Raw genomic sequence first — 109,995 nt, 5'->3', positions numbered from 1 at the left:
CCCGGCGAGCTGTCGTCGGTGAGCGCCTCGTGGGCGAGGACCATCAGGGCGTCACCGGCCAGGATCGCGTTGGCGGGCCCGAAGGCCGCCCAGGCGGTCGGGCGGTGCCGGCGTACCGCGTCCCGGTCCATCACGTCGTCGTGCAGCAGCGAGAAGTTGTGGGCCAGTTCCACGGCGACGGCGGCGGCGACACCACGGTGGGGAGGGCAGCTCGCGGCCCGGGCCGACAACAGGGCCAGCGCCGGCCGGATCCCCTTGCCGTTGGCGGCGGACGGCGTGCCGTCGGCGTCGCAGTAGCCCAACTGGTACGCCGCGACCAGCCGGCTGCGCCGGTCCAGCCGGGCCAGCAGTTCCTTGATCCGCGGCTCGACCAGGATGCTGACCTGGTCGAGGCAGGCGACGGGTGCGACGGTCAACGTGCGGCCTCCAGGTCTCGGATCCGGGACGCGAGGTGGGCGAGCACGACGTCGGCCGCACGGTGGCCGCTGCGGACGGCGCCCTCCATCGTGTCCGGCCATCCGGTGTCGGTCCACGCGCCGGCCAGCGCGAGGCCGGGCAGGCGGGTTGTCGCGCCCGGCCGGTAGAGCCGCGTCCCGGGCGCCTGCCGGAAGGTCGCGTGCGGTTCCCTGGTGACGAAGGCGTCCCGCAGCGGCGCGTGCCGGGCCGCGGGAAAGAGGCCGGCGACGGCCGCGGCGTGGGTGGCGATCAGCCGTCCGGTCGGGACCGCGACGGCGTCGTCCGCGGCGGAGATCGAGACCACCAGGTACTGGTCGCCCCGCAGGGACGCCGGGGTGCGGTCGAAGACCCACTGTGCCGGGGAGTCGACCGCGGCGGCGAACGGCAGCCGGGTCACCGTCGAGCCGTACCGCAGGTGCACGTTGACGATCGGGGCGCTGCCCAGCCGGTGCCAGTCCGCTCGGTCGGCCGCCTCGGCGGGCACCAGGCGCTCGGCAGCCGGGTGGGGAACCGCCAGTACCACCCCGGCGGCGGTCAGCTCGGTCCGGCCGGCGGCGCCGCCGCCGGCCCGCGCGAACCCGACGCGGAACCCGGTCGCGTCCGGCGCGACCCGGTCGACCCTGCCGCCGGTGACCACCCGGACGCCGAGCCGTGCCAGCAGCCGGCGCGCCGGGACGGCGTGCAGGTGCGACAGCGGTACCAGGGGGCGCCCGATGTCGCCGGCATCGGCGGCCTCCAGCAGCCCGGTACGGAACACCCGCGCCGCGAGGGCGAGAGAGGCGTCCGCCGCCGGCGTGTTCAGCGCGGCGACGGTGATCAGATCCCACAGCCGGCGGACGGCCCGGGGACTCTGCCCGTGGGCGGCGAGCCAGTCACCGAAGCTGCGCCGGTCGGTGTCCGGGTCGTCGGGGTCCACCGTCCGCAGCGCGCCGGCCGCGCCGATCGCGCGCAGCCGCTCCCACGGGCGCAGCAGGGGGTAGCCGGCCAGGGCCGGGAGCAGGTGCGCCGGGGCGGGCAGGCCGGGGGTTCGGGCCAGGACGTGGGGCGGGGCGCCGGGGCGCAGCACCGGTACGGCGAAGCGCGGCTGCAGCCGGGTCAGCCCGCCGGTACCGAGGCGGTCGAGCAGCGCCCGGTACTGCGTGTAGCAGCGCAGGAACACGTGCTGCCCGGTGTCGGCGACGAGGTCGCCACGGTCGAACGAGTACGTCGCCCCGCCCAGCTCGGGCCGTCGCTCCAGCAGCGTCACCCGCGCGCCCGCGTCGGCGAGCCGGACGGCGGCGGCGATGCCGGCGAGTCCACCGCCGACCACGCACACGTCCTTACCGGCGGCCGCTGTCATGCCGCCCGCCTGACCAGGGCGCGCGCCGCGACCCACGCCTTCTCGCGGGGCGGCAACGACAGCCGGGACCGGGTGACCGCCAGCGGGTCACGCGCGATGCGGGCCAGCAGCCGGTGGTAGATGCCGGCCATCGCGGCGGTACACGCGGCGCTGCGGGCGTCCAGCATCGGCAGCAGCCTCAGTCCGGTCTCGTACCACCGCTCGGCGCGCGCGGCCTCGAACCGCACGAGGGCGGTGAATGCCTCCGGCGGGCCGGCGAAGCCGTCGCCGTCCGGTTCCAGGGTGCAGCCGAACCGGTCGAGGTCCTCTTTGGGCAGGTACACCCGGCCGTTGCCGCGATCCTCCCGCAGGTCACGGAGGATGTTGGTGAGCTGCAACGCGATACCCAGCGAGTCGGCCAGGCCGGCGGCGCGCTCCGGCTCGCCGGTGCCGAACACCCCCAACGACAGGCGCCCGATCGAGCCCGCCACGCAGCGGCAGTACCAGACGAGGTCGTCGAAGGTGGCGTAGGTGGTGCCGTTCACGTCGGCGGCGCAGCCGTTGATCAGTTCGTCGAACGCGTCCAGTGGGATGGGCAGGTGGCTGGCGGCGTCGGCCAGCGCCAGCAGGACCGGGTCACCGGCGGCGCCGGCCGGCAGCCGGTGCAGCGACTCGCGGGCGGCGCCGAGCCGGGTGAGTTTCTCGTCGTCGGTCAGATCGCCGTCGCCGATGTCGTCGATGCGGCGGGCCGTGGCGTACACCGCGGACAGCGCCCGTCGCTTGGGCGTCGGCAGCAGGCGGATGCCGTACGAGAAGTTGCGGGCCTCCCGCCGGGTGATGGCCTCGCACTGCCGGTATGCGGCGTCGACGGCGGTGGCCGGGTTCATCCCGCGCCCACCTCCTCGGGTACGCGCCTGTCGGGAAGCGCGGTCGGTTTCGGCGTCGCCGCGGGAGCGGACGACGTCGGGTACGCCAGGAGTCGGGCCGGCATGGCGGCGCGCTACCCACGATCCGGCGCTCGTAACGGGGGCGCCGCGCCTTCTCGCCGTCCGTCCCGTCCGTGACGCGGTGAGAGCGTCTGTCCACGGTGAGTGACAGTGGTGGCGGGACCTCATCTCCGTCATCCCGTACGCGCGCATCAGCAGCGACGGTGAGCGCGACGAGCACGGCGTCACCGACCGGCACCGGGGCAACCGCCGGACCGCGAAGTGGCTCGGCTGGCACGTCGTCGTTTTTGTCTGCTCGTGCGCCCAGTGGCTGGCGTCGGGCTGTCGCGGCAGTGGATCGTATCGTCGGGGGTCGATCAGGCACCGCGGCCAGGCCCGCCCCGCCGGAGGTCAGCGACAACGTGGTGGCCAGCCGGGCGAGGTCGCGCCGGTAATGCCGTTCAGCCGGCCGGCGCCGGATCGGCGTCCACGAGTTCGGCGATCACCTGGGCGTGACAGGGCTCGGGTAGGCACCAGCAGCCGAGCCGGCGCCCGCGCAGGCCGGGCAGGAGGGCGAGGAGGTCCGGGCGGCCGACCAGGTACGCGCGGTACTTGTCGAGCACCTCGACCCGGGTACCGTCGCGGCCGGGGCGGTACGGGCTGGCCAGGGGCGAACCTTCCAGGTGCCAGCCGCCGCGGTGCATGGCCCGTCCGACGTAGACCACGTCGGCGTACGCCGGGTCGTCCCGGTGGCCCTTCAGGTTTACGACCGTGGTCTGCCGTGCCAGCATGGTCCGATTGTCGCAGGGCCGCCGACGCGGCCGACGCTCTCCACCCCGGGTCTTCCCTGATCGGGAGAGTTTTCGGGGCTGTGGCGGCGCGGGCTCTTCCGGCCGGTGGTGGGCGCCGCCCACCGGGCCCGGTGGCTGCCGCGACGGGTGTCACTACGTTTCAACCCCGCGCCGCCCGGGACACCTGGATGACATGACAAGCGGACAGAGCGTCGGCGCCGCGCGGCCCGGATCGGCCGGGCGGCTCGGGCGCATGCCCAGCGAGGTGGCCGGGAAGTTGTCGCTGTTCGACCGGTTCGCCGGGGCGGCGTCCCGGGTGGTGGCCGGTGCCTGGTTCTTCGCGTTCTGCGTCCTGCTGGTCGTGGTGTGGCTGCCGTCGTACTTCCTGTTCCAGAACGTCGACACCTGGCAGCTGATCATCAACACGCTCACCACCATTGTGACCTTCCTGCTGGTGGCGCTGCTGCAGAACTCGCAGACCCGGGCCGACGCGGCGGTGCAGCAGAAGCTCAACGCGATCGCCGACGCCCTCGGCGACCTCATGGACGAACTGGCCGACGAGCGGCCGGAGCTGCGCCGCGACCGCGAGGAACTGCGCGCAGCCGTGGGGCTGGAGGAACGCGAGGGCTCCTGACCGCATCACCCACCCGGTTCGCGGACGAACGGCGGGCTGATCCACCGCGCGGTGCCGCGCCGGTACAGCAGCGGGGGAGCACCACCGCGGTCACTGGCGACCGGACGGTACGCGTCGGTCGGTACGACGAACCCGGTGGTCTTGAGCACCTTGCGCCGGAAGTTCGCCAGGTCCGGCGCGTGGCCCCAGACCGCCTGGTAGACCCGGCGCAGGTCGGCGAGCGTGAACGGCTCGGTCACGAACTGGGCCGCCAGGGTCGTGTACTCCAGCTTCGCCCGTACCCGCTCGCGCGCGTCGGACAGGATCAGCGCGTGGTCGTAGGCGAGAACCGGCGCGTCGCCGCGGTAGCGGGTACGCCGCTGCCAGGCGGCCCGCTGGGCGTCGAGGTCGAGATCCTCGACCGGCCAGAACCGGGCCCGCGCCGCGTCGGTTCCGGCGGTCGGGTCGGGCAGGCGGGGGGCGAGCGCGACGTACGCGACCGACGCGACGTGCAGCCCCGCCCGGATGCGCGGGTCGCGGTCCGGGTCGGAGTAGGTCGCTACCTGCTCCAGGTGGCCGTCGACGGTCGTCCAGTCCAGGCCGGTCTCCTCGGACAGTTCGCGTACCGCGGCCCGGTCAGCGGACTCCCGGCCGTGCGCGACGTGGCCGCCGGGCAGGGCCCAGAACCCCCGGTACGGGTGGTCGCCGCGCTCGATCAGCAGCACGGTCAGCACGCCGTCGCGGATCGTGAAGATGTTGAGGTCCACGGTGAGCGCGAACGGCGGGAACCCGGCCGGGTCGTAGGCGGCGAGGAAGGCGTCCTCGCCCGGTCGCCCGGTGCTCATCTGGCGGCCCGCCCGTCGCGCGCGACCGGCCGGCCCGTGCTGCCGTCCGGGATCGGGGCGGCGAACGTCGCGGCCTGCGCCAGCAGCAGGTCGGTCGTGCGGACCGCGAGGGCGAGCCGTTGCTCGACGCTACCGGTCAGCAGGACCCACGACCGGCCGGCGCGGGTGAGCGCGTCGGTGAACCAGCCGGTCATGGCGGCCCGGACGGCCCGGTCGCCTTCGCGGAGGCCGTCGTCGACCCATGGCACGCCGTGGTGATCGGTGACCAGGTAGACGGCGCGGCGCGGCAGACCGGTCGCCCACGGCTGCCCGGTCCGCGCGCGGGCACCGAGGTAGCGCCGTTCCCAGACGGCGGTGGCGAACGCGTCGGTGTCGCAGACGAGCAGTGGAGAGCCGCCGGCCGCCGCGGTGTTCTCCCGGCGGGTCTGCGTGGTCGCGACGACGTCGAAGTCGTCGGCCGTCCACTCCAGACCGTCCAGGGTAAGGTCGGGCCGGTCCACGCGGTCCCGTTCCCATTTGATGGCCGTGTACTCCCGGCCGTACTCCGCGACCCACCCCGTCCGGGACCAGGCCCCGCCGCGGGCGCGGTAGTGGTCGGCGAGCAGTCGGGAGATCGTGGTGGTGCCGGTGGACTCCGCTCCGACGAACACCACGCGGGTGGCCAGTCCGGCGCGGGTCGCCGGGGCCAGGTGGTCCCATCCTGCTGCGAGGTCGGCGCGGACGGCGGTGCCGCTGACCGGTACGGCCCGGCGGGCGGGGTCGATCGCGACGTGCGTGGCGTCGAACCGGGCGGCCAGCTCCTCGCCGTACCCCTCGCTGGAGAACACGGCGTCGACCGGCTGGTCGGTCACCAGCGCGACCGCGGCGCGCATGACCGCCACCTGTGCGGCCCAGACCGTCTCGTCGCCGAGGTCCATCGGCGCGTCGCAGCGGACGCCGACCACGGTCACGGTGGGGTCGTCGCGGTGCTCCGCGCGCAGCCATGCGACGCGGTCGGCGAGCGGGATCGTCTCCACGGCGGCGGCCATGCAGACGACGGTGAGCCGGTCGGCCCGGGTCGCCGCGGTGCGGATCAGGTGGTGGTGGCCGCGCGTCGGCGGGTAGAACTTGCCGATCACCAGGCCGTGCCGGAACGCCCTCATGCCGCCACCGCGGGCGCTGCGCCGTCGACCGGGGCGGTCCCGGCCGGGGCGGGCGGGGCTGCCCGCTGTTGCCGGTAGGCGGCGAGCCAGGAGCGCAGGCCGAGCACCGTCAGGCCGAGGAACAGCACGTACACGACCGCGGTCAGTCGGAGATCCTTCACCACGTACAGCGGGATGTAGATGATGTCGGCAGCCATCCAGAACAGCCAGGTCTCGACCTTCTTGGTGTTGAGCAGGTACTGCGCCGCCAGCGAGATCGCCGTGGTCAGCGCGTCCCAGAACGGGGCGGAGTCGTGCGCGGCCCGCAGGACGACCGTCAGTCCCGCGGTGGCGACGATGACGAACCCGACACAGCCGGCGAGGGTCCGCGCGGTGGCCCGGCCGACCGTGAGTGCGGTGCGGTCCCTGCCGCCGCGCAGCCACTGCCACCAGCCGACGAAGCCGAGCACGATGTACACGACCTGCAGCCCGCTGTCGGCCCACAGCCGGGCGGTCGCGAACAGGATCAGGAAGAACGTCGAGTTCGCGATACCGACCCAGAAGTTGTGGATCGACGACCGGACGGTCAGCCAGACGCAGGCCGCGCCGGTGACGAAGCCGAGCAGCTCGGCCCAGGACACCGCGTCGTTGCCGAGGTGGAACAGCGCCGTGTTCAGCGGGGCGATCAGGTCGGCCAGCCAGGTGAGCATCTAGGACTCCTCGACGCGGGTCAGGTAGCGGGCGGGGACGGCGTCGGTGAGCCGGACCCCGTTGGCGGAGACGCGGAACAGGTGCCCGTGCGCGGTGAGCGCGGTGAGCAACTCGCTGGTACGGACGTCGGCTGCCGCCCTCATCGCGCCTCCGATCACCGGTTATGGTCACGATGACTATAACCGGTGACGGAGGGAGTCGATCAAGGGGGGACGCCGGGGTCGTGAGCCACGGGCCGGACCACCGGCGGATTCGAAACGGTGGAACACGACGGTCAGGCCACCGAGGACGAGCGCGAACAACGGCAGCCACGCCAGGCGGTGCACCGGCCAGGCGCGCCGGGGCGCGTCGAGCAGGCCGGGCAACGGTCCGACGGGCAGGGCGGCGAACGTGACCAGCAGCAGCGCGGTCTGGTGCCAGCAGTACAGCGTCATCGCGGCCAGGTTGGCTGCCGCGACCGGCGCCCAGGCGGCGGGGCGGCGCAGCAACCCGGCCAGCCACGGGCGCAGCAGGAGGAACGCGCCCAGCTGCGCGAAGACCAGGGCCAGGGCGAACATCGACGGCGGGTCGAGGTTCGACCAGCGGTCCCCGGGCACGCCGACGGCGCTGGCCGGGTATCCGGCACCGACCACCAGGGCGGCACCGCCGGCCAGACCCAGCGGGAGCAGCACCGCCCCGGCCCGCCGGGGCAGCCGGTTCTCGGCCAGCGCGATCCCCAGCAGGTACGGCACCGCCCAGGCCACCGGCACGGCGAGCAGGTGCCACCACAGCGGCAGGTCCGGCCGGGCCGCGTCGGTCACCGCGACCAGCGCCACCGCGGGCAGCGCGGCCCACGGTCCGGCCCGCCGGACCAGCGGGCGCAGCACCGGCGTGAGCACGGTCAGCGCCACGTACACCAGCAGGAACCACAGCGGGTGCGACACCAGCGACCGGACCACGTGCCGCGTACTGGCGGGAGCGTCGGCGGCGGCCAGCAGCAGCATGGCCGGCGCCCACACGGCGACCAGCACCAGCACGGGCCGAAGCAGCCGGTCCAGGCGGGACGCCAGCCACGGCAGGGCCCGGCGGTGGGCGCTGCCCCTCGCCGCCGCGTATCCGCCGGCGAAGAAGAACGGCCCCAGCGTCTGCAGGAACCAGCTCGCCGGTGCGAACTGCGGCGCGTACGACTGCGGGCTCTCGCCGTGCAGCGCCGATGCCCGGTACGGGTCGGCCACCACCGCGGACACCATCCAGTGTCCGAGGACGACCCCGACGATCGCGGCCGCCCGCAGCGCGTCCACGGTGCGGTCCCGGTGCGCGGGCGTGCCCGCCGCGATCCGGTGCGCCCATCCGGCCGCCGGGCGGGAACGGGTGGGCCGGCGTGCTGCGATGGTCATGCCGCCCCCTGCCGGTCGGCGCCGTACAGGGCGATGCGGGTGAGGTGGGCCTGGGAGTCGGTGCCCGGGGCGAGGTAGTGGTCGTGGTCGACCACGTCGCCGGCGCCGAAGACGGTGGCGCCGAAGTCCGGGTCGGCCGGCTGCCTGCCGTGGCCGAGCCCGGCCAGGCGCAGGCCGGGCACCCACCGCATGAGGTCGTGGCGGGACAGCCCGGCCCAGACCCGCGCGGTGGTGCCGAGCTCTGACGCGTGGTCCACGCCCATGCCCGGGCTACCGAACGCCGCGATGTCGGTGACCTGTCCGGGCAGCCGGCGCGCGGCGAGGCCGACCACCGTCGAGCCGTAGCTGTACCCCAGCAGCGCCACCGTCGCACGTGGACGGATCGCGGTCAGGCCGGCCACGAACCGGACCAGCGCCTCGGCCCCCGCCCGCGCCAGGTCCTCCCGCGCGGCGGAGATGTCCACCCCGTCGGGCGCGTCGTAGCCGAGCCAGACCACCACGGCGAACCGGTCGGCGTCCGATCCGTACCGGCGGGCGGCCTCGAACAGGTCGGATCCCTGCACCGACGGTGACCGGAACGCCCGTCCGCCGACACCCCGCCAGAAGTTGCCCGCCCGGTTGCCCGCACCGGGCACCAGCACGGCGATCCGGCCGGCCGTCGACAGGTCGCCGAAGACCTGCGCGACCATGCCCTGGCCCCGCGGGTCGAACAGCAGGTACTGCCCCGCGCGTCCCCGGTACGGCGGGCCGGCCGCGGCCATCGCCCGCTGGTTCGCCGCGTACCGCAGGGCCGGCGGCGCGCCGTCCAGGTTACCCACGACGCCGGGGTACTCCGCGGCCAGCGCCTGTTGCCGGTCCGGGCCGGCGGCGGTCAGGAACCGCTGGACGGTGGCGGGATCGGCGGCCAGCGGGTCCGGCAGTCGGCGGCCGTCCGCCCGCCACGCCTCGACGCCCGCGGGCGGGGTCAGCCGGCCGACCGCAGGCGGGGCCAGCAGCGTCGCAGCGGCCGGTGCGGTGGCCGCGGCGATCGCCACGAGAGCGGTCCCGAGGTTCCGCCACCCGCTCCGGACGGTCGGTCCACCCGCCGGGGAAACGATACGTCTCATGTGGACGACGGTGCCGGTTCCGGGCGGCCGGGACATCGGCCCACTGATCACACTGCCGACGGCGGCGGGTAGCCCGTGGGCGTACGCCCGTGGACCGCTGACCAGGGGTGACCGGCTGGCTAGGATCGCGCCATGTCGACCTTGGCCTCTCCTCCGCCGCACCGGCGGGTACCGGGAAGCGCGCGTACGGTCCTGGCATGGAGCGGGGCTGTCCTGTCCCCGGTACTGCTCTTCTGCTGGCTCGATTTCAGCAAGCCGCCGAACGCGTCGTTCGGTCTGCGCCTTGTCATGCCGGTGGTGGCGACGGCACTGCTCGCGGGTGTCCTGCCGCGGCGGCCGTTCGTCGCGTTACCCATGGTGTTCCTCAACATGATCGTGGTGGAGGCGTTCTCCGCACCCGTGCTGCTCCGCGACCCTGGGCTCCACGCCGGCCTTCGCGCCCTCCAGATGGTGGCGGTCGACGTCGCCGTGGGCTATGTCGCGGCCACCCACCGCCGGCGGGTCTCGGTCGTCACCGCCGTCGTCGCGCTCGTCGTGCAGGTCCACGTGGCCTTCATGTTCAAGATCAGCCCGACGGACGGTAACGCCAGCGTGATACAGGCCGTCCTCGCGATGGTCACCGCCTGGCTGATCGGCAACGCGGTCCGGCAGCGCCGCGAGTTCGTGGAGGCGCAGCGGGCGGAGGCCGCGTCGCATGCGGTCGAGGCGGAGCGGCTGCGGATCGCCCGCGAACTCCACGACATGATCGCCCACAGCATCGGGGTCATCGCCATCCAGGCGGGCATGGGTCGCCGGGTCATCGACAGTCAACCGGACGAGGCGCGCAAGGCCCTGGCCGCGATCGAGGAGACCGGCCGGGACACCCTGGCCGCGCTGCGCCGGATGCTCGGCACCCTCCGCCGCGCGGACGCCGGGCCGGGCTCCGCGCCGCTCGACCCGACACCGGGCCTGGCCGACCTCGACCGCCTCACCGAGCGAACGCGCGACGCCGGCGTCGACGTGGAGGTCCGGTCGGTCGGCGAGCGGCGCCCGCTGCCGCCGGACGTCGACCTGTCCGCGTTCCGCATCATCCAGGAGGCGGTCACCAACGTGGTGCGCCATGCCGGCACCCGACGCTGCCAGGTCGTCGTCGCGCAGCGCCCCGACGAGCTGTCCATCGAGGTCACCGACGACGGGCGGGGCGGCGCCGTGGGCGCCGGCTACGGCATCCCCGGGATGCGCGAACGGGTCAGCCTGCTGGGCGGCGAGTTCGCCGCCGGCCCGCGCCCCGAGGGCGGGTTCCGTGTCGCCGCCCGGATTCCGGTCCCGGACGGTACGCGATGACCGTCCGGGTCGTGCTGGTGGACGACCAGCCGCTGATCCGCAGCGGGTTGCGCGTGCTCATCGCCGACACCGACGACCTGGCCGTCGCAGGGGAGGCCGGTAGCGGCCATGAGGCGGTCACGGTGGTCCGGGACACCCGGCCGGACGTGGTCGTGATGGACATCCGGATGCCCGGTATGGACGGCATCGAAGCCACCCGCCGCCTCGTCGCCGGCGAGGGTGCGCCGCACGTCCTCATCCTCACCACCTTCGACGACGACGAGTACGTGTACGCCGCGCTCCGCGCCGGTGCGAGCGGGTTCCTGGTCAAGGACATGGCCCTCGACGACATCCTCGGTGCGATCCGGGTCGTGGCCGGTGGCGACGCCCTGATCGCGCCCCGGGTCACCCGTCGCCTGATCGAGGAGTTCGTCCGGCGCCCGGAGTCGGGGCCGACGCCGGTGCCGCGGGTGCCGGACGAACGCATCACCGAGCGGGAGCGCGAGGTCCTCACCCTCGTCGGTCGCGGCCGGTCCAACGCCGAGATCGCCGCCGACCTGCACATCAGCGTGGCCACCGCGAAGGCCCATGTCGCGCGGCTGTTCACCAAGCTCGACGCCCGTGACCGGGTGCACCTGGTCATCATCGCGTACGAGATGGGGCTGGTATCGCCGTCCCGGTGAAGGGGGATGGCCCGTGGTCGTAAGCCCCGGGGCCGATGCCCCACGGCGGCCGGGGACCCTACCCTCGTCGGGTCCCCGACCCACCATCCATTTTGGAGGGACCGATGCTCGGCCTCAGTCGACCAGCCCTGACGTACACCGTGGCCAACCTGGTCTCCCGCCACACCCGTTACCTCGACAACGATCTGCGGACCCTGCGTACGCTCGTCCGGCGCGGAGACGTCTGCGTCGACGTCGGGGCCGCCGCGGGCGTCTACACCCAGGCACTGTCCCATCTGGTCGGGGCGGGCGGCCGGGTGCACAGCGTGGAGCCGGTGGCCTTCTCCCATCCGGTGTGGTCCCGGGTGCTGGGCGCCAGGGAACGCCCCAACGTGCGTCACCACGCCGTGGCCCTGGGTGCCGAGCCGGGCCGGCTGGCGATGCGGGTGCCGTTCGGACCCGGCGGGGCCGACACCAGCAGGTCCTTTCTCGACTGGAAGGCCCACGGGGTCGGCTCGACCGACGGGTACGCCGGTCACGCCGAGGTGGTCGTCGACGTGGAGACCCTCGACGGTCTCCGCGTGGCGGCCGGCCTGACCCGGCTCGACTTTCTCAAGATCGATGTCGAGGGCGGCGAGCTGCACGTGCTGCACGGCGGGCAGCAGACGATAGAGGAGTTCCGGCCGACCATGTTCATCGAGATCGAGGCGCGGCACACCGCGCGGTACGAGTACGACCCGGCCGACATCGTCGAGTGGCTCACCTGTCGGGGTTACACCATGTACCTGTGGCGCGACGGCTGGCGGGCGACGGACACGGTGTGTCCGCACGCCAACAACTACGTCTTCCGGGTCGCCGACCGACCGGGCACTACCCGCCGGTCCCGGTGAACGCCCGCCGGCTGTACCGCAGCAGCTCCCGTACCGCGGCGGCCCGGGTGAAGTTCTGCTCCTCGGCGACCGCGACGAAGTACTCCAGCTGCCGCAGCTCCATGACCGGAGATTCTCATTGCCAGCAGAACCAGCTGTTGTACTTCTGATCGCCGGGCGGCGAGGCTGGACGGTGTCGAAGCCGACGGAAGGGGAGAGCGATGCCCGAGTACGTTCCCGCCCGGCGGCCGGACGGTGGGCCGGGAGGCGATCCGGGCGCTGTGGGAGAAGGTGCTGGCCGAGCGCCCGCACTTCGCGCGCGTGCCCGCGTACGCGTCCGTGTCCGAACTGCGGGCGGGCCGGTGCGGAGGGTGGTTGGCCCTCCACACCGGCCCGTCCGGTTGTGGGTCAGCTGGCGGTGCAGGTGGGGGTGAGGGTGCCGGCGCTGCCGGTGCCCTGGAAGCCGAACTCGGTGGACTGGCCGGCGGCGATGCGGCCGTTGTAGCTGACGTTGGTGAAGCGGACCGCGCCGCTGGTGCCGCTGCCCTGGGCGTTCCAGGTGTTGGTGACGGCGGCGCCGGAGGGCAGGGTGAGGTTGACCGTCCAGCCGTTGGTGCCCGCCGAGCCGGCGGTGACGCGTACCGTGGCGACGAAGCCGCCGTTCCAGGAGTTGAGCGACACCGAGGCGGTGCAGCCGCCGCCGTTACCGGGCGGCGGTGAGGTCGGCGGCGTGGTCGTCGGCGGAGTCGTGGTCGGCGGCGTGGTGGTCGGCGGGGTCGTGGTCGGGCCGCCGGTCGGGCCACCGCTGGCCGCGTTGAGGGCGTTCAGGACCGACGTGTACGCCGCCTTCTTGTTGCCGCTGCCGTCGAAGAGCAGCGGGCTCTCGCCCGAGCGCCACGAGTCGCTGTCGCGCACGCCCCAGACCGTGATGCCGAGGCAGCGGGACACGTTCATGCAGGCCTGGGTCAGGCCCTGGTACTGCGTGGTGGACGCGTTGGTGACGTCGACCTCGGTGAGGGCGACGTCCACGCCGGCCGCCGCGAAGTTCTGCAGTGTGGTCTGGAAGTTGCTGGGCAGCGAGCTACCACCGGTGAAGTGGGTCTGCAGGCCGACGCAGTCGATCGGCACGCCGCGCGCCTTGAAGTCCTTGACCATGTTGAGGACGCCCTGCGTCTTGCCGTAGGTGGCGTTCTCGATGTTGTAGTCGTTGTAGCAGAGCTTGACCGACGGGTCGGCCGCGCGGGCGGTCCGGAAGGCCACCTCGATCCAGTCGTTGCCGGTGGCCTGCAGGTTGGACTGGCGGCGGCTGCCGTCCTCGTTGAAGGCCTCGTTCACCACGTCCCAGGCGGCGAGCTTGCCCTTGTAGTGGGCCATCACGCCGTTGATGTGGTCGATCATGGCCTGGCGCAGGCTGCTGCCGCTCAGGCTCTGCATCCAGCCCGGCTGCTGGGAGTGCCAGGCCAGGGTGTGGCCGCGGACCTTCATGCCGCGCTGGGTGGCCCAGTTGTAGATCTGGTCGCCCGAGCTGAAGTTGAACTGGCCGCGCTGTGGCTCGGTCGCGTCGGGCTTCATCTCGTTCTCGGCCGTCACCATGTTGAACTCGCGCGCCGCGATCGTCGTGTACGTCGAGTCGTTGAGCCTGCCGGCGGCGATCGCGGTACCGAAGTACCGGCCGTGCTCCGCGGCCGACGCGCCCAGGGTCGTCCCGGCGCTGGCCGACGTGACCATGGTGATCGCCGTACCAACGGCGAGCGCGCCGACCACGGCGGACACCAGCGCCGCGCGGGTCCGGGACCGCACCTTCGGGCGGGCGCTGTCGTGGGTGGAATCGTTACTCATACCTGTCGCCTCTCGAGTGCCGACGGGGGGTGAGATCGTCGGACGACCGGCCGCCGCGGGGTACCGGCAGGTGAGTCGGGGCGATCCGATGACCTCGATAGGTTTCGATGGATGTTACCGGTAACGTTCCGGAAATCTCAATGCCGGGCGATCCGTTCGCTGTCGCGGCGCGGGCCCGCCGTGTTCCCCGGTCTCCGCCGCGTACGCGGTGCTCCGGAGCGGGGGAGAAGAACCTCTGGTGGCGCCCTCGATGGCGCTCGTCGGTCAGTGCGGGGTGGGCGGCGCCCCGCCCGGTCGCCGGTGCCGTCCGGCCGCACGATGCCATTGAGACTTTCGGAAATTTCCCGGTAACATACCGATCGAAGAACGTCGAAGTCAGGAAGGTGGCTGCGGACGCGCCCGTACGCCGTCAGCCGGTCTCCGCGCCACGGCGTCGATGGCCGGGCCCGCCTGCCGGGACGGCTCGGACCGCTCGCTCAGCCACCTCGTCGTCGACTCCCGCCCGAGTGCACCAGAAAGGACCGAGTGTCGTGAGACGCTTCCTCAAAGCACTGATGGCCGTGGCGGCCATTCCGGTCGTCGCCGCGGCCCTGTTCCTGACGGCCAAGCCGGCCGCGGCCGCCTCGCTCACCCGGGTGACCAACTTCGGCGCCAACCCGAGCAACCTCAACATGTACATCTACGTGCCGAACAACGTGGCGCCCCGGCCGGCGCTCCTGGTCGCCATCCACTACTGCACCGGCTCGGCCTCGGCCGTGTTCAACGGCAGCGCCCGCGACTACGTCACCGCCGCCGACCGGTACGGCTACGTCATCGTCTTCCCCGAAGCCACCCGCAGTGGGCAGTGCTTCGACGTGTACTCCCCGGAGGCGCTCCGGCGGGGCGGCGGCAGCGACCCCGTCGGGATCATGTCGATGGTCAACTACGCCAAGCAGCAGTACAACGTCGACTCGAGCCGGGTCTACGTCACCGGCTTCTCCTCCGGCGCGATGATGACCAACGTGATGGCGGCCGAGTATCCCGACGTGTTCGCCGCCGGCTCGGCGTTCATGGGCGTCCCGGCCACCTGCTTCGCGACCGGCAGCAGTAGCAACACGTGGAACAGCCAGTGCTCCGGCGGACAGATCAGCAAGACCGCCCAGCAGTGGGGCGACGCCGCCCGCGCGATGTACCCCGGCTACAGCGGCAGGTACCCGCGCATGCAGTTGTGGCACGGCGTCAACGACACCACGCTGAACTACAACAACTTCGGCGAAGAGATCAAGCAGTGGACCAACCTCAACGGCGTGAGCCAGACCCCGGTCATGACCGACCACCCGCAGTCGACCTGGACCCGCACCCGCTACGGCAGTAACACCGTCCAGGCCCCGGTCGAGGGCATCAGCGTCTCCGACGCCGCCCACGACCTTCCCCGCAGCGGCATGGTGCAGTACGCCATCGACTTCCTCGGTCTGGCCGGTGGCGGTGGCCCGACCGGCGGCCCGACCACGACCCCGCCGACCACCACGCCGCCGACCACGACTCCGCCGACGACCACGCCGCCGACCTCACCGCCGCCCGGTAACGGCGGCGGCTGCACCGCCTCGGTGTCGCTCAACTCCTGGAACGGCGGCTTCGTCGCCACGGTACGCGTCACCGCCGGCTCGGCGGGCACCAACGGCTGGACGGTCAACCTCACCCTGCCCTCCGGCGCCGCCGTCACCAACACCTGGAACGCCCAGGGCAGCGGCACCAGCGGCGCGGTCCGCTTCACCAACGTCAGCTACAACGGCCGCATCGCCGCCGGCCAGTCCACCGAGTTCGGCTTCCAGGGCACCGGCAGCGCCGGCACCCTCACCCCCACCTGCACCGCCAGCTGACCCACAACCGGACGGGCCGGTGTGGAGGGCCAACCACCCTCCGCACCGGCCCGCCCGCAGTTCGGACACGGGCACGCACGCACCCGGGGCAGGAACGCGGCGGCGTCCGCGACCTCCCAGTCCCGCATGACCTCCCGGGTGTGCCGATCCGGTGCCGGAGGGGGCGTACCGAGGGCGGTGGGGGTGCGGAGAATCGGGGCGCGGAGAACCGGGGCGGGTCAGCGCGAGGTATCCGATCTCGTGGCCGGCGACCTGCGTCATTGGACTGTCCTGCCCCGTCCGGTCATCCGGCCGTACATCAGCCGCGTCAATCAGGTTGGCACGTTTACGAATTGACACCAATCGTTCGCAAGTGCGACTGTGAGAGCGCTCTCACAGTGCGGCGTGCACCGGGACCGCGACGCCGCGGTGAGCCTGTCCAGGAGGGAAAACGCATGCGTGTCAGACGGAAACTCGTGGCGTCGCTGGCCGGGGTCGCGGTGGCGACCGCCGGTGCGGTCACGGCCGTCACCGTGGTACAGAGCGCCGACGCGGCGGTCGCCGGAGAGACCATCCCGTTCACGGTCTCCAACAACTCGGGCCGGGGTGATCAGGTCTACCTCTACGTCCTGGGTACCAACCTGGCCACCGGCCAGCAGGGCTGGGCCGACGGCGGCGGCGCCTTCCACGCCTGGCCGGCCGGCGGCAACCCGCCGACCCCGGCCCCCGACGCGTCGATCGCCGGCCCCGCCAACGGCGGGTCGATGACGCTGCGGCTACCCAAGTTCTCCGGCCGGGTCTACTTCTCGTACGGCGAGAAGATGAAGTTCTTCCTGACCACCGGCGGCCTGGTGCAGCCCAGTCTCGCCAACCCCACCGACCCCAACACGAACATCCTGTACAACTGGAGCGAGTACACGCTCAACGACGCCGGCCTGTGGATCAACAGCACCCAGGTCGACATGTTCTCCGCGCCGTACGCGGTCGGCGTGACGTCCGCCGACGGCACCGCCAAGGTCACCGGCCACCTCCGCCCGGGCGGGTACAACGGCTTCTTCAGCGCGCTCAACGGGCAGCCCGGCGGGTGGGCGAACTCGATCGTGCGGGGCCCGGACGGCGCCATCCTGCGGGCACTCGCGCCCAGCCACGCCATCGGCTCGGGCAAGCTGCCGGCCGGCGTCCTGGACGACTACGTCAACCGGGTGTGGGCGAAGTACAGCGCGGAGACCCTGACCGTGACGCCGTTCGGTGACCGGCCGGACACGAGGTACTTCGGGCGGGTCTCCGGCAACGTCATGACCTTCACCGACACCGCCGGCCAGGTGGTCACCAGCTTCGACAAGCCCGACTCGGACAGCATCTTCGGCTGCTACCGCCAGCTCGACGCGCCGAACGACCAGGTGCGCGGGCCCATCTCGCGTACCCTGTGCGCCGGCTACAACCGCGGCACGCTGCTGACCAGCGCCAACCAGCCCGACAACGACGCCAGCCACTTCTACCGGGACGCCGTGACCAACCACTTCGCCCGGCTGACCCACGCCCAGATGCAGGACGGCAAGGCGTACGCGTTCGCCTTCGACGACGTCGGCAACCACGAGTCGCTGGTGTTCGACGGCGCGCCGACGGAGGCCTCCCTCACGCTCGACCCGTTCAACTGATCCACCGCACGCGGGCGGCGCGCCGGTCACGAGGGGGACCGGCGCGCCGCCCGTCCATCCGCCCACCGGTCGCCGCGAGGATCGCCCGCCGGCTGTCCCGGCTCGTCGAGATGTACCAGCGAAGAAGATCCTGGTGCTCGCTCTCGGCGTCCTGAGCGCCATCGGGGGTTCGCCGACGTCGGCGACCTGGTCGCCGCCGTCCGGGCGGGTGCGCGCTTCGGTACCCGGCACGCCTGGGTGCTGCTGGGCCGACAAACGGTGCGCGGCCTGGCATACCGGGCGGATCGGTGGGCAGGGGAGGCCCGAGGAGGTGTTCCGCCGATGGGCCCGGCGACCGTGCGCGACCTGCCCCACGCGCTCGACGACGGCCAGATCGCCCGCCCGCTGGCCGCCCGGCTGGCCGGTCGCCGCCCGGCCGTGTTCCTCGACTACGACGGCGTCCTCGCGCCGATCGTCGACCGGCCCGAGGACGCCGTGATGTCCGACCGGATGCGCGACACCGTCCGTACCCTCGCCGCGCGGTGCCCGGTCTGCGTCGTCAGCGGGCGTGACCGGGTGGTCGTGCAGCGGCTGATGGGCCTCGACGACCTGGTGGTGGCCGGCAGCCACGGGATGGACATCTGGAGTCCGGGTGAGGGCACCGTCTCCCACGACGCGGCGTCCGGCTTCGAGGACCTCATCGCGGCCGTGACCGAGCGGCTGCGGACCACGGCCGCGGCGATCCCCGGGGTGACGGTGGAGCCCAAGCACGCGTCGGTCGCCGTGCACTACCGGCTCGCCTCCCCGGCCGACCGTGAGCGGGTCGGCGCGGTGGTCCGGGAACTGCTCGCCGACCATCCCGACCGGCTCAGGGTCACCCCCGGCAAGATGGTCCACGAGATCCAGCCGAACATCGACTGGAACAAGGGCCGGGCCGTGCGGTACCTGATGGGCGTCCTCGGCCTCGACACCGACGACGTCGTCCCGCTGTACCTGGGTGACGACGTCACCGACGAGGACGCCTTCCGGGCGCTGCGCGGACGCGGGGTCGGCATCATCGTCGGCCGCCCGGACGACCCCGAGGTGGCGGGCCGGACCACCGCCGCCGAGTTCGTGCTCGCCTGCCCCGACGAGGTGGCCAGGTTCCTGGCCGCCCTGGCGCGCTGACCGCGCCGCATCCGGCGGCTATCGCCGTTCGCCGCCCGCGCCGGGGCCGTCGTCGTTGTCGGCACGCAGCGCGGCGACCAGGTCGCCGGCCTGGAGTACGCGCAGCCGATCCGGGTCGAGCCGGTCCGGGTACAGCGCGTATACCTCGGCGTGGCCGGGCAGGTCGACGTCGCCGCGGACCAGCGCCGCGAGGCCGGGGGTCGGGTTGGGCGGGGCCGGTGCGTCGGCCGGGCCGAGCGCGGCGAGGCGCTCCGGCGACTGGCCCGACAGGTACGCGCGCAGCCGGGACCCGACCAGGTACCCCAGCCCGAGCAGGTCCGTCTCCAGGGCGACCAGGCCGGCCGCGGTCGTTACCCGGGCCCGGCCGGGGCCGGGTGGGGCCGGGTGGGGCCGGAAGCGGGATCGTCCCGCTGAGCCCACCGTCCCGTTTCATCCACTACGCAGTCGGCGGTGTCGTCGAACAGGTGGAGGCGCTCAGAGCACGTGGCGTACCGTCAATCCACGGCGGGCGCCGAGGCAGACGTGGGGTGGTCCGCCGCCCGGTCCTCTCCCTGGGAGCCAACCGTGCCGTCGCGTCCCCGTGCTGCCGTCGATCCTCGGTTTCCGGCAGAGTTGCGTCACCTGCGCCTGGTGCGTGGCCTGTCGCTGCGCGCGTTGGCCGGTCTGGTCTATCAGGGCAAGAGCCTCATCCATGAGTTGGAGACCGGCCGGGCACAGCCCGCGGTGGACCTTGCCGGTCGGCTGGACACCGCGCTGGAGGCCGGTGGCGCGCTGGCCCGACTCGTCCAGCCCGGACCGGAGACCTCCGCCGAGGATGAGGCCCGACTGGCTTACGTCGCACGATGCCCTCGGCGTGTCGACAGCACCGCCATCGACGCCTTGGCGGCCTTGCTCGTCGGTTACCGCCGGCTGGAGGACTCCATCGGCGCAGTCGCCGTGCTTCCATCCGTGGCGTCACAGCTTGCCCTGGTGACGGATATGGTCGGCGAGGCGCGCGATCCGCTGCGGCCCCGGTTGGTCGACGTGGCCGCGCAGTGGGCGCAGTTCGCCGGCTGGTTGCACATCGCCGACGCGGAGCCAGCCGCCGCGCGGACGTGGCTCGCCCAGGCGCTGGAGTGGGCCACCGAGACCGGCAACTCGGACCTGATCGGCACCGTGCTGTCGTTTCGCGGTTACCTCGCCGAGGAGCTGGGCGCGTGGGGCCCGATGATCGGGCTCACCCGGGTCAGCCTGCGTGATCCGTTCGTGTTCGTCGGCCAACGCGCCTACGACCAGTTCCAGTTGGCCCGGGGATTGGCCCGGGTCGGAGACCGGACCGGTGCGGCTGATGCCCTCGCGGCCGGTCACGACCTCGCGCTGGCGACCACTGCTCACAGCGACCCCGTACCGCCTTGGCACTACTACCGCAGTCCAGCCTTCTTCGCGCTGGAGGGCGGTGTGGTGCACAGTGTGCTCGCGCACGACCACGCTGGCCATGGCGAGCAGGCGGCACGGTTGCTCACCACAGGCCTGGAGGGGCTGCCGGCCGAGTCGCAGAGCGCCGACTGGGCCGGGGTGTACCTGTGTCACCTCGCAGCCGCCTACGCGCGGATCGGTGACGCGCAGGCGGCGGAGGAGACGCTCGCGCGAGTCCGGGCGATCGCTGATTCGACGCGTTCCCCGCGGCTGGCCGCCCGGGTGCCCGCGGTCGCCCGCCGGATGCGGCTGTCCGCGGACACCTAGCGGACATGCGCCCTCTGTTCCGTCGGGTGCGTCGGTTGGACGCTACCGGTCAGGGGTGCGGCGGTCGGATGACCGGACATGGCCCGGCCGCCGTGCCCCATCCAGCGGCAGTGGAGGCCACGGTGGACCGACCTGAGGTAGCTCTGATCAAGATCCTGCATCGTCCGGACATGTACTGGCTCAACGGCGAGGTGTTCGCCGGTTGCTCGTGCGGCACGCCCTGGTACCCCTGCGAGACCCTTACCGCCGCGCTGGCCGTCGAGCGGCGGATGGGCCGCCGCATCCGCGACGCGGGGCGGTATCCGGCATGACCGCACACCAGCCGATCCGGCCGAACTGGATCTGTGTGGGTTGCGGGTACCCGTGGCCGTGTCTGTCGCGTCGTCGACAACTGCTGGGGGAGTACGCCGACGCGCCGGTGTCGTTGGCGCTGGTGCTCGGCGCGTCCTTCGTGGAGGCCGCCGCCGACCTGCGCGGCGTACCGGCCGGTGAGCTGCACGGCCGGTTCCTGGGCTGGTTGCCGTACAGCGTCAGGTGACCTGCCGGGCACCCCGGCGGTGCCTGCCGGTGCGAAACTGACAGACGCCGCCGGGGAGGTGCCGGCAGTGGAGTTCGTGCCCGCGTCGCATCCGGTCGGTTCGGCCAGGGTGTCGGGCTGTGGCCTTGCACCTCACGTAACGGCAGGTCATAGCGTCGTGGCAGGCGCGATGAGCCCGAGGTGGGCCGGCGGTGGACCGTGGGCGAGCTGGCCCACGCCACCGGCATGACGGTCCGTACCCTGCACCACTACGACGAGCTGGGCCTGGTGTCGCCGGGCGAACGCACCGCGGCCGGGCACCTCCGCTACACCGCCGCAGACGTGCGGCGGCTGTACGGGGTGCGCGCGCTGCGCCAGCTCGGGCTGTCGCTGTCGGAGATCGCCGGGGCGCTCGACCGTACCGGCGACGACCCGGCCGGTCTCCGGCACGTCCTCACCGCGCAGGTGCACCGGCTGCGCACCCAGGCCGAGCGGATTACGCGGCTGCAGGCGCGGCTCGGTGATCTGGTGGCGCAGCGGCGACCGGATCGGTGACCTCAGCTGATGCGGTGCCACTTTGGGCAGTGCGGGCGACCCATTATCTTGCCCAATAAATTGATCAAAGCTAATTTAATGGCGAGATGGCAAACCTGATCCTGGGGAGGAACAATGGCGCCAGATCGCGCCGGCCTCCGGTCGGCTTCTGCGCGTGCAACATTCATGCTGGGGGCTCTTTCCCTGGTGGTCGCGGGTTCAATTCTGGCTCCCACTGCCGCGAGCGCGACCCCTGTGGAGGCGCCGGGTGGTGGAGCCGCCCAAGGGGCGAAGGTGCAATTAGGTATGCGCCTGGTCGGCTTTGATGCCGACGTGGCTCGGGCGCACGGCCTCGAAGTGGTGACCCTGCCGGACGGGTCCCTTGCGTCCGTGCCGGCCGCCAAGGCCGATGCTGCACGCAAAGGTGCGTACGTGCCCACCAGTGGCGTGATCAAGAAGCGGGCGGTGGACGGCCAGGCTGGGAAATCCTCGGGCGATGTGGTGTCGCCCTACGGTTACGGCGAAGCGACGGACCCTAGCTGCGGTACGTCTTGGGTCTACTTGGATCCGATTGGCGGGGCGCGAGCGAACCTCGGCACTGGCATGAAACTCGTCGTGGACGCCGGCGATCCGTGGGACGTTCACTGGCACGTGAATATCGAGGACAATGGTGGGAATTCCACCCAGGCTTACAGTGAGGAGGACGGCTTCCTCGGTCCCTTCTCCTGGACCGCCTACGCTAGGAAGCTGAGCCTGACGCGCGGGTGGGCCCAAGCAACCGTGGTCTGGTACGGCAGCTACACGGTCACTGAGAACGCCTGGGTGTGTTGGTCGGAGGGGCCGTCTGCGGGAGACTCGATCTGGTAGGCGACCACGCGAGCCGGGGATGACGGCTGAATATGGTTCCTCGCGGCATCCCCGGCAGCACTCGGTTGATCGGGTATTTCGAGGAGACGGAGAATATGGAACGAGTTCCCGCGTCGCGTGCCGCCGATTTGCTCGCGGATCGGGCTCGGGACAGGCGGCAGGCACTCCATGAGTGTGACATTCCGATTGTTGCGTTGTCGGAAGCCGCAAAACCTGCTGCGGAACGGTTTGGCGGCTTCGAGCGGTTCAACGACGCCATCACCGCCATCAGGATCGTGTACGGCGCCCGACGGGATGATGTCTGGGTGACCGTCGAAACGGCGCGTTGGGTCGGCACCCGGGTGAGTTCAGCATCCCTGCGTACCCTGGTCGAGGACCACATGCGGCAGTACGGTGACCGGTTCTCCTCGGTTGCCTGGACCGAGGGTGATGCGACGGTGATCGTGGATGGTCAGCCGGTCGCCGGCCGGATCGTGCGTGCCGGCAGCCGGTGGTGGGCGGTGCGCTGCGAGCGCGGCGACATCGAGATCAGTATCGCGGCGCACGACTGGCACCCGGACTCGATCGAGGTGGAGACCCTCACCGACCTCGAACCGCTACTGTCCGATCTGGAGCGAAGGCCGGTGCCGAGACCGCCAGCCGCGCCGCGGGAGCCCGAACCGCTACCGGACGAACTGAGCCGCGAGCCACACCGCGCTCTGGTCGACACCGTTCTCCGGCAAGCCTGCCAGCACACCGAGTGGATGGCCGATGGTGGGCCACCGCCGCAGCTACCGTCGTACTGGTCGAGCCTGTGGCAGGCTGCCATTCAGCGTCAGATGACTCTGGCCGACCAGTCCGAGTCGCAGGCCAAGCGGGCGGTGCAGCGCATGCTGTCGCACCTGTCCGCCCTCCACCACAGCGTCGCCTGGTTCCGCGACGACGACCGGCTGCGGGAGCGGGCCGTTGCCGAGACCCTGCTGTACGCCACCGGGCTCAGCGACGACGTCTCCAGTCGCCGGGCGCAGCAGGCGTGGCAGCGCCGTCGGCAGGCCGGGGATCCTCCTCCCGCCGACTATGCCGAGGTCGAGGCCGAGGGGCGCGCGCAGCAGCACTGGCTCGACGAGTGGGCGGCCTGGGCGCGCGACCACACCGAGGCGCCGCGGTAGGGCCCCGGTACACGCGACCAACCGGAGGCATCGCGGTAGGCGCCCCGGTGCGCCGACCCGCAACATTCACTCTCGTGATGCATTGACAGATCTCTCTCCGCTAGACCACCCTGCTCTCTATCGATGGCTGACAACGTTGTCACAAGGGTGGGAGGCGGGATGTCACGATGGTCTCCGCGCCGGGCCGGCCGGTACACCGGCGGCTTCGGTGCCGTACTGCTCACGGCGACGCTGACGTGTGCGGTGCCGGCGGCAGCGGCCGCCCCGGCCCTCGTCACGGACCCGGCGGCGCTGGTGAATCCGTTCATCGGCACCACGAACCTGGGCAACACCTACCCGGGCGCGGTGACCCCGTTCGGCATGCTCGCCTGGAGTCCGCAGAACACCCGCGGCGACCAGACCCGCACCGCGGCGCCCGGCGGCTACGAGTACACCGTGACCAAGCTCCGCGGCCTCAGCTTGACCCATGTCAGCGGCGTCGGCTGTTCCGGCGCCAACGGCGACATCCCGATCCTGCCGTACGTCGGTGACGTCACCACCTCGCCGACCGCAGACACCACGGACGCGACGTACGCCAGTACGTTCTCGCACACGGCCGAGGCAGCCCGACCCGGCTACTACAAGGTCGGTCTCGACAGCGACGCGACGGCGGAGGTCACCACGACGCCGCGCACCGGCTCCGGTCGCTTCACCTTCCCGGCCGACCGGCCCGCGAGCCTGCTGTTCCGCACCGCCCACTCGGAGACCGGCAGCAGCGACGCCACGGTACGCATCGACGCCGCGAACCGGACGGTGACCGGCTCGGTGACGGCGGGCAACTTCTGTGGCCCGCAGAGCCCGGACAACCGCAAGCCCTACTACACGCTGCACTTCACCGCCCACTTCGATCAGCCGTTCGCGGCGGTCGGAACGTGGACCGACGCGACGCTGAACCCCGGTGCGACCACCGCTTCCGGCGGCACCGGCTACGGCTCAGGCGGCCGGCCGGTGCCGGGCAAGGGATCCGGCGGGTACGTGACGTTCGCGCCCGGCACCACCCGGGTCGACGTCAAGGTGGCGGTCTCGTACGTCAGCCTGCGTAACGCCGAGGCTAACCTGCGCGCCGAGAACCCGCCGGGCCGGTCGTTCGACTCCGTCCGTACGGCCGCGTACGCCGACTGGCGGCGCGCGCTGCGCCGGCTCGGTGTCGGCGGTGGCACCGCCGACCAGCGGACCGTGTTCTACACCGCGCTCTACCACACGATGCTGGAGCCGACCCTGACCAGCGACGTGACCGGCGAGTACGCCGGCGCCGACGGGGCCGTGCACCGGCTGGAGTCCCGGCAGCGGGCGCAGTACGGCACCTTCTCCGGCTGGGATGTGTACCGGGCTCAGGTGCAACTGCTGGCCCTGCTCGACCCGAAGATGGCCAGCGACTACGCGCAGTCGCTGTACAACTATGCCCGGCAACGCGGCGGCGAGTGGGACCGCTGGCTGTTGCAGCACGGCAAGACCAGCGTGATGTCGGGCGACCCGGCCGCGGCCGCCATCGCCGCCATGTACGCCTTCGGCGCGCGCGACTTCGACGTACGCGGCGCGTACGCCTCGCTGGTCACGGCGGCGACCGTGCCGACCGCGAACGACACCAGCGACGCCGGCTGTCCGGTCGAGTGCGTCGGTCAACGGCCCGCCCTCGACCGGTACCTGTCGCTGGGCTACGTCCCCGCCGACGACTGCCACTGCTGGGGCGGCGCGGCGGAGACCCTGGAGGACGCGGCCGCTGACTTCGGCCTCGCCGAGCTGGCCAAGGCCCTGGGCGACACCGCGAACCACCAGAGGTTCCTGGCCCGCTCCGGCAACTGGCGCAACGTCTTCGACCCGGACGCCGCCGCCGATCCCGGCCTGCCGCACAACGTCCGCGCCCATGTCGTCGAGGTCACCGCGAGCGCCGAGAACCCGCCGGGTGAGGGGAAACAGCAGCTCGTCGACGGCGACAAGGGCACCAAGTGGCTCGCGTTCGCCACCACCGGCTGGGTCCAGGTGCAGCTCGACCAGCCGCGCACGGTCACCGAGTACGCCGTGACGTCGGCCAACGACGTCCCGGAGCGCGACCCGAAGGACTGGACCCTGCTCGGCTCGGCCGACGGCGTCACCTGGACGGCGGTGGACACCCGGACCGGTCAGGCGTTCACCGACCGCGGGGTGACCAACCGGTACCCGGTGGCGGACCCGAAGCCATACCGGTACTACCGGCTCGACGTCACGGCCAACCGGGGCGCGCCGATCGTGCAGGTCGCCGAGCTGGAGCTGGCCGACCCGGACGTGCCGACCCCGCCGCCGGTCGACGGGCCGTTCCGCGGCTACATGCGCGACCGGAACGCCGACGGCACCTGGACCACGGGTTTCACCCCGTCCACCGAGCGCGGATTCGTCGAGGGCAGCAGTGCCCGGTACACCTGGATGGTCTACTCCGACGTGGTCGGCCTGGCCCGGCTGATGGGCGGCAACCAGGTGGCGATCGACCGGCTCGACGCCTTCTTCCGCGCCCCCGACGGCAGTTTCGACTTCTCCGGTCGGCAGTCGACCCGCTATGACCCGACCAACGAGCCGGACATCCAGGCGCCGTTCCTCTACAACTACCTCGGCGTGCCGTACAAGACCCAGGAGACGGTACGGGCGGAGCTCGACACCCTGTGGACCAACGCGCCGGGTGGAATCCCCGGCAACGACGACGCCGGGACCATGTCGGCGAAGTACGTCTTCGCGGCGCTCGGCCTGTACCCGGCCATCCCGACCCGGGCCGACCTGGTGCTGTCGTCTCCGCTGTTCCCGCGCGCGACCGTTGAGCTGGCCGGTGGCCGGAAGCTCACCATCGACGCGCCGCAGGCGTCACCGGCCAACCGGTACATCCAGCGTCTGGTGGTCGGCGGGCGGGCGTCGTCGAAGCCGTGGATCCCGGCGGAGTTGCTGCGCACCGGCGGGAGGCTGGTGTACACGCTGGGGCCGACCGCGAACACCGGGTGGGGCAGCGCCCCGGGCGACGTTCCGCCGCAGTTCCCCGCGCCTTGACGTTCTCCCCGCCCTTAACGGGCGGGGATTCCCTCCGCGCTGCGCGCTCAGCGCGCGGCGCGGAGGGTGGATTTCTGCTTCGTCGCGCGGTGCCGGCACGGGTGCCGGTCTTACCTGCGCTCTACAGGCGTTTAGGCTCTCGGCGCGTCCCGCCGCGAGCACGTTGATCGCCGCGTTGAGGTCCCGGTCGTGGACCGCGCCGCACGGGCAGGTCCACGACCGGACGTTCAGCGGCTTGGGTCCGTCGCGCCGGCCGCCATGGAGCAGGCCGACCCGACCTCGCCCTGGCAGCCGACCTCCGCACCGAGATGGACGCGGTCTCCTTGCAGATAGCGTCGACGGCGCCAGCGGTGAGCAGGAACCGGCACACGCCATCATCGTTGGCGCCCGGGACGAACCGCGTGTAATAGTGCAGCACCGCCGGGATGATCCCGGCCGCGCCGTTGGTGGGGGCGGTGACGACGTGGCCACCGGCGGCGTTGTCCTCGTTGACCGCCAAGGCATAGAGCGTGATCCGGTCCATGCCACGCAGCGGGTCGGAGCTGTGCGCCTCGACCGACAGCTTGCGCGACAGCTCCGGCGCGCGGCGGCGCACCCGGAGGCCGTGCGGCGGACGGCTGCCAACGGGTCGAATCGACCGACCGCACGCCCGTCGGACGGGTTGTCGCGTACTCCGGAAGGGGGACTAAAAGATTCGTCGATCTAAATTTTTGACGATCTTCGGGGTACGGTAACGACCCGATCATGAGGTGGCCACCGCCACCCGCGACGGTCGGAGCGTCACGCCCTCACCACCTCGGAGGCTCCCCGTGCCCGGTTCCCCCCACCACCCCCGCCGCGCGCTGTCCGGCCTGCTCGGCGCCGTCGTCGCCGGTACCGCGCTGGCGGTGACACTCGTGTCGCCAGCGGCCGCCACCCCGCCCAACATCCCCGCCAAGTCCACCGCGCAGAGCGAGCTGAACGCGCTGACCGTGGCCGCCGAGGGCGCGATGAGCGGGTACTCGCGCGACCTGTTCCCGCACTGGATCACCGTCTCGGGAAGCTGTAACACCCGCGAGACCGTCCTCAAGCGCGACGGCAGTTCGGTGACCGTCGACAGTACCTGTTACCCGACCTCCGGACGCTGGTACAGCCCGTACGACGGCGCCACCTGGACCAGCCCCGCCGACGTCGACATCGACCACGTGGTACCGCTGGCCGAGGCGTGGCGGTCGGGCGCCAGCGCCTGGACCACCAGCAAGCGGCAGAGCTTCGCCAACGACCTCAGCTACCCGCAGCTGATCGCGGTGACCGACAACGTCAACCAGGCCAAGGGTGACCAGGACCCGTCCACCTGGCAGCCGCCGCTGTCGTCGTACCGGTGCACCTACGCCAAGATGTGGATCCGGTCGAAGTACCACTGGGGACTCACGCTCCAGTCGGCGGAGAAGACCGCCCTGCAGGGCATGCTCAACACCTGCGCGTCCTGACCGGTCCTGGCTGATCCCGCCCGGTCCTTACCCGTCCTCACCCGACGAAGTGGGTGGGAGCGGGCCGGACGTGCCGGTCCTTCATGGATCGTGGAGAGTTGGGCGCCAATATTGGTGCCCAACTCTCCACGATGGGGAATGTGGTGCCACCGGCAAGCGACCTGGCGGGGGCGGCTCCCGCGTAGCATTATCCTAGGATGTTTTGGGGGAGGTGGCCGCCGTCTCACCGCTCACCCGGGGCGTTCCTCCCACTGTTCGCCGAGAAGGGGAGTGCAGGCTTGAGTAGTACCCGGGACGATTTCCTGTCCGCGGCCCGCGCAGCCGCGGACCTGCTGCGTGATCCGGCGGTCGCTGCCGCCTGGCGCAAGCCGAGCGCGTTGCCGGAGTTCAGCGTCGGCGGTCTCGCCGGCCACCTGGCCTACCAGATCCTGGGCGTACCGCAGGCGCTGACCGGGCCGGCACCGCAGGAGCAGACCATCTCCCTGCTCGACCACTACGCCCGGGCGCTGTGGACCGATGCCGCCCTCGATGACGACATCAACGTCCGCATCCGCAACGGTGGCGAGGAACTGGCGGTCGACGGACCCGAGGCGCTGGTGACGCGCGTCGACGCGGCCGTCACCGAACTGGCGGACCTGCTGGCCTCGGAGGCGGGTGGCCGGTCGGTCCGCCTGCCGTTCTGGGGGCCATGGTCACTGCGCCTCGACGACCTGCTGATCACCCGGATGATGGAGCTCGCCGTCCACTCCGACGACCTGGCGGTGAGCGTCGGTGCCGCGACGCCCACGCTGCCGCAGAGCGCCGTCGACACGGTGGTCGACCTGCTGTCCCGGCTGGCCGTACGCCGGCACGGCGCGACCGCTGTCCTTCGGGCGCTCAGCCGCGCCGAACGCACCCCAGCCAGCATCGCCGCGTTCTGAGCCGCTGGGCGGGGACTGCGGACGGGTCTGATCGCGACCTACCCGCCACCGGGTGGACGAGGCGAACCGCCCGGTGGCGGGATGACGATCAGCGTACGGATGCGCAGGACGTCGTGGTCGAGGATCCGCAGCGGTTCCTGGCCGCGGCCCGCCGCGCCTACCGCGAGCTGAACCCCGAGGTGGGCGAGGCCGAGGCGGCCGAGGCGCCGGACGGTACGACGACACGCCGCAGCCGTGGTCAGCCTGCATCACGCCGGCTCCCAGCGGTCGCGGGGGAACGTCACAGGACGAAATCGAACGCCACCTGATCAGTACGCTGGCCGGTCGCCACCATCGCCGCCCACAGGAGGACGACCGACGCGAGGGTCTTCGTCGCGCCGGCGTACGACAGCTCCGGCATTGCGACAAGTCCCGGTCACCGGACGTACCGGGCGATCGGGTTGGCGAGCGTACCGGCCAGTTGCAACGCCCCGGCCGGGTCGGCGAGGTCGACCATCTGCTGGTTGTCGCGCAGTTGCAGCCGGTTGAGGCAGGACAGGGCGAACCGCTCGGTGAACAGGTCGTACCGGGCGAACCGGTCGGCCAGCCCCGGGTTGGCCTCCTGGTAGTCGCGGATACAGGTGGCGACACCGGCCCAGAAGGTGCCCTGGTCGAGCGTGCCGTCGGCGTCGAGGTTCGCCGCCAGGAACCGGAAGAAGCAGTCGAAGACGTCGGTGAAGATGGACAGTACCTTCAGGTTCTCCGGGACGTCGGCGCGGATACGCGCGACCCCATCCGGCAGGTCGGCGTGCGGGTTCATGACGGCGATCTCCTCGGCGATGTCCTTGAAGAAGGCCCGCCGCGGTACGCCCCGCTCGTCGAGCACGAGGATGACGTTCTCCCCGTGCGGCATGAACACGAGGTCGTACGCGTAGAAGCAGTGCAGCAGCGGCGTCAGGTAGGCGTCGAGGTACCGGCGCAGCCAGGTCGCGGCGTCGAGCCCGGAGCCGGCGACGAGCGCCCCGGCGACCGACCGGCCGTCGGCGTCGACGTGCAGCAGCGCCGCCATGGTCGCGGCCCGCTCGCCCGGCTCCAGCAGGGGTACCGGGCTCTCGCGCCACAGCGCGGCGAGCATCTTGCGGTACGGCGAGCCTTTCGGGGAGGCGGCCTCGTACTGCGCGTGGTGGTAGCCGACGGCCGCCCGTTCGCGCAGGATGCCCAGGCCGGTGGCCTTCAGCACCGGGTCGGCCGCGACGAGGTCGGCCAGCCAGTCGTTGATGGCCGGGGTGGCCCGCATGTACTCGGCGGACAGGCCGCGCAGGAAACCCATGTTGAGTACCGACAGGGCGGTCTTCACGTAGTGCTTGGACGGCGCGGTCGTGTTGAAGAAGGTGCGCACGGACTGCTGCGCCAGGTACGCGTCGTCGCCGTGATCCAGACACACCAGCGCGCGCCGCGCCACGTCGCCGGCGAACGTGACCGCCAGCCTGTTCCACCACTGCCACGGGTGTACCGGGATGAGCCGGTAGTCATCGAGGTGCAGCCCCAGCCCGGCCATGGTGCCGGCGAACCGGCGCAGCGTGGCCGGGCTCAGCTCGCCCGTGACCAGCCGGTCGTAGTCGAGGCCGGCGCCGCTGGTGAACGTCGTGCGGTCGCGGCGCGCGGCCAGCCAGATCAGGCGTACCGGGCGGGCGGCCTCCGGGGCGTACGCGCGGTACTCGGCGGCGTCGAAGCCGAGCCGGCCGTTGTTGGCCACGAAGCAGGGGTGGCCCTCGGTCATGGCCGTCTCGACCGCCTGGAAGTCGGCGCGCGCCAGCTCGGCGGCGCTGACCGGCGGTTTGGCCAGCTTGAAGGCGCTGCCGGCCAGGGTGCTGCTGATCTCCTCCAGGTAGACCGGCAGGATCCGCTCGCTCAGGCCCAGCGCGTGGCGCAGGTCGAGGACCAGGTCGAGCGCGTCGAGCGGTAGCTCCGCTCCGTCGCGGTGCCGGCTGATGCTGCCGGCGTCGATACGCCAGTGGTCGAGGGGGCCGACGCGGGCGGTGAACCGGTACTCCACGGTGCCGTCGTCACCGGTGACGGCGTACCGGCCGGGTGCGACCTCGGCCGGGGTGAGCAGCCGCTCATGGGTGAACTCGGCGAGCGCCTTGCGGACCAGCAGCCGGTTGGCGCGGTCCCAGTGTTCGGGGGTCAGGTGGGCGACGGCGTCGGTCGGGTTCATACGTTCGCTCCTCGGGCGGCCGCGATGCGGGCGGCCTCGTAGTCCTCGCGGGTGCAGATGCTCAGGTAGGCGTCCTTGTGCGGCAGGTGGACGGTGTCCACGACGCGGAAGCCGACGTACGCGTTGAGCGCGTGGACGGCCGTGTTGCGCACGTCGGGTTCGACCACGACCCGGTGCGTGTCCGGGTCGGCGAACAGCCACTCCATGACCGTGGTGAGCACCGCGCGGGTGAACCCGGGTACCGGGGTGTCGGTCGGCGCCACCAGGACGTGCATACCGACGTCGCCGGGCTCGACCGGGTACACGCCGCCGAGTTCGGCTCGCGCGTCGTAGCGCTCGACGAGGAACTCCGGCCGGCCGGCGTGCAGCCCGATGACGGCGTCGTGGCCCGGCCGCGCCGCGATCGCCTCGTACTCGGCGACGACATCGGCCGGCGTGGCGTCCCGCATCAACCAGTACACCGACCGGGGGTGGGTGACCCACCCGTGCAGCAACGTGGCGTCGGCGACCGGGTCGACCGGGCGGAGCGTGAACTCACCGAGCCGCTCGTGGGTGTGGGTGAAGACGGTCACGCCGGCGCTCCGAACTTCTGGAAGGCGGTGGACTTCTCGACCGGGTAGTACTCGCGGCCGAGCATGTCGCGGATGATGCAGGCGTTGCGGTACGCGGCCATGCCCAGGTCGGGGGCGGTGAAGCCGTGCGTGTGCAGCTCGGCGTTCTGCACGTAGATCGCCGGCCCGCCGGCGTCGACGCGGTAGTCACGCCGGACGGCGAACCGGCCGGCGTCGTCGAGTGCGATGCGGTCGGCCAGCGGCGTGAGGAACGCCGGTACCTCGTAGCGGTAGCCGGTGGCGAGCACCAGGCCCTGGGTGTCCAGGGTGAAGTCCCGGTCCTGTTCGGTCTGGCGCAGGTCGAGGGTGTACGTGCCGGTCGCGGCGTCGTGCCGGGCGCCCACCAGCGCCGTGTTCGTCATCAGCCTGGTGCGGCACGGCCCGGTGCGGCTCTGCCGGTACAGCAGGTCGAAGATGTCGTTGACGAGGTCGGCGTTGATGCCCTTGTACAGGCTGTGCTGCGACGCGGTGAGCCGGTCGCGGGTCGCGGCGGGCAGCGCGTGGAAGTAGTCGATGTAGTCCGGGGAGGTCAACTCCAGCGTCAGCTTGGTGTACTCCAGCGGGTAGAACCGCGGCGACCGGGTGACCCAGATCAGCTCGTACCCGTGGTTGTCGAGGTCGGCCAGCAGGTCGTGGTAGATCTCGGCGGCGCTCTGGCCGCTGCCGACGACCGTGATGCTGGTCTTGGCCCGGAGCGCGGCCCTGCTGCCGAGGTACTCCGAGCTGTGGACGGCGTCGCCGGGCAGGCCGCGGCAGGCGTCGGGCAGGTACGGCGGGGTGCCGGTGCCGAGGACCAGCCGGCGGGCGCGGTAGGTCGCCGGCTCCCCGCGCACGTTCGCGCGGACCACGTACACCCCGTCCGCCTCGTCGTAGGAGATCGCGGTGACGTGCCGGCCGAAGTGGACGGTGGGTAGCCGCGCGGCGGCCCACCGGCAGTAGTCGCGGTACTCGGCGCGCAGCGGGAAGAAGCTCTCCCGGATGTAGAACGGGTAGAGGCGCCCGGTCTGCTTGAGGTAGTTGAGGAACGAGAACTCGGAGGTGGGGTCGGCCAGGGTGACCAGGTCGGCCAGGAACGGCACCTGGAGGGTGGCGTCGGGCAGCAGCATGCCCGGGTGCCAGTCGAACTCCGGCCGGCTCTCCAGGAACACCCCGTCGAGGCCGTCGATCGGCGCGGTCAGGCAGGCGAGACCCAGGTTGAACGGACCGAGGCCGACGGCCACGAAGTCGTGGATCCGGGCGGGGTCACGAGGCGTGGACAAGGCTGTCTTCTCCCAGGTAGGCGCGAGCGTGCCCGGCGACGAGGTCGAGGACGTCGGTGACGTCGCGTACCGAGGTGTCGGGGTTGAGCAACGTGACCTTCAGGTAGTGCCGGCCGTCGACGACGGTGCCGGCGACGACGCCCGCACCGGAGGCGGACAGCGCGGCGCGGGCGTGTCGGTTGGCCCGGTCCAGCCGGTCGGGGTCCGGCCCGGCCGGCCCGGCCGGCCCGGCCGGCTCGTCCGGCCCGGTCGGGGCGTACCGGAAGACCAGCGTGCTCAACTGCGGCCGGGCCAGCACCTCGAAGCGGGGGTCGGCGTCGAGCCGGCGCCACACCTGCGCCGCCCGGTCGACGACGGCGTCGAACAGCTCGCCGACCGCGTCCGGGCCCATGACCCGCAGGGTCAGCCACAGCTTCAGCGCGTCGAAGCGCCGGGTGGTCTGGATGCTCTTGTCTACCTGGTTGGGGATGCGCTCGACGGCGCTGCGCGCCGGGTTGAGATAGTCGGCGTGGTACGTGACGTGCCGCAGCACCGTCCGGTCACGGACCAGCACCGCGCTGGAACTGACCGGCTGGAAGAAGGACTTGTGGTAGTCGACGGTCACCGAGTCGGCCCGCTCGATCCCGGCCAGCAGGTGCCGCCGGCGCCGCGACACCAGCAGCCCGCAGCCGTACGCCGCGTCGACGTGCAGCCACGCCCCGGCCCGGTCGCACAGGTCGGCGATGGCGGGCAGCGGGTCGATGCTGCCGAAGTCGGTGGTACCGGCGGTCGCGACGACGGCCATCGGTACCGATCCGTCGCGGTGGCACCGATCGAGCGCCCGGGCCAGCGAGGCGGGGCGCATCCGCCGGTCGGCGTCGCACGCCACCGCGACCACGGCGTCCGCGCCGAGCCCGAGCAGCGACGCCGCCTTGGCGACGCTGAAGTGCGCGTACTCGGAGGCGAGGATGCGCAGCCGGGGCAGGATCTCGGCGCGCCGCCGCCCGGTCTTCCCCATCAGTCGGCAGGCCTCCTCGCGGGCCAGCAGCATCGCCTGGAGGTTGGACTGGGTGCCGCCGCTGGTGAACACGCCGTCGGCGGCCGGGCCGAGCCCGATCCGCTCCGCCGTCCAGTCGATCAGGCGGCGTTCGATCAGCGTGCCGCCGGCGCTCTGGTCCCAGGTGTCGAGCGAGGAGTTGACCGCCGTCAGGATCGCCTCGCCGACCAGGGCGGGGATCGCGACCGGGCAGTTGAGGTGCGCGAGGTAGCGCGGGTGGTGGAAGTAGACCGCGTCGCGCAGGTAGACACGCTCCAGTTCGTCGAGCGCGGCGGCCGGGTCGCCCAGCGGGCGGTCCAGGTCGACCGCGGTGATCTCCGGTGCGAGCCGGTCGGCGGTGATCCCGGTGAACGGCCGGTCCACCGCGGCGATCCGGGCCGCGACGCGGTCGACGCCGGCGAGGACCGCCCGCCGGTAGCCGGCGGCGGTGCGGTCGGTGAGCAGGTACGAACTGCTGGTGGTCACGGGGCGTCCTCTCGGTCCGGCTGCATGCCGGCGGCCGGGTCGTCGGGGGCGGGGCCGGCGGGTGCCGGGGCGGCGAGGGCTTCGACGAGAAGGTCCTCTTCGGACGCACCGCGGCGCCAGTAGCCGGTGAAGGTGATCCGGGCACGGTCGACGCCGCGGTCGCCGACGAGGTGGCGGCGCAGCGCCCGTACCGTCGCGGTCTCGCCGGCGACCCAGGCGTACGGGGTACCGGTGGGCAGCTCGGCGGCCTGGATCGCGGCCAGCAGCGTCGGGCTGCCGGCGGTGCCCCGGACCAGCCAGGTGACCGCCGCGTCGGCGCCGGTGGGCAGGTCCCGGATGTCGGCCGGGTCGGCGACCTCGACCCAGGCCCGGGCCGGGGTACCGGCCGGCAGCCAGGCCAGGATGCCGGCGACTGCGGGCAGCGCGGTCTCGTCGCCGGCCAGCAGTACCCAGTCGGTGCCCGGCGGCGGCCGGAAGTCGACGCCGCCGTTGTCGGCGACCGCCGGGCCGAGCACGGTGACCCGGTCACCGGGTACCGCGCGGCCGGCCCAGCGGGAGGCCGGGCCGGTATCGCCGTGCAGGGCGAAGTCGACGTCGAGCTCGTCCGGCCGGCGGCGCTGCTCGCGGACGGTGTACGAGCGCATGACCGCCCGTACCGTGGGGTCCATGGCCCGCCACCGGGCGAACCAGTCGTCGCCGCGGGGTACGACCGGGGCGGCCTGGTAGGGGTGCGGCAGGAACAGCTTGAACCGCTGGTCGCGGCCTCCGCTGGTGAGGTCGGCCAGTCCGTCGCCGGCGAAGGTGACCCGGACCATGGAGGCGCCGAGGCGCGCGGTGCGCACGACGTACAGGTCGGCGAAGCGGAACGGGGCCGTGGTGACCGCGGGCCGCGTGGCGGTGGCCGGCATGTCAGGCCACCTTCCGGGCCCGCTGGACCGCCGTGGCGAGGGCCTCCACGAGCGGCGCGCAGCCGGCGTAGCTGAAGCGTGGCTCGCTCTGCCAGGGCACGACCTGGCCGGCCCTGACCGCGGGCAGGTTCGACCAGGTCGGCTTGGACACCAGGTCCGGCGGTTGGAGGGCGGAGGTACGGCTGTCGAGCAGGATCAGGTCGGCCGGGTACCTGTCGGCGTTCTCCCAGCTCAGGTTCTCGAAGAAGCCGCCGGTGACGTTGGTCGGGGCGACGAACGTCACCCCGAGTCCGGTGAAGTGGCTGAGGTCGGCGTACACCGTGGGGTCGGAGACGTAGAGCAGGTCGGCGCTGGCGGAGGCGGCCATGACCGTGATGCCGCGGTTCGCCGCGGCCGCCCCGCGCAGCGTCTCGCTCGCGCGGTCGAAGCGGGCCTTGGCGTCGGTGACGGCCGTGGCCTTCAGGTCGGCGCCGAGGGCCGCGGCGAGGTCGGCGTAGCGCCGGAGCACCGTCGCCAGGGACACCTTGGCGACGGTGAGCCCGACGCTGGGCGCCAGGGCCAGGATCTTGTCCTTGCTCTCGTCCGGCACGTACCACAGGGCGTCCGGCTGGTACATGTTCGTGACGAGCAGTTCGGGGCGCAGGGACGCGTACTTCTCGAGGTTGAACTCGCCCCAGGCGTTGCCCAGGACCGCGAGCCTGCTCACGTCGAGGTCGCCGGCGAGCGGGTCCGGCCGGCCGTCGGCCAGCCTGGTCGGGCCGAACACCCCGGCGATCCGGTCGCCGACGCCGAAGTCCCGCAGCGCGGCCGCGGCGCCGACGTAGGCGACGACGCGCCGCGGGCGGCCGTTCGCGTCCACCTTCTTCCCGCGGTCGTCGGTGAACGACCAGGTTCCGCCGGCGCTCTTCGCGTCGCCGGAGCCGTCGCCGGAGCCGTCGCCGCAGGCCGCCAGCAAGGCGCCCAGGCCGAGCGTGCCACCGGCGGCTAACAGGCCGCGCCGGGAGAGATGGAGATTGCGGGCAGACGGCATGGCGATGCCTCCCACTCATAGGTAGGTCCGAAGTCAACAGCGATGTCCGCACCGGACCCGTGGGGGAGGGGTAGCCCGGCGTCAGCGGTTGGCATAAGGTTAGCCTTACCTAACTCGATCGTGTCAAGCGGTGCCTCGCGCGCCCCGTCCACATCGGAGCCGTCCGTGTGTCCCACCATGTCCCGAGCCGTCGCCGGGCGGCGCGTGGCGCGTACCGGTGTCATCACCGGGCGCCGCGTGGCGCGTACCGGCGGGCTGCTCACCGCGCTGCTGCTCCTGCTCGCCGTGGTCGCGGCGAGCCTGGCCGTCGGCGCCCGGCAGCTCCCGCTCGTCGACGCCTGGCGCGGGCTGGTCGACGAGTCCGCCGCCGCGTACCCCGTGGTGCACGGGATACGGCTGCCGCGCACCCTGCTGGGGCTACTGGCCGGCGTCGCACTGGGGCTGGCCGGCGGCCTGATGCAGGCGCTGACCCGCAACCCGCTCGCCGACCCCGGCCTGCTCGGCGTCAACGCGGGCGCCGCGGCCGCCGTCGTCTCCGCGATCAGCTTCCTCGGCATCACGTCCCTGGGCGGGTACGTGTGGTTCGCGTTCGCGGGGGCCGGCCTGGTGGCGGCACTCGTCTGGGCCGTCGGCGGCGGGCGCGCGGCCACCCCGGTCCGGTTGGCGCTGGCCGGGACGGCGGTCAACGCGGCGCTGTACGCGTACGTCAACGCGGTGCAACTGCTCGACACCGCCGCACTGGACCGGCTGCGCTTCTGGACGGTCGGCTCCCTCGCCGCCGCGCGGCCCGCGACGGTGACCGGCATCGCCCCCTTCGTCGCGGCCGGGACGCTGCTCGCGGGCGTCCTGGCGCGCCCGCTGAACGTCCTCGTGCTCGGCGACGACGCCGCACGGGCGCTCGGCGGGCGACCGGCCGCTACCCGCGCCGCCGCGATGGTCGCCGTCACGCTGCTGTGCGGCGCGGCGACCGCCGCGTGCGGGCCGATCGTCTTCGTCGGGCTGATGGTGCCGCACCTGGTACGCCCGTTGACCGGTCCCGACCTGCGCTGGCTGCTGCCGTACTGCGCGGTGCTCGCGCCGCTGGCCCTGCTCGGCGCGGACGTGCTCGGCCGGGTGCTGGCCCGGCCCGGCGAGGTTGCGGTCGGCGTCGTCACGGCGGTCCTGGGCGGCGGGTTCTTCCTGGCCGTGGTGCGGCGCACCCGGATGGCGGCGGCATGACGGGCGCGGGAGACGGCGTGCGCGTCCTGCGGGTGTCCGGCTGGCTGGCGCTGCGCTTCCGGACCCGGGCGCTGGCCGTGGGCGCGGGGTGCGCGCTGGCGGCCCTCGGCCTCGGCGTACTCGCCATCGGCAGCGGCGACTACCCGATGGGACCGGTCGACGTCGTCCGTACCCTCGCCGGCGCGGGTACGCCGACCGACGCCTTCATCGTCAACGAACTGCGGCTGCCCCGGGTCGTCACGGCGCTGCTGGCCGGTGCGGCGCTCGCGCTGTCCGGCGCGGTTCTGCAGGCGGTGGTCCGCAACCCGCTGGGCAGCCCCGACCTGCTGGGCTTCACCCGGGGCGCGGCGACCGGCGCGCTGACCGCGATCGTGGTCGTCGGCGGCGGTGCCCTGGCCCTGTCGGCCGGCGCCGTGGCCGGCGGCCTCGCGGCCGCCGCGGCGATCTACGCCCTCGCCTGGCGGCGCGGCCTGCACGGCTACCGGCTGGTCCTGGTCGGCATCGGCGCCGACGCGATCCTGGCCGGCGTCGACGGCTACCTGCTCACCCGCGCCGACATCACCGACGCGGCACGGGCCGTGCGGTGGCTGACCGGCAGCCTGGACGGGTGCGGCTGGGACGACGCGTGGGCGTTGCTGGCGGTCCTGGCCGTCACCGTGCCGGTGGTGCTGGTCGGCTGCGGCCCGGCCCTGCGCATCCTGGAGCTGGGCGACGACGCGGCGCACGCGCTGGGGGTACGGGTCGAGCCGCTGCGCCTGGTCCTGGTGACCGCCGCCGTGCTGCTGAGCGCGGCCGCCGCCGCAGCGTGCGGTCCGGTCGCGTTCGTCGCGCTCACCGCACCACAGCTCGCCCGGCGGCTGGCCCGCGGCCCCGGGCCGAACCTGCTGGCGTCGCTGGGCATGGGTGCGGTCCTGCTCGTGGCGGCCGACCTGGCCGGGCAGCGGCTGGTACCGGGCCACCAACTTGCGGCGGGCGTGCTGACCGGGGCGCTCGGCGGCGGGTACCTGGTGTGGCTGCTGGCCGCGCAGCGCCGGGCGGGCCGGCTGTGACGCCGCCGGTGACGGTGGCGATCGGAGAGAGGAAGAGGCAGCGCATGGAGCGGGACACGGCACGGCTCAAGGGCGAGCGGCTGACGCTCGGGTACGAGCGGTGCACCATCGCCGAGGAGCTGACCGTCGCCGTACCGGACCGGTCGTTCACGGTCATCGTCGGCCCGAACGCCTGCGGGAAGTCGACCCTGCTGCGGGCCCTGGCACGTACCCTGAAGCCGAGATCCGGGACCGTCCTGCTGGACGGCCGCGACATCCACGCGCTGCCGGCCCGGGCCGTGGCCCGTACGCTCGGCCTGCTGCCGCAGTCGTCGACCGCCCCGGACGGCATCACCGTCGCCGAACTGGTCGCGCGGGGCCGATACCCGCACCAGGGGCTGCTGCGCCAGTGGTCGGACGCCGACAAACGGGTCGTCGCCGCGTCGATGGCCGCGACCGGCGTGGCCGACCTGGCCGGCGCGTACGTCGACGAACTGTCCGGCGGCCAGCGGCAGCGGGTGTGGATCGCGATGGCGCTCGCCCAGGAGACCCCGCTGCTGCTGCTGGACGAGCCGACGACGTATCTTGACATCGCCCACCAGCTCGACATCCTCGACCTGTGCGCGCGGCTGCACCGCGAGCAGGATCGCACCCTGGTCGCCGTGCTGCACGACCTCAACCACGCGGCCCGGTACGCCACCTACCTGATCGCGATGCGCGGCGGGCGGGTGGTGGCCGAGGGCCCGCCCGCCGAGGTCGTCACGGCGGACCTGATCGAGGCGGTCTTCGGCCTGGCGTGCCGGGTCATCGACGACCCGGAGACCGGCACCCCGCTGGTCGTACCGGCGGCGCGGGCGACCACCCCGGTGCGCAACGGATGAGATCATGTGGGGACGACCCCGGCACCGGACCACCATCGGAAAGGACCTTCATGGCACACGCAACCGCCCACGTCGTGACGGAGCGGCCGGGCCGCTATATCAAACAGCTCGTCTCGCACATGGGCCACAAGGTCCCCGCCGTCCTCGCGGCGGACGGGACCGGCACGATCACCCTGCGCGGTGGCGAGTGCGTCCTGGCGCCCACCGCGGGCCACCTCGAGCTGACCGCCACCGCCGACGACGCCGAGAGGCTCGCCGCGGTCCAGGACGTCATCACCCGCCACCTGGTCCGCTTCGCCACCCAGGAGGAGCTGACCGTCACCTGGGTACCCGCCTCGGATTGACGTTCTCCCCGCCCTAAAGGACGGGGATTCTCTCCGCGCCGCGCGCGGAACGCGCGGTGCCCGAGCGGATTCCTGCTTCCCGGCGCGGTGCCGGCACGGGTGCCGGTCTTACCCGCGCTCCACAGGCGTTTAGGCTCTCCCCGCGTCCCTGGGCGAGCACGTTGCGCGCCGCGTTGACGTCCCGGTCGTGGGTGCTGCCGCATGGGCAGGTCCAGGCGCGGACGTTCAGCGGCTTCGGTCCGTCGACCCGGCCGCACGCCGCGCACGTCTGTGACGTGGGCGCGAACCGGTCGATTTTGGCGAAGGTCCGTCCGTACCGGGCGGCCTTGTACTCCAGCATGGCGACGAAGGAGGCCCAGCCGGCGTCGTGGACGGACCTGGCCAGCCTCGTGCGGCCCAGACCGGCCACGCACAGGTCCTCGACGTACACCGCTTGGTTGTCGCGGATGATCGCCGTGGACAGCTTGTGCTGCCAGTCCCGCCGGGTGTCGGCCACCGTCGCGTGCGCGCGGGCGACCGTCACGACGGCCTTGGCGCGGTTGTTGCTGCCCCGCTGCTTGCGGCACAGGGACTTCTGCAACCGGCGCAGCTTACGGGCGGCGCGGCGCAGGAACCTCGGTGCGGCGACCTTCGTGCCGTCCGACAGCACCGCGAAGTGCGTCAGCCCCAGGTCGATACCCACCTCGGTGTCCAGCTCGGGAAGCGGCGCGTCGGTGGTGGTCACGACGAACGACGCGAAGTACCGACCGGCCGCGTCCTTGATGATCGTCACCGACGACGGGTCGGCCGGCAGCTGCCGGGACCACACCACCCGCAGGTCGCCGATCTTCGGCGGGCGCAGCCGGCCGTTGTCGCGCACCGCGAACCTACTGTTCTTGGTGAACCGGACCGCCTGCCGGTTGTCCTTGCGCGACCGCAACCGCGGCGGCGCGACCCGGCGGCCCTTGCGCCTGCCCGACAGGGAGGCGATGAAGTTTCGGTAGGCGGTGTTGAGGTCGGCCAGGGCCTGCTGCAACACCACCGCCGACACCTCACCCAGCCAGGCCCGCTCCGGGGTCTTTTTGGCCTGCGTGATCACCCGCCTGGACAGCTCGGCGTCCGACAGGTACGGCAACCCCTGTTCCCGCGCCTCCTGCCGTGCGCGCAGCCCGTCGTTGAACACCACCCGCGCGCACCCGAACGCCCGCGCCAGCGCCTGGCACTGGCGGGGCGTCGGATAGACGCGGAAGTTGTACCGCAGCTGCACGATCGCACCATATCCGCCCCGTCCGACAAACCCAGACGCCTATCCGCCGTGACGGCGGACCGGCCTGCCCCGACCCGCTACCCGGGAGGGTCCGCTTCACCCCCGGCCTGAAGGCCGGAGCACTGCGGACGATTTCGGTAGCGTGACCCGGTGGGTCTACGGCGGCGGTCACCCGGTCGGGATGCGTGGAATGCGTCGTGTGACCGGCCGCGCTTGGGGTACGGGTTCGGCAAGGCAGCCGCAGCCTGACAGCCCGGCGGAACGGTGCCCGGCGTGGCACACCCGGGCGGCTGCGCGGGGAGGGTGATCGACATGCCGGACAAGCACGAGCAGGCGGAGCGGATGCGCGACGACGTGCCGTCGACCATCGCCCGCTCCGATGACAAGGCCGTGCGCACGTACGAGAAGACCCTGGAGTCGGCTGAGGAGTCGTACGGTCCCGGCGAGCGCGCGCGGCGCACCGCGTACGCGTCGCTCAAGCACACCCACGAAAAGGTCGGCGACCACTGGGAGCCCAAGGAACAGCCCGGCCCCTCGGACCCGCAGGCCGAGCAGGGCACGCCGCGGTCGGGGCAGCAGCGCCGGGACACCGCGCAGGGGGTGGACGCCAACGCCCCGAAGCGCCACCTCGACGAGGTGGCCCCCAAGGTGGGCATCGACCACCCCGAGAAGCTCACGAAGGCGGATCTGGTCGAGGAGATCGAGAAGGCGAACGCACGGGCGACCGCGCACGCCAGACAGAAGGGGTAGGTACCCGCGGGCGCCCCGACGGTTCGCGGTGGAAAAGGACATCATGCAGAAGACACAGCGGTTGGCGACGGCTCAGCTCGGCAACACCGGAATGGAGATTACCCGGGTTGGCTTCGGCGCTTGGGCGATCGGCGGCGGTGGCTGGGAGTTCGGCTGGGGACCGCAGGAGGACGACGAGTCGATCGCCGCCGTCCACCGGGCGTTGGAAGGGGGCGTGAACTGGATCGACACCGCCGCCGCGTACGGGTTCGGGCACTCCGAGCGGATCGTCGGCCGGGCGCTTGCGGGTCTGGCCGAGCGGCCGTACGTGTTCACCAAGTGCTCGTTGCTGGAAGGGCCCGGCGGGCAGGTCGTACACAGCCTCAAACGCGATTCGGTCATGCGCGAGGCGGAGGCGAGCCGGGAGCGGCTCGGTGTCGAGGCGATCGACCTGTACCAGATCCACTGGCCGGTGCCCGACTCCGACATCGAGGAGGGCTGGTCGGCGCTGGCCGAGTTGAAGGAGCAGGGCGTCGTCCGCCACATCGGCGTCTCCAACTTCACCGTCGACCAGTTGCGCCGGATCCGGTCCATCGCACCGGTGGAGACACTGCAGCCGCCGTACTCGCTGATCGACCGGGAGACCGAGGACGAGATCCTGCCGTACGCCGAACGCGAGGGCATTGGGGTGATCGTCTACTCGCCGATGGCCTCCGGTCTCCTCGCTGGGAAGATGACCCGCGAGCGGATCGAGGGCATGCCCGATAACGACTGGCGCAAGCGTGACTCGCGCTTCCAGGAGCCGGCGCTCACGCGCAATCTCGCGCTTGTGGAACAGTTGCGGGAGATCGCCGACCGTCACGGCACCACGTCCGGCGCGGTCGCTATCGCCTGGACCCTGCGCCACCCGGCCGTCGACGGTGCGATCGTCGGCTTCCGCCGGCCCGACCAGGTCGATCCGATGCTCGCCGCCGCCGACCTTGATCTCAGCGATGAGGAGGTCGCCGAGATCGAACGGACCCGGTGACGGCGGCTCACCTCTGTGACGCGCCGATCTGACAAAGTGCTAGGTCGGCGCAGTGCCACCGGGATGGTCAGTGGGTTCTGCTCAGCAGGCTGATCATTGAGATGAGCATCAGCAGGGGAGCGACCAGGGAGATCATCAAGGCTTCACCAGCGAGCAGGTGGTGAAGGCGCAGGGTCCGCTGTCCGTACCAGCAGGCGACCGGCGCCCATACCGCCATGGCGGAGAACGCGAGCAGGTATGCGGATCGGCGCGCTCGCCCTGCCAAGCCGGTGGCGCACCAGGTGGCGGTCAGGACAACCACGACGAGGGCCGGTGTGAGGAGCCGTGACAGCACGTGTGCGGCGGTCGCGGCTGCGGTCAGTGACTCGCCGACCAGCGCTCCCACGAGAAGCCCGATCCACGAGACCACCCTGTCGGCTGAGGATTGATGGCGTCGCACGGTTGCCTCCGTGGTCGTGGCGACTGCTGGTACGCGCCGGGTTGGCCCCGTTCGTCAGGCGCCCGGGGCCGACCGTCGGGGCGGGCGGATCAGGTCCCTTCGCCGGCGGGAGGTTCCAGCTGCCCGCCCAGGTCTTGCCGGCCGAAGGACGAGAAAACCTGGCCGAGCTGGTGCAGCAGGTACTGTTGTTCGGAGTCGTCGAGCCCGGTAAGGAACTGCTCCACCAGGTGAGCGATGACCAGATGCGTCGTTTCCCCGGCCGCACCGAGCCGTGCGGCTATCTGGTCGAATCGGTCGTCGAGCAGGGCATCGAGCGCCTCGGGATGATGTTTGAGCCAGTACACGCGGGCAGTGCTCGGCTGAGAGAAGATGCGCGTTCGCAGGTACTCCAGCTGGGCCAGCTCGGTTTCCTGCCGCAGCCTTTCGATGGCGAGCTGGCGTTGCACCTCGTCCCAGAGCAACGCGGCCTGCCGAGCCTCTGGCGTAGCGAAGAGCGCGACCGATGCCCGGGTGAGGTAGATGTTGGTGTCGTGCAGGTAGCCGGACCTACCGAGTCGGTCGTTGAGTTCGTTGGCCAACCTGTCCAGCCTGGTAATGCTGAAGCCGCGCGCGATGTCCTCGGCCCAGTCCTGCAGGAACTTGCGCAACTGCCGGCTGCCGCTGTCCGGGTCGTCGCCGCCCTGCCAGACGACAGCGAAGTGCGCATGGAAGCAGGCACCGTCGACCGCGCTCCGTAGGGCAGCCGAGAATCGCTCCTCGCGCACCTGGGGTCCATCGGCCACGTAGGTGGTGCTCTGCCACCACTTGCCGAGACGCTGGCTTAAGGTCGTAGATGTCATCGTCGTCCTCTCATTCCGCTATGCGGCGGACGGTGTGGTCATCGGATCGGCGCGGTGCAGCCGTTCCACCAGCCGTTCTCGAAGGTCCCGGCGATCGGGGACGGACTGCTCGCCGGATACGGGCTGCCAGTCGTACGCGGCGGTGCGGAGGCGGGCGATGCGCCGCGCCGGCGCACCGTCAACGCGGGCGACGGCGACCATCAGGTCGATGAACTGTTCGCCCAGGGTCGGATCCTCGGCGGCGAGAGAAAGCCAGGTGAAGAGCATGCGCCGGGTGTGTTCGGGCGGCGCGGGAGCATCCAGCATCCCGGCGACGGCGCGGACGAAATTGTCCCAGCACTGTGGTCGATCCGCGATGACGAACCGCAGCACGTTGGCTGTCGGTTCGGTACCGGGGTCGGACAGCACCGACAGGAGACGGCAGCCTACGTCGAACTTGGGTCCGGTCTGCTCCCGTGCCCAGGAAGTGGTCTTTTCGAGGACGGGCCGGCGTAGCTGCGGCCTGCTCCACAGGCTGACGACCGCACCGACGACGCTGTCCGCCACGGCGGGGACGGCTTTGCCGGCCAGGTGGTTGAGGCGGGTGAGCGCGATGTCCGGATACACGTCGGCGAGCTGCCCCTGACAAACCTCGGCCACCGTGATGAGCACCGCCGGGTTGCTCGACCGGGCCGCCCACAGGTTGAGCTGTTGGCGCATCCACGAGCCGGCCTCCGGGCTCAGTGCCACCGCGGTCAGCAGCTCCACGAGGATCGAACGCAGGTCCCGGCGGACGGCCCACCGCGGCACCGTGCGCCTGAGCATGCGGGGGTCCCGGTGCCGCAGCACCAGGTCCAGCATCGCGGCGGCTGTCCGGTCGGCAATCGCGACGGAGGTACTGGTGCGGTCCTGCATCGGCAGCTCGGCAGCCCATGCCCAGAGCTGCCGCTGGAACCGGTCGGACCGGTCGGAGCGGACGAAGTCGAGGACCGCCGGTGCGTACGCGGGCCGGGTGAAGTAAAGCGTGCTGTCTACGGCGATCCGCGCCCCGATCCGGGCGGTCAGTTCACGGATGCCCGCCTCGCCGATTCCGCCGGTGGGGGAGGGGCGGTCACCGAGCTGGTTGCCCAGATCTTCTGCCGCACGCAGCACCAGGTCCGCCGGGGAGTGCTCGAGGACGGCGGCGGCGAGGAGGAAAAGGCGCACCCGTACGTCCTTCTCCTTGTGGAACCAATCGGCTAGTTCGTTGTCCCAGTTGTGGTACGCGGCGATCGCCGCCGACACGACGACGTCGACGCGAGCGGTCGGCTCCGTCCCGTCGGTGACCGCCGTCGCTGCCGCGGAGACGATGAGCCCGGCCAGGCGTACCACCTCCCGGGGTGACGCGTGGCGGAGCAGCTCCACGATCGGCGGCGCGTTCAGCAGGGCGGTGAGGTCCACCCGCGTACCGCGCTCGGTCAGCTCCTGCGAGAGGACCTGCCGGGGATCCGGGGGCTGCACGGCCAACACACCGCCGTCGTTGAATCCGCCGAGTACCCGCCACGTCTCCGGTGTGACGACGACGACCAGGTAGGAGCCGATGGCCCGGAGGGCGTCGCGGTAGCTGCGCAACTGCCGCGGGAAGTCGTCGCCGACCGGTTCGCCGCGCCCGGGTAGTTCCAGCAGGAAGGCCATGCCGGGGTCGGTCGGCAGATCCACGGTGCTGAGCTCCTGGGGCTGCGCCGGATCGTGGCGGGGTCGGATCTCCCGCATCGGCAGGCCCAGTCGGCTCAGGAGCGCCACCGCGGCGGTGTGCCGGCCGGTTCCCGGATCACCGACGAGGACCAACGCGTGGTACTGCCCGAACAGCGCCGCCGTGCCTGTGCTGTCCAGCGAGCGTTGGTCGCCGCTGCGATACACGCGTTCGACGTAGGTGTCCATGGTGTGCCCGACATGCTCCGCGCCGAGTTCGTGATACTCGAGGAACCGCCGCACGTACTGGTGCAGGTGCTGGTGCATGCCGCCGTGGACGACCGTTGCGACCTGCCCGGAGTTCTCGTGGACTCTGGGCGCCGCGGCCAAATCCGGAACGGGTGGGTCACCTTCGAACTCGTCGAATTCGTCAATCGGGTCGACGGCGTTGTGGTCGTACGTGAGGGGTAGCTCTTCCGTTGTCATCGCTGTCCCCGGTTGCGTTGCTGCATGCCGCCGTGCACCACGGTGGCGACCTGGCCGTGGTTGGTCCGCACCCGTGGTCCGGCTGCCGGGGCCGTCGCCGACGCCGGGTCGCGGTCGGTCGAGACGGTGTCGGGCGCGTGGGGCGGGGCGAGCGTGACGAGGTTTCCCGACAGTTCCGGTACGTACAGCCAGGCACGCTGCGCGAACTGCTTGCCGGGTACGGTCGCGGACACCTCGACGAAGTGGTCCGGATGGCGACCGGTGTACCCGGCGACCACGACGTCGTGGAACACGCGGTCGGACAGGACCGCGGCGACGAACGTGACCTCGGCGCTCGCCGCGGCGAGAATCGCCCGGACCGGCTTCGAGTCCAGCAGCCGGTGGGTATCGTTGCGAGGGGTCCCGTTTCCGCCGAGATGGGGATTGACCGGATCGACAGGCAGCGGGCCGACGTGCAGGCTTACCCGCAGGCGGATACGTGCTTCCGCATGCCGAGCGTCCCTGTTGTGCCGGGCGAGGGTGCGTTGCAGCTCATTCAGGAACGGGTGCACCAGTGAGGGCAGCACCTCGGTCGGTAGGCCGACGGCGAACCCGTCGCCGGTCGGACCGAAGAACGATGGTGTTTCCCAGACCTCGGCGAGGCCGGAGCGGGTGAATGCCACCCCTACGAGTTGGGGAATCAGACCGCTGATCGCCTGATGGGTACTGCCCGGTTCGTCGGTGAAGCCCTTGGCGTCGACGGCCAGGATGGCGCGGTACGGCGGCAGATCTCGGGAAACGGTGAAGGGTGTTGCCGGCAACGGGTCCATCGGTGTCCTCCTGTCTCGTGACCATGGACCCGGTCATCGTGCGGCCGGTTCGACATCTGCTCTGCCCACTGCTGTGCAGTACCGATGTGACCGTCCTCGCTGGAGGCGATCGTCGTCCGGACAGGCCATCCGGGTGAGTGCATCGAGATCTTGGATGACGATCCGGCGTCGCTGCGTGATGAGTACGCCTGCTTCACGTAGTGCCGTTAGCTCGGCCACGACCGCGTTGCGCGAGGCGCCCACGAGCTGTGCGATGTCCTGCTGGGGAAGTCCGACGGTGGGCTCGTTCCCCAGCTTCCCGTCGCGCGTCTCCAGGCGCAGGAGCGCCCGGGCGAGACGCTGCCGTACCGGCAGGACCGCCAGCTCGGTACGTTGCTCGTCCGCTTCCCGCAGTCGCATCAGGGTGTACCGCGTGAATCCCACCGCGACCGGCGGCCGGTCGACGAATCGGCGGAACTGCTCGGTGGTGAGCAGTTGTGCGACAAGCGGAGTCATGGCCGTTACGGAGGCCGACCGCGGGCGGCCGTCGAGTGCAGCCATGTCACCGACGACATCGCCCGGCGTGCGCATGGTCAACATCGCCTGTCCGCCGTCGGCCTCACACCGCACGACCTTCACGCTGCCGGCCAGGATGACGTACACATGGCGACCAGCGTCTCCCTGGCGGAACAAGGTCTGGCGGCGTTGGAACGCCACCCGTACGCCCATATGGGTCAACTCTGTCCAGTCACCCTGCGGTATGTGGGCGGCAAGGCCGACCGTGAGTGCACTCGGTAACCACCAGTGGTTAGCCATGAGCAAAAAGTAGCGACGCCATTGGCGTCAACGAATGTCAGAATCCCGACTCGGGATGCGAGATTGAACGGAGGTGGACATCGGCGGCCCCTTGCGTCGCCGACGCGGCGGGCCGATCGTCGATACGATCACCGCACCGCCCACCCGCCGTTGCCGCACGCGGTCGACGGGTGACGGTGACGGCAGCGCCGACCGAGCCGGGGAGAACGCCATGCTGGAGGCTTTCGCCGACCTGTCCACACCGCTGATCGCCGATGCCTGCCTGCGATGCGACGTGCCGCTGCGTGCCGCGCCGCCCGGCGTCCGCGCGATCGTCGCCGGGCACCGGATCGCCGGGCGGGCGCTGCCGGTGCGCCACTACGGCAGCGTGGACGTGTTCCTGGAGGCGTACGGCCGGGCCGCGCCCGGGGACGTGCTGGTCATCGACAACGGCGGGCGTACCGACGAGGCGTGCGTCGGTGACCTCGCGGTGCTGGAGGCCCGGGCGGCCGGGGTGACCGGCCTGGTGGTGTGGGGCCTGCACCGGGACACCTCGGAACTGGTCGAGATCGGCCTTCCGGTGTTCAGCTACGGCAGCTACCCGCCCGGCCCGGTCCGGCTGGACGCGCGCGAGCCCGAGGCGTTGACGACGGCACGGTTCGGCCCGCACCTGGTCGGCGCGGACGACCTCGTCTTCGGTGACGACGACGGCGTGCTGTTCGTCGCCGCCATGCGCGCCGAGGAGGTACTGGCGGCGGCGCACCGGATCCGGCAGACCGAGCGCGCGCAGGCCGATCGGATCCGGTCCGGGCGGACGCTGCGCCAGCAGACGGAGTTCGCCGACTACCTGGCCCGGCGCGCCGACGACCCGTCGTACACGTTCCGCCGGCACCTGCGGCGCGTCGGTGGCGCGATCGAGGAGTGACGGCCGGTGGGCCATCGCGTCAGGGGCGGGTGATCCAGTCGCGGGTCGGCGGGACGTCGCTGCGCCCGTCGTGGTGGGCCTTGACCGCGAGGATCTGGTTGACTCCCAGGTGCGCGGTCTCGAACGCCAGCGCGGAGGCGGCCATGTAGAGGCGCCAGACCCGGGCCCGGCCGGGTGTGGTGAGCCTGGTCGCGGTGTCCCAGTCGGCTTCGAGGTTGGCCACCCAGGCCCGCAGGGTCCGGGCGTAGTGCTCGCGTAGCGCCTCCACGTCGCGGACCTCGAACCCCACCTCCTCCAGCAGGGAGACCGTCGTGCCGAGCGGTGCGAGCTCGCCGTCGGGGAAGACGTACGCGTCGATGAATGTCCGGGAGCGGCGGCCCAGCAGTGGCGGCTTGGTCGGCGGCTCGGGGTGCAGGGCCGCGATCTGGTGGTTGAGCAGCCGGCCGCCGGGGCGCAGGTGCCGGTGGAGGATCCGGGCGTAGTCGCGGTAGGGAGCGATGCCGACGTGTTCGGCCATGCCGACGCTGGAGATCGCGTCGAACGTGCCGTCGTCGAGGGTCCGGTAGTCCTGGAGGCGGATCTCCACCTGGTCGCTCAGGCCCGCCTCGGCGATGCGCTTGCGCGCGTAATCGGCCTGCTCCTGCGACAGCGTCACGCCCAGCGCCGTGACGCCGTAGTCACGGGCGGCGTGCAGCGCCAGACTGCCCCAGCCGCAGCCCACGTCGAGCAGGCGCATGCCGGGGCGCAGGGCGAGCTTGCGGCAGATGAGGTCCAGCTTGTCGCGCTGGGCGTCGGCCAGGCCGTACGCCGGGTCGTCGCTGGTCCAGTACGCGCAGGAGTAGACCATGGACTCGCCGAGCACGATGCGGTAGAAGTCGTTACCCACGTCATAGTGGTGGCTGATCGCACGGGCGTCGCGGCGCAGGCTGTGCCGGCCGCCGTGCATGAGGATCTCCTCGGCGGGCGGTCGCGGCTGCGGGCCGATCGCGCCCAGCCGCAGCAGGTCGCCGGCGACGGCGCGGACCGGTCCGGTCCCCGGGCCGGTGCCGGGCCACAGCAGGCCGGACAGGCGGTGGAGCGCGTCGTACAGGTCGCCGTCCAGGTCCATCTCGCCAGCCACGTACGCCCGGGCCAGGCCGAGTTCGTTGGGCTGCCACACCAGTCGGCGCAGCGCACGGCGCTGCCGGATCTTCAGTACCGGCGCGTCGGCCGGGCCGGCCTCGGAGCCGTCCCAGGCGCGGATCCGTAACGGAACCGGCACCTGCAGCATGCGTTCGAGCAGGGCGCTGAGGCGTCCCGCGGTGGAGTCGTTCGCCATCACACCTCCCAGGGATCACTCCGACCGGGGAGCTGGCGGTCCGGGGAGTCGTCCGGGGGCCCCGGGAGTGCCGCGGTCTGAGGGTCCCGCCAGCATCAAAAGAATTTAGCATGGCTAAATGTATCCGCGACGCTACGGTGGGGTCACCACGAGAGCGGCGCATCCAAGCCGAATGAGCAAAGCCAAGCCTAATGAGTAAAGCCCGGCAGGGTACCCCGACGCTGGGGAAATGGCCGCCTTTGCCGTGATCGACGGATCGGACAGAATGTGATCACGGGACCGGATGGCATCGGATGGCACCGGATGGCACCGGTCGTGCGCCGGAGACAGCGGGGCCGGGACACCCGCCGGATGGCCGACGACGACTGCCTGGTGTGCCGGGCCGGTGACGCCGGCCACGGGCGAGTCGCCGCCCTCCGTCGAACGGGAACCGCTGGCGTCCTTAAAGCCAGGGCTAAGTCTTGCTTAAACAGCCGTCCGGTCATGGCAGGCTGGCCTGACGGGGTGGTATCAACCTTCCCGTGGAACAACAGGGCGGCGTCACGGCTGCGCAACGGCGGCCGGACACGACCCGGTTCGGGCTGGACAGCGACGAGTGGGGGCCTGCTCCCGGCCCGGCCGCGGAACAACCGCCGTACGACCCGGAGTGGTGGCTGCGCGAAGCGGAGGCCCCGCCCGGAGGGTCGGCCTCCTACGAACCGCACCGGCAACCGGCCGGGCACGCCGCCGCTCACGGCCGGACCGACACCGGCAACCGCCTGCTCCTGACGATCCTGTTCTGGTTCGGGCTGGCCGCCAGCGTCGAGGTGTGGTGGCTGAACAACCCCGCGCACTCGATCAGCGGTACCGGCCCGGTGCTGATCGCGGCCGGTCAGATCACCGGGATGGTCGGCGGGTACGTCCTGCTGGCCCAGGTCCTGATGATGAGCCGGGTGGCCTGGCTGGAGCAGTGGTTCGGCGCGCACGGCCTGCTGATCTGGCACCGCTCGCTGGGCGGCTTCCTGGTCGTCCTGATACCCGCGCACGCGGTGTTCACGATCTTCGGGTACGCCGCGGCGGCGGACGTCGCCGCGACGCACGAGACGTGGACGATGCTCACCACGTACGAGGACATGATCAGCGCCTTCGTCGCCACCGGCATCCTGGTGGCGATCGGGGTTCTGGCGATCCGCGCGGTCCGCCGGCTGCTGCCCTACGAACTCTGGTACTTCCTGCACCTGACCAGTTATCTGGTGCTGCTGCTCGGCTACGGCCACCAGTTCGCCGTCGGCGCCGACCTGCTGCGTGGCGGCTTCGCCCGGTGGTACTGGACCAGCCTGTACGTGTTCGTGGTCGCCTGCCTGGTCTGGGGTCGGGTGCTGGAGCCGCTGTGGCTGAACCTGCGGCACCACTTCCGGGTGGTGGCCGTGGTCGACGAGGCGCCGGACATGGTGTCGATCTACGTCGGCGGCCGGCACCTGGACCGACTGGAGGCCCGGGCCGGCCAGTACTTCCGGTGGCGCTTCCTGACCCGGGGCAACTGGTGGCAGGCCCATCCGTTCTCGCTGTCGGCGGCCCCGAACAGCGAGTGGCTGCGCCTGACGGTCAAGGTCGTCGGCGACCACACCCGCGGCCTGCGAAACCTGAAACCGGGCGACCGGGTCTACGCCGAGGGGCCGTCGGGGGCGTTCACCGCCGACCGCCGGGTCCGGCCGGGCGCGCTGCTCATCGCCGGCGGCAGCGGCATCGCGCCGATCCGGGCGCTGCTGGAGGACCTGCCCGCCGGCACGGTCGTGCTGTACCGTGCCAGCACCGCCGACGACCTGGTGTTCCGGGACGAACTCGACAGCTTGGCGGTCGAGAAGCGCGCACAGGTCTGGTACGTCCTGGGCGCCCGTGACGACCCCGGGCCGCGGTACCTGTTCACCCCCGCCGGCCTGCGCGAGCTGGTACCCGACGTGCGCCGCCGCGACGTGTACCTGTGCGGGCCGGACGGACTCATCGCCACCTCGCTCGCGGTGCTGCGGCGCCTGCGGGTACCGAAGCGCCAGATCCACCTCGATCCGTTCGAATTCTGACCCGGGAGACATTCGTGCGTAGAGCCACCGCAGCGCTAGTGGGTACCGTGGCCGGTACCGTGCTGCTCGTCGGTGCCAAGTACGGCACCGCCCCGGCCTCCGGTGCCGGCGTCACCGCCACCTCCGGGCTGGCCGGGCCGCCGGCGAGCGGCGCACCGGATCCCGCGGGCAACGGCGGCGGTGCCGGTGCGCCGGCCGGCGGCGCCGCGCCCGCCGGCAGTGCCGCGCCCGCCCCCGCCGGGACCGGCTCGGCGGCCGGCGCGAAGGCAGGTGCCCCGGCCGCGGGGACGACGACCGCCGCCGGCGCGACCGGGGGCCGGACCACGCCGGCCGCCCCGCCGGCGGCCACGTGCACCACCGCCACCGGCGACCCGACCGCCGTGTCGAAGCCGGGCGTCGGCGCGGTCACGGTCACCATCAAGGTCTGCGGCGGCGCGGTGAGCACCGCGTCGGGCACGCTGAGCCAGTCGAACTGGTCGAAGAACACCAGCGCGATCCCGGCGCTGAACACCATGGCCGTGCAGTACTACAAGACCGGCCTGTCCCAGATCCACTACTCGGGTGCGAGCCTGACCAGCGCCGCGTACCAGGCATCGCTCAAGTCGGCGATGACCAAGGCCGGGATCTGAGTGGGGCGTACGCCGACATGAGCGGACTGCGCCGGGCCGAGGACATGATGGGCACGATGATCGCCATCGACCTGGCCGACCCGCTGCCCGAGGCCGTCCTGGCCGCTCTCGCCGACGACTTCTTCGCCTGGATGCGGGAGGTCGACCGCCGGTTCAGCACGTTCAAGCCCGACAGCGAGGTGTGCCGGCTGCACCGGGGTGAGCTGCGCGCCGAGCAGTGCTCGCCGGACCTGCGTGAGGTCCTCGACGCGTGCGCGAAGCTGTGGCGCGACACCGACGGATACTTCGACGTGTACGCCACCGGGCCGCTCGACCCGTCCGGCTACGTCAAGGGCTGGGCCGCCGAGGTCGCGTCGGCGCGGCTGGTCGCCGCCGGCAGCACCAACCACCTCATCAACGCCGGCGGCGACGTCCGGGTCCGGGGCTGCCCGGCGCCCGGCGAGAAATGGCAGATCCCGATCCGCCACCCCTGGCAGCGCGACGGGGCGTACCTGGTGGTGGCCGGCAACGACCTCGCGGTGGCCACCTCCGGCACGTACGAGCGTGGGTTCCACGTGGTCGACCCGCGTACCGGCTCGCCGGCCCGGGAACTGCGCTCGGTGACCGTGGTCGGCCCGGACCTGGCGGTGGCCGACGCCTACGCCACCGCCGGGGTGGCCATGGGCATGGCCGGCCTGCGCTGGCTGGCCGCGCTGCCCGGCTACCAGGTGGCCGTGGTCACCGAGGACGGGCAGGGCTTCCGCTCGCCCGGGCTGCCCGAGGTGCCGGTGCCGGAACCGGTGTGACGGCGATGTCGTCCGCCGCCGCAGGTCCGTGACCGGTCGATGATGCACGTCGGATCGGGTCGCATGCCGCTCACGCCCGTCCGGGGACCCGCGGCTGCATGACCGGCTGGTCGTCGTAGGCGACCAGCTCGTCGAGGTGCAGACCGGGCGCCGCCGGAGCGCCCGCCGTCGCGTCAGTCGATGCCCGTACCCGTCGTCGCGTCAGCCGATGCCGGCCGCCCGGCAGGCCTCGGCGTAGGCGCCCGCGCACAGCGAGCCGGGGGTGACGAACCCGTCCTTGATCACGGTCGACGCGATCGTGTCCCGGGTGACGGCGACCGGGTCGAGGAGCACCGACGGCACCTGACCCGCTCCGTTGTCGAGGGTGGCGGACACCTTCGGGCGTACCCCGCGCAGCAGGTCGTAGGCCAGTTCGGCGGCCTTCTCCGCCTCCGGCCGGATCGCCTTGTACACCGTCATGTACTGCTGGCCGGCGAGGATCCGTTGCAGGGCGGCCGTCTCGGCGTCCTGGCCGGTGACCGGCACATCGGGCAGCCCGGCGGCGCGCATCGCCGCGATGGCCGCGCCCGCGGTGCCGTCGTTGGCGGCGTACACCCCGACGATCTGGCGGCCGCGCAGCGTGGGCAGGGTCCGCTGGGTCCATTCCCGGGCGTTGTCGGGGCTCCAGTCGGCGGTGTCGGACTCGGCGGCGACGCGTACCTTGCCGTCGAGCCCGGCGTGGGCGCCCTGCTTGAACAGGGTGGCGTTGTTGTCGGTGGGCGAGCCGTTGATCCACAGGATCTCACCGGCACCGGCGCGCGGGCCGAGCGCGTCCAGCAGCGCCTTCGCCTGCAGCGAGCCGACCTTGGCGTTGTCGAACGAGATGTAGTAGTCCACGGCCGTCTTCAGCACGAGCCGGTCGTACGAGATGACCGGTACCTGGCGGCTGCGGGCGGCGGACACGATCTCGCCGGCCGCCACGCTGTCGACCGGGGTCAGCACGAGTACCTTGGCGCCCTTGTCGAGCGCGTCCTTGGCCTGCTCGAGCTGCTTGGCCGCGTCCTGTTCGGCGTTGCGGTAGTCCACCGTGCAGTCCGGGCAGAGCTCCTTGAGCCGCTGGGCGAAGTACGGCTGGTCGGCCGCCTCGTACCGGCTCGCCTTCACCTCGGGGAGCAGCAGCGCCACCCGGCCGCCGGCGGCCGGGCCGTGGTGCCCGGCGGTGAGCGTGGTGGTCGCGCCGCAGCCCGCGAGCGTGGCCAACGCCAGGCCCAGGCCGGCGAGGCGCCCGGCAATCGTTCGCATGCTCATCTCGACTCGCTCTCATCAATCACGATCGGTCCGCGCGGACTGACGGCGCGGGGTGGGCGACGGCGCCCGGTGGTGTGCCGGTCAGTAGCTGAAGCGGGAGACCGCGCTGCGCATCTCGGCGGCCATCCGGGCCAGTTCCTGGACCGCGTGGGCGGTACTCGCGACGCCGTCCTGGGTCGCCTCGGTCGCGCCGGCGACCCCGCCGACCGTGCTGGCGATCACACCGGAACCCTCGGCCGCCTCGGCGACGCTGCGGCTCATCGCCGAGGTCGTCGTCGCCTGCTCCTCGATCGCGGCGGCGATGGTGCCCTGGTGCTCGCTCACCTGGGCGATCACCTGGCTGATCCGCTCGATGCTCTGGACGGCCTCGGCGGTGTCGGACTGGATCGCCGTCACCCGCCGGCCGATGTCCTCGGTGGCCCGGGCGGTCTCCTGCGCGAGGTCCTTGACCTCGCTCGCGACGACGGCGAAGCCCTTGCCGGCCTCGCCGGCGCGGGCCGCCTCGATGGTGGCGTTGAGCGCGAGCAGGTTCGTCTGCGCGGCGATCGAGGTGATGACCTTGACGACCTCGCCGATCTCGACCGACGACTCGCCCAGCTTGCCGACCGTGGCCGTGGCCGCGGTCGCGGTCGCGGCCGCCTCGGCGGCGACCTGCGCGGCCTGGGTGGTGCTGCGCGAGATCTCCTCGATCGAGCTGCCCATCTGCTCGGCGCCCGCGGCGACCGTGGCCACGTGGGTGCTCACCGACCCGGCCGCGACCGCGACCTGCTCGGCCCGCTGGTTCGCGTCGACGGCGCTGTCGCCGATCTGGCGGCTGATCGCGGTCAGCTCCTCGGTCGCGGTGGCGAGCGCGGCGGCGTTGTCGCCGAGCATGCGCACCGCGTCGCGGGTACTCGCGGTCGCCACCGCGAGCGTCCGGGCGATCTCGCCGACCTCGTCGCCCGAGTCGACCGAGACCTCGGCGGTCAGGTCGCCGGCAGCGACGGCGGCGAGCACGCCGCGTACCCGGTGCAGCGGGCGGGTGATGGTCCGGGCCAGGTACTGGCTCAGCAAGAGCGCGACGAGCAGGCCGGCGACCAGCGCGACGACCATCACGGTGCGGGCGGTCCGGTACGAGGCGGCGGCCGAGGCGGCGGCCTGCTGGCCGCTGTGCTGCTCGTAGCCCTGCAGGTCGGCCAGGGCGGCCATCGCGTTGTCGCTGATGATCTGGCCGTCGCCCAGGTAGGCCTGCTGGAAGTCGGCGATGTTGCCGCTGGCGATCAGCGGCATCAGGCGGTGGTCGCGGACGTTGCGGTAGGCCGACCACCACACGTCGAACCGGTCCACCAGTTGGCGCTGCTTCGCCGTGGTGATGGTGGCCCGGTAGGCGGCCACCTCCTGGTCGAGGTGGGCGTCGGTCGCCTTGATGTCGTCGGTGAACGCCTTGCTGGCCACCGGCCCGTTGGACAGGGCGAGGTTGGCCAGGTCGTTCTGGACCTTCAGGGCCGAGGAGTTGATCGCCGCGAGGTGGGCCGAGGGCTGCAGGTTACGGCCGTAGAGCTCGCTGGCGCGCTGGTTGACCTGGCCCAGGCCGCCGACGCCGACGGCGAGCACCACGGCGGCGACCGCGCACCCCACGGCGACCAGCAGCAGCAGCTTGCGACCGATCGGTTGATCGGCGAGCGGCCCCGACAGGAAACGACGGCGTCGCGCCGTCCCCGTCGTCACTTCCCGGTGCGAAGTGCCCTTCACGCTGGCCTCCCACGATCGCCATGACGCGGCGGGCCACACTGCCCGCGATGTCGCCGTCATCGGCGGGGAGGCGCGCGTGTTGAGGAAAACCGTGCGTCCGTCGTGCGGAACGGCAGAATCGGCACGGAAAGGACCATGGGCGCACCGCTGTCGGCACCCGGTACGGCACCCTCACTCCGCGGCCCGGCGGGCCAGCCCGGCGCGGACGACCGCGACCGGGCAGGCGGCGTGGTGCAGCAGCGCCTGGCTGACCGAGCCGAGCAGCAGGCCGGTGAAGCCGCCCCGGCCACGGGACCCCACGACAACGAGCTGCGCCCCGGCGGACGCCTCGATGAGCGCCTGGGGGGCCCGGCCGCGGACCAGCCGGAACCGTACCGGCACCTCCGGGTACCGCTCGTGCCAGCGGGCCACCGGCTCGGCCAGTACCCGCTCGGCCTCGGCCTCGAGCCGGGTGGGGTCGGTGGCCACGAACTGCATGCCGGAGAGGTCGTACCACGCCGGATCGGTCCAGGCGTACAGGGCGGCCAGGCCGCTACCGCGCAGCGCCGCCTCCGCGAAGGCGAACGCCACGGCCACCTCACCCGCCGGTGAACCGTCGACCCCGACCAGCACGTCGCCGGTGGGTTCCGGGCTGCCGCGCGCGACCAGTACCGGACTCGCGGCGTGGGCGGCCAACTCCACCGCGACGGACCCGACGAGCAGCCCGGTGAACCCGCCCAGCCCGCGGTCGCCGATGACGACCAGGGTCGCGGTACGCGACCGCTCCAGTAGCGCCGGCACGGGTGCCCCGACGTCCACCTCGCCGGTGATCCCCACCGACGGCGCGACTGACCGGGCCCGGTCGACGGCTTCCCGGACTACCCGCTCGGCGTCCCGGCGCAGGGCGTCGTCGGACCGGCTCACCGGCACCGCTCCGGGCGGGACAGCCACGTACGGCCAGAGATAGGCGTGGGTCACGTGCAGCGGGTGGCGCCGGAGGGCCGCTTCGCGGGCGGCGACGTCCACCGCGTCCAGGCTGCGGGCGGAGCCGTCGACGCCGACGACGACCGGGCCGGTGGCGGCCGTCGGTACGGGCGTCCCGGCTCCGGCGGTACGGCCCTGCGAGCTCGTCTCCTGCGGGCTCATCGTGCGCTCCGATTCGTCGTGGGCCTGTCGTCGTTCCGCGTCAGCCGGACACCGGCAGGCGTTCGGCCGCCAGCCGGTCGAGCAGGCCGCTCAGGACGTGCTGGCGCAGCCGGTTCAGCGGTGCGGTGACGGCCGGTACCGGCGGCGCGGGACGGTGCAGCCGGCGGGCCGGTTCGGGCAGCCGGGCGAGGTCGTCGCCGAACCGGCGGGTCGCCGCGGCCGCGTCGTCGGCCGGGCCGTACTCGTCGGTGGTGGGCAGCCGCTGACCGCCCGCCATGACGGGGCCGAGCAGCAGGGTGTGGCCGGGCGGCACGGGTTCGGTGCGCAGCCCGAGCAGGTCGTCGCCGACGGCCTCGCCCCGGAAGACCTGCTTGGCGCCGGGCAGGGTGACCTTGCCGGGGGACAGCTTCATGACCGGGCGGCCGTCGTACGCGACCAGCTTGTAGGCGCTGTCGAGGCAGGGCGCGTCGGCGGACACGCCCATCTTCGTACCCACGCCGTAGGCGTCGATCGGCGCGCCCGCGGCGACGAGGTCGGCGATCGCGTACTCGTCGAGGCCGCCGCTGGCGACGACCCGGGCGTCGGTCAGTCCCGCCTCGTCGAGGAGCCGGCGGGCGGCGACGGCCAGGCCGGCGAGGTCACCGGAGTCCAGTCGGACCCCGATCGGCCCGGGCAGCCGCAGCCGCCGGGTCACCTCGATGGCGGTCCGTACCCCGGCCAGGGTGTCGTAGGTGTCGATGAGGAACACGACGTCGCGCGGGTAGTCTTCCGCGAACGCGGTGAACGCGGCGCGTTCGTCGGGGAAGGCTTCCACGTACGAGTGCGCCATCGTGCCGGAGGGCGGCAGCCCGTAGCGGCGGGCCGCGGCCACGTTGCTGGTCGCGACGAACCCGACGATCGCCGACGTCCGGGCCACCGCCATCGCGGCCGCCAGGCCTTGCGTGCGCCGGAACGCGAAGTCCACCAGGTCGGCGTCGCCCGCGGCCAGCCGGCAGCGGGCGGCCTTGGACGCGATCGTGGTCTGGTGGGTGACGATGTTGAGCAGCGCCGTCTCAACGAGCTGGGCCTGTGCGAACGGCGCGGTGACCTCCAGCAGCGGCTCGTCGGCGAAGATCATCCGCCCCTCCGGTACGGCCCACACGTCGCCGGTGAACCGCACGCCGTCCAGGGCGTCGACCGCCTCGGCGGGCAGGCCCCCGGTGGTGTGCAGCCAGTCCAGGTCGGCGCCGTCGACGTGGAAGTCCGCCAGGAACGCCAGCGCGTCGGCCAGGCCGGCGGCGACGAGGAACCCCCGCTCGGTGGGGAGCTGCCGGACGTACAGGCTGAACGTGGCCGGCCCGTCCATGCCGCGACGCAGGTAGCTGGCCGCCATCCGCAGCTCGTACAGGTCGGTGTGCAGCCCGGGCATGCCGCCTCCCGTCCGGTACGGAGTACCGATCTCCTCACCACGCTTCCCGGCCAGGCCCGGATCACACCAGGCCGGACGGCGGTACCGGTCAGGTGCCGACCCGTGGCGCCGACCCGTGGCGGGACCAAATTCCTGTCCGGCCGGGACGGTTGGATCTGGGCGCCGCCGGGGCGCTGCGGGCACGGTGGGGGAGAGCGTTGACCACCGGCCGGCAGGAGGAACGGCGATGCGCGTACGGGACCTCATGAGTACTCCGGTTTACACCGTCCGGGCCGACACCCCGGTGGAGGATGCCGCGGCCCTGCTCACCGCCCGCACCATCGCGGCCGCGCCGGTGCTCGGTGCCGCCAACGAGGTCGTGGGCATGGTCAGCGAGGCCGACCTGCTGCGTGACCGGGTGCCGGACGACCCCGCCGTACATCCGTGGCGCAGCGCCGGTGGTGAGGCCGCCACCGCCCGGCCGGCATCCGTGGCGGACGTGATGACGGGGTCGGTGGTGACGGCTGGTCCGGGCGACGACGTGGCCGACGTCGCCCGGCTCATGCTCGACCGCGGCATCCGCAGCATCCCGGTCGTCGACGACGGCGAGCTGGTGGGCATCATCAGCCGCCGGGACATCATGCGCGCCATGGTGCGCACCGACGACACGATCCGCCAGGAGGCTCAGTACCGTCTCGACGAGTACGCCGGCGGCAGCCGCCGGTGGACCGTCGCGGTCGTCGACGGCACCGCCCTGATCGAGGGGGCGTTCGACGACGAGGTCGAGCGGCAGGTGATCGCCGTGCTGGTGCGTACCGTCCCTGGGGTGGTGGCAACCCGCCTGCCCCAGCACGCCTGAGCACCTGTCGCGGGCCCGCGCGGGTCACCGCCGTCGTCACGCCGGTGCCTGCCCGACCTCGGCGGTCCGGGGCGCCCGCGCGGACGACTCCTCGGCCAGCCGGCGGAACGCCGCCCGCGTCGGCGAGCCGGGCGCGGCGCAGTAGACGATCAATCGTTGGTCGCTGTCGGGGACGTGCAGGACCTGGCAATCGAACTCGAGCGGCCCGGCGACCGGGTGGTTGACCCGTTTCACGATCCGCCGGCGGACCTCGACGTCGTGCGCGGCCCACATCTCGGCGAACCGGGGCGAGACGGCGAGCAACAACAACGCCGGCATCGTGCGGGCCGACGGCAGCGCCCTGCCGAGCGAGACCACGCTCGAGACGCTGCGCGCGGTGTACGAGACGAACGTCTTCGGCGTCGTCGCCGTCACCAACGCGATGCTGCCGCTGCTGCGCCGGGCAGCGGCGGCCCGGATCGTCAACGTCTCCAGCGAGGTTGGCTCGATCACCTCGATGACCGACCCGGCCAACCCGCTGTGGCCGCTGGTGTCGGTGCCCTACCCCTCGTCCAAGACGGCGCTCAACATGGTCACCGCGATGTACGCCAAGGAGCTGCGGGACACCCCGATCAAGGTCAACGCGGCCAACCCGGGCTACTGCGCGACCGACCTCAACGGGCACAGCGGGTTCCGGACTCCGCAACAGGGTGCCGAGGTGAGCGTGTACCTCGCCACCCTGCCCGAGGACGGCCCGACCGGGGTCCTGTACGGCTACCTGTGGACCACCGACGGCACCGAGGCGTACGGCACGCTGCCCTGGTAGGGCGCTGTCAGGAGGCCAGGCAACCGGATCGGCGACGTCTCCCACGCGGTCGAGGCCGTCGCCCGGCAGGCCGGATACGGCCTCCCGGACGGCCTCGGCGGGCACGGGGCGTCACCGCGTCCGGTCCCGTCGTCCGCACCGCCGCCTGAGCGGTTGGACGCCGTCACGCGAAATCCGCGCGGCGGTGGGCGCGTGGTGGTGCAGGGGCCCGCCGGGGCGTGGGGCGGTTCAGGGGCCCGCCGGGGCCACGAAGATGCAGAAAGGATGGCCGGCGGGGTCGGCGTACACGCGAAGCGGCTCCTCGGCGTCGTCGGAGCGGTCGAAGAGGAGCCGGGCACCGAGGGCCAGAGCGCGCTGATGCTGTACCTCCAGTTGCGCCACCGTCGGCACGGTCAGATCCAGGTGCAGTTGCTGCGGGTGCGGGCCCTTCGGCCACGTTGCCCCCGGCAGTTCCGACACCTGTTGGAACGCCAGTCGGTTGTGGCCGGTCGCGTCCCGCAGCACCAGCCAGTCCTCCCCGTGCGGGTCCGGCTCGCCGGCGGCTGGCGGCTCGTCCCCCGGCCGGTACCGCAGTCCCAGCAGTTGGCGGTAGAACTCCGCCAACCGCCGGGCGTTCGGGGTGTCCAGAACCACCTGCCGAATCTGCGGGTACCCCTGCGCTGCCTCCATCGGCCACCTCCTCGGTTCGGCATGCCCGCTCGGGGTGCCGGGCGAAACGCGCGCCGACCGGACGCCGTGGTCGTCGGCTCACCAGATGTCGTGGTGCCGTCATGGTCGGATGCGCGACCGCTGTTGCCGGGAATGCGGGCCGGGCCGCCGGAGGTTGAGGCGGACATGACGACACTTGGATTGATCGGCAGTGGGAACATCGGCGGCACCGTGGCCAGGCTGGCTGTCGCGGCCGGGTACGACGTCGTCCTGAGCAACTCGCGCGGTCCCGAGAGCCTGCAGGAGCTGGTCGCGGTGCTCGGTCCCCGGGCCCGCGCGGCGACCCCGGCCGAAGCCGCGGCAGCGGGCGACCTCGTGGTCGTCAGCGTTCCGCTGCGGGCCTACCGCAGCGTTCCCGTCGAGCCGCTCGCCGGCAAGGTGGTGATCGACACCAACAACTACTACCCGCAGCGGGACGGGCAGATCGCCGACCTCGACGACGAGTCGACGACCACGAGCGAACTCCTCCAGCGGCACCTGCCGACCTCCCGGGTCGTCAAGGCGTTCAACAACATCTACTTCAAGCACCTGCTCTCGCTGGCCCGGCCGGCCGGGGCGCCCGATCGCAGCGCCCTGGCGATCGCCGGCGACGACGCGGACGCGAAGGCGACGGTGACCGCGTTCCTCGACGCGATCGGCTACGACAGTGTCGACGCCGGCCCGCTGGCCGAGGGCTGGCGGTTCCAGCGCGACACCGCCGCGTACGCCAACCTCTACTTCGGTCAGAGTCCCGAGGTCGGAGAGGCCGGCGTACCGGTCGGCGCCGACGCGGTGCGCTCGGCCCTGGCCGCCGCCCGCCGCTACGCCGACCTGAGCCGGGACTGACCCGGACCGGACCGTGGTGCCGGCGCCGCCCCGCCCGCTCCGGGCGCGGCGGCGCTCACCGCGGACCGTTCGCCGGACGTGCAGGTGCAGATCCTCCCGTCGGCCGATCAGACCTCGACAACCAGGCGGACCGACACCGTGTCGCCCAGTTCGAGCCCTTCGGCCTTCCGCACCCACGCCTTCACGGGCACGATGTACTGCCCGTTCTTGGGAAACAGCGACGTCTTCCACGCGGTTTCCCCGACCCGTGCCGTGACCGGGATCATGCCCCAGCCGTACGTCACCAGGGCGGACGCCGCTTCCAGCGCGCCGCATTCCTCATCCGGAACGGTGATGAAGTGCCACGGCGCGGGACCCTTCCAGAACCAGATCTCGCCGCTGAACTCCAGCTTCATCCGATCAGGATAGGTGCCGACGAACTCCTGCAGATGTGCTCATGCGTCCGGTTGCCCGCCAGAACCGGTGAGCGTGTTCCACACCCGGAGCGGATCTCGGGTACGCCCATGCGTTGGGTTCCACCACGCCGCAGTACGACCGAACGAGCGCGGTTCCGTCCGGCCACGGCGTTAGGTCGTGTTTCACGGTAGGCCGACTGTCCGCAGCTCGTCTGCGATATTGGGCGAGATCAGCGATGTGTGTCGTGTTGCCAGAGCCAGGGGTGGACCAATGGACCTGTCGACAACGCCGTCACCGCCAGGAAGCTGATCACTGCCTGAGAAGCATGGGCGACAGCGGACCCGGCCTGCAACGCGTAGACCGCGTACCCGTTGGCCAGTGCGTCAGTGACGAGTACGCATACCGCGAGGTAGAGACCGGCGGTACGTCGAAGCCAGAGGAGTATCGCTGCCAGCGGATCGGCTAGCGTCAGCGAGGTGAAGTAGATCGCGAGCCAGCTTGGCGCCCACGAATAGGGGTGGAAGCCCTGCGAGGCCAGCTGGACGACATGTACACCGGCACCGTAGCCAAGCACCAGAGCTTCGGCTCCTACGATGAGGCGGACACGTCGCGGCACGCCTTCCCATCGCTGCCCGAGCACCGCATCATGGTGCCAGCACGCTGCCACGTCGCAGACCTAGTGTCCTGAGTCGTCAATGTGTTGTTAGACAGTGGTATGGGTGACGGTCGCGGTCCGAAGCTGGCGTTGCTGGAGCTGACGCAGGTCGAGCGGGCGACGTTGCAGGGGTGGATCCGCCGGCAGAAGACCGCGCAGGCGTCGGCGACCCGCGCGCGGATCGTGTTGGCCGCGCCCCGACCCGCGCCACCCGCGTGGTCGTCGATCGACATCGAGTCGCCCAATGCGACATGAACAGGACCCACGACCGTGATGATCATCGGGGCGTGCCGGTTCGCCATCGGATTCCTCCCGGTGGTGCCAACAGATCTTGTCGTACGGGTGTGATGGGCTACGCCCATGCCCAGGTGTCAGGAACGGGAGGCTTCTCAGGTGGCGACCCCGACCGCGCTGACGCGGCCATGACCATGCTGGTGCGGCGATGACCACGCTGCACGACATCGCGCTGCTCAGACTGGTGGCGCAGCGTATCGCCGGGCCCGGTGCGGCGACCGCGGCCGACGCCGTGCGCTGGCAGACCGCCCTGCAGGCGCAGGACCTCAACGGGGCCCTCACCTCGGTCGCGCTGCGCACCGCGGCGGGCACCCGACAGGTCGTCGTGGCCGCGCTCGACGCCGGCGAGATCGTCCGGTCGTGGCCCATGCGGGGCACCCTCCACCTCGTCGCGGCCGAGGATCTGCCGTGGATCCTGCGGCTCGCCGCGCCGCGCGTGGTTGCCGGTGCCGCTGCCCGCCACGCTCAGCTGGGCCTCGACACGTCCACCCTGGAGACGGCCCGGGAGCTGGCCGTGAAGGCGCTGACCGGTGGCCACCGGTTGCGCCGTGACGACCTGCTCGCCGCCTGGAACGACGGCGGTCTGGTCACGGCGGGGCAGCGCGGCTACCACCTGCTGGCGCATCTGGCGCAGACCGGAACCGTGTGCTTCGGGCCGATGCGCGACGGCGAACAACTGCTGGTGCTCATCGACGAGTGGATCGCCCATCCGCGCCGCCCGGAGCGTGAGGAGGCGCTCGGTGAACTGGCCTGGCGCTACTTCCGCAGCCACGGCCCCGCCACGGTCAAGGACTTCACCCGGTGGACCAACCTGGTGGCAGCCGACGTCCGGGCGGGGCTCGCGCTCGCCCGCCCGCGGCTCACCCGTCTCGACGTCGACGGCGTGGAGTACTTCATGGACCCGCGGACCGCCGATCTACTGAAGACCTGCCGGCGCCGCGCGCGAGGCGTCTTCCTGCTCCCCGGGTTCGACGAGTTCATCCTGGGCTACGCCGACCGTCGCGCCGTCCTGCCCACCGAGTTCGCCGCCCGGATCGTTCCGGGCGGCAACGGGGTGTTCCGGCCGACGGTCGTCAGCGACGGCCGGGTCGTCGGAACCTGGAAGCACGCCGGCCACGGCGCGAAACGGACGGTGGCCGCGACGCCGTTCGTCGCGTTCCCGGACGAGGTTGCCGAGATGGTCCCGGAGGTGTATGCCAATCTGCCGTAAATACCCTCAGCGGTATCCGACCCGACCCGATGCGCTGATGCGCCCGCGCGTACCCCACCGGATGAATCGGTGGGGGGAAGTGGCAACGGTTACCAGGGTCGTGGTTAACAGATGCCACGACGGTTTCGTATGCGACTGACCAGTACTCGGCGACGAGGTGGAGACCGGTGCGGAACAAGACAGCAGAAGTCGACCGGTTCGTGGCGGCGTTGGTACACCCCTTGAAGGAGGGGGTGGAACAACTGAGAATCGCGATCCTGGACTCGAACGAACAGATCACCGAGCATGTGAAGTGGAAGGCACCCAGCTTCCGCTACGGAGGCGAAGACAGGGTGACCTTCAAACTTCACCCCCGGGACCGGCTCCAACTCATCTTCCACCGAGGTGCCAAGGTCAGAGACGACAGCCGGGACTTTGTGTTCCAGGACCACAGCGGCCTGCTGACGTGGGTCACGAACGACCGGGCCGGAGCCGACGCCGGTCGGCGGACCGGCGAGGTCCGGGCAGGTACCGAAGCCAACCCAGGACATGACCGAAGGGCGAGGAGATGACGAAGGTGACGTCCCGCGACGGGACGACGATCGCATGTGAACGGGTGGGCGAGGGGCCCGCCCTGGTCCTGGTCGACGGGGCGATGTGCTACCGGGCGTTCGGGCCGCTGCCGGCGCTCGCCCGGGTGCTGGCGCCCGACTTCACGGTGTACACGTACGACCGTCGGGGGCGGGGTGGCAGCGGCGACACCGCTCCGTACGCGGTCGACCGCGAAGTCGAGGACCTGGAGGTGGTGATTGAGGCGGCCGGCGGTTCGGCGTACGTCTACGGCATCTCGTCCGGCGCGGCCCTCGCTCTCACGGCGGCGGCGAGCGGCCCGGCGATCACGAAGTTGGCCCTGTACGAGCCGCCCTACACCGCCGAGGACGGCGACACCGCGCAGGTGGCGGCGTACAACCGGCAGATCATCGACCTGCTCGCGGCCGGCCGCCGCGGTGACGCGGTGGAGCGTTTCATGTCGGGTGTCGGCCTGCCCGCCGAGGCGATCGCCGGGATGCGGCAGTCGCCCGCGTGGCCGGTGTTCGAGGGCGTCGCGCCGACGCTCGCCTACGACTTCGCGGTGCTCGGCGACGGCACCGTGCCACGCGAACGGGCCGCGCACGTCACCGTGCCCACACTCGTCGCCGCCGGTGGCGCGAGCCCGGAGAGCCTGCGCCGCCCGGCCAAGGCGCTCGCTGACGCGATTCCCGGCGCCACGCACCGGGTCCTGGAGGGGCAGACACACGAGGTGTCGCCCGACGCGATCGCCGCCGTGCTGAGGGAGTTCTTCTGAGCAGCCACGCATGGCGCGGTCCTACACCTGACGGGAGGCTCCCTTGACGTACTCGACCCGGGTATCTCGGCACGTGAACGCCGCGCGTCCCGCGGTCTACCGGGCGCTGGTGGACGCGGATGCGATCGCGACCTGGCGGGTGCCGGACGGCATGCGCAGCCACGTGCACGAATTCGACGCCCGTGAAGGCGGTTCGTTCCGCGTCTCGCTCACCTACGACGCGCCGGACGCCAGCGGCAAATCCGCGGCGCACACCGACACGTACCACGGCCACTTCCGGAAGCTGGTACCGAACGAGCAGGTGGTCGAGGTGTTCGAGTTCGAAACCGCGGACCCGGCGTTCCGCGGCACGATGACGATGACGACCACGCTCACCGACACGGACGGCGGAACCGAGGTCCTCGTCGCGCACGACGGGATTCCCGACGGTGTGCCCGCCGCGGACAACGAGACAGGTACGCGCATGGCGCTGGCCAGGCTTGCCCGGTTGGTGGAGGCTGACGAGCGTTTCTAGCGGCGCGGTTGCGCATGGTCACCGGCAGCAGCCGCCGTCCGGACGCCGTGGATGGGCTATGGGAGCTGTCGAAGGACGGTGCGACCTGGAACCTCGACTTCGAGTGGAGCTACGTCCGTCGACGCTGGCGGAGCCGGGCGGATGCCGAAAGTGTCAGGCCACGGTGGTAAGACGGGGACATGTTTCTCGTTCATCTGTCGCACACCGGCCCGCACTGGGACATCGCCCGGCCGATGGAGGAGCAGAGCGGGTGGCTCGCGCATGCGTCCTACATGGACATGCTGGTCGACGAGGGGATCGTCGTGTTGGGCGGCCCGCTCGACGACATGCGCGTGGTGATCGCGATGGAGGTGGAGACGGAGAAGGCAGCCAGGGCCATCCTCGGCCGCGATCCGTGGAGCGGCACCCACCTGCGGATCGACCTGATCGAACCGTGGACGATCCGCCTCGACGGACGCCGGACGGTCGACCGGTAGCAGCCGTACCGCTCGAAACCGTACGCGCCGCGGAGGCCCCGGTCAGGACGGTCCGGCGATACGCGCGGCCGGTGGAACTGGACCTGATGGCACAGTTCGCCGGGCTGCGACTGGGCGACCGGTGGGCGGGTGGACGCGGGAGCCCACCACGAGCGAGAGCCGCCAGCACGATCAGATGCAGCAACAGCGCGACCGCGAGCCAGGACGGCATCGGCCGCGAGCGCGCGCCGAAGCTGAGCGCCAGCGCCACACCGGTGAACACGACCGGGCCGAGGAGGGCGAACAGGAACATCGGTTGATGATGGCCCTGTCGATCGATTGGAACGCCCCGACGAACGTCCGGTGCCCTGCCCCGAGACGGTCCATGCGGTTTGCGGACTGTGGGTCGACTCGATCTCCGTCGTGGGCCGCTACCGATCAGGGTGTGGCTCCGCCGACCCCGATCTCGTTGCCGCGGGGATCATCATGGCCGCGGTTCGTGTGGATCCCAGAAAGATGCCCGCGGCTCGGCAGAACGCCGGTCACGGGCATCTTGGTATTCCGTCGTATCCGCTCGTTTCTCCGATTACCGTCAGCCGTGCACCGCACGATAGCTGATCAGGTAGTCGCCGCTTGGACAGCTGACGTTCGACCACGGTCCATAGCCCGGGAGGATGAACGGCGGGAATTGCGTCGGCCCCCGCTGGGCGCCCGCGATCTTGCAGTAGCCCTCGGCCCAGTACGGACTGGACGAGTTGCCTGAGCACTGCACGCCGAACAGGACCGGGCCGACCCCGATCTTCGACAGCACCTGTTCTCTGCAGGACAACCCGAGAGGCTGTGGCGGACTGGCGGAGGCGGGTGTGGTGAGAACCGTTCCCAGGCCCGCGGTCAGAATTGCGGTGAGGCCGATGCCCACCGCCGAGCTACGCATGATCCTGCGCATGTTGAACCCCAGTCGTAATGATTGACGATCATCGAATAGATCGTTGTGAGTGAAAGTATGTGACGGTGCCGCCGGTAACGGCGTTGTCGGGTCGGAAAGCTGTCAGCGGTGTTCCCGACGCCGGTGCGCCTCATGGTCGCCGGGTGTGGGCTCGGTGGCTGATCGTGCCGACCGGGGAGTGAAGGCACGTAGCGTTCGGAACCCGCCGGTCCATGAGCGTGGATTTCGCGACCTCGCGCGTGCGGTTGACTCTCCCGTCAAGGGAGACCGGTGGCCCGGCCGGAGCCGACGGATACCTCGCGCGGGGCGGCCCCATCCGGACCCGTTGCGGAGACCGGGTGCTACAACGCTGTCTCCTGCTGGACCGAGCGGTACCAGTCGATCTTCTCCCGGATCCGGCGCTGCTCGGCACGCAGGTCGGCGATCTTCTGCTCGATCTGCCGGTCGTGCTCCTCCAGCAGGGCCACGCGCTCCGCGACGGTCTCGTCGCCGCCACGGGCGAGTTCGGCGTAGCGCAGCATGGCCGCGATCGGCATACCGGTGTCACGCAGGCAGCGCAGAATGCCCAGCCAGGCCACGTCGTCGTCGGTGAACACCCGCTGGCCGCCGGGCGTGCGGGCGATCCCGTCCAACAGGCCGATCCGCTCGTAGTACCGCAACGTGTCGAGGCTGAAGCCGGTCTTCCCGGCGACCTCACCGGGGGAGTAGTGCCGCATTCCGGATGACCCTCCGTACGAGTTCCTGCCGACCACACGGTGTCCGTGACGTGACCTGGAGCGCGCTTCAGGCGGCAGAATAACGCGCATCGACCGGCGACAGGGGAATCACGAACAGGGGAATCACGAGAGAAGACCGGACGTCACACGGTCCTCGGCGCGATGTACTTCGGTACCCACGTGGGTCGGTGAACCGGCTGGACGCCTCCAGCCTCCGGCCATGAGGACCATCAGCTCGTCGTCACCTGGCTGCGCGAGCATCTCGCGACGTAGGCGCTCCGCGGTGGCGTCGGGTCAGGCCCGGGATCCCGGCCGGACGTGACCATCGGCCTCCCCGGTCGGGACGGTACGCCCTGGGCAGGTGCGGCGTGGAGGGCGCATCGTGAAGGTGACCGGGCTGGAACGGGCGTGGTCAACACCACGCCCGTTCCGGCCCGGTTTTCGGCGAGGATCGGCAGGTGAACCGGCATGGCCGGGATGAGCGATCCCGCGCGGCACGGCAGCGCCCGGTTGCGGGCGGAGAGGACAGTGGACGGGATGCGAGTCGTCACCGAGGCAGAGCTCGGCAGGGTACTGGGTAGCGTTCCGGGTACGCCCCGGGTGGTGGCCAGCGGCAACCACGTCGCCCCGCTGCGGGCGCTGCGGGTACTCGACGCCGCGGTGGCGGAGTACCGGCTGCACATGCTCAACGCCCAGCCCGGTATCCCGGACCGGGAGGGTGTCACGTACGAGACCGCGTTCGTCGGCCCGGGCATGCGTGCGCACCCCCGGCTGTCCTACTTCCCGTGCCGGCTGTCGCTCGTGCCGTACCTGCTGCGCCAGCGCTTGCAGCCGGACATCGTGGTGGTGCACACCTCCCGCCCGGTCGACGGGGCGGTGAGCCTCGGGGTCGAGGTGAACATCCTGCCAGCCGCGATCGAGACGGCGCGGGCCCGCGGCGGGCTGGTCATCGCCCAGGCCAACGCGGCGATGCCGGTGACCTACGGCGACGCGGTGGTGAGCCTGGACGCGATCGACTACCTCATCGAGGTCGACGAGCCGCTCCCCGCACACGACCCGGCGCCGGTGGATGCCGTCGGCGCCGCCATCGGCGAACGGGTCGCCGGTCTCATCCCGGAGCAGGCGACCCTCCAGATGGGGATCGGCGTGATCCCCGACGCGACGCTGCTCGCCCTGCGGGAGCGCCGGGGCCTGCGGATCTGGACGGAGATGTTCAGCGACGGCGTGCTGGCGCTGGAGAAGGCGGGCTGTCTCGACCCGGACACTCCGGTCACCGCGTCGTTCTGCTTCGGCTCCGCCGAACTGTACGACTGGATCGACCGCAATCCCCGGGTACGGATGCTGCGCACCGAGAAGACCAACGACCCCGGCGCGATCGCGGCGCATCCCCGCCTGATGTCGGTCAACAGCGCCCTCCAGGTCGACCTGTTCGCACAGGCCAACGCGAGCCGGGTCGGCAGCCGCGTCCATTCGGGCTTCGGCGGCCAGACCGACTTCATCGTCGGCGCCATGCACTCTCCGGGCGGGCACGCGATCATCGCGCTGCGGTCGTGGCACCCGAAGGCCGACGTGTCCTCGGTCGTGCCGCTGGTGTCGGGGCCGGTCACGTCGTTCCAGCACAGCTACATCGTCACCGAGCAGGGCGTCGCCGAGATCTGGGGGCACGACTCGCTCGACCAGGCGCAGAACATCCTCGACCAGGCCGCGCACCCGGCCGCCCGGGACAGGCTGCGGGAGGCGGGCTGGGCGCTGGGGCTTCCGCTGCGCTGACCTCGGGACTCGTGACGCGCGGCCGGCCCGTGGCCCGGGTCGGCCCGTGGCCCTGGTCGGCCCGTGGGCCCCGGTAGACCACGGGCCCCGATCCTATCGGTCAGCGATCGTGCCGTGGCGCTCCGCTGGTGGGCCCGCCGGCCCGATAAAATCCGGCTGTGACGGACGAGTCGACCCTGACCCCGATGACCCCGTGGGGTGCCCCGTCGCTGCACCTGTCGTCGCTGTCCCAGGTACGGCTGGACGAACTGCTGCGCGAGCTGCTGGACCGGGTGGGCGAGGTGGCGGCGAGCCGGGAACGGCTGCGCGCCCTGCTGGACGCCGTCGTGGCCATCGGTACCGGCCTCGACCTGCACGGCACGCTGGAGCGCATCGTCGCGGCCGCCTGCCAGCTGACCGGCGCCCGGTACGGCGCGCTGGGGGTGATCGGCCCGGACCGCTCGTTGGTGGACTTCATCACCCAGGGCATCGACGCCGAGCAGCACGAGCAGATCGGCGACCTGCCACGTGGGCACGGGGTGCTCGGCCTGTTGATCGAGGAGCCACGCCCGATCCGGATGCCCGACATCACCGCGCACCCGCGGGCGTACGGCTTCCCCGACCACCACCCGCCGATGCACAGCTTCCTCGGGGTGCCGGTGCGTATCCGCGACCAGGTGTACGGCAACCTGTACCTGGCAGAGAAGCGGGGCGGCGGCCAGTTCACCGACGACGACGAGGAGCTGATGGTCGCCCTCGCCGTGGCGGCCGGTGCGGCGATCGACAACGCCCGGATGTACGCGCAGGCCGGTCGCCGGCAGCGCTGGATGGAAGCGGCCGCGGAGATCACGTCGGTACTGCTGGGGGAGATCAACCGGACCGAGGCGCTGCAACTGGTGGCCTCCCGCGCCCGTGAGGTCGCCGCCGCCGACCTGGCGCTGGTGACCATCTACGACGAGGCAGCGGACACGCTCACGGTGGAGGTGACCGCCGGGGAGGTGCCGACCGGACTGCTCGGTTCCAGCGTGTCGATCGAGCGCAGTGAGTTCGCGCCGGTCGTCGGGGAGCGGCACATCGCCGTGGTGGAAGATCTGGGCAAGGCCGCCGTCTGGCCGGTATCCATGGAGACCGGCACCGCGTTCCTGGTGCCGCTCGCGGCCGGGGGCGAGACGCTGGGTGCCCTCGCGGTGGCCTACGGCCGTGGCGGTACCGCCTTCGTCGAGGATCTCGACCTGGCGCTGGTCGAGACGTTCGCCGGGCAGGCCGCGCTGGCGCTGGAACGGGCCCGCGCCCAGGACGAGCGGGAGATGCTGGCGGTGCTCGGCGACCGTGAGCGCATCGCCCGGGACCTGCACGACGTGGTGATCCAGCGGCTGTTCGCGGCCGGCATGCAGTTGCAGGGCGCCACCCGCCACGCGGTGCGGCCGGAGGTGCGCGAGCGGATCGACGGCGTCGTCGACGCCCTGGACACGACGATCCACGATATCCGGGGCGCCATCTTCGAACTGCGCTCGCCGGCGGGGTCGGACGTGCGTACCCAGATCCGGGACGTGCTCGCGGAGGTACGCGAGCCGCTCGGATTCCGCCCGCAGTTGACCCTGGAGGGGCCGGTGGGCAGCGGACTGCCCGAGCCGGCCGCCACCGCGCTGCTGGCCGTGCTGCGGGAGGCGCTGTCGAACGTCGCCCGGCACGCCCATGCCACGTCGGTAGAGGTCCACGTCGCCCTCGGCGGTGGCCACCTCACGCTGACCGTCGCCGACAACGGCGTCGGGATCGGCGATGCCAGCCGTACCAGCGGCCTGGACAACATGCGCCGGCGCGCCGAGGAGCTGGGCGGTACGTTCACGGTGTCGGCCACCCGGCCGCACGGCACCACCGTGACCTGGGCGGTGCCGGCCTGACCGGTCCCGCCGGCCGGGCCGAGCGGCCCCCTAGGACCGGGCGAGCGGCCCCCTAGGACCGAGCGGGCGGCCCAGGACCTGCCGAGCGGCTCCCCTAGGACCGGCCGAGCAGCTTCGAGGCCAGGACCGCGGCCTGGGTGCGCCGTTCCAGGCCGAGCTTGGCCAGCAGGCTGGACACGTAGTTCTTGACCGTCTTCTCGGCCAGGAACATCCGCTGGGCGATCTCCCGGTTGGTCAGCCCCTCGGCGACCAGGCTCAGGATGCGTCGTTCCTGGTCGGTGAGGTTGCGCAGTTCGTCGGGCTGCTCCGGGCCGCGGCGGATGCGCTCCAGGACCCGGGCGGTGACGGCCGGGTCGAGCAGGGACTGGCCGGCGGCGACCCGGCGGACGGCGTCGACGAGGTCGGTGCCCCGGATCTGTTTGAGGACGTACCCGGCGGCGCCGGCCATGATCGCGGCGAACAGGGCCTCGTCGTCTTCGTACGAGGTCAGGATGAGTGCCTGGATGGCGGGGTCGACCGAGCGGACGTCGCGGCAGACGTCGATGCCGCTGCCGTCGGGTAGCCGGGCGTCGAGGACGGCGACGTCGGGGCGCAGGGCGGGGATGCGGTGCGCGGCGTCGACGGCGGAGGCGGACTCGCCGACGACCTCGATGTCGTCCTCGGCTTCGAGCAGGTCGTGCAGGCCGCGCCGGACGACCTCGTGGTCGTCGAGAAGATACACCCGGATCATTCGTCGTTTCTACCGCATCCGCGGGCCGGACCGGCTTCGTGGAGACCCGAACCGCATTATTTGTCCGACTTATCTCCCGAGTGGAACGGGCCGGATGGCCCTGCGGCGGCCGTAGCCCCCTGCGTCAGGGTGGAGCACGGGAGGTGGTCCGGATGGCTATGATCCAGTTCACCGAGCCGATCGCAGCCCGGCAGGGGCGCCCGGCCACCCGCGCGCTGACCCAGGCCGCCGTCGCCGCGGGACGAGCGCCATCGATCTTCAACAGCCAGCCGTGGCGCTGGCGTATCGCCGACGACGCTGCCGACCTGCGCGCCGACCGGCAGCGCCAGCTCCGTACCGCCGACCCTGACGGCCGGCTGCTGACCATCAGCTGTGGCGCCGCGCTGCATCACGCGGGTGTCACGCTGGCCGGTGGTGGGTTCGCCACCGAGGTCGCCCGCCTCCCTGACGCCGGCGATCCCGACCTGCTGGCCCGCATCCGGGTCACGGGCACCACCGGTCCACCGCGGCGACAGGCGGTACGCCTCCAGTTGGCGATGGCGCTGCGCCACACCGACCGTCGCCCGTTCGCCGACGTGGAGGTACCCGCAGCGGCGTTGGACCGGTTGTGTGTCGCCGCCGATGACCACGGGGCGCATCTGCGCCTGCTGCATCCGGAGGAGGTCGTCACGCTGGCGGTCGCCGCGGCCCGGGCCGGTGAGACCGAGCGCGCCGACCCGCGGTACCGGGCCGAGCTGGCGGCCTGGACCGGCCGGTGCGGCGACAGCTCCGACGGGATCCGGCCGGCCACGGCGGCCCGGCACGAACAGCGGCCGGTACCGCTGCGCGACCTGGACCCCGGCGGCCTGCCCAGCGCGGAGACGTCCGAGCTGGTGGACCGCCACGCCCGTTACGGCATCCTGTACAGCGATGGTGACACCCCGCTGTGCTGGATGACTGCGGGGGAGGCGCTGTCGGCCGTCCTGCTGACCGCCACCGCGGAGCGGCTCGCCGCCTCACCGATCAGCGAGGTGATCGAGGTACCGGCCGCCCGCGCACTGCTGCGGGACCTGCTCGGCGGTGCCGGGTACCCGATGGTCGCGCTCCGGTTCGGGGTGCCCGCCGACGGCCCGCTGGCGACCGCGGCGCGCCGCGCGTCCGCCGAGGTGGTGGAGCGCTCCGGTTGACCCGACCCGCGCGGGGTAGAAAAGTGATTGGATCCCGTCGCAGCGGGGAAACGGCCGGTGAAGGACGATCGATGATGCAGACGCACGAGAGCGACGTCGCGACACTGCGCGCCGCCGTCGAGGCCGCACGCACCGCCCCGTCGGTGCACAACACCCAGCCGTGGCGATGGCAGATCAGCGACGATCGGACCCTGCGCCTGTACGCCGACCGTGGCCGCCAGCTGGAGGTCGCCGACCCCGACGGCCGGCTGCTCACGGTGAGCTGCGGCGCCGCCCTGCACCAGGTCCGGCTGGCGTTCGCCACGGCCGGTTGGCAGGTGGACGTGCAGCGGCTGCCGGATCCGGCCGCGCCGGACCTGCTGGCCACCGTCACGGTCGTCGGGTGCGGTGAGCGTGACGAGCACGCCGAGGTGCTGCTGGCCGCGACGGCGCGGCGGCGCACCGACCGGCGGCCGGTCGCCGATCGGCCGGTCGACCAGGCGGCGCTGGACAGCGTCGCCGCCGAGGTGGCGGCCGAGGGTGTGCGGCTGTACCTGTTGCGCGGCGACCAGGTCGTCGATCTGGCCGCCGCGATGTCCGCCGCCGACCGTACCGAGGTCGGGGAGGAGGCGCACCGCGCCGAGATCGCCCACTGGGTGGGCGGCGAGCGTCCGGACGCGACCGGCGTACCGTCGGCCGCCGTGCCCCAGCAGCCGCCCCAGACCCAGGTGCCGGGGCGCTACTTCGGCCCGCCCGGCACCCTGCCCGTCGACGGCGGCCACGACGTCGCCGCCGTGTACGCGATCCTGCACGGCGACGGCGACGGCCCGATGGACTGGCTGCGGGCCGGCGAGGCGCTCAGCGCGGGCTGGCTCACCGCCACCGTGCAGGGCCTGTCCGTACTGCCGATCAGCGCGGTGGTGGAGGTGCTGGCCACCCGGTTGGCGCTGCGCCGGATGCTGTCCGGCCTCGGGTACCCGTACCTCGCGCTCCGGCTGGGCTATCCCGACCCCGAGGCCCCGGAACCACCCGTCACGCCGCGCCTGGCGGTCGACGAGATCGTCGAGGGCTGACCGCCGTCCCGCCCGGCCGGGTCAGGTGGCCGGTGTGACGATGGCCGACGCCTCCCGGAGCAGAACGCCGACGTCCTCGCCCCAGTGCGACGCGATGACGAGGTCGCGGTCCGGATCGACCCAGAGCAGGTGGCGGCCGAGATTGCCGCGCGCGCACCGGCCGCTGGCCGGCGCGGTGGGGAACACGCGCTGCCGGGTGTTGAGCCACCACAGGTACCCGTAGTCGGGGTTCCGGTCGCACGGCTGCCAGGTCGCGTCGATCCATTCCTCGCTGAGCAGGCGCCGGCCGCGCCACCGGCCGCGGCGCAGGTACAGCACGCCGAGACGGGCCAGGTCGCCGGCCGACGCCCACAGCCCGCCGCCCCAGTGCGCGCCGCCGCTGACCACCGGTACCCGCCGTCCGCCGACAGCCACGAACGCGTTGCGGTACCCGTGCCAGGACCAGGTCGGCGACGCGCCGATCGGATCCATCAGTTCCTCGCGCAGCACGTCCGCCAGTGGCCGCCGCCAGAGCAGGGTCAGCGCCAGGGCCAGGAGGTTCACCCGTACGTCGTTGTAGGCCCACCGGTCGCCGGACCGGGTACCGGGCGGGTAGTCCCCGCTCTGCGCGTCCACCCGCGACGGCTTGCCCCACAGCTCCCCGTCCCAGCCGCTGGTCTGCTGCAACAGGTGGTGCCAGGTCACCTCGCGGGCGTCCGGGCCGGTGAACGCGGGGTGATCGACGGCCGCCGCCACCGGGGCGTACGGGTCGGGTAGCAGGCGACGGTCGTAGGCCAGCCCCGCGACGGTCGACAGCACGCTCTTGGTGGCGCTGAAGCACATCTCGGCGATCGAGCAGTCGCCCCACCTGGCGGCAGTGCGGCCACGGTGGACGATCATCCCGCTGGCACCGGCTCCGGGCCGCAGCGGGCCGATCACCTCGCGGTGCGACAGGTCGCGTACCCCGGCCGCGAGGTAGCCGGCCATGTCGTCGATACCGCTGGTAACCCGCAGTGCCTGCCGGTCGCACGCGGCCTGCAGGGCGCGTACCACGTCGTCGGTGTCCGTCCCGCGCGTCACCCGGTCAGTCTCGCCGCCGGCCGCACCCGGCACGAGACCCGGACGGGATGAACTGCGGCACAGCCGCCGAGCGCCGCATAGCCCGTGCCCCCGCGGCGCGTGTGGTCCGCGCCCGTGACGGTCACGTGCCGCCGTCGCCGGCGCAGTACGCCCCCCGGACCACCACGACCGGGCAGTTCGCGTGGTACACGCAGTACTGGCTGACCGATCCGAGCAGCACGCCGATGAAGCCGCCGTGCCCCCGGCAGCCGAGCACCAGCAGGTCGGCGCCCTCGGCGGCGCGCAGCAGCTCGAACGCCGCGTGGCCCTGCACCACCCGGGAGCGGATCGCCACCGTGGGGTGGTCGCCGCTGACCGCGGTGAGCGTTTCGGCGAGCATCTGCTCGCCGGCCTTGCTGAGGGCCTCGGCCTCGTCTCCGGTGTCGACGACCGGCGCCATCCCGGCGTAGGTCGGCAGTTCCCAGGCGTTGACCGCGTCCACCGTGGCGCCGGTCAGCGCGGCCTGATCGATCGCCCACCGCAGCGCGTGCCGGGACGACTCGGACCCGTCGACCCCGACCACGATGCGGCGGTCGGTTGCGCTGTTGGTCATACCTGAACGTTCGTCGCCTCCGCCCGTGGCCGGCAGGGCCCAAGGACCCGTACCGGGTGGTTCCTTCGCCGCTCGGTACGGTGCACCGCCGCCGGTGGTCGGCGAGATCGTCCGCCACGGTCGCCGGACTAGACTCAGGGTGGGTCGCGTCGAGGAGCACGCCCGTCCAGCAGCTCAGCAGCTCAGCAGCTCAACATCCCAGCCGGGAGAGATTAGATGATCTTCATTACCGCGAAGTTCCGGGTCCTGCCCGAGTACGCCGACCAGTGGCCGCAGATTGCCGACGAGTTCACCCGGGCGACCCGCGCCGAGCCGGGCTGCCTGTGGTTCGACTGGTCCCGCAGCCTTGCCGACCCGACCGAGTACGTGCTGGTCGAGGCGTTCCGCGACGACGAGGCCGGCGCGGCGCACGTACAGTCGGAGTACTTCCGGAAGGCGCAGCAGACCCTGCCGCCGCACCTCGCCGAGACGCCCCGGATCGTCAACGTCACGGTCCCGCAGGACGACTGGTCCCTGCTCGGCGAGATGGCGGTCCCCGAGCGGCGCTGAGCCGCGCCGGATGGGTCCGGCCGGTGCCCGGAGTGCGGACACCGGCCGGGTGGCGACGGTCAGGGATAGCTGACCACGTTGACCGGGACCGTGGCGGTGCCGGTCGCCGCCCCGCCCACGTCGTTGATGACGTGGGCGATGGTGCCCATGCCGCCCAGGGATACGGTGAGCAGGTCGTGGAACCTCACGCCGGCCCGGTTGGGCGCCTCGAAGCCGTGTTCGGCCACGATGGACGGGTCGGCGGTGAAGTTGCAGTAGCTGCCCATGCCCCAGGCCTCGTGGCTGGTCACCGAGTCCGCCACCTTGTAGGCCGCGTACCCCCGTGCGTCAGAGCGCCACGCGGACTGGCTGGGCGGGTCGTACGGTAGCTCGTTCTGGAAGAAGATGGTCCGCCCGCCCTGACCGTTCCAGATCACCTCGTACTTCTGGTAGTGCTCGACGAACAGGCCGAGCGCGGTCACGTTGTTGCCGTTGACGATCAGACCGGTGTCGGCGGTGTTGACCGTCCAGCCCACGCCCGAGCCGTGGTCGGCGCGCCAGGCCCAGATGTGGTCGATGAGCGCGTTGCTGCTGTTGACCACGAGGCTGGTGGTCGCCTTCCCGGCACCGGCGCCGCCGATGCGGAAGAAGACGTCCTGGATCGACGTCGGGTTGGCGGCGTGGTTCGCCGTCGAGCCCGACGGGCCGATCTGGAGCAGCACCGGCGAGTTCACCGTGCCGGCGTCGAACAGCAGGCCGGCGACCTTGACCCCGTCGACGTCGGCGACGGTCATCGGTACCACGCCGTTGTCCGGGATCAGGGTGGCGTAGCCCAGGCCGAGGACGACCGTGTTGGCGCGGGTCACGTTGATGGTCTGGTTGACGTGGTAGACGCCGGGCGTGAACAGCAGGTTCAGGCCCTGGGCCAGTGCGCGGTTGATGGTGGCGGCCGAGTCACCCGGCTTGGCCACGTAGAACTGGGACAGCGGGATCGATGAGCCCGGAGTGGACCCACCGCTCCAGGTCGTACCCTGCGAGTTCGTCCGCAGCGACGGCACGAACACGCTGTAGTTGCCGCCCGCGTCGGCGTACAGGTACGGCTTCTCCCGGCTGACCGGGGTCTGCGCGAGCACGGTGTACGGCGGGTTCGGGAAGCTCTGCGCCGGGGCGCCGGCCACGCCGGAGAACACCATGTTCCACACCCCGTTGGTCCAGCCGCCGATCTGGCTGTCGCGGGTGTACCACTGCTGTTGGGAGTACGGTCCGACGGTACCGTCGATCTTGCTGTCGGCGATGTAGCCGCCGCTGGCCCAGCCGTAGCCGTTGGGTGCCAGGTTCAGGCCGCCGCGCACGTGGACCCGCCGCATCGGGGCGGCCTGCGCCACCGCCCACCGGTCGGTGCCGTTGACCGGCACGACCGCCAGGTTCTCCACCGAACGCCAGAAGTTCTGCGTGGCGTTGCCGTTGAACCAGCCGGCGTCGACGGTGACGTCGCCGTTGATGGTGACGTCGTCGGGGTTGCGGCCCAGGCCGGCGATCGACGTGTAGAAGCCGATCTGGGCGTTCAGGCCGCTGTAGGTGCCGGGCTTGAACAGCAGCGCGTACCGCTCGCTGCCGAACTGGTTGCGCTCCTGCTGGGCGAAGACCTGGTCCAGTCGGCTCTGGATGCTGGCGCTCGACATGGACGGGTCGAACACGACCACGTTCGGGCCGAGCGAGCCGCCGCCGGGCAGCGGCGGGCCGGTCGGCGTCGACGTCGGGCCGGGGTTGCCGCCGGTGTCGCCGTAGACCTGGAACTCCCACAGCGAGTAGCCGTAGCCGGTGGCCCGGGCGGTGCCGTACATGCGCACGTACCGGCCGGTGCCGCTGACGTTGAGGGTCTCGGTGCCGCCGGTGCCCGTGGTGGTCGAGTAGATGGTCGTCCAGGTGCTGGCGTCGCCCGACACCTGGATCTGGTACGCCTTGCCGTACGCGGTCTCCCACTGGAGCACCACCTGGCTGATGGTGGCCGTGGTGCCGAGGTCGACCTGGAGCCACTGCGGGTCGGAGAACGCGCTGGACCAGCGGGTGCCGGTGTTGCCGTCCACGGCCGCCGAGGCCGGCGTACCGCCGTTCTCGGTCGACGACGCCGTCGCCGGCTTGCCCTGTGACAGCAGCGTCGTGGCGGCGTTGGCCCACGGTGTCGCCGTCACGACGTAGCAGGCGACCAGGGCCAGGGCCGCCGTGACAACGGCGAGGAGGTAGGCGGATCTTCGGAGGCGGACCGCCGGTGCGGACACGAACTGCATGGACATCTCCCTGGGATGGGGTGTGGCCGGACGTGACGCGCGTCGGCGCGGCCGGCATGTGGGGGGAGCGCGGGGCCGGGGTGGCCGGCCCGGAAGGTGGTGTGGTGCGATGTGCCATCGATAATTATGGCTCTTTATTTAACTGTCAAGATAAGTCGCGGAAACGTTGGCGTGATGAAAGAAGGGCAGGTGGAGGGCGCGGATGGCCGCACCCGGCCAATCGCTCGCCGTCGATGCGTGGGCTACCTCAGGCGGCGCCCGGGTCCGGCCGCGGCGGCTCGGCCCCGATCGCGTGCAGGTAGGCGAGGTTGTCGCGGGTGCGCTCCGCCAGCGGCACGACCGTGGAGAAATCCTCCACCGTCACCCAGCCGTCGTAGCCGGCGGCGCGCAGGGCCCACAGGTACGACGCGAGGTCCGCCTGGCCGTCCCGCAGCGGCGCCCACGTGGGCGTCCACACCGCCGAGCCGTCCGGGGCGCGCCCGTCCGGGCGCCACGCGACGTTCTTGACGTGCACGTGCGCCAGGTACGGGCCGAGCATCCGGAACGCCGCCGAGGGGTCCTCGTAGCCCTCGATGACCAGATTCCCGATGTCGTGGATGACCCCGACGCGCGCCGGGTCCAACCCGTCGACGAGCCGGACGGCCGCGGACGCCGACGCGACGATCGTGCCGTGGTGCAGTTCGACGAGCGCGGTGACCCCGTGGTACGCCGCCCGGCCGGCGACCCACTCCAGGTCGCGCCGGGTGGCGTCGAACAGGTCGCGGTAGTCGCCGTCGCTGACGCCGGGCATGGTCACGCGTACCCGTCCGGCGCCGAGCGCGGCGGTGACCGCCAGCATCCGCTCGACGCCGCGCCGGTCGTGGCAGCGGACGTACCCGCCGATGCCGGAGAACTCCAGCCCCGCCTCGCGGGTGATCCGCGCGATGGCGGACACGTTGTCCTCCAGGCCGGTCAGCGGCCAGGTCGCGCGGTTGCCGGACCAGAACCCGGGCTCGGGGGCGTCGTCCTGATCGGTGACGCGCCACTCGATCCCGTCCCAGCCCTGCCCGGCCAGGATCGTCGCCGCCTGGACCGGGGTCCACTCCGGGGTGGACGCGGTGAAGACCGAGAACCTCACGCCGTCTCCTCAGCTCGTCGTCACACGGACGTCGTCGAACCCACCGTCGAGTACGTCACCGACCGCGACGGGCCGGCGTAGGGTCGCGGACACGTAGACCGCCTTCACCACGGCGAACGCCAGCAGCGCGTCGTCGACCCGGACGGCGGCCGGACGCCCCCGCTCGATCGCGTCGACGATGTCGCCGTACTGGCGCAGGTGGCCGACCACGAAGCTGTCCGCCGCCCGGGCCACGCCCCGGATCTCGCCGGCCGGCACCACCCGGGTCGCCTGGTTCGCCCGCTCCGCCGGGGCGTCCCCGGCCGCGTGGAAGTACTCCAGTTGGTCGTCGTGGATGACCGCGGACCCGCGCGAGCCGTGTACCTGCAGCCGCACCGCGAGCCCCGGGTACGCCGCGGTGGTCGCGTGCAGCACGGCCAGGGCGCCGGAGGCGAACCGTACCGTCGCCACCGCCACGTCCTCGACCTCGACGCGGTCATGGCAGAGCAGGCCCGTGCACCCGAACACCTCCGCCGGCTGTCCGAGAAGCCATACCAGCAGGTCGACGGTGTGGATCCCCTGGTTCATGGCGGCGCCGCCGCCGTCGAGCTCCCACGTGCCGCGCCACGGTGCCGAGTCGTAGTAATCCTGGCCGCGCCACCATGCGACCGACGCCACGGCGGACGTCAGCCGGCCGAGTCGACCGTCGGCGACCGCGCGCGCCACGGCCACGCTCGCGGGGTCGAACCGGTGCTGGCTGATGACCGAGCAGACCTGCCCGCGTTTCTCGGCCTCCGTGGCCAGCCGGGCCAGTCGCCGGGCCCGCGCCAGCGTGGCGTCCGGGGGTTTCTCGACGACCACGTGCGCACCGGCGGCGAGCGCCTCCTCGGCGACCTCGGCATGGGTACCGCTGGGCCCGCAGACCACGACCAGATCGACGGCGCGGTCGGCCAGCGCCGCGGTCAGGGTCGGGTAGCGCCCCGGCGGCGGCCCTCCCGTCAGGTCGGCCACGTGGTCGGCCAGGCTCGCGCTCGCCGCGGCCACCGGGTCGACGACAGCGGTGGTGCGCAGCCGAGGATGGCGCGCGATCGCCTCGGCATGGTTGTGGGCGATGATGCCACTGCCGACGATGGCGACCGAGAGCGGGACGTTCATGCCAACTCCACTCCGATCGAGGTGGTCAGGGTCCGGAACGCGCGGGCGGCCCGCCCGAAGGCGGCCGGGCCGGAGAATCCGCCCCGCGCGTGCTGGCGCGCCAGGTGGGGTTCGAGCGACGCGAAGCCCGCGTACCCGTCGTCGCGCAGCGCGGTCAGCGTCTGCCGAAGCTCGCCGTCGCCCTCGCCCGCCGGCACCACCTCGCCGGTGCCGGCCATCGCGTCCTTGACCTGCAGATAGGCCAGGTACGGCCGGAGCGGGGCGTACCCGTCGGTGAAGGGACGCACCCCGACCTGCACGAAGTTCGCGTTGTCCCAGGCCAACCGCAGCGCCTCGGAGCCCACGGCCTCGACCAGGTCGACGATCCTGCTGGGGACGTCGCCGTAGATGCCCTTCTCGTTCTCGTGGAGCAGGACCACGCCGGCCCGCTCGGCGAGGTCCGCGAAGGCGCGCATGCGGGCCAGCACCGGATCGCGGATGTCGGACACCGGCACGCCGTCGGCCCGGTAGAACGAGAACACGCGGACGTAGCGGCTACCCAGCCGGTGCGCCACCGCGACCGCCCGTTTCAGCCGTTCCAGTTCGGCGTCGGGCGGGTCGAAGGCGTCGGACTTCCCGACCGGCGACGCGACGGCCGAGACGGCCATGCCCCGGTGCGCGACGAGCGTGCCGAGGCGGTCGACCTGATCGTCGGTCAGCTCGACGACGTTGGTGTCCCACGCGCCGCGGACCTCGACGTGCCGCGCCCCCAGGGCCTGCAGGACCGCGAGCTGCACCACCGGGTCCGGGTCGATCTCGTCACCGAAGCCGCTCAACGTCCAGGTACAGGTCACTTCATCCCTCCCGCCGTGAGGCCGCTGACCAGGTACCGCTGGAAGACGAGGTAGAGCACGACGACCGGGACGGCGCACACCAGGGCGGCCGCCATCAGCTGCCCGTACACGGGAACGGCGCCGCCCTCCTGGGTCGCGCCGAACACCTGCAGCGCGACCGCCGCGGTACGGGTGTCGGGACCGGTCAGCACCGAGGCGAACAGCACGTCGTTCCAGCCCAGGAGGAACGCGAAGATGCCCGCGACGACGAGGCCCGGCCAGCTGAGCGGAACGATGATCCGGGTCAGGATCCGCCACGACGACGCGCCGTCGATGCGGGCCGCCTCGTCCAGTTCGCGCGGCAGCCCGCGCAGGTAGGTCACCATCACCCAGGTGGAGAACGGCAGCCCGAACGTCAGGTAGGTGAGAAACAACGCCCAGCGGGTGCCGACCACCTGGATGCCGAGCGTCGTCGCCGCGCTCGTGAACAGCACGAAGACCGGCAACAGCAGCAGCGTGCCCGGGATGCTCTGCAGGGCGAGCAGTCCGCGCAGGATCGCGAGCCGACCCCGGAAGCCGTGCCGGACCAGGACGTACGCGCCGCTGACGGACACGAGCGCGCACACGACCGCGACGGCGCCGGCGCCGACGACGCTGTTGACCAGTCCCCGGCCCAGGCTCACGGTCGACCAGATCCGCAGGTAGTTGTCGAGGTGCAGGCTGGTGGGCAGGAACGACCCGCGGGCGATCGACAGGTCGGAGTTGACCGACGCGAAGACCAGGTACAGCATCGGGGCCAGCACCACCGTCAGCAGGCAGGCGTTGACCAGTACCTGCACCGGCCGGGGCAGCAGCCGCCCGACGTCCGCCCGGCGGCGTCCGCGGCCGGCGGGGTTCGCGCGCGTCACGATGTCGCCTCCTCTTCACCCACGTCGAGCCGTACGGCCCGCAGGTATACGGCGAGCGGAACCGCGACGAGCAGGCCGGACAGCACCGCCATGGCCGCGCTCAGGCCGAACCGGAAGTTCTGGAAGCTCTCGACGTACGTCAGGACCGGTAGCACCTCGACGTCGTGCGGGCTGGGCACGCCGAAGAGCACGAACGGGAGCGTGAAGTTGTTGATGTCGTGCAGGAACGACACGACCGTCGCCAGGGCGACCGGTCCGCGAAGCCACGGAAAGACGACGTAACGCAGCTTCATCCACCAGCCGGCGCCGTCGAGGGCGGCGGCCTCGTGCACCGCGGGATCCACCGACTGCAGGCCGGCCAGGGTGAGCAGGTACACCAACGGCCACCCGGCCCAGACCTGCACGATGACCAGCGCCCAGAAGCTCCGGGGGCCGTTGAGCCACAGGCCGGTGTCCAGGCCCAGCGGGGCCAGGGCCCGGTTGGCCACGCCGGCCGGTTGCAGGATCGTCCGCCACAGCGTGCCGACCACGAAGGCGGGCAGCACGTACGGGACCAGGAAGACGGAGCGCACGACCGCGCGTCCGGCGAACCGGTTCTGCGTCGCCAGCGCCGCCGCGACGCCGACCGGCAGCGCCGCGACCGTCGCTGCCGCCGAGTACGCCGTACTGACTCCGACGGAGTGCGCCAACGGCGACTGGCGCACCGCTTCGCCGTAGTTGCGCAGGCCCACGAACGGCGCGTCCGTCCACTGCCGGAAGGAGTACTGGTCGAGGTCGAGCAGGGAGACCTGGAAGGCCACCAGCAGGGGGACGACGATGACGAGGACGGTCAGGAGGCCGCCGGGCACGAGCATCCACAGCGGACGGTCGCGCCGGGTCGGCCCGCGGCGTCGGGCCGGCGCTCTCGCCACGGCCATCGACTACTTCACCTTGTCCAGTGCCGCCTGGGCCGACGACTGGGCCTGTCCGAGCAGCGACCTGAGCGCGCCGTCGTCGACCTTTCCGGCCGCCAGTTGCGGTACCGACTGCACCACGACGTTGACCAGCGCCAACTGGATCTGGCTCCAGGCACCGGTGAAGGGGGTCGCGACCGACTTCGCCGACGAGTCGACCATCGCGGCGAGCGCCGGGTCGCCGCGCAGTGCCTGCGCCGCCTGCGCGTTCGTCGGCAGTTCGCCGAAGGTCCGGTAGTAGAGGTCCTGCGACTCCGCGCTGGTGAGCATCCTGATCAGGGCGAGGGCCAGGTCCTTGGCCGGGGTGTACCGGGCCACGACGAGGTTGTCGCCGGACAGGATGCTCGTCGCGCCCATCCCGCCCGCGGGCGGCGTGGCCGTGCCCGGGGCAATGGTGGGCATGACGGCGTAGGCGTACTTACCGGCGACGGCCGACCTGTCCAGGGTCACCTTCGACGTCGCGGAGACCATCGGTAGGAATGCCGCCTTCCCCGCGCCGAAGGCGGCTATCGCCTGGGCGTTCTTCCAGCCGGCCGCCGCGGGGTCGACGACGTGGTCGGTGGCGAGCCACCCGAGGTAGGTCCGGTAGGCCTTCAGCGTGGTCGCGTCGTCGAGGTGTGCCCTGCCTGCCTCGACCAGTCGGTTACCGGCCTGCAGGCTCATCGCCCAGATGAACTTCCACGGGTCGTAACTGTCGCCGTAGGCGACCGCGAGCCCGTAGGTGCCGCCGCCGGTGAGCTTCTTCGCCTGGTCGCGCAGGCCGTCCCAGCTGTCGGCCGGCTTGTCGATGCCCGCGGCCGCCAGGAGTTCGGTGTTGTACGCCATGACGAACGGGCGGGTGGTGAACGGCACGCCGACCTCGTGGCTCCGGTCCGGACCCGAGATCCCGAGCGTGGCGGGGAGGAACCTGTCCCGACCGCCGACGGAGTTCCAGTCGCTGTCGTCCAGTTGGACGAATGCGCCCGTGGCGTACGCGGTCGGAGTGAACGTCGTGCCCAACGCGTAGATGTCGGGGCCCCGACCGGCCAGGACGGAGGTCTGGATCCTGGTCAGCTCGTCGTTGGGCGACGCGAAGGTCTCGAACGTGACCGTCGCGCCGGTCTGCTTCTTGAAGCGCGCGGAGACGTCGGAGAACCACTGCCGTTGCTGTTCCGGATAGATGGAGTTGGCTCCGATCAGGACGGTCAGGGTCTTTCCCGCGCCGTCCGCGCCGGCGCCGGAACCGCAGGCGGGAAGCGCCGGTACGAGGAGCATCGCGCCGACGAGCGCTAGAAGGCCGCGTTTCGCTCTCATGTGTGCACTCCTCGGCGTCGAGGCGTCTGTTCGTGCGGAGACCGGGCGGTTCGGGCGCAAACCGTTCGGGAACACAAGATCGATGAGCGTCTGTCGATTGCGGGATTGGAGGCGACCGTAACAGCCCGGCCATCCGGCGGCAATCGGTTGCCATTTATTGCCATCGCTGGTTTCCTGGCCCCGTGGACAGGCCTCAGGACTTTGCCGGCCCGGTGGAAGGCCGTCAGGGCGGCACCCGGGGCGGCGGTACCCGGACACGCCGGGTCACGATCAAGGACATCGCCGCGCTGACCGGCGTCGCGACCTCCACGGTGTCACGTGCGCTCAGCAACCCGGGCCGGGTCAATCCGGCCACCCGGGAACGCATCGAGACCGCCGCCCGGCAGCTCCACTACGTGCCCAACTCCCAGGCCCGCGCGCTCACGTCCGGCCGTACCGACACGGTTGCCCTGCTCGTCTCGGACGTCACCAACCCGTTCTACTTCGGACTCATCCGCGGCACCCAGATGCCGTTGAAGGCGGCCGGCTACGCGCAACTGCTCATCGACACGGAAGACTCCGGCGAGGTGGAGAGGCAGATGCTGGACAAGATGCGGCAGTCGATCGACGGTGCGATCCTCGCCGCGTCCCGGTTGTCCGACCGGGCGCTCGCCGCGCTGGCGGCGGAGGTTCCGCTCGTCGCCGTCAACCGCGACGTACGCGGTGTGCAGAGCGTCGTCATCGACACCCCGTCTGGTATCTCGCAGGCCGTCGAGCACCTGACGTCCCTCGGCCACCGCGACGTCGTCTACGTGTCCGGGCCGGCGAACTCGTGGTCGAACGAAGCCCGCTGGCGCGCCGTATGGGCCGCCTCCGCCCGCCACGACCTGCGGGCCCGGCGCATCGGGCCGTTCCCGCCGGGACGGCTGTCCGGCTCGGCCGCCGCCGACGCGGTCGTCAACACCGGGGCCACCGCGTGCCTCGTCTTCAACGACCTCCTCGCGATCGGCGTGCTCACCCGGCTGCGGGAACGCGGCATCCGGGTACCCGCCGACGTCAGCGTCGTGGGCTGCGACGACATCTTCGGTGCCGACTTCTGCCACCCGCCACTGACCACGCTGACCGCGCCGATCGAACGGGCCGGCCAGGTCGCGGTCTCCATGCTGCTGTCCCGGTTGACCGAGCGGTCGCCCCATGCCGTGCGTCGGCTCGCGGTGCTGCCGACCCACCTCACCGTCCGCGACTCGACCGGACCGGTGCGGTAGGACCGTCCGGCGCGGACTCGATACCATACGTTGATCCGTCTCGATCCGAGGAGGGCAGTTGAACCTACCGCCCCGTACCCGGGAACAACGCAAGCGGGACGCGCTCGAGCGGCTGGAGCGCGACGTCGACGCCTGGGTGGCCACGGCCGACGCCGGGAGCGGGACGCCGTACCTGGTGCCGCTGTCATTCCTGTGGGACGGCGACACTCTGCTGGTGTCCACGACCGCCACCAGCAGGACCGCCCGCAACCTGCGGGCCACCGGCAGGGTCCGGATCGGCGTCGGCCCGACCCGCGACCTGGTTCTCATCGAGGGGACGGCGGAGGCGATCCCGGACGCCGACATCCCCGACGACGTCGGTGACGCGTTCGCGGCCGGGACCGGTTTCGACCCGCGCCGGGAGCGCGAGCCCTACCTGTACTTCCGCATCCGGCCGCGGCGGATCCAGTCCTGGCGGGAGGCCAACGAACTCGACGGTCGCGAGTTGATGCGGGACGGGAGCTGGCTGGACGGCTGACGGCAACCGGTGCCGGCATGGGCGCGTGAGGTGTCACCGTTGTCCCCGGGCGCGGTACGTCGGCAGGGCCCTGGTGTCTTCTGATGTCCAGTGGATCGCCGCCGGTCGCCGGGGCGGCGGGTCGTAGTGCCGGGGGTCGGCCCCGGCCGACCGGATGACGCCGGCGGCACGAGCCCGTACCGAGCACGCGGTGGTGCGGCAGCGCGGGCACCAGCCGCCCTCGACATCACCGCAATCAACGAATGGCTGGAACGCGTTGATTGCGGACTTCAGCGAGGTCCAAGACCCGTGCGTCCATCGATGAGTTCCCTGACGACGTCGAGATGCCCAGCGTGCCGCGCGGTCTCCTCGATCATGTGCAGCGCGATCCAGCGCAGGTCGCTCACCTCGTCGTCGGTATCGACGTCAACGGGCCCGGCCGGTGGCATAGACAGCGGCGTGGATGCAAGTACCAGGTTGGACCGCCGACATTGGTCGCGATAGAACGCGAAAACGACCTCGGGCGATCGCCGGGTATGCAGCGGATTGTTGCCGTCCAGCCCGTCGTCGTCGGACCAGGGAAGGTCGGCGGCCTTGCCCATGGCCACAACTTGGAACCAATACCGCTCAGCGTGGCCGAGGTGCTCGATCAAGCCCAGGGGTGACCAGCCAGAGGGCAGGATACGCGCGTTCAACGACTCTGTATCCAGGCCGTCGAGGATGGACAGGACGCTGCCGCGTTGGGCGTCAAGGAAGTGCATCAGGACAGCGGCTTCGGGATCCCCAGGTACTGACACCGGCCCATCATGCCATTGGCCGATGCCTTTGGCTGCTATACATCGATCAGCGAGCGTGCCGACACCTCACGAGCGCGCGTGCCGGGCGGCATCACCCTCGCATCGACGTGCTCGCCGCCCGCTCGCCCGGCCCGCACCGCGCGCTGCTGGCGGCGAACACGGCCGGCTACAGCCACGCCACCATCGACGGGATGCTGGTGGAGACCAACCGGTGCCGCGCCCCGGGACCCACTCCGGGCGTGGACCTGTGGTGGTCGGGCAGACACGACAACCACGGTGGCAACGTTCAGGTCTCACCGTCGCGGACGGCTGGCCGATCTGGACCTCCGACGTGCGGCCCGGTCGTGAACACGACACCACCGCCGTGCATGCCCACGCCGAGATCCTGCCCGCGCTGCGTGACGCCGGCGGTGATCTGCGTACCCTCGGCGACCTGGGCTATGGAGGCGAGTCTGACACCATCACTGTCGCGTTCAAGAAACCCCAAGGCGGCCGGCTGACCCTGGTACAGCAGCAGCTCAACAGCGTCCACAACCGGCTGCGTGCCATCGGCGAACGCGGCAACTCCCTGCTCAAGGTGACCTTCAAGGCGTTGCGCAACGTCAACCTCGACCCTGGCGGGTCGGGAAGATCGTCGCCGCGGCGCTCGTCATCCTTCACCTCAGTGGGTCAATGTGAACATGCCGATTACCAGTGCGGATCCGGATGCCCGGGCGACGGTGGAAGATGGACGCATGATCGGTGACCGGTGGGGCATGACGGACAGTGAGATATTGCGCTCCTATCCGTGCGATGACTTCGTCGTCTCACCCGTGCTGCAGGCGTGGCGGGGGGTGCGAGTGGAGGCGCCCGCCACAGCGGTGTGGCCGTGGGTTGCCCAAGTGAGACTTGCGCCGTACGCCTATGACTGGATTGACAACCTCGGCCGCCGCTCACCGCGACAGCTGGTGGGTCTTCCCGAGCCTCAGGTCGGAGAAGCATTCACCACTGCGGGCGGGCGCAAGTTGGGCAGGATCGTCTCGGTCGACCCCGGGAAACAGCTCACGGGCACCATCATGGGTGGCTTCATGTCCTACGTCCTTGTGCCCCAGGAGCACAATACGACGCGCTTGCTGCTCAAGGTCGTCATGCAGACAACCCGCTGGGCCGCCCTCGGGCTGTCCGTCGGCGACCTGGTCTTGGCTCGTCGGCAGCTACTGAACTTGAAGCACCTTGCTGAGCGCCACCACCATCAGGGCCCGGCCGCGGAATGAAGAACGGACGCGCGCCACGCGTCGTGCCAGCACACGCCCAGGCTCCGATCGCAAGCCGACCGATGCCTGCGGGCGATCTCGGTAGCCGCCGTCGCCGGTGATGGTGGCCGCGGTCGGGGCGGGACCGCGCGATTGGTGGGGATCAGGATGGATCACGCCGGCGGGCGTACGGACCGGTGAACTCACCAGTCCGTACGAATTGGCGGGCGCCGATCGGTGGGGCTCGGCTACCCTCGGCGCGTGCCGGATGTCCCCACCCGCTACCGCTCACCCGACGAGGACAGCGCCCGATGGCGGGACTTCCCGTTCCGCCCGGGCGACATCGTGATCAGTACCCGCTCCAAGAGCGGCACCACCTGGATGCAGATGATCTGTGCCCTGCTGGTGTTCGGCACCCCGGACCTGCCGGCGCCACTGCCGACGCTGTCGCCGTGGCTGGACTGGCTGGTCGAGCCTCGCGACGAGGTGTTCGCCCGGCTCGCTGCCCAGCGGCACCGGCGGTTCATCAAGACCCACACCCCGCTCGACGGAGTACCGCTCGACCCGCGCGTCACGTACGTCGTGGTCGCCCGGCACCCGCTGGACCTGGCGGTCTCGCTGTACCACCAGGCCGCGAACCTCGACCACGACCGGCTGCGCCGGCTCACCGGCCAGCCCGCGCCGTCGCGGCCGTCCCGTCCGCGGCCGTCGGTACGCGAGTGGCTGTTGTCCTGGATCGACCGCGACGACGACCCGCGCGCGGAGCTGGACTCCCTGCCCGGCGTGCTGTCGCACCTGGCGGACGCGTGGGCCCGCCGCGACGCCGGCAACGTGGTCCTGGTGCACTACGACGACCTGTCGGCCGACCTGGCGGGGCAGATGCGCCGGCTGGCCGACCGGCTCGGCATCCGGGTACCGGAGGAGCGCTGGCCGGAGCTGGTGGAGGCGGCCACGTTCGCCCGGATGCGGGCCCGGGCCGGCCGGCTCGTGCCCGACCCGGTCGGTGTGTTCAAAGACTCCGGTGCCTTCTTCCGGCGCGGCCGGTCCGGGGCGGGGCGCGCGCTGCTCACCCCCGACGAGCTGGCCGGGTACCGGGCCCGGGCGGCCCGGCTGGCACCGCCGGAGCTGCTGGCCTGGCTGCATCGCGACACCGACACCGGAGTCGTCGCCGGCTGAGGGCACCGGTGCGCTCAGGGGCGCAGGATCAACCGGATCGGACTGTCCTGTTTGGTCGCCAGCCGCTCCACGGCCCGCGCCGCCTCCGACAGGCCGACCACGTCGCTGATCGAGGCGGCCAGGTCGAGCCGGCGCTGCCGGGCGAGCGCGACGAGCTGCTCGACGTGCTCCGGTTCGGAGCCGTAGTGGCCGTGCACGGACTGCTGGAGGTAGGTGAACCGGCTGTCCGAACCGATGGTGACCGGCTGATTGGCGATCCCGGCCAGCACGAGCCGGCCCCGCCTGCTCAAGACCTTGAGGGCCTGCTCGCGGACGGCCGGTACGCCGGCGAAGTCGAAGGCGACATCGAGCCCGCGCCCGCCGGTGAGCGTGCCGAGCACGTCGCGGAAGTCGGGGTCGGCAGGGTCGACGGCGGCGTCGGCGCCGAAGGCGAGCGCCCGTTCGCGCGCCGCCGGCAGCGGGTCCACCGCCACGATCGGGGCCGCGCCGACCAGGCGCAGCAACTGGACCGCGTGGGCGCCGAGCCCGCCGACGCCCCAGACACCGACCGCCTCGCCGGGCCGGGTCTGCGCGGTCGCGGTGACCGCCGCCCACGGGGTGGAGACCGCGTCCGGGATGATGCAGGCCTGCTCGAAGGGCAGCTCGTCGGGGATCGCGACGAGGGTGTGCGCGGTGGCGAGCGCGTACTCGGCCCAGCCGCCGTCGTAGTCGACGCCGCGCGTGTACACGGTGCCGCGCCGGTCCTCCTCGCCCGCCTGCAGCAGCACCCGCTGCCCCGGCTGCCAGCCCTCGACGTCCGCGCCGAGCGCGTCGATGGTGCCGGCGACCTCGTGGCCGAGGGTGACCACGTCACCGTCGAGGTACAGCGGGGTCAGCGTGCCGTCGACGAGGTGCACGTCGGACAGGCACACCCCGGCCGCCGCCACTTTGATCCGCACCTGACCCGGCCCCGGCTGCGGTACCGGTACCGTCTCCAGCGCGAAGCGCCGTTGTGTGATGTGCAGGCGTCCCGCCAGCATCTCCGCCACAGCCCCTCCAGTGTCGCGTCCGTTCCCGGGCCGCCCGTCCCCGCGCGGTCCGGGGTCAGCTTCGCATGCCGGTGCCGGCCCGGGTACGGCCGCCTCGGTGGCCACAGCGGACGGTCACGCGTCCACGGGCGGCCGGACCTCGCCCGCGACGAACCGTACGAAGCCCTCCGGGTCGGGGTCGGCTGGAGGACCACGGTGTCGGCGCCCGTTCAGTCGAACAGCACCACCGAGCGGGCGCCCTCGCCGCGGCTCATGCGGGCGAACGCCGCCGGCGCCTCGGCCAGCGTGATCCGGTGCGTGATCAGCGGTCCCAGGTCCAGCGCGCCGTCCAGGACGGCCTGGGCCAACCGCGGGATGTCGCGGTCGGGGTCGGCCGAGCCGTACACCGACGCCCGGAGCGTACGCGCGCTTGCGAAGATCTCCAGGGCGCTGACGGTGAACAGGTCGTCCTTGCCACCCATACCGACCACCGTGACCTGGCCGCCCCGGCGGGTGGCCCGCCACGCGGCGCGGATGGTGGCGGCCCGGCCGACGCACTCGAAGGCGTGGTCGGCCCCGCGCCCGCCGGTCAGGGCCCGGACCGCCCGGCTGAGGTTGTCGTCGGAGACCAGGTAGTCGGTGGCTCCGGCGGCCAGGGCGAGGTCTCGTTTGGCCTCCGAGACGTCCACCGCGATGACCGGCCCGGCGCCGGCGGCCCGGGCGCCCAGCAGGACCGACAGTCCGACGCCGCCCAGCCCGATCACCACGACCGCGTCGCCGGCACCCACCCGCGCGGTGGTGCCGACCGCGCCGACGCCGGTCAGCACGGCGCAGCCGAGCAGGGCCGCCTCGGCGAAGGGCAGCTCGGCCGGGACTGCGATGACGGCGTTCTCGGCGACGACGACCTCGGCGGCGAGGGCGCCCAGGCCGAGGGTGTGGTGCAGCGGCGTACCGTCCGCGGCGGACCCGCCCGGGGTGGCCGCCGCTCCGCCGGACGACTCGCACAGCCAGGGCTCGCCGTGGGTGCAGAACCAGCACCGCCGGCACGCCGGTGACCAGTTGAGGACGACGTGCGCGCCGGGCGCGACCCGGGTGACGCCGGCGCCGACCTCGGTCACCACGCCGGCCGCCTCGTGGCCGAGGACCAGCGGCATCGGTGCGGCGACCGTACCGTTGAGCATGGACAGGTCGGAGTGGCACACGCCGGCCGCGCGGATGCGCACCCGGACCTGGCCGGCGCCGGTGGCCGGCAGCGCGACCGGTTCGACCGCGGGCTCGCCGCCCGCGGTCCGCGCCACCAGCGCGGGGATCGTCGTCGGGGTCACCGCTGGATCGCCTTCGTCTCGAGGAACTCCATCAGGCCGTGGGCGCCGAGCTCGCGGCCGATGCCGGACTGCTTGTACCCGCCGAACGGGGCGAGCGGGTTGAACGCGCCGCCGTTGATGTCGACGGCACCGGTGCGCAACCGCCGGGCCACCGCCATCGCCCGGTCCGGGTCGCCGGACCAGACCGCGCCGGCCAGACCGTACCGGGAGTTGTTGCCTATCGCCACGGCCTGATCGTCGTCATCGAACGGGACAACGGCGAGGACCGGGCCGAAGATCTCGTCCTGGGCCACGGTCGAGTCGGGGTCGACGTCGGCGAGCACGGTCGGCGCGACGAAGTACCCGGTGTCGGGTACCGGCGCGTCGAGGCCGCCGGTGACCACGCGGGCCCCCTCGGCGAGACCCCGCTCGATGTACCCGCGGACCCGCGCGCGCTGCCCGGCCGAGACCAGCGGGCCGAGCCGGGTGGCCCCGTCGAACGGGTCGCCGAGCCGGTACCCGGCGGCGGCCTTGGCGGCCAGCTCGAGCGCCTCGTCGTAGCGGCTCCGGTGCACCAGCATCCGGGTCCAGGCGGTACAGGTCTGGCCGGAGTTCAGGAACGCGTTGCCGACGCCGACCTTGACGGCGGCCGCCAGGTCGGCGTCGGCGAGGATGATGTTGGCCGACTTGCCGCCCAGTTCCAGGCAGACCCGGGCGATCCGGTCGGCGGCCAGGCGGCTGATCTGCGCGCCGGTCGCGGTCGAGCCGGTGAACGAGACCAGGTCCACGTCCGGGTGGGCGGCCAGCGCCGCACCGGCGACCGGGCCGGTACCGGTGACCAGGTTGACCACGCCGGCCGGCAGGCCGGCCTCGTGGACGGCGTCGAACAGCAGGTACGCCGTGAGTGGGGTGAGCTCGGCCGGCTTGAGCACGACCGTGCAGCCGGCGGCGAGCGCCGGGGCCACCTTCGCCACGACCTGGTGCAACGGGTAGTTCCAGGGGGTGATCGCGCCGACCACCCCGACCGGCTCCCGTACCACCAGGGAGTTGCCGATCGTCTCCTCGGGCAGCGGTTCGGCGGCCAACCGCACGTAGCTGTGCAGGACGGTCAGCGGCAGCCCGGCCTGGACGCGGGTGGCGACCTTGAGCGGGGTACCGAGCTCGAGCGCGACGGTGTGCGCGATCTCCCCGGCGCGGGCGGCGAGGGACCGGTGCAGGCGCTCCAGGTGGGCGGCGCGCTCGGCCGGCGGCGTGGCGGCCCAGCCGGGGAACGCGGCGCGGGCCGCGGCGACGGCACGGTCGACGTCGGCCGCCGAGCCGGCCGGCACGGCGCCGAGGACCTGCTGGGTGGCCGGGTTCTCCACCTCGATCTCGCCGGTGCCCAGCGGCGGCACCCACGCGCCGTCGACGTACAGGGTGGTGCGGTGTGACTGGCCCGGGGTGGCAGGCTCTGCGGGATTCATGGGTGTCCCTCGCGTCGGATGGCGAACCGGATTACCATCCGTGAAACTAGCACCGCTAGTTTCGCTCGGATACCCCGTACCGCGCCCGCACGCACCCACAAGGAGCGCCATGCGTCCCGTGTACTTCGCCGCCGCCCGCCGCACCCCGATCGGCCGGCTGCGCGGCGCCCTGTCCGGCGTCCGCCCCGACGACCTGGCCGCCGGGGTGCTGCGCGGCCTGCTCGCCGACGTACCCGCCCTGGACCCGGCCCGCATCGACGACGTGTACTGGGGCGCGGCCAACCAGGCCGGCGAGGACAACCGCAACGTCGCGCGGATGGCCGTCCTGCTCGCCGGGATCCCCGAGACCGTACCCGGCGCGACCGTCAACCGGCTGTGCGCTTCCGGCCTGGAGGCGGTCACCACCGCCGCCCGCGCGATCGCCTCCGGTGAGGCCGAGATCGTGGTCGCCGGCGGCTCCGAGTCGATGAGCCGGGCCCCGTTCGTGGTACCGCGCCCCGACGACCGGCTGCCGCACGCGATGGAGCTGGTCGACACCCGCCTCGGCTGGCGGCTGGTCAACCCGCGCATGCGTGAGCTGCACGGGCTGCTGGCGATGGGGGAGACCGCCGAGGAGGTGGCCGAGCGGTACGGCGTCGGCCGGGACCGGCAGGACGAGTTCGCCCTGCGCAGCCACCGGCGCGCCGCCGCCGCCCGTGCCGCCGGCCGGTTCGACGCCGAGATCCTGCCGGTGGCCCTCCCGGACGGCGGCACGGTCACCGCCGACGAGGGCATCCGCGCCGACACCTCGCTGGCGAAGTTGGCCGGGCTGAAGCCGGTGTTCCGCCCCGGCGGCACGGTCACCGCCGGCAACTCCTCGCCGATGAACGATGGCGCCGCCGGGCTGGTCCTGGTCAGCGAGGACGTCCTGCGGGAGCTGGACCTCGAACCGCTCGGCCGCTACGTGGCCGGGGCCAGCGCCGGCGTGCACCCCGACGTGATGGGCATCGGGCCGGTACCGGCCACCCGCAAGGTGCTCGACCGGGCCGGCTGGAAGCTCGACGACCTGGCCGAGGCCGAGCTCAACGAGGCGTTCGCCGCCCAGGCCCTCGCCGTCGTCGACGAGCTGGGCATCGACCCCGAGATCGTCAACCCGGACGGCGGCGCGATCGCCCTCGGCCACCCGCTCGGCTGCTCGGGTGCCCGCATCCTCACCACCCTGCTGCACCGGATGCGCCGTACCGGGGGCCACCGCGGGCTGGCCACGATGTGCGTCGGCGTCGGCCAGGGCACCGCGGTGCTGGTCGAACGCGACTGAACCCATCCTGTTCCGAGTCCCACGCCTGTCACGAGGAGAGCCATGAGTAGCAGATTCGCCGATCGGATCGCCATCGTCACCGGCGCCGCGCAGGGCATCGGTGCCGCCACCGCCCGACTGCTGGCGGCCGAGGGCGCGCGCGTCGCCGTCGTGGACCTGTCCGCGGAGGCGGGGCGGGCCGTCGTCGACGAGATCACCGCCGCCGGTGGTACCGCCGCGGCCTTCGGCTGCGACGTGTCCGACGCCGACGCGGTGAACGCGATGACCGACGAGGTGGTCGGCCGGTTCGGCACGCTCGACATTCTGGTCAACAACGCCGGCATCACCCGCGACAACCTGCTGTTCAAGATGTCGCCGGCCGACTGGAACGCCGTCCTCACGGTCAACCTGACCAGCATGTTCTACTGCAGCCAGGCGGCCCAGAAGTACATGGTGAAGGCCGGGTACGGCAAGATCGTCAACCTGAGCAGCCGGTCCGCGCTCGGCAACCGGGGCCAGGCCAACTACGCCGCCGCCAAGGCCGGCGTCCAGGGCCTGACCGCGACCCTCGCCATCGAGCTGGGGCCGTTCAACATCAACGTCAACGCCGTCGCGCCCGGCTACATCGCCACGGCCATGACCGCCGCGACCGCCACCCGGGTCGGCTCCACGCCGCAAGCGCACCAGGACATGGCCGCGCAGCGTACGCCGCTGGGGCGGGTCGGCCGGCCCGAGGAGGTCGCCGCGGTGATCGCGTTCCTGGCCAGCGACGACGCGTCCTACGTCAGCGGCCAGACGCTGTACGTCAACGGCGGCGCCCGGTAGCCGTACGTCAACGGCGCCTCGATGGCCATGCCCGGTAGCCGCCCGCCCCCGCCGGGCCGGCGGTCCGGCCCGGAACCGGCCCCACCAGCGTCGTTTATCGGCGCCTGATAAGGCAAGAAAGCCTGGTCGCGGTAACGGAGCGGGCAGCGGGATCGGAGCGCGGGGCGGCATGGCCGCTCCGCCCGGGGAGGGGCCGTGCACGGTCTCGAACTCGTCGTGGTGCTGGGCCTCGCCGTCCTGCTGGGGGGAATGGCGGCCCGTCGGCTGCGCGTGCCCCCTCCGGTGCTCCTGCTCATCGTCGGCGTGCTGCTCGGGTTCGTTCCCGGCCTGCACACGGTGAACCTGCCCTCAGAGGTCGTGCTGCTGCTGTTCCTGCCGGCGCTGCTGTACTGGGAGAGCCTGAACACCTCGCTGCGCGAGATCCGCGCCAACCTGCGCATGATCGTGCCGTTGTTCACGGCCCTGGTGTTCGTCGCCGCCGCGGCCGTCGCGACGGTGGCGCACACCTTCGGCCTGCACTGGGGCCCGGCCTGGGTGCTCGGCGCGGCGACGGCGCCGACCGACGCCACCGCGGTCGCCGTGCTCGCCCGGTCGCTGCCCCGGCAACTGGTCACCGTGATCCACGTCGAGAGCCTGGCCAACGACGGCACGGCCCTGGTCATCTACGGCCTGGCGGTCACCTCCACGGTCAACCGGCAGCGCCTCAGCCCCGGCGAGACGGCCGGGTGGCTCGTGCTGTCGTACGCCGGCGGGGCGGGCGCCGGGCTGCTGGCCGCCTGGATCGCGCTGGGACTGCGGCGGATGCTCGACGACCCGCTGCTGGAGAACACCGTCAGCCTCCTGACCCCGTTCCTCGCCTTCCTGCTCGCCGAGTTGGTCCACGGCTCCGGCGTGCTCTCCGTCGTCGTCTGCGGGCTCGTCCTGAGCCGGATCGGGCCGCGCCGGATCCGCGCCGACACCCGCCAGCAGTCGTTCTCGTTCTGGCGGGTCTCCACGTTCGTGGTCAACGCCGTGCTGTTCGTCCTCGTCGGGTGGCAACTGCAGGCGACCGCCCGGGACGTCGACGACATCATGCTGCCGTCGGCGTTCATCGCCGTTGCCGCGATCTCGGCGGTGCTGATCGGCGCCCGTACCGTGTGGGTCTGCACCACGCCGTACCTGGCCCGGCTGCTGCGCCGGTGGGTCGGGCGGATACCGGACGTGAGTCTGCGGGGACGGGTCGTCATCGCGCTGACCGGATTCCGCGGCGCGGTGTCGATGGCGGCCGCGCTGGCGGTACCGCACACGTTGGCCGACGGTTCGCCGTTCCCGGGTCGCTCCATGATCGTGTTCGTCACCTCGGGCGTCATCGCGATCACGCTCGTCGTGCAGGGCCTGCTGCTGCCGCACGTCGTACGGTGGGCCCGGCTGCCGGCCGACACCGACGTCGAGGACGAACTGCGGCTGGCCGAGATCGCGGCGACCGAGGACGCGCTCGCCAAGATGGACAAGGTGGCCGCCGAGCGGGCTGTCGAGCACAGCGTGGTCGACCGGATGCGCCACGAGTACGAAAAGCACCTCGCGGTGCTGCGCGCGCACGGCCACGAGGACGACGACAATCCGGGCCGCCGGGCCGAGGCCGACTTCGCCAGCCTGCGGCTGGGCCTGCTCTGCCAGAAGCGCGAGACGGCGGTCCGGCTGCGCGACGCGCACCGCATCGACGACACCGTCCTGCGGCAGATCCTGACCCACCTCGACGCCGAGGAGATCCGGCTGTCGCGCCGGGACGTCCCCGACTGATCGACATGCCCATGGTCATGGAAGAGGGGGAAGCGCTCAGCTCACCGCGGCACGGGCCACCGGGAAGTCGAAGTACGTGTGCGGGTACGGCTCGTTCCTGAGGGAGTAGTGCCACCACTCCTGGTCGTAGTTGGTGAAGCCGGCGTCGCCCATCAACTGCTTGAGCAGCAGCCGGTTGTCCCTGGCCGGCCCGGTGACCCGGGGGTCGAGGGTGTGGGCCAGGGAGTCGAAGCAGTCGAAGCCGGTGCCCATGTCGACGCTGTTGTCGGGGAAGCGCTGCGCCTGCGGTGCGGTACAGGGCGCCAGCTTCTCGCCGGGTACGTACGGCCGCTGGGCGGGCGCGGGCAGCGCCACCAGGGTGAGGTCCATCGTGCTGCCCCGGCTGTGCGCGGTCGGGCCGGCGATGTATCCGTCGTGGAACAGGACCGACTTGTCCAGCCGCGGATAGAACTCCGCCTTCGTCCGCTGGTCGTCCATCTTCGGTCCCCAGCTGGTGAAGTCGTCGACCGCGCGCTGCGGCCGGTAGCAGTCGTAGACCTTGACGCTGTACCCGCGGGCGCGGGCCGCGGTCTGCACCCGGTGCAGCGCCTCGGCGGCCTGCCGGGTGAGGATGCACAGCGGCTCCTGGTAGCCCGTGATCGGCCGGCCGACGAAGTTGTGGGCGGTGGCGTAACGGATGTCCTGGAGGATCGTCGGGTCGACGTCGGACAGGGCGACCAGGTCCGGCGGGGAGTGCTCGGTCACGCCGGGCACGGCCGAGCCGCTGGCGGAGGCGGTCGTCCCGGTGCCCGGTGCGCCGGCGGAGCTGGTCGGCCCGGCGGTGGCCGGGGGCGTGGCCGAGGGGCTCGCCCAGGTCGTACCGGAGGCGGCCGACCGGCCGGCGGGCGCGCCGCAGGCGGCGACCGGTGCCAGGACGGCGATCGTGGCGGCGAGCACGGCGAGCGCACGCCGCCGGACGCGGGGGAGGGCTGGCATGCGCCATGAGTATCACCTTTGGTGCCGATATCGACACGATGGGTGTATGGCGGTGATTGTGCTCTCACCCCACCCGCTTCGGCAGGCCGATCCGGACCGCCACCCCGGGGGAGGCGTGCAGCAGCGGCGTCCCCTGCGGGTCCGGCACCCCGACCGCCGGCAGCAGGTCCTGGCGCAGATGTTCCAGCCGGGCCTCGTGCAGCGGCCACGGCGGATGCTCCGCGTCGACGGCCACCAGCCGGCCGGCGAACACGGTGTAGAGCCGGTAGCGGGCGGTGAGGAAGTGGTCGAGCGGGCCCAGATCCTCCTCCGGGATGGCCGGGCCCATCCGTACCCGCGCCTCGTAGCCGGCGCCGGTCGGACCGGGCCAGCGCCGCCGCCCCCGGTAGGTTACGTGCCGCTCGCCCACCTCGACGTCGGCGGCGCTCCACGCGTACGGCAGACCGAGGCTCAGCCGGGCGGTGAGGACCGCCGGTAACCGGGCCGCCTCCACGGTGAGGAAGAAGATGCCCCGGCCGCCCTCCGGTCCACGCACGTAGGTGCGCACGTTCGTCTCCGGGAAGCTCGACAGGTACGGCAGCGCCGGTGCCGCCGGTGGCCGTACCCCCTGCATCCGGAAGGGGATCAGGCCGACCCAGGCGTCGCCGTCGTACGTGTCCAGTTCCAGCCCGGCGGGCAGCAGCCGCCGGACGGCGGTCACCGGGTAGCGCCAGTGGATGAACGTCATCAGCCGCCAGTGCTGGATCATGGTTGCCGTCTCGACCGGCTCCGGCTCCGGTGCCCGCATCGCGGTCGCTCCTCCCGCCTTCCGTGTACCACCACCAGCCGACGCCCCGACCGGTGCTGCCCTGACCGGCGCCGTGCCGGCGGCAGCGCGGGCGGTACCCCCGCCGCTCGTGTTACCCGGGCCGCCCCCCGATCACGCATGCCCCGGCTCCGTCCGTAGCGCCGGGCGTCTCTGTCGGCAGGCGGTGAACATTCATCCCGGCCGCCGGGCGCCGGCCGGCCGCGTGCCCGCGTCCCCGACCGGGTAGGTGGGGGCTTTGACGTCCTCCCCGCTCCGAAGGGCGGCGGCCCACGCGGGTGGACGCCGATCCGCCCTGGCGGCGGATCGGCTGCCCCTGCCCTGCTCCGCAGGTGTTGGCGGTTCCTTTCCGGCCTAAAGTCCGGAGTATCCACGGAAGGAATCTGATGACCGCAACCGACCTGACCCGGCCAGCGCACCGGGAGAAGACGTTCTTCGGGCAGCCCCGGGTACTGGCGAACCTGTTCGGGGTGGAGTTGTGGGAGCGGTTCTCGTTCTACGGCATGCAGGGAATCCTGCTGATCTACCTGTACTACTCGGCGGCGCGGGGCGGGCTGGGCATCGACCGGGAGACCGCGACCAGCATCGTCGGCGCCTACGGCGGCCTGGTGTACCTGTCGACCATTCTCGGCGCCTGGCTGGCCGACCGGCTGTTCGGCTCCGAGCGGGTGCTGTTCGCCAGCGCCGTCGGGGTCATGTGCGGGCACGTCGCGCTCGCGCTGCTGCCCGGGCTGGTCGGGGTGGGTGTCGGACTGGTCCTGATCGCGTTCGGCAGCGGAGGGGTGAAGGCCAACGCCACCTCGCTGGTGGGCTCCCTGTACGGGCCCGGCGACGACCGCCGCGACGCCGGCTTCGCCCTGTTCTACCTAGGCATCAACGTCGGCGCCCTGGTCGGCCCGCTGCTGACCGGGCTGCTGCAGAAGGAGTGGGGTTTCCACTACGGGTTCGGGCTCGCCGCGATCGGCATGGCGCTGGGCCTCACCCAGTACGCGTTCGGCCGCCGCCGGCTGACCGGCGCCGCCCGGGAGGTGCCCAACCCGCTGCCGCCGGCCCGCCGCCCCCTCGCGGCCGGGGTCGCCGTGGCCGTGGCCGCGCTGGTCGCCGTCCTGGCGGTCACCGGTGCGCTGCCCGCGCGGCGGCTGGCCGGCGTGGTCGTCGCGCTCAGCGCCGTCGCGGCGGCGGCGTACTTCGTGGTGATCCTCGCCAGCCGGGCCATCACACCGGTGGAGCGGCGGCGGGTGTGCGCGTTCATCCCGATGTTCGTCGCCAGCGCGGTGTTCTGGTCGCTGTACCAGCAGCAGTTCACCGTGGTGACGATCTACTCCGACACCCGCCTGGACCGGACCGTCTTCGGCTGGGAGATGCCGGTGTCGTGGGTACAGTCGATCAACCCGGTCTTCATCATCCTGCTCGCCGGTACGTTCGCCGCGATCTGGACCAGGCTCGGGCCGCGCCAGCCGTCGGCCCCGGTGAAGTTCGCCGCCGGCACGATCCTGATGGGCGTGGCGTTCCTGCTGTTCCTGCCACTGGCCGGTGGGGGACCGCACAGCGCCCCGCTGCTGGCGCTGGTCGGCATCCTGTTCGTCTTCACGATCGCCGAACTGCTGCTGTCCCCGGTCGGGCTGGCGCTGTCGACCAGGCTCGCCCCGCAGGCGTTCCGGACCCAGATGGTCGCGCTGTTCTTCCTGTCGGTCGCGCTGGGCACCGCGATGGCCGGCACCCTCGCGAAGTACTACAGCCCCGACCACGAGACCGGCTACTTCGGTGTGCTCGGCGCGGTGGCGATCGCCCTGGGCGCCGTGCTCGCGCTCGCCAGCCCGCTCATCCGCCGGCTGATGGGCGGCGTGCGGTGACCGGCCGCCGGCTGATGAGTGGCATGCGTCGCCGGGCCGCCGGCGGCGGGCGGCTCAGTGCGGCGCCGCCGCCGTCTGCCGCCCCAACAGTCCCCGGACGTAGGCGGCCTGGCCGGCGTGCTGGAGGTCGTCGTCGACGACGCTGACCAGCCGCACGCCGAGGCTCACCGGCGGGTCCCACCGCTCGTCGACGATCCGGTCGAGGTCGGCGGGCTTCAGTTCGCGCAGGAAGTCGCGGGTACGCGCGGCGACGGCGTCGTAGTAGCCGACCAGTACCTCGGCGCTGTCCGGCCGGACCGCGGCGAGCTGCTCGGCGGTGTGCCCGTACCCGGTGTCGGACGGGTCGGGCGCCAACCCGAAGTGGCCCGCCCAGTCGCCGGTGACCCAGATCTGGTCGGTGTCGAGCAGTTCGGCGATGTGGTGGTCCTGTATCCGGGTGAGGTGCCACACCAGCCAGCCGATCGGGTTGGCGCCCGGCGCCGGTGCCCACCGCAACTGCGCCGGGGTCAGCCCGTCGACCGCGGTCCGGACCAGGTCGGGGAGCCGGTCGTAGGCGTCGAGCAGGACGTCGTTCACGTTCACCGCGCGCTCCTCCTTGGGGGTATCGGTGCCTGTCCCGGTACAGGGGTACCGCTACGGCTCGGAACGGGGCGGCGCGGTCGGGTCGTGCGGTTCCTGCGCTGCCGGCGGGGTGCCCGGCTGGTCCGGCGTCGCCGGCTGCCCGGACGTGCCCGGCTGGTCCGACCCGGCCGGTGCCGCGGGCGTCGCCGGCGGTACCGGCGGGTAGCCGGGGACCGGCGGGACCGGGGGCTCCCAGACCGGCTGCCGCTTGCGGAAGAACTCGTTCGACGCCGGCAGTACCAGCAGGACGATCGCGGCGATCGCGGCGAGCGCCCCGATGACGCCCACCAGCATGACGAGCGGCTGGTACCAGCCGGGCAGCCCGTCCTTGATCAGTTGCTGCAGTTCGCTCTGGGACGGCGCGCCCTTGACGTTGCTGCTGTTGCTGCCGAAGCTGCCGCCTGCGACGTTGCCGATCAGCCCGAACCCGCCGCAGCACAGCGACAGGCCCAGCACCACCCAGGTGACGATCCGGGCCGGTTGCTTGCCCTTCCCGTCGAGGATCCCCAGCACCACGTAGCCGACCGTGAACAGCAGGCTGAGGACGGCACCGCCCACCAGGCCGATGGTCGTGGTGGTGGCGACCGTGTCGGCGACCTCGGTCTGGGCGAACGCCTCCTTCATGACGTCGCGGTAGGTGCCGATGACGGAGAAGCCCGCGATCGCGCTGACGACCTGGAGCGCGGCGAGCAGATATAGCAGGTAACAGGCGTACGTGACGACCGGGGGACGCACGCGGGCATCGCCCGACGGCGTGACATTCACCATCGCAATACTCCCTTTCGGATGTGTCCCGGCCACGGTAGCGGTTAGCTGCCGATCCGGGCGTACCCATCGGTACGGGCGTTTCCCTCCGCCGGCGTGCGCGGGCGGGTTAGGGTCGGCGTCGATGACTACTGTGGACACGGGGGAGCGGACGATGCGTGACGTCGTGGTGACCGGGGGTGGCACGGGTATCGGGTACGCGGTGGCGGCGCTGTTCGCCGAGGCCGGGGACCGGGTCGTGATCACCGGCCGGCGCGAGGAGGTGCTCAAGGAGGCCGCCGGGCGGCTGGGCCCTCAGGCGCGGGCCGTCACCTTCGATGCGAGCGACCCGGCGGCGGTCACGCGGGCGGCGGCCGAGCTGCCGGAGCGGGTCGACGTGCTGGTCAACAACGCCGGTGGCAACACCGACTTCGACCGCCCCGACCCCGGTGACGACCTGGCGGCGGTCGCCGCGACCTGGCGCGCGAACCTCGACGCCAACCTGCTGTCCGCCGTGCTCGTCACCACCGCGCTGGCGCCGCGGCTGCCCGACGGCGGCCGGGTCGTCATGATCGGGTCGATCGCCGCGCGCAAGGGCGCGGGGGCGTACGGCGCCGCCAAGGCCGCGCTGGAGAACTGGACCGTGAGCGTGGCCACCGAGTTCGGCCCGCGCGGCGTCACCGCCAACCTGGTCGCGCCCGGCCTGACGCTGTCGACGGAGTTCTTCCGTGGCCGGCTGACCGACGCGCGCCGGCAGTCGCTGGTGAACGCGACGCTGACCAGGCGCCCGGGTACCCCCGACGACGTCGCCGCCACGGTGTTCTTCCTCGCCTCGCCGGCGGCGCGGCACCTGAGCGGCCAGGTCGTGCACGTCGACGGCGGGGCGTACCTGGGCCACTGACGCCCGTCCGGGACGAAACCGGCGGCCCGGCAGCCGCCGTCCACCGGGCCGCGTCGCGTGGACCGACGTCCATCCGACACCGCGCGGCGCGGTGGGGACCGGCTACCCAGATTCCTCGTGGCCCGCCGGTACCGGGCGACCGCCCGGTGCGCGGGCCGGGTGGTCCGCCGCGACCTGCGCCGTACCGGCCGGAGCCCGGGCCGGCCGCGCGGCGGCCCGCCGGCCGGTGCCGGGTACCCGTCCCCACCGCGCCGGCCGCGCGACCCGCCGGCGCGGAATACGGGGAACCGCTACCCATGTCCGCGCCCGGGGCCCGCCGCGACGCTGGTCGTCGTGACGAGAGCTGAGACCCCCAGGGACGGGCGGCCGCTCGCCGGGCCACCCGTCCAGCCGTACGAGTACCGCCGCCGGGAGCTGGTCGAGCCGGACTGGCGGCGGTTCCCCGGCTGGCGGGACGTGCCCGCGGAGCACTGGCGGGACCCGCAGTGGCAGCGGGCGCACTGCGTCAAGAACGTCCGGCAGCTGCGCGCCGTGCTCGGCGACCGGGTCGGCGCGGCGTTCTATGCCGACCTGGCGCGCGACCAGGAGCGGGCGGCGACCATGGCGATGCTGCTGCCGCCGCACCTGCTCAACACGATGGTCGTCGACGCGCCGCCGGACACCGACGCGCTGTACGCCGACCCGGTCCGCCGGTACATGCTGCCGGTCTTCTCCGACCGGCACCCCACCTGGCCCAGCCACCCGTACGCCACCCGCGATTCGCTGCACGAGGCGGAGATGTGGGCCTGCGAGGGCCTGACCCACCGGTACCCGACGAAGGTGCTGGCCGAGGTCGTGTCGACCTGCCCGCAGTACTGCGGGCACTGCACCCGGATGGACCTGGTCGGGCCGTCGACGGCACAGGTCGACAAGTACCGGTTCGCGCTGCGACCGGCCGACCGGTACGACCGGATGCTCGGCCACCTGCGCGCCGACCCGGGGATCCGGGACGTCGTCGTCTCCGGCGGCGACGTGGCGAACATGCCGTGGCCGCGGCTGGAGGCCTTCGTCTCCCGGCTGCTGGACATCGACCACATCCGCGACATCCGGCTGGCCTCGAAGGCGCTCGCCGGGCTGCCGCAGCACTGGCTCGCCGCCGAGGTCCGCGCCGGGATGGCGCGCCTGGCCCGGACGGCGTTCGACCGCGGGGTACGGCTGGCCGTGCACACCCACGTCAACGCCGCCCAGCAGGTGACGCCGCTGGTCGCGGAGGCCGCGCGGGCGATGCTCGAGGCGGGCGTGCACGAGGTGCGCAACCAGGGCGTCCTGCTACGTGGAGTGAACGGCACCCCGCACGCCCTGCTCGACCTGTGCTTCGCGCTGCTCGACGGCGCCCGCGTCACCCCGTACTACTTCTACCTCTGCGACCTGGTGCCCGGCTGCGAGCACTGGCGGCTGGCGCTGTGGGAGGCGCAGGACCTGCAGGACGCGATCATGGGGTACCTGCCCGGCTTCGCCACCCCGCGCCTGGTCTGCGACGTGCCGTACGCCGGCAAGCGCTGGGTGCACCAGGTCGACAGCTACGACCGCGAGCTGGGGATCTCGTACTGGACGAAGCCGTTCCGGACCGTCCTCGACGGCGACGACCCGGCCGCGGCGGACCGCCGGTACGAGTACTACGACCCGATCCACACCCTGCCCGCGGCGGGGCGGGAGTTCTGGCGGTCCGGCTCGCTGGCCGGCGCGATGAGCGGAGCGGCGTCATGTGGCTGAACGACCCGGGCGCGCGGGCGGCGTTCGAGACCGCCGACGCCGAGGTGCGGTACCTGGAGGAGGCCGGCTTCGCGCCGGAGGCGGTCGCCCGGGTCCAGCGGGACAAGCTGGACCGGCTGTGGGACCGGGCCCGGCACGTGCCGTACTACACCGGGTTGCCGGGGGTGGCCGAGCGTGACCTGGCGCGGCTGCCGGTGACCGGCAAGGACGTGCTCAAGGCCCGGCCGGCCGACTTCGTCCGCGCCGACCTGCCGCCGATCGCCAAGTACTACGAGAGCTCCGGCTCGTCGGGTCGGCCCACCCCGACCCCGCGGCTGGCCGAGGACACCATCACCAACGTCATCGGGGTGTCCGCGCTGTGGCGGCGGGCGCTGGGTGACGAGCCGAGCCGGGTGGCGGCGCTGCTGCCCTCCGACGTGGTACCGGTCTGCGACTTCGTCGCCGCGACCTGCGAGTACCTGGGGCATGCGCTGCTGCGCTGCTACCCGTTCAGCCTCGGCATCTGCGACTGGGACCGGCTGGAGGCGCTGTTCGCCGGCTACCGCCCGGAGCGGGTCTTCGCCGCGCCCGGGGTGCTCGCCCAGTGGACCCGCATCCTGAAAAGCCGCGGCACGCTCGCCGAGACCCGCGCGAGCGTGCGGACCGTGCTGCTGCTCGGCGAGGTGTCGCTGCCCGGCCAGCGGCGCCGGCTGGCCCGCGACTGGGGCGCCGACGTACTGGACGCCTCCTACGGCAGTACCGAGACCGGCACCATCGCCGCGACCTGCGACCGGGGCAGCCTGCACCTGCTGCCGCACGGGCACCTGCTGGAGCTGCGCGGCGCGGACGGCGCGGTACGGCCGCTCGCGCCCGGCGGCGCCGGGGAACTGGTCGACACCACGCTCAACAACTACGCCCGCCCGCTGCTGCGCTTCGGTACCGGCGACCGGGTGGACCTGCCGGCGCAGCCGTGCGCGTGCGGGCTGCCGCTGCCGACGCTGCGGGTGCACGGCCGCGGCGCGGAGCGCGTCCCGGTCGGCGCCGCCGAGCTGACCGAACACCTGGTCGGCTCGGTCGTCTACGACGATCCCCGGCTGACCGGCTACCTGATCCAGCTGCGCGACGACCGGGCCCGCCTGGTGGTCGAGCGCGACGTCGACGTCGAGGCGCCCGACGCCGAGCTGACCACGGCCGTGGCCCGGCGGTTCGCCGCGGCCGGGGTGGTCTTCGACGACGTCGTGGTGGTCGGCCAGCTCCCGGCCACCAGCAAGTCCGGCGGCAGCCAGAAGAACTGGAAGCGCACGAACGTGGTGACGGTCCGATGAGCACCGACGGGATGATGGCCATCGGCGGAATGCGGTGGACGGCCGACGGCGGCGCCCGGCAGGACGAGGCCGACCTGTGGTGCAGCTACGCCGCGGTCCGCACGCTGACCTGGCTGGGGGACAAGCCCGCCGACCCGGACGCGGTCGCCGCGTTCCTGGCCTCCCGGCGAAACCCCGACGGCGGGTTCGCCTGGCAGCGCGGCCTGCCCTCGGACGTGTGGGCCACGTACTACTGCGCGCAGGCCCTCGGCGACCTGGGCGTACCGGTGCCGCAGCGCGACCGGCTCGCCGCCTGGGTGGCGTCGACGCGTACCGCCGACGGTGGGTTCGCGATGATGCCCGGCCAGCCGGCCGACATCTGGGCCACCTACTACGCCACCCGGTTGTACGCCGAGGTGCTGGCGGCGCCGGTACCCGACGTCGACCGGCTGGGCGGCTGGCTCGCCGCGACCCAGACCGGTACCGGCGGGCTGGCCTGGCAGCCGGGCAGCGACCAGGCCGACACCCGGGCCGGCTACTACGGCGCCCTGGCCTGGCGGGCCGCCGCGGCGGACCGCCCCGTGCCGGTCCGCCGGGCCGCGCTGGTGGCGTGGCTGCGCGACCGGCAGGCCGCCGACGGCGGGTTCGGCTTCGCACCCGGGGCGGCGTCGTGCGCCTGGGCGGCGTTCCGGGCCACCCGGGCGCTGCGCGCGCTGGGCGCCGCCCCCCGCGACCCGGACGCGCTGCACCGCTGGCTGGACGCGCGGCACCGGCCCGACGGCGGGTACGAGCGGTGGCCCGGGTACGGCGTGTCCGACGTGTGGGCGTGCTTCAGCGTGGTCGGTGCCCTCGACGCGCTCGGCCGCCCGCTGGCCGGAGCGGCCGGGCACGGCGTGGCCGACGCGGTGCGCGGCTGCCAGCTGCCCGGCTCGGGCTTCACCTACCGCAGCCCGGCCGCCGCGTCCGACAGCCTCGCCACGGCCGCCGCGCTGGTCCTGTCCGCCCGCCCCGAGCTGGCCGACTGGCTGCGCCGTGCCCAGCTGCCCTACGAGGACGGCGTGATGTACATGCCCGGCCGGGGTGCGGAGATGCGCTGCACGCTGTGGGCCGCCTCGGCGCTGTCCACCGTGGACGCGAGCCTTGACGCCGGCCGGGTGCGGCGCTGGCTGGTCGCGCTGCAGAACGTCGACGGCGGCTACGGATACTGGCACGGTCGCGGCTCCGACCTGGTGTCCACGGTGTCGGCGGTGGAGCTGGCCGCGGTCAGCGGGCTGCCGGTCGCGTCCACGATGGACAGCGGCCGGCTGCTGCGGTTCCTGCGCGGCTACCGGGCCGGTGACGACGGGTACCGTCCGGCGGCGGCGTCCGCGCCGACCGTGGCCGCCACCGCACAGGCCGCCCGGGCTCTCGCCGTCCTGGGCGAGACCGGCGAGGCGGTCGCCCTCGCCGCCGCGACCGACCGGTGGGCCAGCCCGCTCGGCGGGTACGCGGCCACCCCGCGCGCCGTGCCCGACCTGCTGTCGACCTACCAGGCGGTGCTGACCCGCCAAGCGCTCGGGCTGGGGCTGGACACCGGCGCGCTGCGGCGCTTCCTGGCGAAGGTCAGGACCGCCGGCGGGTACGCGTGGAGCCCGCTCAGCCGCCGCGCCGCCGGCCCGCTGGCGGCCTGCCTCGGGGCGCAGCTCGACCGGGTCGCGAGCGCCGATCCCGCGCCGCCGCTGCTGCGGCTGAACCTGTGAGGTGCGCATGCCGACCACGACCATCGAGACCCCGGTGGCCGACCCGCGGTTCGCCCGCCGGGTCGCCAAGGAGCTGGCCTTCTGGTGGCGCCGGCACGGCGTCGACGTCAACCACGCCGTGACCCGCTTCGTCGACCTGCCCGGCGACCGGGTGTTCAGCGGGCCGTTCCCGCTGGCCGGGCGCCCGGGCGAGCCGGCACCCGCGTTCGCGTTCGTCACCTGCGTGCTGTCGCGTGACCGCGACGCCGGCTTCCGGCGCGGGTACGCCCGGCACCTGCGTGACGTCCTCGCCCCGGAGATCCCCGCCGACCGGGTGTTCGTGTCGTTCCAGCCCACCGACCCCGCCGACCACCTCACCCCGGGCAGCCCCGCCTGGGACACCGAACCGGAGGAGCACCAGTGACCGACGCCGACCTCACCGCCGCGGTCCGCGACTGCGTGGCCGGCCTGCTGGCCGTCCCGCTGGCCGCCGGGCACGACACCGTGGCCCTCGCCGAGATCGCCCCCGAACGCTACGACAGCCTCGGGGTCCTGGACTGTGTCGGCGCCGTCGAGCAGCGCTTCGGGATCGCGGTCGACCTGGTCGAGGACGACCTGCGGACCACGTTCCGCAGCGTCGCCGCGATCGCTGCCCTGGTGGAGCGCAAGCGGCACGACGCCGCGGTCCTCGGGATGGCCTGATGGGCGCAGACCTCGTCTTCGCCACGTCGGG

Annotated in this window: 109 protein-coding genes and 4 pseudogenes (2 of these 113 cut by a window edge); 57 read left to right on the top strand and 56 right to left on the bottom strand. The window is 72.3% G+C overall.

Features of this window, described 5'->3' with window-relative positions; genetic code table 11:
* The 4 genes from ACNTMW_RS01580 to ACNTMW_RS01565 form a co-directional block, all read right to left on the bottom strand.
* Positions 1–416 carry the 5' end (the start) of a polyprenyl synthetase family protein gene (locus ACNTMW_RS01580; RefSeq protein ID WP_426631474.1) on the bottom strand. It extends 598 nt beyond the left edge of the window, so the window shows 416 of its 1,014 coding nt (coding positions 1–416); its start codon is at positions 414–416; its stop codon lies beyond the left edge, outside the window.
* Entirely contained in the window at positions 413–1,795 is a 1,383-nt protein-coding gene (gene hpnE / locus ACNTMW_RS01575; RefSeq protein ID WP_426631473.1) for a hydroxysqualene dehydroxylase HpnE, read from the bottom strand. The genes ACNTMW_RS01580 and hpnE overlap by 4 nt, the downstream gene beginning before the upstream one ends.
* Positions 1,792–2,661 (bottom strand): presqualene diphosphate synthase HpnD, encoded by an 870-nt coding sequence (hpnD, locus tag ACNTMW_RS01570; RefSeq protein ID WP_426631471.1) that lies wholly within the window; start codon positions 2,659–2,661, stop codon positions 1,792–1,794. The genes hpnE and hpnD overlap by 4 nt, the downstream gene beginning before the upstream one ends.
* 500 nt (positions 2,662–3,161) lie before the next feature.
* A complete protein-coding gene (locus ACNTMW_RS01565; protein WP_426631470.1) occupies positions 3,162–3,491 on the bottom strand; it encodes a DUF4326 domain-containing protein in 330 nt (109 codons plus the stop codon).
* 193 nt (positions 3,492–3,684) lie between these two features.
* Between ACNTMW_RS01565 and ACNTMW_RS01560 the strand changes: the two genes are divergently transcribed.
* Positions 3,685–4,125, top strand: coding sequence for a low affinity iron permease family protein (locus tag ACNTMW_RS01560; RefSeq protein WP_426631469.1), 441 nt, complete (start codon positions 3,685–3,687; stop codon positions 4,123–4,125).
* A 5-nt stretch (positions 4,126–4,130) separates the two neighbouring features.
* On the opposite strand, the gene ACNTMW_RS01555 is transcribed toward ACNTMW_RS01560, so the two are convergent.
* From ACNTMW_RS01555 to ACNTMW_RS01530, 6 genes are read right to left on the bottom strand one after another with little or no spacing between them, the layout of a single operon-like run.
* Positions 4,131–4,949, bottom strand: coding sequence for an NUDIX hydrolase (locus ACNTMW_RS01555; protein ID WP_426631468.1), 819 nt, complete (start codon positions 4,947–4,949; stop codon positions 4,131–4,133).
* A complete protein-coding gene (locus tag ACNTMW_RS01550) occupies positions 4,946–6,091 on the bottom strand; it encodes an AAA family ATPase (protein WP_426631467.1) in 1,146 nt (381 codons plus the stop codon). The genes ACNTMW_RS01555 and ACNTMW_RS01550 overlap by 4 nt, the downstream gene beginning before the upstream one ends.
* Positions 6,088–6,780 (bottom strand): nicotinamide riboside transporter PnuC, encoded by a 693-nt coding sequence (pnuC, locus tag ACNTMW_RS01545; RefSeq protein WP_426631466.1) that lies wholly within the window; start codon positions 6,778–6,780, stop codon positions 6,088–6,090. Before pnuC ends, ACNTMW_RS01550 begins: the two co-directional genes overlap by 4 nt.
* Positions 6,781–6,924, bottom strand: coding sequence for a hypothetical protein (locus ACNTMW_RS01540; protein WP_426631465.1), 144 nt, complete (start codon positions 6,922–6,924; stop codon positions 6,781–6,783). It lies immediately after the preceding gene.
* Between the two features lie 33 nt (positions 6,925–6,957).
* Positions 6,958–8,157 (bottom strand): acyltransferase family protein, encoded by a 1,200-nt coding sequence (locus ACNTMW_RS01535; RefSeq protein WP_426631464.1) that lies wholly within the window; start codon positions 8,155–8,157, stop codon positions 6,958–6,960.
* Positions 8,154–9,263, bottom strand: coding sequence for an alpha/beta hydrolase (locus ACNTMW_RS01530; protein WP_426631463.1), 1,110 nt, complete (start codon positions 9,261–9,263; stop codon positions 8,154–8,156). The genes ACNTMW_RS01535 and ACNTMW_RS01530 overlap by 4 nt, the downstream gene beginning before the upstream one ends.
* A gap of 132 nt (positions 9,264–9,395) precedes the next feature.
* Here ACNTMW_RS01530 and ACNTMW_RS01525 point away from each other — a divergent pair, with 132 nt between their 5' ends.
* The 3 genes from ACNTMW_RS01525 to ACNTMW_RS01515 all read left to right on the top strand — a co-directional run bounded on the left by ACNTMW_RS01525 (position 9,396) and on the right by ACNTMW_RS01515 (position 12,117).
* The gene (locus ACNTMW_RS01525; protein WP_426631462.1) at positions 9,396–10,586 is read left to right on the top strand and encodes a sensor histidine kinase; all 1,191 of its coding nucleotides are present in this window, start codon (positions 9,396–9,398) and stop codon (positions 10,584–10,586) included.
* Entirely contained in the window at positions 10,583–11,248 is a 666-nt protein-coding gene (locus ACNTMW_RS01520) for a response regulator (protein ID WP_426631461.1), read from the top strand. The genes ACNTMW_RS01525 and ACNTMW_RS01520 overlap by 4 nt, the downstream gene beginning before the upstream one ends.
* Positions 11,249–11,352: 104 nt before the next feature.
* Complete coding sequence (locus ACNTMW_RS01515; protein WP_426631460.1) at positions 11,353–12,117, top strand: FkbM family methyltransferase; 765 nt, start codon at positions 11,353–11,355, stop codon at positions 12,115–12,117.
* A 37-nt stretch (positions 12,118–12,154) separates the two neighbouring features.
* Here the strand turns inward: ACNTMW_RS01515 and ACNTMW_RS01510 are convergent.
* Positions 12,155–12,220, bottom strand: a pseudogene (locus ACNTMW_RS01510) (LysR family transcriptional regulator); the annotation flags it as partial.
* A gap of 110 nt (positions 12,221–12,330) precedes the next feature.
* On the opposite strand from ACNTMW_RS01510, the pseudogene ACNTMW_RS01505 reads away from it, so the two are divergent.
* A pseudogene (locus ACNTMW_RS01505) lies at positions 12,331–12,411 on the top strand (DUF4440 domain-containing protein); the annotation flags it as partial.
* Between the two features lie 93 nt (positions 12,412–12,504).
* On the opposite strand, the gene ACNTMW_RS01500 reads toward ACNTMW_RS01505, so the two are convergent.
* Positions 12,505–13,935: a glycoside hydrolase family 10 protein gene (locus ACNTMW_RS01500; protein ID WP_426631459.1), complete on the bottom strand. Its 1,431-nt coding sequence runs from the start codon at positions 13,933–13,935 to the stop codon at positions 12,505–12,507.
* 530 nt (positions 13,936–14,465) lie between these two features.
* Between ACNTMW_RS01500 and ACNTMW_RS01495 the strand changes: the two genes are divergently transcribed.
* The 3 genes from ACNTMW_RS01495 to otsB all read left to right on the top strand — a co-directional run bounded on the left by ACNTMW_RS01495 (position 14,466) and on the right by otsB (position 18,577).
* Positions 14,466–15,794 (top strand): extracellular catalytic domain type 1 short-chain-length polyhydroxyalkanoate depolymerase, encoded by a 1,329-nt coding sequence (locus ACNTMW_RS01495; RefSeq protein ID WP_426631458.1) that lies wholly within the window; start codon positions 14,466–14,468, stop codon positions 15,792–15,794.
* Between the two features lie 434 nt (positions 15,795–16,228).
* Positions 16,229–17,431 carry a glycoside hydrolase family 64 protein gene (locus ACNTMW_RS01490; protein ID WP_426631457.1) on the top strand — a complete coding sequence of 401 codons (1,203 nt, stop codon included), beginning with the start codon at positions 16,229–16,231 and terminating at the stop codon, positions 17,429–17,431.
* Between the two features lie 321 nt (positions 17,432–17,752).
* A complete protein-coding gene (gene otsB / locus ACNTMW_RS01485) occupies positions 17,753–18,577 on the top strand; it encodes a trehalose-phosphatase (RefSeq protein WP_426631456.1) in 825 nt (274 codons plus the stop codon).
* 18 nt (positions 18,578–18,595) lie between these two features.
* On the opposite strand, the gene ACNTMW_RS01480 is transcribed toward otsB, so the two are convergent.
* A complete protein-coding gene (locus ACNTMW_RS01480) occupies positions 18,596–18,997 on the bottom strand; it encodes a hypothetical protein (RefSeq protein WP_426631455.1) in 402 nt (133 codons plus the stop codon).
* Positions 18,998–19,027: 30 nt separating this feature from the next.
* Between ACNTMW_RS01480 and ACNTMW_RS01475 the strand changes: the two genes are divergently transcribed.
* The 7 genes from ACNTMW_RS01475 to ACNTMW_RS01445 all read left to right on the top strand — a co-directional run bounded on the left by ACNTMW_RS01475 (position 19,028) and on the right by ACNTMW_RS01445 (position 26,413).
* A complete protein-coding gene (locus ACNTMW_RS01475; protein ID WP_426631454.1) occupies positions 19,028–20,299 on the top strand; it encodes a helix-turn-helix domain-containing protein in 1,272 nt (423 codons plus the stop codon).
* A gap of 122 nt (positions 20,300–20,421) precedes the next feature.
* Positions 20,422–20,610 carry a hypothetical protein gene (locus ACNTMW_RS01470; RefSeq protein ID WP_426631452.1) on the top strand — a complete coding sequence of 63 codons (189 nt, stop codon included), beginning with the start codon at positions 20,422–20,424 and terminating at the stop codon, positions 20,608–20,610.
* Complete coding sequence (locus tag ACNTMW_RS01465; RefSeq protein ID WP_426631451.1) at positions 20,607–20,837, top strand: hypothetical protein; 231 nt, start codon at positions 20,607–20,609, stop codon at positions 20,835–20,837. Before ACNTMW_RS01470 ends, ACNTMW_RS01465 begins: the two co-directional genes overlap by 4 nt.
* Before the next feature lie 180 nt (positions 20,838–21,017).
* Positions 21,018–21,371: a MerR family transcriptional regulator gene (locus ACNTMW_RS01460; protein WP_426631450.1), complete on the top strand. Its 354-nt coding sequence runs from the start codon at positions 21,018–21,020 to the stop codon at positions 21,369–21,371.
* Positions 21,372–21,656: 285 nt separating this feature from the next.
* Entirely contained in the window at positions 21,657–22,217 is a 561-nt protein-coding gene (locus ACNTMW_RS01455; RefSeq protein WP_426631449.1) for a hypothetical protein, read from the top strand.
* 65 nt (positions 22,218–22,282) lie between these two features.
* On the top strand, positions 22,283–23,365 hold the full coding sequence (locus ACNTMW_RS01450; protein ID WP_426631448.1) for a hypothetical protein: 1,083 nt from the start codon (positions 22,283–22,285) through the stop codon (positions 23,363–23,365).
* 159 nt (positions 23,366–23,524) lie between these two features.
* Positions 23,525–26,413 (top strand): GH92 family glycosyl hydrolase, encoded by a 2,889-nt coding sequence (locus tag ACNTMW_RS01445; protein WP_426631447.1) that lies wholly within the window; start codon positions 23,525–23,527, stop codon positions 26,411–26,413.
* 195 nt (positions 26,414–26,608) lie between these two features.
* Here the strand turns inward: ACNTMW_RS01445 and ACNTMW_RS01440 are convergent.
* Positions 26,609–26,680: pseudogene (locus ACNTMW_RS01440) on the bottom strand (hypothetical protein); the annotation flags it as partial.
* Positions 26,665–27,092, bottom strand: a pseudogene (locus ACNTMW_RS01435) (L-serine ammonia-lyase, iron-sulfur-dependent, subunit alpha); the annotation flags it as partial. The pseudogenes ACNTMW_RS01435 and ACNTMW_RS01440, both read right to left, overlap by 16 nt.
* A 130-nt stretch (positions 27,093–27,222) precedes the next feature.
* On the opposite strand from ACNTMW_RS01435, the gene ACNTMW_RS01430 reads away from it, so the two are divergent.
* Both ACNTMW_RS01430 and ACNTMW_RS01425 read left to right on the top strand, forming a co-directional pair.
* A complete protein-coding gene (locus ACNTMW_RS01430) occupies positions 27,223–27,882 on the top strand; it encodes an HNH endonuclease family protein (RefSeq protein ID WP_426631446.1) in 660 nt (219 codons plus the stop codon).
* A gap of 278 nt (positions 27,883–28,160) precedes the next feature.
* Positions 28,161–28,802 (top strand): maleylpyruvate isomerase N-terminal domain-containing protein, encoded by a 642-nt coding sequence (locus ACNTMW_RS01425; protein WP_426631445.1) that lies wholly within the window; start codon positions 28,161–28,163, stop codon positions 28,800–28,802.
* 415 nt (positions 28,803–29,217) lie between these two features.
* Here ACNTMW_RS01425 and ACNTMW_RS01420 read toward each other — a convergent pair whose 3' ends face one another.
* From ACNTMW_RS01420 to ACNTMW_RS01395, 6 genes are read right to left on the bottom strand one after another with little or no spacing between them, the layout of a single operon-like run.
* Complete coding sequence (locus ACNTMW_RS01420) at positions 29,218–30,999, bottom strand: IucA/IucC family protein (protein WP_426631444.1); 1,782 nt, start codon at positions 30,997–30,999, stop codon at positions 29,218–29,220.
* Positions 30,996–31,571, bottom strand: a complete 576-nt coding sequence (locus ACNTMW_RS01415) for a GNAT family N-acetyltransferase (protein ID WP_426631443.1) — start codon at positions 31,569–31,571, stop codon at positions 30,996–30,998. The genes ACNTMW_RS01420 and ACNTMW_RS01415 overlap by 4 nt, the downstream gene beginning before the upstream one ends.
* Entirely contained in the window at positions 31,568–32,869 is a 1,302-nt protein-coding gene (locus ACNTMW_RS01410; RefSeq protein WP_426631442.1) for a lysine N(6)-hydroxylase/L-ornithine N(5)-oxygenase family protein, read from the bottom strand. Before ACNTMW_RS01410 ends, ACNTMW_RS01415 begins: the two co-directional genes overlap by 4 nt.
* Complete coding sequence (locus tag ACNTMW_RS01405; protein ID WP_426631441.1) at positions 32,853–34,370, bottom strand: pyridoxal phosphate-dependent decarboxylase family protein; 1,518 nt, start codon at positions 34,368–34,370, stop codon at positions 32,853–32,855. The genes ACNTMW_RS01410 and ACNTMW_RS01405 overlap by 17 nt, the downstream gene beginning before the upstream one ends.
* Positions 34,367–35,278 (bottom strand): siderophore-interacting protein, encoded by a 912-nt coding sequence (locus ACNTMW_RS01400; protein ID WP_426631440.1) that lies wholly within the window; start codon positions 35,276–35,278, stop codon positions 34,367–34,369. Before ACNTMW_RS01400 ends, ACNTMW_RS01405 begins: the two co-directional genes overlap by 4 nt.
* Position 35,279: 1 nt before the next feature.
* The gene (locus ACNTMW_RS01395; protein WP_426631439.1) at positions 35,280–36,308 is read right to left on the bottom strand and encodes an ABC transporter substrate-binding protein; all 1,029 of its coding nucleotides are present in this window, start codon (positions 36,306–36,308) and stop codon (positions 35,280–35,282) included.
* 117 nt (positions 36,309–36,425) lie between these two features.
* On the opposite strand from ACNTMW_RS01395, the gene ACNTMW_RS01390 reads away from it, so the two are divergent.
* The 4 genes from ACNTMW_RS01390 to ACNTMW_RS01375 are packed head-to-tail and all read left to right on the top strand — an operon-like array spanning position 36,426 to position 39,779.
* Positions 36,426–37,526: a FecCD family ABC transporter permease gene (locus tag ACNTMW_RS01390; RefSeq protein WP_426631725.1), complete on the top strand. Its 1,101-nt coding sequence runs from the start codon at positions 36,426–36,428 to the stop codon at positions 37,524–37,526.
* Positions 37,527–37,543: 17 nt separating this feature from the next.
* Positions 37,544–38,575, top strand: a complete 1,032-nt coding sequence (locus ACNTMW_RS01385) for a FecCD family ABC transporter permease (RefSeq protein WP_426631724.1) — start codon at positions 37,544–37,546, stop codon at positions 38,573–38,575.
* 44 nt (positions 38,576–38,619) lie between these two features.
* Positions 38,620–39,435: an ABC transporter ATP-binding protein gene (locus ACNTMW_RS01380; RefSeq protein WP_426631438.1), complete on the top strand. Its 816-nt coding sequence runs from the start codon at positions 38,620–38,622 to the stop codon at positions 39,433–39,435.
* Positions 39,436–39,485: 50 nt separating this feature from the next.
* The gene (locus ACNTMW_RS01375; RefSeq protein ID WP_426631437.1) at positions 39,486–39,779 is read left to right on the top strand and encodes a DUF2218 domain-containing protein; all 294 of its coding nucleotides are present in this window, start codon (positions 39,486–39,488) and stop codon (positions 39,777–39,779) included.
* Positions 39,780–39,792: 13 nt separating this feature from the next.
* On the opposite strand, the gene ACNTMW_RS01370 is transcribed toward ACNTMW_RS01375, so the two are convergent.
* A complete protein-coding gene (locus ACNTMW_RS01370; RefSeq protein ID WP_426631436.1) occupies positions 39,793–41,025 on the bottom strand; it encodes an RNA-guided endonuclease InsQ/TnpB family protein in 1,233 nt (410 codons plus the stop codon).
* A 312-nt stretch (positions 41,026–41,337) separates the two neighbouring features.
* Here ACNTMW_RS01370 and ACNTMW_RS01365 point away from each other — a divergent pair, with 312 nt between their 5' ends.
* A complete protein-coding gene (locus ACNTMW_RS01365; protein WP_426631435.1) occupies positions 41,338–41,775 on the top strand; it encodes a ChaB family protein in 438 nt (145 codons plus the stop codon).
* 43 nt (positions 41,776–41,818) lie between these two features.
* Complete coding sequence (locus ACNTMW_RS01360; protein WP_426631434.1) at positions 41,819–42,781, top strand: aldo/keto reductase; 963 nt, start codon at positions 41,819–41,821, stop codon at positions 42,779–42,781.
* 67 nt (positions 42,782–42,848) lie between these two features.
* Here the strand turns inward: ACNTMW_RS01360 and ACNTMW_RS01355 are convergent, their stop codons facing one another.
* The 5 genes from ACNTMW_RS01355 to ACNTMW_RS01335 form a co-directional block, all read right to left on the bottom strand.
* Complete coding sequence (locus ACNTMW_RS01355) at positions 42,849–43,166, bottom strand: hypothetical protein (RefSeq protein WP_426631433.1); 318 nt, start codon at positions 43,164–43,166, stop codon at positions 42,849–42,851.
* Between the two features lie 143 nt (positions 43,167–43,309).
* The gene (locus ACNTMW_RS01350; protein WP_426631432.1) at positions 43,310–44,059 is read right to left on the bottom strand and encodes a hypothetical protein; all 750 of its coding nucleotides are present in this window, start codon (positions 44,057–44,059) and stop codon (positions 43,310–43,312) included.
* 18 nt (positions 44,060–44,077) lie between these two features.
* Positions 44,078–46,195: a hypothetical protein gene (locus ACNTMW_RS01345; RefSeq protein ID WP_426631431.1), complete on the bottom strand. Its 2,118-nt coding sequence runs from the start codon at positions 46,193–46,195 to the stop codon at positions 44,078–44,080.
* The gene (locus tag ACNTMW_RS01340) at positions 46,192–47,004 is read right to left on the bottom strand and encodes a hypothetical protein (RefSeq protein ID WP_426631430.1); all 813 of its coding nucleotides are present in this window, start codon (positions 47,002–47,004) and stop codon (positions 46,192–46,194) included. Before ACNTMW_RS01340 ends, ACNTMW_RS01345 begins: the two co-directional genes overlap by 4 nt.
* 33 nt (positions 47,005–47,037) lie before the next feature.
* Entirely contained in the window at positions 47,038–47,799 is a 762-nt protein-coding gene (locus ACNTMW_RS01335) for a Crp/Fnr family transcriptional regulator (protein ID WP_426631429.1), read from the bottom strand.
* 211 nt (positions 47,800–48,010) lie between these two features.
* On the opposite strand from ACNTMW_RS01335, the gene ACNTMW_RS01330 reads away from it, so the two are divergent.
* Positions 48,011–48,703 carry an RraA family protein gene (locus ACNTMW_RS01330; protein ID WP_426631428.1) on the top strand — a complete coding sequence of 231 codons (693 nt, stop codon included), beginning with the start codon at positions 48,011–48,013 and terminating at the stop codon, positions 48,701–48,703.
* Positions 48,704–48,722: 19 nt separating this feature from the next.
* Here ACNTMW_RS01330 and ACNTMW_RS01325 read toward each other — a convergent pair whose 3' ends face one another.
* The gene (locus ACNTMW_RS01325) at positions 48,723–50,021 is read right to left on the bottom strand and encodes a class I SAM-dependent methyltransferase (protein ID WP_426631427.1); all 1,299 of its coding nucleotides are present in this window, start codon (positions 50,019–50,021) and stop codon (positions 48,723–48,725) included.
* A gap of 521 nt (positions 50,022–50,542) precedes the next feature.
* Between ACNTMW_RS01325 and ACNTMW_RS01320 the strand changes: the two genes are divergently transcribed.
* From ACNTMW_RS01320 to ACNTMW_RS01310, 3 genes are read left to right on the top strand one after another with little or no spacing between them, the layout of a single operon-like run.
* On the top strand, positions 50,543–52,078 hold the full coding sequence (locus tag ACNTMW_RS01320) for a ferredoxin reductase family protein (RefSeq protein ID WP_426631426.1): 1,536 nt from the start codon (positions 50,543–50,545) through the stop codon (positions 52,076–52,078).
* Between the two features lie 14 nt (positions 52,079–52,092).
* Complete coding sequence (locus ACNTMW_RS01315; protein WP_426631425.1) at positions 52,093–52,707, top strand: hypothetical protein; 615 nt, start codon at positions 52,093–52,095, stop codon at positions 52,705–52,707.
* Positions 52,708–52,754: 47 nt separating this feature from the next.
* Positions 52,755–53,492 carry an FAD:protein FMN transferase gene (locus ACNTMW_RS01310; protein ID WP_426631723.1) on the top strand — a complete coding sequence of 246 codons (738 nt, stop codon included), beginning with the start codon at positions 52,755–52,757 and terminating at the stop codon, positions 53,490–53,492.
* A 201-nt stretch (positions 53,493–53,693) separates the two neighbouring features.
* Here the strand turns inward: ACNTMW_RS01310 and ACNTMW_RS01305 are convergent, their stop codons facing one another.
* From ACNTMW_RS01305 to ACNTMW_RS01290, 4 genes are all read right to left on the bottom strand, one after another.
* Positions 53,694–54,779 (bottom strand): sugar ABC transporter substrate-binding protein, encoded by a 1,086-nt coding sequence (locus tag ACNTMW_RS01305; protein WP_426631424.1) that lies wholly within the window; start codon positions 54,777–54,779, stop codon positions 53,694–53,696.
* A gap of 81 nt (positions 54,780–54,860) precedes the next feature.
* Positions 54,861–56,510, bottom strand: a complete 1,650-nt coding sequence (locus tag ACNTMW_RS01300) for a methyl-accepting chemotaxis protein (protein WP_426631423.1) — start codon at positions 56,508–56,510, stop codon at positions 54,861–54,863.
* A 171-nt stretch (positions 56,511–56,681) separates the two neighbouring features.
* Positions 56,682–57,635, bottom strand: a complete 954-nt coding sequence (locus ACNTMW_RS01295; RefSeq protein WP_426631422.1) for a universal stress protein — start codon at positions 57,633–57,635, stop codon at positions 56,682–56,684.
* 40 nt (positions 57,636–57,675) lie between these two features.
* Positions 57,676–59,043 (bottom strand): nicotinate phosphoribosyltransferase, encoded by a 1,368-nt coding sequence (locus tag ACNTMW_RS01290; protein WP_426631421.1) that lies wholly within the window; start codon positions 59,041–59,043, stop codon positions 57,676–57,678.
* 226 nt (positions 59,044–59,269) lie between these two features.
* Here ACNTMW_RS01290 and ACNTMW_RS01285 point away from each other — a divergent pair, with 226 nt between their 5' ends.
* Positions 59,270–59,881, top strand: coding sequence for a CBS domain-containing protein (locus ACNTMW_RS01285; protein WP_426631420.1), 612 nt, complete (start codon positions 59,270–59,272; stop codon positions 59,879–59,881).
* Between the two features lie 36 nt (positions 59,882–59,917).
* Here ACNTMW_RS01285 and ACNTMW_RS01280 read toward each other — a convergent pair whose 3' ends face one another.
* The gene (locus ACNTMW_RS01280) at positions 59,918–60,295 is read right to left on the bottom strand and encodes an MmyB family transcriptional regulator (RefSeq protein ID WP_426631419.1); all 378 of its coding nucleotides are present in this window, start codon (positions 60,293–60,295) and stop codon (positions 59,918–59,920) included.
* Here ACNTMW_RS01280 and ACNTMW_RS01275 point away from each other — a divergent pair.
* Entirely contained in the window at positions 60,201–60,686 is a 486-nt protein-coding gene (locus ACNTMW_RS01275) for an SDR family NAD(P)-dependent oxidoreductase (RefSeq protein ID WP_426631418.1), read from the top strand. The two genes, ACNTMW_RS01280 and ACNTMW_RS01275, sit on opposite strands and share 95 nt — an antisense overlap.
* Before the next feature lie 228 nt (positions 60,687–60,914).
* Here ACNTMW_RS01275 and ACNTMW_RS01270 read toward each other — a convergent pair whose 3' ends face one another.
* On the bottom strand, positions 60,915–61,355 hold the full coding sequence (locus tag ACNTMW_RS01270; protein ID WP_426631417.1) for a VOC family protein: 441 nt from the start codon (positions 61,353–61,355) through the stop codon (positions 60,915–60,917).
* A 165-nt stretch (positions 61,356–61,520) separates the two neighbouring features.
* On the opposite strand from ACNTMW_RS01270, the gene ACNTMW_RS01265 reads away from it, so the two are divergent.
* Positions 61,521–62,219, top strand: a complete 699-nt coding sequence (locus tag ACNTMW_RS01265; protein ID WP_426631416.1) for an NADPH-dependent F420 reductase — start codon at positions 61,521–61,523, stop codon at positions 62,217–62,219.
* A gap of 107 nt (positions 62,220–62,326) precedes the next feature.
* On the opposite strand, the gene ACNTMW_RS01260 is transcribed toward ACNTMW_RS01265, so the two are convergent.
* Together ACNTMW_RS01260 and ACNTMW_RS01255 are read right to left on the bottom strand one after the other, a co-directional pair.
* On the bottom strand, positions 62,327–62,614 hold the full coding sequence (locus ACNTMW_RS01260) for a DUF1905 domain-containing protein (protein ID WP_426631415.1): 288 nt from the start codon (positions 62,612–62,614) through the stop codon (positions 62,327–62,329).
* A gap of 230 nt (positions 62,615–62,844) precedes the next feature.
* Positions 62,845–63,255: a hypothetical protein gene (locus ACNTMW_RS01255; protein WP_426631414.1), complete on the bottom strand. Its 411-nt coding sequence runs from the start codon at positions 63,253–63,255 to the stop codon at positions 62,845–62,847.
* 75 nt (positions 63,256–63,330) lie between these two features.
* On the opposite strand from ACNTMW_RS01255, the gene ACNTMW_RS01250 reads away from it, so the two are divergent.
* From ACNTMW_RS01250 to ACNTMW_RS01225, 6 genes are all read left to right on the top strand, one after another.
* The gene (locus tag ACNTMW_RS01250) at positions 63,331–63,525 is read left to right on the top strand and encodes a hypothetical protein (RefSeq protein ID WP_426631413.1); all 195 of its coding nucleotides are present in this window, start codon (positions 63,331–63,333) and stop codon (positions 63,523–63,525) included.
* Positions 63,526–63,712: 187 nt separating this feature from the next.
* Entirely contained in the window at positions 63,713–64,774 is a 1,062-nt protein-coding gene (locus ACNTMW_RS01245; RefSeq protein ID WP_426631412.1) for a winged helix DNA-binding domain-containing protein, read from the top strand.
* A gap of 167 nt (positions 64,775–64,941) precedes the next feature.
* A complete protein-coding gene (locus ACNTMW_RS01240; protein ID WP_426631411.1) occupies positions 64,942–65,325 on the top strand; it encodes a DUF1801 domain-containing protein in 384 nt (127 codons plus the stop codon).
* On the top strand, positions 65,322–66,098 hold the full coding sequence (locus tag ACNTMW_RS01235; protein ID WP_426631410.1) for an alpha/beta fold hydrolase: 777 nt from the start codon (positions 65,322–65,324) through the stop codon (positions 66,096–66,098). The genes ACNTMW_RS01240 and ACNTMW_RS01235 overlap by 4 nt, the downstream gene beginning before the upstream one ends.
* A 43-nt stretch (positions 66,099–66,141) precedes the next feature.
* A complete protein-coding gene (locus tag ACNTMW_RS01230; RefSeq protein WP_426631409.1) occupies positions 66,142–66,612 on the top strand; it encodes an SRPBCC domain-containing protein in 471 nt (156 codons plus the stop codon).
* 179 nt (positions 66,613–66,791) lie between these two features.
* Positions 66,792–67,088: a YciI family protein gene (locus ACNTMW_RS01225; RefSeq protein WP_426631407.1), complete on the top strand. Its 297-nt coding sequence runs from the start codon at positions 66,792–66,794 to the stop codon at positions 67,086–67,088.
* A 571-nt stretch (positions 67,089–67,659) separates the two neighbouring features.
* Here ACNTMW_RS01225 and ACNTMW_RS01220 read toward each other — a convergent pair.
* Together ACNTMW_RS01220 and ACNTMW_RS01215 are read right to left on the bottom strand one after the other, a co-directional pair.
* Positions 67,660–68,001: a hypothetical protein gene (locus tag ACNTMW_RS01220; protein ID WP_426631405.1), complete on the bottom strand. Its 342-nt coding sequence runs from the start codon at positions 67,999–68,001 to the stop codon at positions 67,660–67,662.
* A 353-nt stretch (positions 68,002–68,354) separates the two neighbouring features.
* Entirely contained in the window at positions 68,355–68,729 is a 375-nt protein-coding gene (locus ACNTMW_RS01215; protein ID WP_426631404.1) for a MerR family transcriptional regulator, read from the bottom strand.
* Positions 68,730–69,266: 537 nt separating this feature from the next.
* Here ACNTMW_RS01215 and ACNTMW_RS01210 point away from each other — a divergent pair.
* Entirely contained in the window at positions 69,267–70,499 is a 1,233-nt protein-coding gene (locus ACNTMW_RS01210) for an acetyl-CoA hydrolase/transferase family protein (RefSeq protein WP_426631403.1), read from the top strand.
* Positions 70,500–70,684: 185 nt separating this feature from the next.
* Positions 70,685–72,379, top strand: a complete 1,695-nt coding sequence (locus ACNTMW_RS01205) for a sensor histidine kinase (protein WP_426631722.1) — start codon at positions 70,685–70,687, stop codon at positions 72,377–72,379.
* Positions 72,380–72,473: 94 nt separating this feature from the next.
* Here the strand turns inward: ACNTMW_RS01205 and ACNTMW_RS01200 are convergent, their stop codons facing one another.
* Positions 72,474–73,109 (bottom strand): response regulator, encoded by a 636-nt coding sequence (locus tag ACNTMW_RS01200; RefSeq protein ID WP_426631402.1) that lies wholly within the window; start codon positions 73,107–73,109, stop codon positions 72,474–72,476.
* 152 nt (positions 73,110–73,261) lie between these two features.
* Here ACNTMW_RS01200 and ACNTMW_RS01195 point away from each other — a divergent pair, with 152 nt between their 5' ends.
* The gene (locus ACNTMW_RS01195) at positions 73,262–74,275 is read left to right on the top strand and encodes an Acg family FMN-binding oxidoreductase (RefSeq protein ID WP_426631401.1); all 1,014 of its coding nucleotides are present in this window, start codon (positions 73,262–73,264) and stop codon (positions 74,273–74,275) included.
* 71 nt (positions 74,276–74,346) lie between these two features.
* Positions 74,347–75,327: an Acg family FMN-binding oxidoreductase gene (locus ACNTMW_RS01190; protein WP_426631400.1), complete on the top strand. Its 981-nt coding sequence runs from the start codon at positions 74,347–74,349 to the stop codon at positions 75,325–75,327.
* A gap of 21 nt (positions 75,328–75,348) precedes the next feature.
* On the opposite strand, the gene ACNTMW_RS01185 is transcribed toward ACNTMW_RS01190, so the two are convergent.
* Together ACNTMW_RS01185 and ACNTMW_RS01180 are read right to left on the bottom strand one after the other, a co-directional pair.
* On the bottom strand, positions 75,349–76,386 hold the full coding sequence (locus ACNTMW_RS01185; protein WP_426631399.1) for a serine hydrolase domain-containing protein: 1,038 nt from the start codon (positions 76,384–76,386) through the stop codon (positions 75,349–75,351).
* A 121-nt stretch (positions 76,387–76,507) separates the two neighbouring features.
* Positions 76,508–76,978: a universal stress protein gene (locus ACNTMW_RS01180; RefSeq protein ID WP_426631398.1), complete on the bottom strand. Its 471-nt coding sequence runs from the start codon at positions 76,976–76,978 to the stop codon at positions 76,508–76,510.
* A 216-nt stretch (positions 76,979–77,194) separates the two neighbouring features.
* Here ACNTMW_RS01180 and ACNTMW_RS01175 point away from each other — a divergent pair, with 216 nt between their 5' ends.
* Positions 77,195–77,527, top strand: coding sequence for a putative quinol monooxygenase (locus tag ACNTMW_RS01175; protein WP_426631397.1), 333 nt, complete (start codon positions 77,195–77,197; stop codon positions 77,525–77,527).
* A 59-nt stretch (positions 77,528–77,586) separates the two neighbouring features.
* On the opposite strand, the gene ACNTMW_RS01170 is transcribed toward ACNTMW_RS01175, so the two are convergent.
* The 7 genes from ACNTMW_RS01170 to ACNTMW_RS01140 form a co-directional block, all read right to left on the bottom strand.
* Positions 77,587–79,800, bottom strand: coding sequence for a discoidin domain-containing protein (locus ACNTMW_RS01170; RefSeq protein WP_426631396.1), 2,214 nt, complete (start codon positions 79,798–79,800; stop codon positions 77,587–77,589).
* A gap of 241 nt (positions 79,801–80,041) precedes the next feature.
* Positions 80,042–80,911 (bottom strand): sugar phosphate isomerase/epimerase family protein, encoded by an 870-nt coding sequence (locus tag ACNTMW_RS01165; RefSeq protein ID WP_426631395.1) that lies wholly within the window; start codon positions 80,909–80,911, stop codon positions 80,042–80,044.
* A gap of 9 nt (positions 80,912–80,920) precedes the next feature.
* Positions 80,921–82,045 carry a Gfo/Idh/MocA family protein gene (locus tag ACNTMW_RS01160; RefSeq protein ID WP_426631394.1) on the bottom strand — a complete coding sequence of 375 codons (1,125 nt, stop codon included), beginning with the start codon at positions 82,043–82,045 and terminating at the stop codon, positions 80,921–80,923.
* Complete coding sequence (locus ACNTMW_RS01155; RefSeq protein ID WP_426631393.1) at positions 82,042–82,878, bottom strand: sugar phosphate isomerase/epimerase family protein; 837 nt, start codon at positions 82,876–82,878, stop codon at positions 82,042–82,044. The genes ACNTMW_RS01160 and ACNTMW_RS01155 overlap by 4 nt, the downstream gene beginning before the upstream one ends.
* Positions 82,875–83,765: a carbohydrate ABC transporter permease gene (locus ACNTMW_RS01150; protein ID WP_426631392.1), complete on the bottom strand. Its 891-nt coding sequence runs from the start codon at positions 83,763–83,765 to the stop codon at positions 82,875–82,877. The genes ACNTMW_RS01155 and ACNTMW_RS01150 overlap by 4 nt, the downstream gene beginning before the upstream one ends.
* Positions 83,762–84,682, bottom strand: coding sequence for a carbohydrate ABC transporter permease (locus tag ACNTMW_RS01145; RefSeq protein ID WP_426631391.1), 921 nt, complete (start codon positions 84,680–84,682; stop codon positions 83,762–83,764). The genes ACNTMW_RS01150 and ACNTMW_RS01145 overlap by 4 nt, the downstream gene beginning before the upstream one ends.
* A gap of 3 nt (positions 84,683–84,685) precedes the next feature.
* The gene (locus tag ACNTMW_RS01140) at positions 84,686–86,011 is read right to left on the bottom strand and encodes an ABC transporter substrate-binding protein (RefSeq protein WP_426631390.1); all 1,326 of its coding nucleotides are present in this window, start codon (positions 86,009–86,011) and stop codon (positions 84,686–84,688) included.
* A gap of 182 nt (positions 86,012–86,193) precedes the next feature.
* Between ACNTMW_RS01140 and ACNTMW_RS01135 the strand changes: the two genes are divergently transcribed.
* Both ACNTMW_RS01135 and ACNTMW_RS01130 read left to right on the top strand, forming a co-directional pair.
* Positions 86,194–87,255, top strand: coding sequence for a LacI family DNA-binding transcriptional regulator (locus ACNTMW_RS01135; protein ID WP_426631389.1), 1,062 nt, complete (start codon positions 86,194–86,196; stop codon positions 87,253–87,255).
* 58 nt (positions 87,256–87,313) lie between these two features.
* Positions 87,314–87,772 carry a pyridoxamine 5'-phosphate oxidase family protein gene (locus ACNTMW_RS01130; protein WP_426631388.1) on the top strand — a complete coding sequence of 153 codons (459 nt, stop codon included), beginning with the start codon at positions 87,314–87,316 and terminating at the stop codon, positions 87,770–87,772.
* A gap of 269 nt (positions 87,773–88,041) precedes the next feature.
* Here ACNTMW_RS01130 and ACNTMW_RS01125 read toward each other — a convergent pair whose 3' ends face one another.
* Positions 88,042–88,512 carry a DinB family protein gene (locus ACNTMW_RS01125; RefSeq protein ID WP_426631387.1) on the bottom strand — a complete coding sequence of 157 codons (471 nt, stop codon included), beginning with the start codon at positions 88,510–88,512 and terminating at the stop codon, positions 88,042–88,044.
* Between the two features lie 286 nt (positions 88,513–88,798).
* Here ACNTMW_RS01125 and ACNTMW_RS01120 point away from each other — a divergent pair, with 286 nt between their 5' ends.
* From ACNTMW_RS01120 to ACNTMW_RS01110, 3 genes are all read left to right on the top strand, one after another.
* Complete coding sequence (locus ACNTMW_RS01120; protein WP_426631386.1) at positions 88,799–89,293, top strand: transposase family protein; 495 nt, start codon at positions 88,799–88,801, stop codon at positions 89,291–89,293.
* Complete coding sequence (locus tag ACNTMW_RS01115) at positions 89,283–89,801, top strand: polyketide cyclase (RefSeq protein WP_426631385.1); 519 nt, start codon at positions 89,283–89,285, stop codon at positions 89,799–89,801. The genes ACNTMW_RS01120 and ACNTMW_RS01115 overlap by 11 nt, the downstream gene beginning before the upstream one ends.
* 240 nt (positions 89,802–90,041) lie before the next feature.
* Positions 90,042–90,956 carry a sulfotransferase domain-containing protein gene (locus tag ACNTMW_RS01110; protein ID WP_426631384.1) on the top strand — a complete coding sequence of 305 codons (915 nt, stop codon included), beginning with the start codon at positions 90,042–90,044 and terminating at the stop codon, positions 90,954–90,956.
* Positions 90,957–90,970: 14 nt separating this feature from the next.
* Here ACNTMW_RS01110 and ACNTMW_RS01105 read toward each other — a convergent pair whose 3' ends face one another.
* The 3 genes from ACNTMW_RS01105 to ACNTMW_RS01095 form a co-directional block, all read right to left on the bottom strand.
* Positions 90,971–91,975 carry a zinc-binding dehydrogenase gene (locus ACNTMW_RS01105; RefSeq protein WP_426631721.1) on the bottom strand — a complete coding sequence of 335 codons (1,005 nt, stop codon included), beginning with the start codon at positions 91,973–91,975 and terminating at the stop codon, positions 90,971–90,973.
* A 218-nt stretch (positions 91,976–92,193) separates the two neighbouring features.
* Complete coding sequence (locus ACNTMW_RS01100; protein WP_426631383.1) at positions 92,194–93,288, bottom strand: zinc-binding dehydrogenase; 1,095 nt, start codon at positions 93,286–93,288, stop codon at positions 92,194–92,196.
* Positions 93,285–94,730: an aldehyde dehydrogenase family protein gene (locus tag ACNTMW_RS01095; protein ID WP_426631382.1), complete on the bottom strand. Its 1,446-nt coding sequence runs from the start codon at positions 94,728–94,730 to the stop codon at positions 93,285–93,287. Before ACNTMW_RS01095 ends, ACNTMW_RS01100 begins: the two co-directional genes overlap by 4 nt.
* 109 nt (positions 94,731–94,839) lie before the next feature.
* On the opposite strand from ACNTMW_RS01095, the gene ACNTMW_RS01090 reads away from it, so the two are divergent.
* From ACNTMW_RS01090 to ACNTMW_RS01080, 3 genes are all read left to right on the top strand, one after another.
* Positions 94,840–96,027: a thiolase family protein gene (locus tag ACNTMW_RS01090; RefSeq protein ID WP_426631381.1), complete on the top strand. Its 1,188-nt coding sequence runs from the start codon at positions 94,840–94,842 to the stop codon at positions 96,025–96,027.
* Between the two features lie 42 nt (positions 96,028–96,069).
* Positions 96,070–96,831, top strand: a complete 762-nt coding sequence (gene fabG, locus ACNTMW_RS01085) for a 3-oxoacyl-ACP reductase FabG (protein ID WP_426631380.1) — start codon at positions 96,070–96,072, stop codon at positions 96,829–96,831.
* A gap of 195 nt (positions 96,832–97,026) precedes the next feature.
* Positions 97,027–98,610, top strand: a complete 1,584-nt coding sequence (locus ACNTMW_RS01080) for a Na+/H+ antiporter (protein ID WP_426631379.1) — start codon at positions 97,027–97,029, stop codon at positions 98,608–98,610.
* Between the two features lie 36 nt (positions 98,611–98,646).
* Here ACNTMW_RS01080 and ACNTMW_RS01075 read toward each other — a convergent pair whose 3' ends face one another.
* Positions 98,647–99,585 carry a M15 family metallopeptidase gene (locus tag ACNTMW_RS01075; RefSeq protein WP_426631378.1) on the bottom strand — a complete coding sequence of 313 codons (939 nt, stop codon included), beginning with the start codon at positions 99,583–99,585 and terminating at the stop codon, positions 98,647–98,649.
* A gap of 64 nt (positions 99,586–99,649) precedes the next feature.
* On the bottom strand, positions 99,650–100,372 hold the full coding sequence (locus tag ACNTMW_RS01070; protein ID WP_426631377.1) for a YqjF family protein: 723 nt from the start codon (positions 100,370–100,372) through the stop codon (positions 99,650–99,652).
* A gap of 404 nt (positions 100,373–100,776) precedes the next feature.
* On the opposite strand from ACNTMW_RS01070, the gene ACNTMW_RS01065 reads away from it, so the two are divergent.
* Positions 100,777–102,243, top strand: a complete 1,467-nt coding sequence (locus tag ACNTMW_RS01065) for a peptide MFS transporter (protein WP_426631376.1) — start codon at positions 100,777–100,779, stop codon at positions 102,241–102,243.
* Positions 102,244–102,297: 54 nt separating this feature from the next.
* Here the strand turns inward: ACNTMW_RS01065 and ACNTMW_RS01060 are convergent, their stop codons facing one another.
* Complete coding sequence (locus ACNTMW_RS01060; protein WP_426631375.1) at positions 102,298–102,825, bottom strand: mycothiol transferase; 528 nt, start codon at positions 102,823–102,825, stop codon at positions 102,298–102,300.
* A gap of 51 nt (positions 102,826–102,876) precedes the next feature.
* Positions 102,877–103,632: a hypothetical protein gene (locus ACNTMW_RS01055; protein WP_426631374.1), complete on the bottom strand. Its 756-nt coding sequence runs from the start codon at positions 103,630–103,632 to the stop codon at positions 102,877–102,879.
* A gap of 121 nt (positions 103,633–103,753) precedes the next feature.
* Here ACNTMW_RS01055 and ACNTMW_RS01050 point away from each other — a divergent pair, with 121 nt between their 5' ends.
* From ACNTMW_RS01050 to ACNTMW_RS01020, 7 genes are all read left to right on the top strand, one after another.
* On the top strand, positions 103,754–104,509 hold the full coding sequence (locus ACNTMW_RS01050) for an SDR family NAD(P)-dependent oxidoreductase (RefSeq protein ID WP_426631373.1): 756 nt from the start codon (positions 103,754–103,756) through the stop codon (positions 104,507–104,509).
* A 333-nt stretch (positions 104,510–104,842) separates the two neighbouring features.
* The gene (locus ACNTMW_RS01045) at positions 104,843–106,261 is read left to right on the top strand and encodes a KamA family radical SAM protein (protein ID WP_426631372.1); all 1,419 of its coding nucleotides are present in this window, start codon (positions 104,843–104,845) and stop codon (positions 106,259–106,261) included.
* A complete protein-coding gene (locus ACNTMW_RS01040; RefSeq protein ID WP_426631371.1) occupies positions 106,252–107,565 on the top strand; it encodes a phenylacetate--CoA ligase family protein in 1,314 nt (437 codons plus the stop codon). The genes ACNTMW_RS01045 and ACNTMW_RS01040 overlap by 10 nt, the downstream gene beginning before the upstream one ends.
* The gene (locus ACNTMW_RS01035) at positions 107,562–109,283 is read left to right on the top strand and encodes a prenyltransferase/squalene oxidase repeat-containing protein (protein WP_426631370.1); all 1,722 of its coding nucleotides are present in this window, start codon (positions 107,562–107,564) and stop codon (positions 109,281–109,283) included. The genes ACNTMW_RS01040 and ACNTMW_RS01035 overlap by 4 nt, the downstream gene beginning before the upstream one ends.
* Before the next feature lie 7 nt (positions 109,284–109,290).
* The gene (locus tag ACNTMW_RS01030; protein ID WP_426631369.1) at positions 109,291–109,686 is read left to right on the top strand and encodes a hypothetical protein; all 396 of its coding nucleotides are present in this window, start codon (positions 109,291–109,293) and stop codon (positions 109,684–109,686) included.
* Positions 109,683–109,964, top strand: coding sequence for a hypothetical protein (locus ACNTMW_RS01025; RefSeq protein ID WP_426631368.1), 282 nt, complete (start codon positions 109,683–109,685; stop codon positions 109,962–109,964). The genes ACNTMW_RS01030 and ACNTMW_RS01025 overlap by 4 nt, the downstream gene beginning before the upstream one ends.
* Positions 109,964–109,995, top strand: the 5' end (the start) of a protein-coding gene (locus tag ACNTMW_RS01020) for an AMP-binding protein (RefSeq protein WP_426631367.1). It continues 904 nt past the right edge of the window; only the first 32 of its 936 coding nucleotides appear in the window; it begins with the start codon at positions 109,964–109,966; the stop codon falls past the right edge of the window. Before ACNTMW_RS01025 ends, ACNTMW_RS01020 begins: the two co-directional genes overlap by 1 nt.

The sequence above is a fragment of the Planosporangium spinosum genome, assembly GCF_049999945.1.
In the GTDB taxonomy this organism is placed as follows: Bacteria; Actinomycetota; Actinomycetes; order Mycobacteriales; family Micromonosporaceae; genus Planosporangium; species Planosporangium spinosum.
Note: the sequence above shows the minus strand (reverse complement) of the source record. Positions and strands in the feature narration are given on the sequence as shown.

What these genes read in the sequence shown, in the direction of transcription:
- hpnE (WP_426631473.1), bottom strand. Translation starts at nt 1,795, where the DNA reads ATGACAGCGGCCGCCGGTAAGGACGTGTGCGTGGTCGGCGGTGGACTC.
- hpnD (WP_426631471.1), bottom strand. Translation starts at nt 2,661, where the DNA reads ATGAACCCGGCCACCGCCGTCGACGCCGCATACCGGCAGTGCGAGGCC.
- ACNTMW_RS01565 (WP_426631470.1), bottom strand. Translation starts at nt 3,491, where the DNA reads ATGCTGGCACGGCAGACCACGGTCGTAAACCTGAAGGGCCACCGGGAC.
- ACNTMW_RS01560 (WP_426631469.1), top strand. Translation starts at nt 3,685, where the DNA reads ATGACAAGCGGACAGAGCGTCGGCGCCGCGCGGCCCGGATCGGCCGGG.
- ACNTMW_RS01555 (WP_426631468.1), bottom strand. Translation starts at nt 4,949, where the DNA reads ATGAGCACCGGGCGACCGGGCGAGGACGCCTTCCTCGCCGCCTACGAC.
- ACNTMW_RS01550 (WP_426631467.1), bottom strand. Translation starts at nt 6,091, where the DNA reads ATGAGGGCGTTCCGGCACGGCCTGGTGATCGGCAAGTTCTACCCGCCG.
- pnuC (WP_426631466.1), bottom strand. Translation starts at nt 6,780, where the DNA reads ATGCTCACCTGGCTGGCCGACCTGATCGCCCCGCTGAACACGGCGCTG.
- ACNTMW_RS01540 (WP_426631465.1), bottom strand. Translation starts at nt 6,924, where the DNA reads ATGAGGGCGGCAGCCGACGTCCGTACCAGCGAGTTGCTCACCGCGCTC.
- ACNTMW_RS01535 (WP_426631464.1), bottom strand. Translation starts at nt 8,157, where the DNA reads ATGACCATCGCAGCACGCCGGCCCACCCGTTCCCGCCCGGCGGCCGGA.
- ACNTMW_RS01530 (WP_426631463.1), bottom strand. Translation starts at nt 9,263, where the DNA reads ATGAGACGTATCGTTTCCCCGGCGGGTGGACCGACCGTCCGGAGCGGG.
- ACNTMW_RS01525 (WP_426631462.1), top strand. Translation starts at nt 9,396, where the DNA reads ATGTCGACCTTGGCCTCTCCTCCGCCGCACCGGCGGGTACCGGGAAGC.
- ACNTMW_RS01520 (WP_426631461.1), top strand. Translation starts at nt 10,583, where the DNA reads ATGACCGTCCGGGTCGTGCTGGTGGACGACCAGCCGCTGATCCGCAGC.
- ACNTMW_RS01515 (WP_426631460.1), top strand. Translation starts at nt 11,353, where the DNA reads ATGCTCGGCCTCAGTCGACCAGCCCTGACGTACACCGTGGCCAACCTG.
- ACNTMW_RS01500 (WP_426631459.1), bottom strand. Translation starts at nt 13,935, where the DNA reads ATGAGTAACGATTCCACCCACGACAGCGCCCGCCCGAAGGTGCGGTCC.
- ACNTMW_RS01490 (WP_426631457.1), top strand. Translation starts at nt 16,229, where the DNA reads ATGCGTGTCAGACGGAAACTCGTGGCGTCGCTGGCCGGGGTCGCGGTG.
- otsB (WP_426631456.1), top strand. Translation starts at nt 17,753, where the DNA reads ATGGGCCCGGCGACCGTGCGCGACCTGCCCCACGCGCTCGACGACGGC.
- ACNTMW_RS01465 (WP_426631451.1), top strand. Translation starts at nt 20,607, where the DNA reads ATGACCGCACACCAGCCGATCCGGCCGAACTGGATCTGTGTGGGTTGC.
- ACNTMW_RS01455 (WP_426631449.1), top strand. Translation starts at nt 21,657, where the DNA reads ATGCGCCTGGTCGGCTTTGATGCCGACGTGGCTCGGGCGCACGGCCTC.
- ACNTMW_RS01445 (WP_426631447.1), top strand. Translation starts at nt 23,525, where the DNA reads ATGTCACGATGGTCTCCGCGCCGGGCCGGCCGGTACACCGGCGGCTTC.
- ACNTMW_RS01420 (WP_426631444.1), bottom strand. Translation starts at nt 30,999, where the DNA reads ATGAACCCGACCGACGCCGTCGCCCACCTGACCCCCGAACACTGGGAC.
- ACNTMW_RS01400 (WP_426631440.1), bottom strand. Translation starts at nt 35,278, where the DNA reads ATGCCGGCCACCGCCACGCGGCCCGCGGTCACCACGGCCCCGTTCCGC.
- ACNTMW_RS01395 (WP_426631439.1), bottom strand. Translation starts at nt 36,308, where the DNA reads ATGCCGTCTGCCCGCAATCTCCATCTCTCCCGGCGCGGCCTGTTAGCC.
- ACNTMW_RS01380 (WP_426631438.1), top strand. Translation starts at nt 38,620, where the DNA reads ATGGAGCGGGACACGGCACGGCTCAAGGGCGAGCGGCTGACGCTCGGG.
- ACNTMW_RS01375 (WP_426631437.1), top strand. Translation starts at nt 39,486, where the DNA reads ATGGCACACGCAACCGCCCACGTCGTGACGGAGCGGCCGGGCCGCTAT.
- ACNTMW_RS01365 (WP_426631435.1), top strand. Translation starts at nt 41,338, where the DNA reads ATGCCGGACAAGCACGAGCAGGCGGAGCGGATGCGCGACGACGTGCCG.
- ACNTMW_RS01360 (WP_426631434.1), top strand. Translation starts at nt 41,819, where the DNA reads ATGCAGAAGACACAGCGGTTGGCGACGGCTCAGCTCGGCAACACCGGA.
- ACNTMW_RS01350 (WP_426631432.1), bottom strand. Translation starts at nt 44,059, where the DNA reads ATGACATCTACGACCTTAAGCCAGCGTCTCGGCAAGTGGTGGCAGAGC.
- ACNTMW_RS01345 (WP_426631431.1), bottom strand. Translation starts at nt 46,195, where the DNA reads ATGACAACGGAAGAGCTACCCCTCACGTACGACCACAACGCCGTCGAC.
- ACNTMW_RS01340 (WP_426631430.1), bottom strand. Translation starts at nt 47,004, where the DNA reads ATGGACCCGTTGCCGGCAACACCCTTCACCGTTTCCCGAGATCTGCCG.
- ACNTMW_RS01335 (WP_426631429.1), bottom strand. Translation starts at nt 47,799, where the DNA reads ATGGCTAACCACTGGTGGTTACCGAGTGCACTCACGGTCGGCCTTGCC.
- ACNTMW_RS01330 (WP_426631428.1), top strand. Translation starts at nt 48,011, where the DNA reads ATGCTGGAGGCTTTCGCCGACCTGTCCACACCGCTGATCGCCGATGCC.
- ACNTMW_RS01325 (WP_426631427.1), bottom strand. Translation starts at nt 50,021, where the DNA reads ATGGCGAACGACTCCACCGCGGGACGCCTCAGCGCCCTGCTCGAACGC.
- ACNTMW_RS01310 (WP_426631723.1), top strand. Translation starts at nt 52,755, where the DNA reads ATGGGCACGATGATCGCCATCGACCTGGCCGACCCGCTGCCCGAGGCC.
- ACNTMW_RS01305 (WP_426631424.1), bottom strand. Translation starts at nt 54,779, where the DNA reads ATGAGCATGCGAACGATTGCCGGGCGCCTCGCCGGCCTGGGCCTGGCG.
- ACNTMW_RS01295 (WP_426631422.1), bottom strand. Translation starts at nt 57,635, where the DNA reads ATGAGCCCGCAGGAGACGAGCTCGCAGGGCCGTACCGCCGGAGCCGGG.
- ACNTMW_RS01290 (WP_426631421.1), bottom strand. Translation starts at nt 59,043, where the DNA reads ATGCCCGGGCTGCACACCGACCTGTACGAGCTGCGGATGGCGGCCAGC.
- ACNTMW_RS01285 (WP_426631420.1), top strand. Translation starts at nt 59,270, where the DNA reads ATGCGCGTACGGGACCTCATGAGTACTCCGGTTTACACCGTCCGGGCC.
- ACNTMW_RS01270 (WP_426631417.1), bottom strand. Translation starts at nt 61,355, where the DNA reads ATGGAGGCAGCGCAGGGGTACCCGCAGATTCGGCAGGTGGTTCTGGAC.
- ACNTMW_RS01265 (WP_426631416.1), top strand. Translation starts at nt 61,521, where the DNA reads ATGACGACACTTGGATTGATCGGCAGTGGGAACATCGGCGGCACCGTG.
- ACNTMW_RS01260 (WP_426631415.1), bottom strand. Translation starts at nt 62,614, where the DNA reads ATGAAGCTGGAGTTCAGCGGCGAGATCTGGTTCTGGAAGGGTCCCGCG.
- ACNTMW_RS01250 (WP_426631413.1), top strand. Translation starts at nt 63,331, where the DNA reads ATGGGTGACGGTCGCGGTCCGAAGCTGGCGTTGCTGGAGCTGACGCAG.
- ACNTMW_RS01245 (WP_426631412.1), top strand. Translation starts at nt 63,713, where the DNA reads ATGACCACGCTGCACGACATCGCGCTGCTCAGACTGGTGGCGCAGCGT.
- ACNTMW_RS01235 (WP_426631410.1), top strand. Translation starts at nt 65,322, where the DNA reads ATGACGAAGGTGACGTCCCGCGACGGGACGACGATCGCATGTGAACGG.
- ACNTMW_RS01225 (WP_426631407.1), top strand. Translation starts at nt 66,792, where the DNA reads ATGTTTCTCGTTCATCTGTCGCACACCGGCCCGCACTGGGACATCGCC.
- ACNTMW_RS01220 (WP_426631405.1), bottom strand. Translation starts at nt 68,001, where the DNA reads ATGCGTAGCTCGGCGGTGGGCATCGGCCTCACCGCAATTCTGACCGCG.
- ACNTMW_RS01215 (WP_426631404.1), bottom strand. Translation starts at nt 68,729, where the DNA reads ATGCGGCACTACTCCCCCGGTGAGGTCGCCGGGAAGACCGGCTTCAGC.
- ACNTMW_RS01210 (WP_426631403.1), top strand. Translation starts at nt 69,267, where the DNA reads ATGCGAGTCGTCACCGAGGCAGAGCTCGGCAGGGTACTGGGTAGCGTT.
- ACNTMW_RS01205 (WP_426631722.1), top strand. Translation starts at nt 70,685, where the DNA reads ATGACCCCGTGGGGTGCCCCGTCGCTGCACCTGTCGTCGCTGTCCCAG.
- ACNTMW_RS01200 (WP_426631402.1), bottom strand. Translation starts at nt 73,109, where the DNA reads ATGATCCGGGTGTATCTTCTCGACGACCACGAGGTCGTCCGGCGCGGC.
- ACNTMW_RS01195 (WP_426631401.1), top strand. Translation starts at nt 73,262, where the DNA reads ATGGCTATGATCCAGTTCACCGAGCCGATCGCAGCCCGGCAGGGGCGC.
- ACNTMW_RS01190 (WP_426631400.1), top strand. Translation starts at nt 74,347, where the DNA reads ATGATGCAGACGCACGAGAGCGACGTCGCGACACTGCGCGCCGCCGTC.
- ACNTMW_RS01180 (WP_426631398.1), bottom strand. Translation starts at nt 76,978, where the DNA reads ATGACCAACAGCGCAACCGACCGCCGCATCGTGGTCGGGGTCGACGGG.
- ACNTMW_RS01175 (WP_426631397.1), top strand. Translation starts at nt 77,195, where the DNA reads ATGATCTTCATTACCGCGAAGTTCCGGGTCCTGCCCGAGTACGCCGAC.
- ACNTMW_RS01170 (WP_426631396.1), bottom strand. Translation starts at nt 79,800, where the DNA reads ATGTCCATGCAGTTCGTGTCCGCACCGGCGGTCCGCCTCCGAAGATCC.
- ACNTMW_RS01160 (WP_426631394.1), bottom strand. Translation starts at nt 82,045, where the DNA reads ATGAACGTCCCGCTCTCGGTCGCCATCGTCGGCAGTGGCATCATCGCC.
- ACNTMW_RS01145 (WP_426631391.1), bottom strand. Translation starts at nt 84,682, where the DNA reads ATGGCCGTGGCGAGAGCGCCGGCCCGACGCCGCGGGCCGACCCGGCGC.
- ACNTMW_RS01140 (WP_426631390.1), bottom strand. Translation starts at nt 86,011, where the DNA reads ATGAGAGCGAAACGCGGCCTTCTAGCGCTCGTCGGCGCGATGCTCCTC.
- ACNTMW_RS01125 (WP_426631387.1), bottom strand. Translation starts at nt 88,512, where the DNA reads ATGCACTTCCTTGACGCCCAACGCGGCAGCGTCCTGTCCATCCTCGAC.
- ACNTMW_RS01115 (WP_426631385.1), top strand. Translation starts at nt 89,283, where the DNA reads ATGATCGGTGACCGGTGGGGCATGACGGACAGTGAGATATTGCGCTCC.
- ACNTMW_RS01105 (WP_426631721.1), bottom strand. Translation starts at nt 91,975, where the DNA reads ATGCTGGCGGGACGCCTGCACATCACACAACGGCGCTTCGCGCTGGAG.
- ACNTMW_RS01095 (WP_426631382.1), bottom strand. Translation starts at nt 94,730, where the DNA reads ATGAATCCCGCAGAGCCTGCCACCCCGGGCCAGTCACACCGCACCACC.
- ACNTMW_RS01090 (WP_426631381.1), top strand. Translation starts at nt 94,840, where the DNA reads ATGCGTCCCGTGTACTTCGCCGCCGCCCGCCGCACCCCGATCGGCCGG.
- fabG (WP_426631380.1), top strand. Translation starts at nt 96,070, where the DNA reads ATGAGTAGCAGATTCGCCGATCGGATCGCCATCGTCACCGGCGCCGCG.
- ACNTMW_RS01075 (WP_426631378.1), bottom strand. Translation starts at nt 99,585, where the DNA reads ATGCCAGCCCTCCCCCGCGTCCGGCGGCGTGCGCTCGCCGTGCTCGCC.
- ACNTMW_RS01070 (WP_426631377.1), bottom strand. Translation starts at nt 100,372, where the DNA reads ATGCGGGCACCGGAGCCGGAGCCGGTCGAGACGGCAACCATGATCCAG.
- ACNTMW_RS01065 (WP_426631376.1), top strand. Translation starts at nt 100,777, where the DNA reads ATGACCGCAACCGACCTGACCCGGCCAGCGCACCGGGAGAAGACGTTC.
- ACNTMW_RS01055 (WP_426631374.1), bottom strand. Translation starts at nt 103,632, where the DNA reads ATGGTGAATGTCACGCCGTCGGGCGATGCCCGCGTGCGTCCCCCGGTC.
- ACNTMW_RS01050 (WP_426631373.1), top strand. Translation starts at nt 103,754, where the DNA reads ATGACTACTGTGGACACGGGGGAGCGGACGATGCGTGACGTCGTGGTG.
- ACNTMW_RS01040 (WP_426631371.1), top strand. Translation starts at nt 106,252, where the DNA reads ATGTGGCTGAACGACCCGGGCGCGCGGGCGGCGTTCGAGACCGCCGAC.
- ACNTMW_RS01035 (WP_426631370.1), top strand. Translation starts at nt 107,562, where the DNA reads ATGAGCACCGACGGGATGATGGCCATCGGCGGAATGCGGTGGACGGCC.
- ACNTMW_RS01030 (WP_426631369.1), top strand. Translation starts at nt 109,291, where the DNA reads ATGCCGACCACGACCATCGAGACCCCGGTGGCCGACCCGCGGTTCGCC.